This is a genomic window from Enterococcus sp. CR-Ec1 (assembly GCF_002850555.1).
In the GTDB taxonomy this organism is placed as follows: Bacteria; Bacillota; Bacilli; order Lactobacillales; family Enterococcaceae; genus Enterococcus_D; species Enterococcus_D entomosocium.
Genome location: NZ_CP025223.1, coordinates 2,850,951 through 2,966,293, shown reverse-complemented (window position 1 = coordinate 2,966,293; position 115,343 = coordinate 2,850,951). Strand labels below are relative to the sequence as shown.

General features: G+C 40.4%; 100 protein-coding genes and 5 pseudogenes (2 of these 105 cut by a window edge). 88 read left to right on the top strand and 17 right to left on the bottom strand.

What is annotated here, in order from left to right:
* The 17 genes and pseudogenes from CXM95_RS14135 to CXM95_RS14055 form a co-directional block, all read left to right on the top strand.
* Positions 1–752 carry the 3' portion of an AAA family ATPase gene (locus tag CXM95_RS14135; RefSeq protein WP_101699298.1) on the top strand. The gene continues 208 nt to the left of window position 1, outside the view, so only the last 752 of its 960 coding nucleotides appear in the window; its start codon lies beyond the left edge, outside the window; its stop codon occupies positions 750–752.
* A 3-nt stretch (positions 753–755) separates the two neighbouring features.
* Positions 756–3,251 carry a S8 family peptidase gene (locus tag CXM95_RS14130; RefSeq protein WP_233499058.1) on the top strand — a complete coding sequence of 832 codons (2,496 nt, stop codon included), beginning with the start codon at positions 756–758 and terminating at the stop codon, positions 3,249–3,251.
* Positions 3,252–3,359: 108 nt separating this feature from the next.
* Positions 3,360–5,954 carry an LPXTG cell wall anchor domain-containing protein gene (locus CXM95_RS14125; protein WP_101699297.1) on the top strand — a complete coding sequence of 865 codons (2,595 nt, stop codon included), beginning with the start codon at positions 3,360–3,362 and terminating at the stop codon, positions 5,952–5,954.
* A 140-nt stretch (positions 5,955–6,094) separates the two neighbouring features.
* Positions 6,095–6,409 carry a YdcP family protein gene (locus tag CXM95_RS14120; RefSeq protein ID WP_010818500.1) on the top strand — a complete coding sequence of 105 codons (315 nt, stop codon included), beginning with the start codon at positions 6,095–6,097 and terminating at the stop codon, positions 6,407–6,409.
* 8 nt (positions 6,410–6,417) lie between these two features.
* Positions 6,418–6,786, top strand: a complete 369-nt coding sequence (locus CXM95_RS14115) for a YdcP family protein (RefSeq protein WP_442778493.1) — start codon at positions 6,418–6,420, stop codon at positions 6,784–6,786.
* A gap of 13 nt (positions 6,787–6,799) precedes the next feature.
* A pseudogene (locus CXM95_RS14110) lies at positions 6,800–7,582 on the top strand (Mom family adenine methylcarbamoylation protein).
* Positions 7,583–7,627: 45 nt separating this feature from the next.
* Positions 7,628–8,991 (top strand): annotated as a pseudogene (locus tag CXM95_RS14105) (FtsK/SpoIIIE domain-containing protein).
* A gap of 176 nt (positions 8,992–9,167) precedes the next feature.
* A complete protein-coding gene (gene mobT, locus CXM95_RS14100) occupies positions 9,168–10,367 on the top strand; it encodes a MobT family relaxase (protein WP_199559951.1) in 1,200 nt (399 codons plus the stop codon).
* Between the two features lie 287 nt (positions 10,368–10,654).
* The gene (locus CXM95_RS14090) at positions 10,655–10,876 is read left to right on the top strand and encodes a hypothetical protein (RefSeq protein WP_010709716.1); all 222 of its coding nucleotides are present in this window, start codon (positions 10,655–10,657) and stop codon (positions 10,874–10,876) included.
* Between the two features lie 14 nt (positions 10,877–10,890).
* Entirely contained in the window at positions 10,891–11,391 is a 501-nt protein-coding gene (locus tag CXM95_RS14085; RefSeq protein WP_101699294.1) for an antirestriction protein ArdA, read from the top strand.
* 104 nt (positions 11,392–11,495) lie between these two features.
* Complete coding sequence (locus CXM95_RS14080; protein WP_158297432.1) at positions 11,496–13,223, top strand: DUF262 domain-containing protein; 1,728 nt, start codon at positions 11,496–11,498, stop codon at positions 13,221–13,223.
* Positions 13,224–13,308: 85 nt separating this feature from the next.
* Complete coding sequence (locus CXM95_RS14075; protein ID WP_101699598.1) at positions 13,309–13,704, top strand: conjugal transfer protein; 396 nt, start codon at positions 13,309–13,311, stop codon at positions 13,702–13,704.
* Positions 13,688–16,137: pseudogene (locus CXM95_RS14070) on the top strand (ATP-binding protein). Before CXM95_RS14075 ends, CXM95_RS14070 begins: the two are co-directional and overlap by 17 nt.
* Positions 16,137–17,520 (top strand): annotated as a pseudogene (locus CXM95_RS14065) (CD3337/EF1877 family mobilome membrane protein); the annotation flags it as partial. The pseudogenes CXM95_RS14070 and CXM95_RS14065, both read left to right, overlap by 1 nt.
* Positions 17,521–17,893: 373 nt before the next feature.
* Positions 17,894–18,169, top strand: a complete 276-nt coding sequence (locus CXM95_RS19205) for a hypothetical protein (protein ID WP_442778492.1) — start codon at positions 17,894–17,896, stop codon at positions 18,167–18,169.
* A 5-nt stretch (positions 18,170–18,174) separates the two neighbouring features.
* Positions 18,175–19,176 carry a bifunctional lytic transglycosylase/C40 family peptidase gene (locus tag CXM95_RS14060; RefSeq protein ID WP_101699597.1) on the top strand — a complete coding sequence of 334 codons (1,002 nt, stop codon included), beginning with the start codon at positions 18,175–18,177 and terminating at the stop codon, positions 19,174–19,176.
* An 18-nt stretch (positions 19,177–19,194) separates the two neighbouring features.
* Positions 19,195–20,103 (top strand): conjugal transfer protein, encoded by a 909-nt coding sequence (locus tag CXM95_RS14055; RefSeq protein WP_101699292.1) that lies wholly within the window; start codon positions 19,195–19,197, stop codon positions 20,101–20,103.
* An 85-nt stretch (positions 20,104–20,188) separates the two neighbouring features.
* On the opposite strand, the gene CXM95_RS14050 is transcribed toward CXM95_RS14055, so the two are convergent.
* Positions 20,189–21,628 carry a helix-turn-helix domain-containing protein gene (locus CXM95_RS14050; RefSeq protein WP_101699291.1) on the bottom strand — a complete coding sequence of 480 codons (1,440 nt, stop codon included), beginning with the start codon at positions 21,626–21,628 and terminating at the stop codon, positions 20,189–20,191.
* Between the two features lie 123 nt (positions 21,629–21,751).
* Here CXM95_RS14050 and CXM95_RS14045 point away from each other — a divergent pair, with 123 nt between their 5' ends.
* From CXM95_RS14045 to CXM95_RS14000, 10 genes are all read left to right on the top strand, one after another.
* Positions 21,752–24,112, top strand: a complete 2,361-nt coding sequence (locus tag CXM95_RS14045) for a bacterial Ig-like domain-containing protein (protein ID WP_101699290.1) — start codon at positions 21,752–21,754, stop codon at positions 24,110–24,112.
* Positions 24,112–24,486, top strand: a complete 375-nt coding sequence (locus CXM95_RS14040; RefSeq protein WP_101699289.1) for an LPXTG cell wall anchor domain-containing protein — start codon at positions 24,112–24,114, stop codon at positions 24,484–24,486. The genes CXM95_RS14045 and CXM95_RS14040 overlap by 1 nt, the downstream gene beginning before the upstream one ends.
* Positions 24,473–24,961 carry a hypothetical protein gene (locus tag CXM95_RS14035; protein WP_101699288.1) on the top strand — a complete coding sequence of 163 codons (489 nt, stop codon included), beginning with the start codon at positions 24,473–24,475 and terminating at the stop codon, positions 24,959–24,961. Before CXM95_RS14040 ends, CXM95_RS14035 begins: the two co-directional genes overlap by 14 nt.
* 11 nt (positions 24,962–24,972) lie before the next feature.
* Entirely contained in the window at positions 24,973–25,461 is a 489-nt protein-coding gene (locus CXM95_RS14030) for a hypothetical protein (RefSeq protein ID WP_101699287.1), read from the top strand.
* A 53-nt stretch (positions 25,462–25,514) separates the two neighbouring features.
* Positions 25,515–26,495, top strand: coding sequence for a DUF916 domain-containing protein (locus CXM95_RS14025; RefSeq protein ID WP_101699286.1), 981 nt, complete (start codon positions 25,515–25,517; stop codon positions 26,493–26,495).
* Between the two features lie 233 nt (positions 26,496–26,728).
* Positions 26,729–27,190 carry a hypothetical protein gene (locus CXM95_RS14020; RefSeq protein WP_101699285.1) on the top strand — a complete coding sequence of 154 codons (462 nt, stop codon included), beginning with the start codon at positions 26,729–26,731 and terminating at the stop codon, positions 27,188–27,190.
* Between the two features lie 57 nt (positions 27,191–27,247).
* Positions 27,248–27,649 carry a sigma-70 family RNA polymerase sigma factor gene (locus CXM95_RS14015; protein ID WP_101699284.1) on the top strand — a complete coding sequence of 134 codons (402 nt, stop codon included), beginning with the start codon at positions 27,248–27,250 and terminating at the stop codon, positions 27,647–27,649.
* A gap of 1 nt (position 27,650) precedes the next feature.
* On the top strand, positions 27,651–27,866 hold the full coding sequence (locus CXM95_RS14010; RefSeq protein WP_324847112.1) for a helix-turn-helix domain-containing protein: 216 nt from the start codon (positions 27,651–27,653) through the stop codon (positions 27,864–27,866).
* 377 nt (positions 27,867–28,243) lie between these two features.
* Positions 28,244–28,447, top strand: coding sequence for a DUF3173 family protein (locus tag CXM95_RS14005; RefSeq protein ID WP_101699282.1), 204 nt, complete (start codon positions 28,244–28,246; stop codon positions 28,445–28,447).
* A gap of 49 nt (positions 28,448–28,496) precedes the next feature.
* Positions 28,497–29,648, top strand: a complete 1,152-nt coding sequence (locus CXM95_RS14000; protein ID WP_101699281.1) for a site-specific integrase — start codon at positions 28,497–28,499, stop codon at positions 29,646–29,648.
* Positions 29,649–29,882: 234 nt separating this feature from the next.
* Here the strand turns inward: CXM95_RS14000 and CXM95_RS13995 are convergent, their stop codons facing one another.
* The gene (locus CXM95_RS13995; RefSeq protein WP_016612709.1) at positions 29,883–30,329 is read right to left on the bottom strand and encodes a MerR family transcriptional regulator; all 447 of its coding nucleotides are present in this window, start codon (positions 30,327–30,329) and stop codon (positions 29,883–29,885) included.
* 253 nt (positions 30,330–30,582) lie between these two features.
* On the opposite strand from CXM95_RS13995, the gene CXM95_RS13990 reads away from it, so the two are divergent.
* The 6 genes from CXM95_RS13990 (at position 30,583) to CXM95_RS13970 (ending at position 36,873) form a co-directional block, all read left to right on the top strand.
* Positions 30,583–31,590 carry an aldo/keto reductase gene (locus CXM95_RS13990; RefSeq protein WP_101699280.1) on the top strand — a complete coding sequence of 336 codons (1,008 nt, stop codon included), beginning with the start codon at positions 30,583–30,585 and terminating at the stop codon, positions 31,588–31,590.
* Positions 31,591–31,761: 171 nt separating this feature from the next.
* Positions 31,762–32,055 carry a zeta toxin family protein gene (locus CXM95_RS13985; RefSeq protein ID WP_231472762.1) on the top strand — a complete coding sequence of 98 codons (294 nt, stop codon included), beginning with the start codon at positions 31,762–31,764 and terminating at the stop codon, positions 32,053–32,055.
* The gene (locus CXM95_RS18880; RefSeq protein ID WP_005234163.1) at positions 32,048–32,215 is read left to right on the top strand and encodes a hypothetical protein; all 168 of its coding nucleotides are present in this window, start codon (positions 32,048–32,050) and stop codon (positions 32,213–32,215) included. The genes CXM95_RS13985 and CXM95_RS18880 overlap by 8 nt, the downstream gene beginning before the upstream one ends.
* Before the next feature lie 409 nt (positions 32,216–32,624).
* Positions 32,625–34,391 (top strand): 1-deoxy-D-xylulose-5-phosphate synthase, encoded by a 1,767-nt coding sequence (locus CXM95_RS13980; RefSeq protein WP_101699279.1) that lies wholly within the window; start codon positions 32,625–32,627, stop codon positions 34,389–34,391.
* Positions 34,392–34,681: 290 nt separating this feature from the next.
* Entirely contained in the window at positions 34,682–35,860 is a 1,179-nt protein-coding gene (locus CXM95_RS13975; protein ID WP_086297915.1) for an MFS transporter, read from the top strand.
* Between the two features lie 125 nt (positions 35,861–35,985).
* Complete coding sequence (locus CXM95_RS13970) at positions 35,986–36,873, top strand: MurR/RpiR family transcriptional regulator (RefSeq protein ID WP_008380734.1); 888 nt, start codon at positions 35,986–35,988, stop codon at positions 36,871–36,873.
* Between the two features lie 35 nt (positions 36,874–36,908).
* Here CXM95_RS13970 and CXM95_RS13965 read toward each other — a convergent pair whose 3' ends face one another.
* Positions 36,909–37,730 carry an MBL fold metallo-hydrolase gene (locus tag CXM95_RS13965; protein ID WP_086372327.1) on the bottom strand — a complete coding sequence of 274 codons (822 nt, stop codon included), beginning with the start codon at positions 37,728–37,730 and terminating at the stop codon, positions 36,909–36,911.
* 98 nt (positions 37,731–37,828) lie between these two features.
* On the opposite strand from CXM95_RS13965, the gene CXM95_RS18875 reads away from it, so the two are divergent.
* From CXM95_RS18875 to CXM95_RS13955, 3 genes and pseudogenes are all read left to right on the top strand, one after another.
* Positions 37,829–37,984 carry a hypothetical protein gene (locus CXM95_RS18875; protein WP_008380736.1) on the top strand — a complete coding sequence of 52 codons (156 nt, stop codon included), beginning with the start codon at positions 37,829–37,831 and terminating at the stop codon, positions 37,982–37,984.
* Positions 37,985–38,197: 213 nt separating this feature from the next.
* A pseudogene (locus CXM95_RS13960) lies at positions 38,198–40,053 on the top strand (beta-glucoside-specific PTS transporter subunit IIABC).
* An 11-nt stretch (positions 40,054–40,064) separates the two neighbouring features.
* The gene (locus CXM95_RS13955) at positions 40,065–41,489 is read left to right on the top strand and encodes a 6-phospho-beta-glucosidase (protein ID WP_086297909.1); all 1,425 of its coding nucleotides are present in this window, start codon (positions 40,065–40,067) and stop codon (positions 41,487–41,489) included.
* 122 nt (positions 41,490–41,611) lie between these two features.
* Here the strand turns inward: CXM95_RS13955 and CXM95_RS13950 are convergent, their stop codons facing one another.
* A complete protein-coding gene (locus CXM95_RS13950; RefSeq protein WP_008380738.1) occupies positions 41,612–42,496 on the bottom strand; it encodes an AraC family transcriptional regulator in 885 nt (294 codons plus the stop codon).
* 132 nt (positions 42,497–42,628) lie between these two features.
* Here CXM95_RS13950 and bglB point away from each other — a divergent pair, with 132 nt between their 5' ends.
* Both bglB and rhaM read left to right on the top strand, forming a co-directional pair.
* Complete coding sequence (gene bglB / locus CXM95_RS13945) at positions 42,629–43,735, top strand: beta-galactosidase BglB (RefSeq protein WP_010749873.1); 1,107 nt, start codon at positions 42,629–42,631, stop codon at positions 43,733–43,735.
* 39 nt (positions 43,736–43,774) lie between these two features.
* Entirely contained in the window at positions 43,775–44,086 is a 312-nt protein-coding gene (rhaM, locus tag CXM95_RS13940) for an L-rhamnose mutarotase (protein ID WP_061053170.1), read from the top strand.
* A gap of 155 nt (positions 44,087–44,241) precedes the next feature.
* Here rhaM and CXM95_RS13935 read toward each other — a convergent pair whose 3' ends face one another.
* Genes CXM95_RS13935 through CXM95_RS13925 form a run of 3 tightly spaced genes read right to left on the bottom strand, consistent with a single transcriptional unit; the run spans position 44,242 to position 48,084 of the window.
* Positions 44,242–45,693 (bottom strand): response regulator, encoded by a 1,452-nt coding sequence (locus CXM95_RS13935; RefSeq protein WP_005234181.1) that lies wholly within the window; start codon positions 45,691–45,693, stop codon positions 44,242–44,244.
* Positions 45,690–47,459, bottom strand: coding sequence for a sensor histidine kinase (locus tag CXM95_RS13930; protein WP_101699278.1), 1,770 nt, complete (start codon positions 47,457–47,459; stop codon positions 45,690–45,692). Before CXM95_RS13930 ends, CXM95_RS13935 begins: the two co-directional genes overlap by 4 nt.
* Positions 47,428–48,084, bottom strand: coding sequence for a DUF624 domain-containing protein (locus CXM95_RS13925; RefSeq protein WP_010749870.1), 657 nt, complete (start codon positions 48,082–48,084; stop codon positions 47,428–47,430). The genes CXM95_RS13930 and CXM95_RS13925 overlap by 32 nt, the downstream gene beginning before the upstream one ends.
* 264 nt (positions 48,085–48,348) lie before the next feature.
* Between CXM95_RS13925 and CXM95_RS13920 the strand changes: the two genes are divergently transcribed.
* The 16 genes from CXM95_RS13920 (at position 48,349) to CXM95_RS13835 (ending at position 71,148) form a co-directional block, all read left to right on the top strand.
* Positions 48,349–49,659 (top strand): ABC transporter substrate-binding protein, encoded by a 1,311-nt coding sequence (locus CXM95_RS13920; RefSeq protein ID WP_016612696.1) that lies wholly within the window; start codon positions 48,349–48,351, stop codon positions 49,657–49,659.
* Between the two features lie 189 nt (positions 49,660–49,848).
* Positions 49,849–50,808 carry a carbohydrate ABC transporter permease gene (locus CXM95_RS13910; protein WP_016608843.1) on the top strand — a complete coding sequence of 320 codons (960 nt, stop codon included), beginning with the start codon at positions 49,849–49,851 and terminating at the stop codon, positions 50,806–50,808.
* 3 nt (positions 50,809–50,811) lie between these two features.
* On the top strand, positions 50,812–51,645 hold the full coding sequence (locus tag CXM95_RS13905; RefSeq protein WP_101699276.1) for a carbohydrate ABC transporter permease: 834 nt from the start codon (positions 50,812–50,814) through the stop codon (positions 51,643–51,645).
* A gap of 75 nt (positions 51,646–51,720) precedes the next feature.
* Positions 51,721–53,334 (top strand): glycosyl hydrolase family 28 protein, encoded by a 1,614-nt coding sequence (locus CXM95_RS13900; protein WP_016612695.1) that lies wholly within the window; start codon positions 51,721–51,723, stop codon positions 53,332–53,334.
* A 424-nt stretch (positions 53,335–53,758) separates the two neighbouring features.
* Positions 53,759–55,012 carry a glycoside hydrolase family 28 protein gene (locus CXM95_RS13890; protein WP_101699275.1) on the top strand — a complete coding sequence of 418 codons (1,254 nt, stop codon included), beginning with the start codon at positions 53,759–53,761 and terminating at the stop codon, positions 55,010–55,012.
* A 419-nt stretch (positions 55,013–55,431) separates the two neighbouring features.
* The gene (locus CXM95_RS13885) at positions 55,432–56,946 is read left to right on the top strand and encodes an extracellular solute-binding protein (protein WP_016612692.1); all 1,515 of its coding nucleotides are present in this window, start codon (positions 55,432–55,434) and stop codon (positions 56,944–56,946) included.
* A 264-nt stretch (positions 56,947–57,210) separates the two neighbouring features.
* Positions 57,211–57,879, top strand: coding sequence for a DUF1961 family protein (locus CXM95_RS13880; protein WP_086297890.1), 669 nt, complete (start codon positions 57,211–57,213; stop codon positions 57,877–57,879).
* The gene (locus CXM95_RS13875; protein ID WP_005234197.1) at positions 57,879–58,553 is read left to right on the top strand and encodes a YesL family protein; all 675 of its coding nucleotides are present in this window, start codon (positions 57,879–57,881) and stop codon (positions 58,551–58,553) included. Before CXM95_RS13880 ends, CXM95_RS13875 begins: the two co-directional genes overlap by 1 nt.
* Positions 58,528–61,041, top strand: a complete 2,514-nt coding sequence (locus CXM95_RS13870) for an exo-rhamnogalacturonan lyase family protein (RefSeq protein ID WP_086297887.1) — start codon at positions 58,528–58,530, stop codon at positions 61,039–61,041. Before CXM95_RS13875 ends, CXM95_RS13870 begins: the two co-directional genes overlap by 26 nt.
* Positions 61,026–61,973 carry an ABC transporter permease gene (locus CXM95_RS13865; protein ID WP_101699274.1) on the top strand — a complete coding sequence of 316 codons (948 nt, stop codon included), beginning with the start codon at positions 61,026–61,028 and terminating at the stop codon, positions 61,971–61,973. Before CXM95_RS13870 ends, CXM95_RS13865 begins: the two co-directional genes overlap by 16 nt.
* Positions 61,974–61,984: 11 nt before the next feature.
* Positions 61,985–62,863 carry a carbohydrate ABC transporter permease gene (locus CXM95_RS13860; protein ID WP_086297880.1) on the top strand — a complete coding sequence of 293 codons (879 nt, stop codon included), beginning with the start codon at positions 61,985–61,987 and terminating at the stop codon, positions 62,861–62,863.
* Between the two features lie 86 nt (positions 62,864–62,949).
* Positions 62,950–65,160, top strand: a complete 2,211-nt coding sequence (locus tag CXM95_RS13855) for a helix-turn-helix transcriptional regulator (RefSeq protein ID WP_101699273.1) — start codon at positions 62,950–62,952, stop codon at positions 65,158–65,160.
* A 193-nt stretch (positions 65,161–65,353) separates the two neighbouring features.
* Positions 65,354–68,026 (top strand): beta-galactosidase, encoded by a 2,673-nt coding sequence (locus CXM95_RS13850; RefSeq protein WP_086297874.1) that lies wholly within the window; start codon positions 65,354–65,356, stop codon positions 68,024–68,026.
* Positions 67,998–68,837: a sugar phosphate isomerase/epimerase family protein gene (locus tag CXM95_RS13845; protein ID WP_086297871.1), complete on the top strand. Its 840-nt coding sequence runs from the start codon at positions 67,998–68,000 to the stop codon at positions 68,835–68,837. The genes CXM95_RS13850 and CXM95_RS13845 overlap by 29 nt, the downstream gene beginning before the upstream one ends.
* 286 nt (positions 68,838–69,123) lie before the next feature.
* Positions 69,124–70,107: a LacI family DNA-binding transcriptional regulator gene (locus CXM95_RS13840; RefSeq protein WP_074933365.1), complete on the top strand. Its 984-nt coding sequence runs from the start codon at positions 69,124–69,126 to the stop codon at positions 70,105–70,107.
* A 273-nt stretch (positions 70,108–70,380) separates the two neighbouring features.
* Positions 70,381–71,148, top strand: coding sequence for a histidinol-phosphatase (locus tag CXM95_RS13835; RefSeq protein ID WP_008380776.1), 768 nt, complete (start codon positions 70,381–70,383; stop codon positions 71,146–71,148).
* Between the two features lie 68 nt (positions 71,149–71,216).
* Here the strand turns inward: CXM95_RS13835 and add are convergent, their stop codons facing one another.
* The 4 genes from add to CXM95_RS13815 all read right to left on the bottom strand — a co-directional run bounded on the left by add (position 71,217) and on the right by CXM95_RS13815 (position 76,394).
* Positions 71,217–72,233: an adenosine deaminase gene (gene add, locus CXM95_RS13830; RefSeq protein ID WP_086297866.1), complete on the bottom strand. Its 1,017-nt coding sequence runs from the start codon at positions 72,231–72,233 to the stop codon at positions 71,217–71,219.
* 151 nt (positions 72,234–72,384) lie between these two features.
* Entirely contained in the window at positions 72,385–73,491 is a 1,107-nt protein-coding gene (ald, locus tag CXM95_RS13825; protein ID WP_016612688.1) for an alanine dehydrogenase, read from the bottom strand.
* A gap of 148 nt (positions 73,492–73,639) precedes the next feature.
* A complete protein-coding gene (locus CXM95_RS13820) occupies positions 73,640–74,362 on the bottom strand; it encodes a C39 family peptidase (RefSeq protein WP_086297862.1) in 723 nt (240 codons plus the stop codon).
* Between the two features lie 100 nt (positions 74,363–74,462).
* Complete coding sequence (locus CXM95_RS13815) at positions 74,463–76,394, bottom strand: ABC-F family ATP-binding cassette domain-containing protein (protein WP_101699272.1); 1,932 nt, start codon at positions 76,392–76,394, stop codon at positions 74,463–74,465.
* Between the two features lie 217 nt (positions 76,395–76,611).
* Here CXM95_RS13815 and CXM95_RS13810 point away from each other — a divergent pair, with 217 nt between their 5' ends.
* Complete coding sequence (locus CXM95_RS13810; protein WP_005228549.1) at positions 76,612–77,286, top strand: redox-sensing transcriptional repressor Rex; 675 nt, start codon at positions 76,612–76,614, stop codon at positions 77,284–77,286.
* Positions 77,287–77,378: 92 nt separating this feature from the next.
* Here CXM95_RS13810 and CXM95_RS13805 read toward each other — a convergent pair whose 3' ends face one another.
* Positions 77,379–77,741: a thioredoxin family protein gene (locus CXM95_RS13805; RefSeq protein WP_008380790.1), complete on the bottom strand. Its 363-nt coding sequence runs from the start codon at positions 77,739–77,741 to the stop codon at positions 77,379–77,381.
* A 220-nt stretch (positions 77,742–77,961) separates the two neighbouring features.
* Between CXM95_RS13805 and CXM95_RS13795 the strand changes: the two genes are divergently transcribed.
* The 13 genes from CXM95_RS13795 to CXM95_RS13735 all read left to right on the top strand — a co-directional run bounded on the left by CXM95_RS13795 (position 77,962) and on the right by CXM95_RS13735 (position 88,347).
* The gene (locus CXM95_RS13795) at positions 77,962–78,909 is read left to right on the top strand and encodes a permease (protein ID WP_101699271.1); all 948 of its coding nucleotides are present in this window, start codon (positions 77,962–77,964) and stop codon (positions 78,907–78,909) included.
* A 3-nt stretch (positions 78,910–78,912) separates the two neighbouring features.
* Positions 78,913–79,743: a TIGR03943 family putative permease subunit gene (locus tag CXM95_RS13790; protein WP_008380795.1), complete on the top strand. Its 831-nt coding sequence runs from the start codon at positions 78,913–78,915 to the stop codon at positions 79,741–79,743.
* 145 nt (positions 79,744–79,888) lie between these two features.
* The gene (locus CXM95_RS13785; protein WP_005228556.1) at positions 79,889–80,155 is read left to right on the top strand and encodes an IreB family regulatory phosphoprotein; all 267 of its coding nucleotides are present in this window, start codon (positions 79,889–79,891) and stop codon (positions 80,153–80,155) included.
* Positions 80,155–80,586, top strand: a complete 432-nt coding sequence (gene ruvX / locus CXM95_RS13780) for a Holliday junction resolvase RuvX (RefSeq protein WP_005234242.1) — start codon at positions 80,155–80,157, stop codon at positions 80,584–80,586. Before CXM95_RS13785 ends, ruvX begins: the two co-directional genes overlap by 1 nt.
* Before the next feature lie 22 nt (positions 80,587–80,608).
* The gene (locus CXM95_RS13775; RefSeq protein WP_005228559.1) at positions 80,609–80,926 is read left to right on the top strand and encodes a DUF1292 domain-containing protein; all 318 of its coding nucleotides are present in this window, start codon (positions 80,609–80,611) and stop codon (positions 80,924–80,926) included.
* Between the two features lie 104 nt (positions 80,927–81,030).
* Positions 81,031–81,453 (top strand): NUDIX hydrolase, encoded by a 423-nt coding sequence (locus CXM95_RS13770; RefSeq protein WP_176285369.1) that lies wholly within the window; start codon positions 81,031–81,033, stop codon positions 81,451–81,453.
* Positions 81,454–81,598: 145 nt separating this feature from the next.
* Positions 81,599–82,702: an alpha-hydroxy-acid oxidizing protein gene (locus tag CXM95_RS13765; protein ID WP_008380802.1), complete on the top strand. Its 1,104-nt coding sequence runs from the start codon at positions 81,599–81,601 to the stop codon at positions 82,700–82,702.
* Positions 82,703–82,878: 176 nt separating this feature from the next.
* Positions 82,879–83,505, top strand: coding sequence for a glycosyltransferase family 32 protein (locus CXM95_RS13760; protein WP_010749841.1), 627 nt, complete (start codon positions 82,879–82,881; stop codon positions 83,503–83,505).
* 112 nt (positions 83,506–83,617) lie between these two features.
* On the top strand, positions 83,618–84,127 hold the full coding sequence (locus CXM95_RS13755; protein WP_016612680.1) for a GNAT family N-acetyltransferase: 510 nt from the start codon (positions 83,618–83,620) through the stop codon (positions 84,125–84,127).
* Positions 84,128–84,249: 122 nt separating this feature from the next.
* A complete protein-coding gene (locus CXM95_RS13750; protein WP_010749839.1) occupies positions 84,250–85,092 on the top strand; it encodes a DUF368 domain-containing protein in 843 nt (280 codons plus the stop codon).
* A gap of 259 nt (positions 85,093–85,351) precedes the next feature.
* Positions 85,352–86,803 carry an amidase gene (locus CXM95_RS13745; protein ID WP_101699270.1) on the top strand — a complete coding sequence of 484 codons (1,452 nt, stop codon included), beginning with the start codon at positions 85,352–85,354 and terminating at the stop codon, positions 86,801–86,803.
* Between the two features lie 12 nt (positions 86,804–86,815).
* Entirely contained in the window at positions 86,816–87,667 is an 852-nt protein-coding gene (locus tag CXM95_RS13740; RefSeq protein WP_101699269.1) for a transporter substrate-binding domain-containing protein, read from the top strand.
* The gene (locus tag CXM95_RS13735; protein ID WP_086316492.1) at positions 87,667–88,347 is read left to right on the top strand and encodes an amino acid ABC transporter permease; all 681 of its coding nucleotides are present in this window, start codon (positions 87,667–87,669) and stop codon (positions 88,345–88,347) included. Before CXM95_RS13740 ends, CXM95_RS13735 begins: the two co-directional genes overlap by 1 nt.
* A gap of 126 nt (positions 88,348–88,473) precedes the next feature.
* Here the strand turns inward: CXM95_RS13735 and CXM95_RS13730 are convergent, their stop codons facing one another.
* Entirely contained in the window at positions 88,474–88,794 is a 321-nt protein-coding gene (locus CXM95_RS13730) for a helix-turn-helix domain-containing protein (RefSeq protein ID WP_005228576.1), read from the bottom strand.
* Positions 88,795–89,049: 255 nt separating this feature from the next.
* Here CXM95_RS13730 and CXM95_RS13725 point away from each other — a divergent pair, with 255 nt between their 5' ends.
* The 9 genes from CXM95_RS13725 (at position 89,050) to CXM95_RS13685 (ending at position 97,405) form a co-directional block, all read left to right on the top strand.
* Complete coding sequence (locus CXM95_RS13725; protein ID WP_086316491.1) at positions 89,050–89,385, top strand: PTS cellobiose transporter subunit IIB; 336 nt, start codon at positions 89,050–89,052, stop codon at positions 89,383–89,385.
* A 13-nt stretch (positions 89,386–89,398) separates the two neighbouring features.
* On the top strand, positions 89,399–89,755 hold the full coding sequence (locus CXM95_RS13720) for a PTS lactose/cellobiose transporter subunit IIA (protein WP_016612677.1): 357 nt from the start codon (positions 89,399–89,401) through the stop codon (positions 89,753–89,755).
* Positions 89,745–90,263, top strand: coding sequence for a hypothetical protein (locus CXM95_RS13715; RefSeq protein ID WP_016612676.1), 519 nt, complete (start codon positions 89,745–89,747; stop codon positions 90,261–90,263). Before CXM95_RS13720 ends, CXM95_RS13715 begins: the two co-directional genes overlap by 11 nt.
* Before the next feature lie 82 nt (positions 90,264–90,345).
* Positions 90,346–91,608: a PTS cellobiose transporter subunit IIC gene (gene celB, locus CXM95_RS13710; protein WP_233499130.1), complete on the top strand. Its 1,263-nt coding sequence runs from the start codon at positions 90,346–90,348 to the stop codon at positions 91,606–91,608.
* A gap of 145 nt (positions 91,609–91,753) precedes the next feature.
* Positions 91,754–92,383: a GyrI-like domain-containing protein gene (locus tag CXM95_RS13705; RefSeq protein ID WP_101699268.1), complete on the top strand. Its 630-nt coding sequence runs from the start codon at positions 91,754–91,756 to the stop codon at positions 92,381–92,383.
* A gap of 133 nt (positions 92,384–92,516) precedes the next feature.
* Entirely contained in the window at positions 92,517–94,085 is a 1,569-nt protein-coding gene (locus CXM95_RS13700; RefSeq protein ID WP_101699267.1) for an alpha-N-arabinofuranosidase, read from the top strand.
* 5 nt (positions 94,086–94,090) lie between these two features.
* On the top strand, positions 94,091–95,281 hold the full coding sequence (locus tag CXM95_RS13695) for an MFS transporter (protein ID WP_101699266.1): 1,191 nt from the start codon (positions 94,091–94,093) through the stop codon (positions 95,279–95,281).
* Positions 95,282–95,300: 19 nt separating this feature from the next.
* Positions 95,301–96,455 carry a helix-turn-helix domain-containing protein gene (locus CXM95_RS13690; RefSeq protein WP_101699265.1) on the top strand — a complete coding sequence of 385 codons (1,155 nt, stop codon included), beginning with the start codon at positions 95,301–95,303 and terminating at the stop codon, positions 96,453–96,455.
* Positions 96,456–96,460: 5 nt separating this feature from the next.
* Positions 96,461–97,405 carry an ROK family protein gene (locus tag CXM95_RS13685; protein WP_101699264.1) on the top strand — a complete coding sequence of 315 codons (945 nt, stop codon included), beginning with the start codon at positions 96,461–96,463 and terminating at the stop codon, positions 97,403–97,405.
* A 44-nt stretch (positions 97,406–97,449) separates the two neighbouring features.
* Here CXM95_RS13685 and CXM95_RS13680 read toward each other — a convergent pair whose 3' ends face one another.
* Together CXM95_RS13680 and CXM95_RS13675 are read right to left on the bottom strand one after the other, a co-directional pair.
* A complete protein-coding gene (locus CXM95_RS13680; RefSeq protein WP_101699263.1) occupies positions 97,450–98,649 on the bottom strand; it encodes an AI-2E family transporter in 1,200 nt (399 codons plus the stop codon).
* 201 nt (positions 98,650–98,850) lie between these two features.
* The gene (locus CXM95_RS13675) at positions 98,851–99,219 is read right to left on the bottom strand and encodes a PaaI family thioesterase (RefSeq protein WP_016612672.1); all 369 of its coding nucleotides are present in this window, start codon (positions 99,217–99,219) and stop codon (positions 98,851–98,853) included.
* A 188-nt stretch (positions 99,220–99,407) separates the two neighbouring features.
* On the opposite strand from CXM95_RS13675, the gene menB reads away from it, so the two are divergent.
* Genes menB through menC form a run of 6 tightly spaced genes read left to right on the top strand, consistent with a single transcriptional unit; the run spans position 99,408 to position 106,748 of the window.
* Positions 99,408–100,223 carry a 1,4-dihydroxy-2-naphthoyl-CoA synthase gene (menB, locus tag CXM95_RS13670; protein ID WP_005228595.1) on the top strand — a complete coding sequence of 272 codons (816 nt, stop codon included), beginning with the start codon at positions 99,408–99,410 and terminating at the stop codon, positions 100,221–100,223.
* A complete protein-coding gene (menE, locus tag CXM95_RS13665) occupies positions 100,223–101,722 on the top strand; it encodes an o-succinylbenzoate--CoA ligase (RefSeq protein ID WP_101699262.1) in 1,500 nt (499 codons plus the stop codon). The genes menB and menE overlap by 1 nt, the downstream gene beginning before the upstream one ends.
* A complete protein-coding gene (locus CXM95_RS13660; protein ID WP_101699261.1) occupies positions 101,700–103,064 on the top strand; it encodes an isochorismate synthase in 1,365 nt (454 codons plus the stop codon). Before menE ends, CXM95_RS13660 begins: the two co-directional genes overlap by 23 nt.
* Positions 103,057–104,769 carry a 2-succinyl-5-enolpyruvyl-6-hydroxy-3-cyclohexene-1-carboxylic-acid synthase gene (gene menD, locus CXM95_RS13655; RefSeq protein ID WP_101699260.1) on the top strand — a complete coding sequence of 571 codons (1,713 nt, stop codon included), beginning with the start codon at positions 103,057–103,059 and terminating at the stop codon, positions 104,767–104,769. The genes CXM95_RS13660 and menD overlap by 8 nt, the downstream gene beginning before the upstream one ends.
* The gene (gene menH, locus CXM95_RS13650) at positions 104,766–105,605 is read left to right on the top strand and encodes a 2-succinyl-6-hydroxy-2,4-cyclohexadiene-1-carboxylate synthase (protein WP_101699259.1); all 840 of its coding nucleotides are present in this window, start codon (positions 104,766–104,768) and stop codon (positions 105,603–105,605) included. Before menD ends, menH begins: the two co-directional genes overlap by 4 nt.
* 15 nt (positions 105,606–105,620) lie before the next feature.
* Positions 105,621–106,748 (top strand): o-succinylbenzoate synthase, encoded by a 1,128-nt coding sequence (gene menC / locus CXM95_RS13645; RefSeq protein ID WP_101699258.1) that lies wholly within the window; start codon positions 105,621–105,623, stop codon positions 106,746–106,748.
* 72 nt (positions 106,749–106,820) lie between these two features.
* On the opposite strand, the gene CXM95_RS13640 is transcribed toward menC, so the two are convergent.
* Entirely contained in the window at positions 106,821–108,374 is a 1,554-nt protein-coding gene (locus tag CXM95_RS13640) for an AMP-binding protein (RefSeq protein ID WP_101699257.1), read from the bottom strand.
* 194 nt (positions 108,375–108,568) lie between these two features.
* Positions 108,569–109,192, bottom strand: coding sequence for a DapH/DapD/GlmU-related protein (locus CXM95_RS13635; protein WP_101699256.1), 624 nt, complete (start codon positions 109,190–109,192; stop codon positions 108,569–108,571).
* A gap of 94 nt (positions 109,193–109,286) precedes the next feature.
* On the opposite strand from CXM95_RS13635, the gene CXM95_RS13630 reads away from it, so the two are divergent.
* From CXM95_RS13630 to CXM95_RS13610, 5 genes are all read left to right on the top strand, one after another.
* A complete protein-coding gene (locus CXM95_RS13630; protein ID WP_101699255.1) occupies positions 109,287–110,480 on the top strand; it encodes an NAD(P)-dependent oxidoreductase in 1,194 nt (397 codons plus the stop codon).
* A 54-nt stretch (positions 110,481–110,534) separates the two neighbouring features.
* A complete protein-coding gene (locus tag CXM95_RS13625; RefSeq protein ID WP_005234303.1) occupies positions 110,535–111,188 on the top strand; it encodes a GntR family transcriptional regulator in 654 nt (217 codons plus the stop codon).
* 135 nt (positions 111,189–111,323) lie between these two features.
* Positions 111,324–112,538 (top strand): quaternary amine ABC transporter ATP-binding protein, encoded by a 1,215-nt coding sequence (locus CXM95_RS13620; protein ID WP_005228609.1) that lies wholly within the window; start codon positions 111,324–111,326, stop codon positions 112,536–112,538.
* Positions 112,531–114,255 (top strand): ABC transporter permease/substrate binding protein, encoded by a 1,725-nt coding sequence (locus tag CXM95_RS13615; RefSeq protein WP_087665039.1) that lies wholly within the window; start codon positions 112,531–112,533, stop codon positions 114,253–114,255. The genes CXM95_RS13620 and CXM95_RS13615 overlap by 8 nt, the downstream gene beginning before the upstream one ends.
* A 327-nt stretch (positions 114,256–114,582) precedes the next feature.
* Positions 114,583–115,343, top strand: partial view of a family 43 glycosylhydrolase gene (locus CXM95_RS13610; protein WP_101699254.1) — the beginning only. 1,000 nt of this gene lie beyond the right edge of the window; the window shows 761 of its 1,761 coding nt (coding positions 1–761); its start codon is at positions 114,583–114,585; its stop codon lies beyond the right edge, outside the window.

The window sequence follows — 115,343 nt, the reverse complement described above, 5'->3', positions numbered from 1 at the left end:
AAATGTCCTTACCAAATCAAAAGCTACATGACTTAATTGTTTCTGATGAAATTCATGAAAGAATCCTGAGAATTCTATCTGAGTATAAAAATAGTAATAAGTTAAAGCAATTTGGAATGGACAATCGTAGAAAAATATTAATTGAGGGTCCTCCTGGAACAGGTAAGACGTTCACTGCATCTGTTATTGCATCTGAATTAAATCTTCCGTTATACTCTGTTCAAATTGATAAATTAGTTACAAAGTTCATGGGTGAAACGAGTACTAAATTACGCCAGATATTTGAATCGGTTGAGAATAATATTGGAGTTTATTTCTTTGACGAATTTGATGCAATTGGATCGGATAGAAGCCTTGATAATGAAGTTGGTGAAATGAGGAGAATATTGAACTCTTTTCTACAATTTATTGAACAAGATTCTTCTGACAGCATTATTATTGCTGCAACTAATAATCATCATTTATTAGACCAAGCTTTATTTAGAAGATTTGATGATGTGCTACATTATAAAACTCCTTCTGAAGGTGAAATAAGGAAAATATATGAGTATAAATTATCTGTTTTTCAAAAAGGATTTAAACCATCAGATGAATTAATAACTAAGTCTCTTTCATTAAGTCAAGCAGAATTAATCCGTGTTTGTGAAGATGCTATTAAAAGTTCCATTTTAAACGATAATATAATCACTCAATCTGAATTGCTCAATTTAATTAAAGAACGAATAGTTATTTATTCTGACAAGGAGGCGTAATTTTTGACTGTTGATAAACGAAATATTTTTTTACGTAATACTGAAACATCTTTAGGTTATTCAGGGCGCTCTATGCCAATCCAGCCCAACTATCCAGTAAGAAAAGATGTTAATGCACATGCAAACTTTATACAAAGTAAACTAAATGATAGTTATGAACGATCAAAAACTCAGAAGCAAGCTGCTGCAATAAGATATAAAAATGGCGTATATCTGGAATTTTCAGGTTCTCTTGGTCATGAAATGTCCGTAAAGAGTCTTGAAGATCGAAGACAAGGTATACGTCTTTTAAACGTGAAAGAAAATATGGGAACAAAACAGGTTAAAGCCACCGTTTATATACCTGATGGAAAAGAGGCACATTTTTTAAATAAAGTTAAGGCATATGCCACTGAAGTATCTAAGGAGAGTGGAAATCCAAAAAACAATGATTTAATTAGCAGCATTGAAGATATTTCTTTAGCCATGCTTGACTCATTTTGGACTGGAAAAATAGAGGATATGCCTGGTGACGAAGCAAGATGGTGTGAAGTGTGGATTAGATATGATGTTAAAAAGTCGAAAAATTCTCAAATAACGTCAAATGAAAATCAAGCGATGAACAGTTTGATTCAATGCTGTGAGACATTAAAAATTGAAGTTGATGAGCAAATTTTAACTTTCCCAGAACGAATTGTAAAACTGATTTTTGCTAAAAAATCACAATTAACAAATTTAATTAATATTTGCGAATATATAGCAGAATTTCGTAGGGCTCCTGAACAAACAAGTTTTTTTTATGATTTATCAGGATCAGATCAACAAGAGTGGGTTGATGAATTATTAACACGAACAGATTTTACAGATCAAAATATAACAGTTTGCTTACTAGACACAGGTCTAAATTCAGAGCATCCACTTTTATTTCCGGCAATTGTCGATTCTGCTTCAATTCAGGCTGTCAATAGTGCTTGGAACTCTGATGACCACGATGGTCATGGAACAGAAATGGCTGGGGTCGCTTTGTACTATAACCTTAAGGAAAAAATGAGTGATAGTCATCAAGTTACAATTAATCATAAAATAGAATCAGTAAAAATTTTACCTCCTAGAGGAGAAAATTCTCCAGAATTATATGGGGCTATTACTGAACAGGCTGTTTTTCTTTCAGAAATCACAAATCCTAAGGCAGTCAGAACATTATGCATGGCTGTAACAGCACCCAATTATAATACTGATGATGGTAGTCCTACATCTTGGTCAGCTGCTATTGATAGTATAACATCTGGAGTGAATGGAGATGGAGAGAAACGTTTATTCTTCATTAGTGGTGGAAATGTACATCCGATAGAATTAAATAGCTCGCCATATCCAGATGTCAACATTCTTCATAGCATAGAAAATCCAGGTCAATCATGGAATGCTATCACTGTAGGTGCATATTCTAATGACGTTAGAATATCTTCTTCTGACTATAATGGCTGTAAAGCAATTGCAGATGTGGGAGAATTATCCCCATATAGTTCTACATCTAAATTATGGAATGATAAGTGGCCAATCAAACCAGAGATATTATTAGACGGTGGAAATATGGTAACTAATGGAGATGATTTTTCAGAGTGCGAAGATTTATCACTTTTGACGACTAGTAAAGATTTTCTGACTAAACCGTTAACTACTACCTGGGGAACAAGTTCAGCTACTGCACAAGCTTCATGGATGGCAAGTCAAATTCATAATGAGTATCCTGATATTTGGCCAGAAACTACTCGGGCCTTACTAGTACATTCTGCAAATTGGACTAATAAAATGATTAATCAATTCCGAACTGATGATAGAAAGACAGTTGGAATAAAGCAGTTGTTACGTACATGTGGATATGGAATTCCTAATTTAGAAAAAGCAATTGAATGTGCTAATAATTCCGTAAATCTTGTCATTCAATCTGAATTACAGCCATTTAAGTCTGGAAAAATGAATGATATGCATATTCATAAAATCCCTTGGCCTAAAGATGTTCTTCAATCATTAGGCGAAATCGATGCTAAGCTTAAAGTGACATTATCATACTTTATCGAACCTGGACCAGGTGAGATTGGCTGGAAAGATAAATATCGTTATCCATCTTGTGGATTAAGATTTGATGTTATCAATAGTGATGAAACATTAGAAGATTTCAAAAAAAGAGTGAATGTTAAAATGCGTGGAGATGATAGAAAAGATAGTGGTGATGGTACTAAAAGAAATTGGTATTTGGGACCTGGAAATAGAGATGTCGGATCAATTCATTCAGATTTTTGTGAAGATATGGCGATAAATTTTTGTGATACTAATTATGTGGCTGTATATCCTGTAATTGGATGGTGGAGAGAGCGTGGCTATTTAGGAAAGTCCAATGAAAAAATAAGGTATTCACTTATAGTCTCAATAGAGACACCTGAGATAGATACTGATCTTTATACACCAATCGTAACACAAATAGAAATTGAGCAATCTGTTGAAGTATCTATTGAGACTTAATTTATATAGATACAATATTATTCTTTAAATAAAAAGTAGGTGTATCTTAGTGAGCGCCTATTTTTTTGTTTAAAAATAAAATTTTTAATAAAATAAAGGAGACAAAAAATGAATAAACAAAGAACCAAAGCGATTAAGCTGTCTAGTTTACTAACAGTCCTAATCGCTTTTTTTATTTCCCCTATTACCACATTCGCAGCTACTGTCAATTATGAAAAAGTTGCGAACTATATTTCTACTTGGCATGTTAAGTCATTAGGTGGCTTACACTGGACTGATGACGGCATTCATATGATTAAAGCAGATAATCAACCTGCATTTTGCATTGAACATGGAACACTTCTTACTGGTGGTTCTGGATTCACCCCATCAGAACTAACTATCGCAGAAAAGGAACGACTTTCATTAATCTCGTACTATGGTTACCAAATAAACCCCACTATTGATAATTATGGGATTACTCAAAACTTAGTTTGGCTTGAATTTGGTGATGAATTGCTAACCACAAATATACCCAATTTTGAGAATCGAAAAAATGAAATATTATATCAAGTCAAAAATCATAACATTAAACCAACTTTTAATAACCAAACCATCAATCTAAAAGTTGATGAGTCTGTTACTTTAGAAGATAAAAACAATGTCTTATCCAAATATGTTAAGCAACTTAATAATTCCGCTAACCTTAAAATTGAGAAGAATGGTAATAAATTAACATTGACTGCTACCAAAGATTCTAAGGAATCTGGAAACATTAAATATAGTATTGCTGATTCCAATTCAGTGGGTCAAAGCTTTGTTTATGCAAAGCCTAATGAACAAAAAGTTGCTACCTTTAAACTCTCCAATGCGGGTGAATTCAATCTAAATGTCAAAGTCAAACTGAATGGCAATATCAAAGTAAAGAAAATCGATAAAGATACTGGAAAACCTCTACCAAATGCTAAATTGAAATTTGAGTACAATAATCAAACTAAAGAGGTTATTACAGATTCCAATGGACTCGCTCAAATAAATGATATTACCCAAGGTACAACCGTCATGATTAGTGAAGTGACTGCACCAGATGGTTTCTTCAATCAAGGCGAACTAAAAAAAGTGGTGGTGGAACCAAACAAAACGATTGAAGTTACTTTAGATAATAAACCTCAAAAAGGACAATTATCTCTAATAAAAAAAGGAAAAGTACCTGTAGGAATTGAAAAGAAAGAAGCAGAATACGGTGATTTATATGAATTCAAATTTGATTATCAACCTCTTGCAGGTGTAACCTACGATATTCAAGCGACGGAAGACATCAAAGTAGGCAGCACTACTCATGCTAAGAAAGGAGACACGGTTGCTACTGTTGTAACTGGTGATGATGGAGAATTAATTGACATGCCTCTTCTCTACCATGGTAAATACCAAGCTATTGAAAAATCTGCACCAGATGGATTCATTATTGATTCCACTCCGATTCCTTTTGAATTCACTTATCAAGGGCAAACAATTGAATTGGTCTCTGAATCCTTATCCGCTACCAATGAATTTCAAAAAATAAAATTAACCCTTCACAAATCTGAAGAGATCATCAAAGATTGGAAAGAAAACCTCCCTATTCTTGATGTCCAAGAAGCAAATGATAAAGTATTTGGTTTGTACACCGACCAATCCATGGCGTTTGCTGATCAAGAACTACCTCAAGACTCTTTAATTAATTATGGAACGGTCAAAGAAGGTCTTTTAACGCTGGATGAGCTTCAGTATCCAGAAGGCAACTATTACTTTAAAGAACTAGATTCAGGTACTAATCACGACTTAAATCCAAATAAGCACCCTTTTAGTTTTAAAGCTGAAGACAATGATCCTCTGAAAGAAATTACGATCTACGAGTCCCCAACTGAAGAAGGTTCAGCTATTCCCATTTTAAACAAACTACATTTTAATGAATTCCGTATCAAAAAAATCAATGAACAAGCGACATTTAAAAATAAAAACGGTTATGAATTTAATTATGACGGTCTAGGAACAGGTGCTAAATTTACACTTGAAGATGAAGATGGAAAAGTTTTACAAACCGTTTCTATCGACAAAGAATCCATAGGTACTTTTTCAAACATTCCTGTAGGGACGTTCTATCTGAAAGAAAAGTTCCCTTCTTCCGACCATTACCTCCCTGTTGATTCAATTATTCAAATAACTTCTACTAAAGAAGGCATTAAAGCAACCGATACTGACGGAAAAACTATAGGAGAACAGCTTTCTGAAAATGAAGAAATCCCTATTCTATTAGAAATCAAAAATGACTTAATAAAAGGAAGTGCTGAATTAACGAAGAAAGATGTTTCTACTGGTGAAATTCTTCCGAACACAAATATTAGAATTCTTGATGAAAATAAAAACTGTATTATTGAAGGGAAAACCGATGAAAAAGGAATCTTCACCTTTAAAGAGTTACCAAAAGGAATCTATTATTTCCAAGAATTTGGTGCGCCACAAGGCTACCAATTAGATGAAACACCAATAAAATTTGAAATCAAAGAACATGGAAAAGTGGTGAAATGTGAAATGACAAATAAAAGAACAGAAACAAATCCATTACCACAAACAGGAGAATCACGTAGTCCTCTTCTACTTGGCATTGGGATTGCCTTGTCTCTGAGCGCATTAGCTTTTATTGGCGCAAAGAAAGTAAAAAAATCAAAAGAAACTAACGACTAAACACAAGAATCTACTTTCTAAAAGATTCTTGTGTTTTTTATATCTTCTAGGAGGCTAAGTATGAATCTTATCCGCTCACCAACAACAGACTATTAAAACCAAACGAATTTAAATCAACTAAAAGAAAGAGGTAACTAAAAATGGAATTAAAACACATTATCCCAAACATGGAAAAAACATTTGGTCAGCTAGAATATGCTGGTGAAGGAACAGTCGAACAAAGACGAATCAATGGAAAACCGACTGTACTCTCTCGCAGTTATAATCTTTACTCAACGATTCAACGTGCAGATGATATTGAAGTCATTTTACCTGCTGATGCTGGTGAAAAGCATTTTGAAGTAGACGATAAAGTGAAGCTTGTGAATCCAAAAATCACAGCTGAAGGATACAAAATTGGAACGAGAGGATTCACAAATTACATCATGCACGCAGATGATATTGTGAAATTATAGGAGGAAAAATTATGAGATTAGCTGAAGGAATTGTCATTGAAAAAGAAGAAACATTTGGTAAATTAAAATTTTCGGCATTGCGTCGAGAAGTTCGTATCCAAAATGAAGACGGAACTGCTTCAAACGATATCAAAGAGCGCACTTACGATTTAAAATCAACCGGTCAAGGTCGTATGATTCAAGTAAGTATCCCTGCTTCTGTTCCACTAAAAGAATTTGAGTACAACGCAGAAGTGGAATTAATGAATCCAATTGCAGATACAGTCGCTAATGCCACTTACCAAGGCGCAGATGTAGACTGGTATATTAAAGCCGATAATATTAAACTAAAGGAAAAAGTGCAAATGTCAAAAAAAGAACCTACTAACGGGAAATAAGAAGTATGATTAGATGATTTCTAAATCGCTCGTGATAGAACCTATTCCTAGAGAACAGGCAATATCTTTTATTCGGAACTACCACTATTCAAAAGTGATTCCTAGATTGTGCAAATACTTTCTAGGAATCTATTGTGAAAAGGAATTGTTAGGTGTAATAGAGCTTGGTTGGGGAACTCAGCCACTACAAACGATTCGAAAACTTTTTCCTAAACAGAATTTAGTTACAAAGGATTATTTAGAAATTGGGAAAATGTGCTTTCTCCCCAAAATGAATCAAACGAACTACTTTGGCAGTCTAGCTCTTTCCACTCTTGTTAAGTGGCTTAAAGAGAATACAGCCTGCCTCTTTTTATATACGTTAGCTGATGGGATTGAAGGAAAATGTGGCTATGTTTATCAAGCTGCTAATTTTTATTATGGCGGTTACTTCAAGACAAGTGTTTATCGTCATAGTATAACTTCCGAAAAAATCCATCCTCGAAGTGCACGAATTTTGTTGGAAGAAAACGCTCAGTTTGATGGTGTATTTAAAAGAAATTGGTTAACTCACGATTTTTGTGAATATAAAGGCATTGAAAAGATTAATGGCCGTATGTTTCGTTATCTTTATCCTTTAACATAGGATGCTGAAAAACTCTTGAAATGCTCACCAAAATATATGAGAGGTAATTACCCAAAAGAAAATGAACTTCGATTTGAAAAGCGAATTGCTTATCGAAAATACGAAAGCCTTCCCCAACCATCCTTTGATAAAAATTGTCATGCATATACCTCACAAAAATTTACTCTTTAATGAAGGGAGACTCTCAAAATGAACTGAACTTATCGTGGAAAACGAATTAGAGCGAATGATAAAAATCTCCTTTATCATTTCACTCTCGCTACACTACTACCTCTTTTCCTTTCTATTCTTTTGTTGTTCTACCATAAACAACTTATTCAAATGAACTGGAAAAATATAAAGCTTATAGATGCAAACATCCAATTAAATATACCCTATTTAATGAGCAGTCTCTTCACTGCTCTTTTTGTTTGCCTTTTAGCAACTTATCTTTACTATCACTACCGAATTGACCATATTAAACAATTTCAGCACCGTCAAAAATTAGCACGAATGATTCTAGAAAATGGCTGGTATGAATCCGAACAAGTACAAGCAGACAGCTTTTTTAAAGACTTAGGTAGTAGTAAAGCGAAAGAAAAACTCCGTTATTTTCCTAAGGTTTATTATCGGTTAAAAGATGGATTAATTCATATTCACGTAGAAATCACAATGGGCAAATACCAAGATCAGCTTTTAAGATTGGAAAAAAAATTAGAAACAGGACTATATTGTGAACTTACGGATAAAATTCTTAAAGACTCTTATGTGGAATACATTCTTCTTTACGATACGATTAACAGTCGGATTACAATTGATGATGTTCAAGCTCAAAATGGACAACTTAAATTAATGGATAACCTTTGGTGGTCTTATGATTCCCTACCTCATATGTTAATTGCTGGCGGAACCGGAGGAGGAAAAACTTATTTCATCCTAACGATTATTGAAGCCCTTCTTCAAACCAATGCGACTATTTATGTGCTTGATCCAAAGAATGCTGACTTGGCTGACTTAGAAACGGTTATGCCAAATGTCTATTATAAGAAAGAAGACATGATCGACTGCCTAAACCAATTTTATGATGAAATGATGCTACGAAATGAAAACATGAAATTAATGGATGGATATAAAACAGGCAAAAACTACGCCTATTTAAATTTACCTGCTCACTTTTTAGTTTTCGATGAGTATACTTCTTTCATGGAAATGATTGGACGTGACAGTATCGAAGTGATGAGTAAATTGAAACAAATCGTAATGTTAGGACGGCAATCTGGTTTTTTCTTGATTTTGGCTTGCCAAAGACCTGATGCAAAATATTTAGGGGATGGCATACGTGATAACTTTAATTTCAGAGTAACTTTAGGCAGAATGTCAGAACTTGGCTATAACATGATGTTCGGCGAGAATGATAAAGACTTTTTCTTAAAAACTATCAAAGGTCGTGGCTATGTAGATGTTGGAGCAAGTGTCATTAGTGAGTTTTATACCCCTCTTGTTCCAAAAGAGCACGATTTTTAGAAGCTATTCAAGAGCTCAATCAACACAAGCAGGCTGTGGCTGCATCGTGCGAAGCGAAAGATGCAGATACAGACTAGCTTGTTGTTGGTGTGGCGCAAGCCACACCAACAGATTCAGCCCCCTATACCTAACAGGGGGGCACAAAAGCAACTGGAAACAGTTCCTAAAATATCCTAAAGCCCTTACTCACAAGGCTTTTGAAAATACTATGCAGATGTAAACTAAGCACTAAAAGTTTACATCTGTATTTTTTATTGGAGGTTTGCCATTGAACACAAATGAAACTTGGAGAAAAGAACTAAAAAATAAACGATTAACTTATGGTCTCTCACAAAACAAGCTCGCTCTAGCCTCTGGCATTACTCGTTCCTATATAAGTGAGATTGAAACTGGAAAAGCAATACCTACACTTAAGCTAAAAGAAACTCTAAATCGTGCTTTAGAACGTTTTAATCCAGATAATCCTTTAGAGATGCTTTTCGATTATGTCCGAATTCGATTTCCCACCGACAAGGTGGATCATGTAATTGAACATATTTTACGAATCAACATAGATTATATGCTTCATGAAGATTTTGCTTTTTACGGCTATCAAGAACATTTTCGTTTTGGTGATATTGTCGTCATGATTTCTTATGATATTACGAAAGGTACACTACTTGAACTCAAAGGAAAAGGTTGCCGTCAATTCGAAAGCTTTTTGTTGGCTCAACATCGTAGCTGGTTTGATTTTTTTCGGACTTGCTTAGAAGAAAAAGCAGTTTTCAAACGACTGGATTTAGCAATTAATGACAAAGTTGGCATCTTAGATATTCCAGAACTCACCAAAAAATGTAAACAAGAAGAATGTATTTCAGTTTTTCGTAGCTTTAAAAATTATCGTTCTGGAGAATTGGTTCATCGTGATGAAAAAGCAGATATGGGAAACACCTTATATATAGGCTCACTGAAAAGTGAAGTCTATTTTTGTATCTACGAAAAAGACTATGAACAATATGTCAAAAATGATGTCCCTATTGAAGTAGCAGATATCAAAAATCGTTTTGAAATTCGTTTAAAAAATGATAGAGCCATACATGCCGTTCAGTATTTACTAGCTTTTAACAATGCTGAGAAAACAGCCTTCGATATCATTAACCGCTATTTACGCTTTGTAGATAAAGACGAAACAAAGCGGCGAACAGATTGGGAAACCAATGAACGTTGGGAATGGTTTATAGGAAAAGATCGTAGAGAGCTAAGATTAACAACAGAACCTGAACCTTACTCGTTTGAACGAACGTTAAATTGGTTACGGCATCAAGTTGCCCCGACATTAAAAGTAGCAAAAATGTTGGATACCTTAAATAAAACGGATATTGTGGATGAACTCATTCGTGAAGCTCGCTTAAATGAGCGGCATGAAAAAATAGTAGAACAACAATCTTATAGTACGGAGGACGTCATTTTATGAATCGTCTAACGAAAGTATTAAAACTACTTGGATTTTTTTGTTTCAAAGAAAATGAACTATATATGTTAGATACAGGAAAATACAGTTCTTTAGTCATTGAAGGTTACAAGAAACCAAACGATATTTACTATCGATACACCTTTTACAAACAGACTTTTCATAAGTATCGCTCTAATAGTGTTACAACTTTATGGAAAACATTTAACGCCTGCTAAATTGCTAGAACGTGTGCGTATCTATTTATCGAACAGAACAAATTATTTAAATGGAAGGAGCAAAACATCATTATGAACTTTGGACAAAATTTATATACCTGGTTTCTATCCAATGCGCAATCGCTCGTTTTAATGGCCATTGTTGTGATTGGAATTTATTTAGGTTTTAAACGTGAATTTTCAAAACTCATTGGATTTTTAATCATTGCACTGATTGCAGTTGGATTGGTATTTAATGCCGGTGGTGTCAAAGATGTACTATTGAACATTTTTAATAAAATTATTGGTGCCTAGGAGGAATTCATACAATGGAAATGCAAGTTTATATAGCCAATCTTGGCAAATACAATGAGGGTGAGCTAGTCGGCGACTGGTTCACTCCCCCTATTGATTTTGATACTGTCAAAGAACGAATTGGATTAAATGATGAATATGAAGAATACGCCATCCACGATTATGAGCTTCCATTTGATGTTGGTGAATATACATCAATATCAGAAATCAATCGAAAATGCGCATTAATTGAAGAACTAGAAGGAACAGAATTTTATGACAACATCTCAGAATTTATGAATTACTGGTTTAATGATATTGAAGAATTAATAGAAAATAAAGATGATATCATTTGTTATCCGGATTGTGACAGTATGGAGGATGTAGCTCGTTACTATGTAGAAGAAACTGGAAGCCTTGGTGAGGTTCCAAGTAATTTACAAAACTACATTGATTACCAAGCTCTGGGACGAGATATGGAACTTGAAAGAAGTTTTTTAATAACGTCACATGGTGTTTTTGAACTGATTCAATAAAATGAAATCGAAAAAATTATAATTTGCAATATTAGTTTCCTAAGAATTTAAATAGTATTTTTGGTATAATGTAAGAGAAGTAATTGTAAATGAGGAGGGGCATTATGAATTTTGATCCAAAAGATATGGATGTAAAAACGTTATTTAAAACATATCCCACTTTTAATATTCCCATTTTTCAAAGAGATTATTCTTGGGATAAACCGTTCTATAGTAGATTTTTAGAGGATATTTTAAGTGGAATTTCTGTGAATGGTAGTGAACTCGAAAACAGTATATATTTTATTGGTACTATGGTATTCTCTGGGGGACAAAGAGAAAATAAAATTGATGTTGTTGATGGACAACAAAGATTGACTGTTATGACAATTTTGCTATCAGTGATTGCTGAAAAATTGGAAAAAGAAAAAGAAGAAGGATTAGCATCTGCAACTTTTAAATACATTAAAGATGTAGACGATAACAATGAACCCATCTGTCATTTAGTGAGCGCTACTTCCTTTCCTTATTTTGATTGTTTTATACAATCTAGAAATAAGGAAAATGCTCCTAATGTAAACACTGAAGAAGAAGAAAATATTAAGTTAACTTATGATTATTTTAGTTATGTTATTTCTGAAGAAAGAATAAAAAAGGATTTTCCAAAACTTAAATTAATAGAATACGTGAAAATATTAGTTGGAATTAGAGATCAAATGCTTTCTTCTATGCTTATTGCAATAGTTACTCCAGACAAAGACAGTGCTTATATGATTTTTGAAATACTCAATGCCAAAGGTAAAAATTTAGCTAGCATAGATTTAATAAAAAATGTAATTTTTGAAAAATTGCATGGAGATGAAAATGGATCAGTAGGTCTTGCAGAAAAATTATGGGAGGATACTAAGAATCAGCTACGTAATAGAGATAATTCAATAGGTTTAGCAACATTTTATAGACACTATTGGATATCTAAATATGCTAAAGTAACTAATGTTAAGCTATATGATTCTTTCAAGTTATCAATATCTCCTAAAAATGTAGATACTTATATGAATTTTATAAATGATCTTAATAGTGCGGCTAAAAAATATGTACAAATTTTAAGTCCGAGATTAGAAGATTATAAAAATAGAAAAGAGTATAAATGGCTTGTTCAAAGTTTGAATTCCTTTCAAAATAGTTTTGGTATAGTACAAACTAGAATTGCATTATTAGCATTGTTTGATATCAAAGAAAGTAATAAGATTTCAACTGCTAGCTTTAAAGATGCAGTTCAATTTATTGAGAACTTTACTTTTGCATATACAGCAATTGCAAAAAAACCTGCTAATATGTATGAGTCAAGATTTTCAAAATTAGCAATTGAATTAAGAAAAACTTCAAGTAAGGATCAGACAAATAAAATTCTTAAGGAATTTTTGTATGGCGTTTTCGAGGATAAATTGCCAAAATATGAAGAATTTGAAGAAAATTTCATACTTCTTACTTTCACAAAAGAAAGAGTTTCTAGTAATAATTTAACAAAATATGTCTTAAATAAAATAAGCCAACACATTTCGAGAAGAGATTTTTTTTGGGATGATTCTTCCATTGAACATATTATTAATGAAGATGCTAACATTCCAGAAACTTTATCTATAGGCAACTTAATTTGTCTAGAAGAAGTTTTAAATAATGAAGCTGATAATTTAAATTACACTGAAAAAATAGAAATTTATAATAATTCTAAGTACAAACAAGTGAAAGATTTCATCCAAAAGTATCCACAGTTTGATATAGATAAGTTAAAAGAACGTTCAAAACTTCTTGCACAATTTTATTATAAAGAGATCTTAAAAAAAAATATTTAGAAAATGGGCTATTCCTAAATAAGATGCATATTTGTCTTATTTAGAATGGCCCATTTTTTGGATACTTATTAAAGGATTTGATATATTGAAAAAAATAAAAAGCTACACTAGCATCTGGAATATCGAAAAAGTTATTTATGCAATCAATGACTTTCAACTCCCATTTCCTATTACATTCACCCAAATAACATGGTTCGTGGTATCTATTCTTTTTGTCATTCTATTTAGTCATATGCCACCTTTGTCCTTCATTGATGATGGGGCGTTTCTAAAATATCTAGGCTTACCTGTTGCCTTTACATGGTTTATGAGCCAAAAGACATTCGATGGAAAGAAACCTTATGGATTCTTAAAATCCATCCTAACCTATTTTTTACGCTCTAAACTAACATATGCCTACAAGCCCATAAAATTGAAATCTCAAAAACTAAATGAATCCATTACAATTGTAAGGAGTGAACTTTATGAAGTATCCGATTAAATATATTGAAAATAACCTGGTATTCAATCATGATGGGGAATGTTTTGCCTACTATGAATTGATACCTTATAATTACAGTTTCCTAAGTCCTGAAGAAAAGTTTCAAGTACACGATAGCTTCCGTCAATTGATTGCTCAAAATCGAGATGGAAAAATTCATGCCTTGCAGCTTAGTACCGAATCCAGTATTCGAGCCACACAGAAGCGATCTAAAAATGAAATCACTGGTAAATTAAAAGAAGTCGCAACTAAAAAAATAGACGAACAAACCGAAGCGTTAGTTGAAATGATTGGAGACAATCAAGTTGACTATCGTTTTTTTATTGGCTTTAAATTATCTCTCAATGATCAAGAAGTGACTGTTAAGAATATATCCAACGAGTTTTGGCTTTCTTTACAAGACTTTTTTCATGATGTAAATCATAAGCTTATGGGAGATTTTGTTTCTATGAGTAATGATGAAATTGATCGTTTTTCAAAAATGGAACACCTTCTTGAAAACAAAATTTCAAAACGCTTTAAGATTCGTCTCGCATCAAAAGATGATTTTGGCTATATCATTGAACACATTTATGGACAAACGGGAACGCCGTATGAAGAATACTCTTATCACCTACCAACTAAAAAACTAAAGAAAGAAACCTTGGTAAAGCGGTATGACCTTTTAAAACCAACCCGCTGCTTAATCGAAGAAAATCAACGCTACTTGAAAATTGAAAACGAAGATGAGACAACCTACGCTGCTTATTTTACAATCAATTCTGTTATTGGTGAATTATGTTTTCCAAACAGCGAAATCTTTTATTACCAGCAACAACAATTTTCCTTCCCTATTGACACTTCTATGAACGTAGAAATCGTCACCAATAAAAAGCTCTTTCTACTGTACGGAACAAAAAGAAAGAACTCAAAGATTTAGACAATCATGCGTTTGAAAGTAATAATGAGACGAGCTCAAACGTCGCAGATGCTTTAGATTCTGTAGATGAACTTGAAAGTACCTTAGATCAAACAAAAGAGTCTATGTACAAACTAAGCTATGTTGTCCGTGTCTCCGCAAGTAATCCAGATGAATTAAAACGTCGCTGCAATGAAGTCAAAGATTTCTATGATGATTTTAGTATCAAATTGGTTCGACCTTTTGGCGATATGATTGGGTTACATGGTGAATTTATTCCAGCTTCCAAACGGTATATAAACGACTATATCCAATATGTTACCTCTGATTTTCTTGCTGGATTAGGTTTTGGTGCGACTCAAATGCTAGGAGAAACAGAAGGTATCTATGTAGGATACAACTTAGATACCGGAAGAAACGTTTACCTGAAACCTAGTTTAGCCAGTCAAGGTGTAAAAGGCTCTGTTACGAATGCCTTGGCTTCAGCTTTCATTGGCTCTTTGGGTGGTGGGAAATCCTTTAGTAATAATATGCTTGTTTATTATGCTGTTTTATTTGGTGGGCAAGCTGTCATTGTTGATCCTAAAGCAGAACGAGGTAAATGGAAAGAAAAGTTACCAGATATTGCGCATGAGATTAATATTGTGAACCTGACAAGTGAAGAGACCAATAAAGGATTACTTGATCCGTATGTCATTTTAAAACGCCCTAAAGATAGTGAAAGCCTAGCGATAGATATTTTGACGTTTTTAACAGGAATATCTAGTCGGGATGGTGAAAAATTTCCAGTCTTACGAAAAGCGATTCGTCGTGTTACCAAAAGTAAAACGCGTGGACTCTTACTTGTTCTGGATGAGTTACGAAAAGAAGATACAGTTATCAGTAACCATATAGCCGATCACATTGAATCTTTTACCGACTATGATTTTGCCCACTTATTGTTTAGTGACGGAACTGTTGAACAGTCTATTAGTTTAGATAAGAAATTGAATATCATTCAAGTTGCCGATTTAGTTCTTCCAGATGCTGAAACTGGCTTTGAAGAATATACGACAATGGAATTACTAAGTGTTGCCATGCTAATTGTTATTAGTACCTTTGCTTTAGACTTTATTCACTCTGACCGCTCTATCTTTAAAATTGTTGACCTAGATGAAGCCTGGAGTTTTCTTCAAGTAGCACAAGGAAAGACCCTTTCAATGAAGCTAGTCCGTGCTGGACGAGCCATGAATGCAGGGGTCTATTTTGTTACGCAAAATGCGGATGACTTACTGGATGAAAAATTAAAAAATAATCTCGGTTTAAAATTTGCTTTTCGTTCTACAGATATTAATGAAATTAAAAAGACACTGGAATTCTTTGGTATTGATAAAGAAGATGAAGGCAATCAAAAACGATTAAGAGATTTAGAAAATGGTCAATGTCTCCTTTCAGATTTATATGGACGTGTAGGTGTGATTCAATTTCATCCCATTTTTGAAGAGTTGCTTCATGCTTTTGATACAAGACCGCCCGTGAGAAAAGAGGTGTCCTGATGAAACACAAATTGTCTTTAAAGAAAATTATTTTATCTCTACTTCTACTGGTTGGGATTGTTTTACTTTCGCTAATTTTTCTAGGAACCTTTGTAGAAGCTGCTGGACTAGTAGACGATACCATTAATTCCAGTAATGTGTATTCAAAATACCCGCTTGATAATTACCAACTAGATTTTTATGTCGATAATTCATGGGGCTGGTTACCTTGGAACTGGGGCGATGGGATTGGAAAACAAGTCACGTATGGTCTTTATGCCATTACTAATTTCATTTGGACTATTTCTCTTTACCTTTCGAATGCGACAGGTTACTTGATTCAAGAAGCCTACAAGTTAGATTTCATTTCTCAAACAACCGATGCAATTGGTCAAAACATGCAAACCATTGCAGGAATTACGAAGCATGGGTTTTCTAGTTCTGGATTCTATGTGGGCTTTCTATTGATTCTAGTTTTAATTTTGGGTATCTATGTCGCTTATACAGGACTATTAAAGCGCGAAACTACAAAAGCAGTTCAAGCCGTTGTCAACTTTTTCATCGTCTTTATTTTATCTGCTTCCTTTATCGCTTATGCACCCGATTACATTCAAAAGATTAATGAATTTTCTACTGATGTAAGCAAAGCCAGTTTGGATATTGGTACAAAGATTATTTTGCCTAATTCTGATTCTAAAGGAAAAGACAGTGTCGATTTAATACGAGATAGTTTATTCTCTATCCAAGTGCAACAGCCTTGGCTTCTTTTACAATACGATGATTCCGATATTGAATCGCTAGGAGAATCTCGTGTTGAAAAACTGCTTTCCGTTAGTCCAACACTTAATGACGGAAAAGATAGAGAAACGACTGTCAAAGATGAGATTGAGAATAAGAAAAACAACAATTTGAGTATTACCAAAGCCATTAATCGACTGGGGACGGTCTTCTTCTTATTTTTCTTTAACATCGGCATTTCTATTTTTATCTTTCTGCTAACAGGTATTATGATCTTTTCTCAAGTCCTCTTTATTGTCTACGCAATGTTTTTACCAATTAGTTTTCTACTAAGTATGATTCCTAGTTTTCAAAGTACTAGTAAAAGAGCTGTTATGAAACTCTTTAATGTCATCATGACCCGAGCTGGTATTACATTGATTATTACCGTTGCTTTTAGTATTTCTACGATGTTGTATTCATTGTCCGCAAGTTCACCCTTCTTTATGACGGCCTTCTTACAGATTGTGACGTTCGCTGGTATCTATTTAAAACTAGGTGACTTGATGAGTCTGTTTGCATTACAAAGCAGCGATTCTCAAGGTGTTGGAAAACAAATTTTCCGTAAACCTAAACGCTTAGTCAATCGCCAAACAAGAAAAATCCAACGGCAACTCAGTAAAAGTCTTACTTCAGAAAATTACCCTTCTAAAAAGAAAGCAGCAGCTAATAACAAATCCGTACCTCAAACTCACGACAGACAGAATAATGTTCCTTCACCTATTAAACCGAAGCAAACATTATCAGAACGACTTGGAAAAACAACAGGCAATGTGTTAGATATAAAACAACGAGCAAGTGATAAAACCAAACTACTAAAAGAGCAAACAAAAGATTTACCGACACAAGCTAAATATGCGATTCATAAAAAGAAAGTCAACTTAAAAGAAGGCATTCAAAACTTTTCTGATACAACTAAAAATACACCACAAAAAAATCAAGACGAACGACTGAAAAAAAACGTCAGCATAGACAAACAATTGCACAAAAACGATTAGAAATGGAACAAGTAAAAACAAATCGTAAAACTAGTTCACCTAAAACTCAAAATAAAACAAATTCAAAAACGCCAGATCATCAACGCCCGCTTACAAAATATACTATCAAGCCTTATTCAAAATCTGAAATAATGAATGCATTGACTACACCAATCAACCGTGAAAATAAACCAGTTAAAAATAAGAATCCTCACCCTAAACAATCAAAAGATAATCAAGCCCCTAGGAACACGACACAGGAAAGAAGGCAACCCAAAAATCGAGGTTCTAAAAAATGAAGCTAATGAAACTAAAGTTTACTCTACTACTTGGTAGTTTATTTATGATCCTATTTGGCTTAATTTTTTGCGTCACCCTTTTTTTCTCAGATGATGACAGTAGTGCTCAAGACTCTTCTGATATAGGTGGATTGTCTGTTTCAAAGGAAGTTCTTTCTCATAAGAATACCGTTGAGAAATACTGCAAGGAATATGATATCTCAAAATATGTTCGCTATATTCTTGCGATTATGCAAGTAGAATCTGGTGGGAAAGGACAAGATGTGATGCAAAGTAGTGAGTCTTTAGGACTTCCTCCAAATACTTTATCTACTGAAGAATCAATTAAACAAGGCTGTAAGTACTTTAGCGAACTTTTGAAATCTTCCAATGCCTTAGGCTGTGATATTGATTCAGTCATTCAATCCTATAATTATGGCGGTGGCTTTCTTCAATACGTTGCTACTCATGGAAAGAAGTATTCTTATGAGCTAGCAGAAAACTTCTCAAAAGAAAAATCAGGTGGTACTAAAGTGAGTTATCCCAATCCAATTGCCCTCCCTATTAATGGTGGATGGCGATACAACTATGGAAATCAATTTTATGTGAAATTAGTTTCTCAATATCTAACAGTGACTGAATTTGATAATAAAACTGTCCAAGCAATCATGGATGAAGCGTTGAAGTATCAGGGCTATCCTTACGTCTTTGGTGGAGCCAGCCCTGAGACAAGTTTTGATTGTAGCGGATTAACGTTATGGTGTTTTGGAAAAGCAGGTATAACCCTTCCTAGAATCGCTCAAGCACAGTATGACGCCACACAACATATTCCATTAACTGAAGCAAAAGCTGGGGACTTAGTTTTCTTCCACTCAACCTACGATACATCAGATTATGTGACACATGTTGGCATCGTCGTATCTCCAACTCAAATGTATCACGCAGGAGATCCAATTGGTTATGGTGACCTTACCTCATCCTATTGGCAACAACATCTGATTGGTGCAGGAAGAATCATTACTAAATAAAAGAAAGGAATCACATTCATGAAAATCAAACTAGAGAGAAAAGAAAAAAGAAACAAAGTTAAAAAAGTTCCTACAATAAAAGTAGGAACGCACAAAAAAACGACAACGGCACTATGGATTTTACTTCTAACAAGTATTGCTTTTGGAGTCTATAAAAACTTTACAGCCATCGATCAACATACAACGCATGAAAAAGAAGTCATTGAACAACGAGTCATTGATACCAATAAAATCGAAAGCTTCAGTCGAAACTTCATTACGGCTTTCTATTCTTGGGAACATAATCAAAAAGCATTAGATCAACGAACTGAAAAATTAAAAGATTATCTTACAGAAGAGTTACAAGTCCTAAATGCAGATATGGTGAGGACTGATATTCCTACAAATTCTACAGTTGAATCCATTCAGTTTTGGGATATTGAGTCAATTGATAAGAACAACTTTGATGTATTATTTACTGTGAGACAAATGATTACTGAACAGGATAAAAAGCAAACGATTGATTCTGATTATAGTCTTACTATTCATTTGGATGATAAAGAAAATATGGTCATTGTTAAAAATCCAACTGCTAATTCTATTCCTGTTAAATCAAACTATAAACCAACAGCTAGTGATAGCGATGGAACAGTGAATGACAAGACTACAGAAGAAATAGACTCATTTTTAAAAACATTCTTTAAACTTTATCCCAAGGCCAATGAAAAAGAACTGTCTTACTATGTTAAGGATAGTTCATTAAAGGCTACGAATAAGAAATATGAGTTTTTAGAGGTATCATCTTCTAACTATTATCGGAGTAAGGGGAAAATTTCTGTTGAAGTTTCAGTAAAATATCTTGATTCCTTAACAAAAACAACACAGACTTTTCAATATAAGCTTTTTTTAGAAAAAGTAGAAAATTGGATAATTACTAGTAAAATCTAATATCCTGACCTTTTTTAGATTTATAAATGAGCATTTTCTTTAGGGTTATACAACCTTTAAAAAGAAGGATAAGTACACTTTTTCATTAAGGAATTAACTTATTTTGAGTGATTTCTTTGTAAATTACTCCAAGATCAATCCAGTCCGATAGACTGGGGTAGATAGGTAAGCAGAGAACTTTAATTTCCGAAATATCTATCCCAGGAACATTAGTTATTATTAAATCATATTTTTTATTATATAAATGATGTGGTGAATGTAAGAAGTGTATTGATTCTTTTTGAATAATACAATGATGATGTAAGTGAGTGGAAATATCAGCTTCTAACATATCAATATGTTCAATATCTGTGTCATAAATTAATGCGATAGTAATTTTAGTTTTATTTTGTTCGATGTAATTGATCAATTCCTTCCAATGGGTAACTAATATATAGGTAAAAGAGTTAATAGAATGTTCCTCAATGTTTTTAAAATAACTATTAAACTGATTTTGAATGAATAAAATTAAATTGGAATGATTGTGACTCATTTGTTTGACGAATAAGTCGTATTTATCATAAAGAATAAAGGGTTTTCCGAAATTCAAGTTGTAAACTGTACACAAATCAAGTAGTAACTTCTCCATATTAGCAGGATGATTAATTGAAAAAGCAGAACATACATTGTTAATTACATTATTGAAATTTTCGTAAACAATTTTCAACTCAATATTTTGTTCAATTTCAAGAAGTAATTTATCGTAGGTAGTAAATAGAAGTTTTTCTTGTAAAATTTTTAATGCAGAGTAGAGATTAAAAAAATTTGAGTTAGGGAAAAAGAGATATTTGATTTGACGCTCTAAAAGGATATCTAATTTAGGAGTATTCTTGCTTTTTTGCAATATTCCACTATTTTTTTTTAAGTAGAAGTGAACTAAAATGATGACAGTTGCTTTATCTAAATCTGGTTCATTTATTTCTATGTTTCGCACCTGTGCATATAATGTAATGGCTTTTTTTATTAATGAGTATTCATTTCTTTTGAAAGCTTCACTTTTTTGTAAATAGGCATCATAGATATAATGAGTTATAAAATTTTGAATAGCATTAGATTCTCCAACTAATCGTAATGTCGTTAAACTAAGTGAAAAATTTTCTGTAGATAATGCATCGTTTATTTTTTTTAATTTTCTTTTTAAAGTAGATTTGCTGATAAATAAAGTTTTTTCTAATTTTGATAAACTAATTTTAGGTTCAAAGAAACATAATTCAATGATTTTAAATTCCAAACTGTTTTGAAGAATAGTTGAGTAAATATATCGAATTGAATAATTATGAGGAATTTTTAATTCTATAAAATTATTATTATTTAAGATGCTAATTGGGGAATATTTGGAGTTTATTGTGAGTAAACAACTTCTAATTGTGCGCGTATCTATAGAAAGAGTTTCGGATAATAATGAGACATCTGTGTGTGTATTTTTAAATAAATATTCTAAAATTTGTAATTCCAAATAATCTTTTTTAGATAATATGCTTTTCATATAATCCCCTCTCGCATGTAGTATAAATAATTATTAACATAGGAAGATTAAAAATACAACAGAAATTCACTAGGCGTATATCGTCCACGCATTTTGTTATTCTGTCCTAGGAGGTTATGTTATATGAAAAAATACGCTATCTTTTTAATTAGCAATGTTGTATTGGCAACTTTGACGCCTACAATGCCAAATAGCCCGTTTCAACCAGATGAAAATACAAAAACAATAGACACAAATGTCTCAGTTTCAAATGAATCAAATATACATTTAAAAAGAGATTCTATTGATAATATTCAGTCTGAATCAGATACTAGAGAACAAATGAATAATTCTAATAAAAATGAATTTGTTGAATCGGTCTCGACTTTGCCTGAAGTAGACAGCCAGAAGACAGATTTATCAGCATCGAACTTTGCAGATCAGTCGGAAATAGATGTAAATGATCCAAATAATGAACTTGAAACTGGAGAAATAGCAAGTAAATCACGTGGAGATAAATGGGTTTCGCCAAAATATGAAAGTGATGTAGAAGAGGCGTTAATAGAAAAATCAAAAAAAGAATTGGGTAATATCGTTAGAGAGGGATTGAAAAAATTAACAAATGTTGAAGTAGGATACCTAAAAGGTAATTATGTAGATATTGACATAGGTAAAGCATACGTAGCAAAAAAGGTTGATTATACATTTGTTAAAGCCTATAAAATCTTAGAATCCATAATGCCTACTCAGGAAATTACTGTAATTGGGGCAGGCTATGATCAAACTACAGTATCTATTCCTGTTGGAACAGAAGGGATGTCGTCTAATGGGGCTTTGAAATTCAAGGTGATATCTAATCAAAAAATAAGAGTAGAAAGAGTTAGAAACCAAAATGTTTCTGATACTGAAAAGTTACCTATGTATGTACCTCTAAATTCTCAAGGGACATTTTATTATCAATCAGCTATGGAAGACATAATATCAATAGGTCCTCAACAGGTTCCAATATTTGTTGATGTAAAAGATAATAGATATAGCCATCCGTTGGAAAATAAAATGGTTAATTTATACTACGAAAGATTAGAAGAAAATTGGCAGCTGAATAAAGGTGACATCAATATACTTGATCATATCTCACTGGAAGATTCACCAGAAGTTCAAGCGACACCTAAAAAAATTAGTTTTGATATGCCGACTAAAGCGCCATCTACACCAGAAGAATATGTTACTAGTTCAAACACAATGACTGGTGGTACATTAACTTATACATGGATTGATAAATTGGATGTGAATGCTAAGAATGATCAAAGTATCCGAGTAAAAGTAGTTGATCAATTGGATGATTATAAACATGAGGCTACTACTACACTTAAATTTAAAGCTAATCCAGATAAAACGAGCGTAGTAGTTAAAGATTCATCTTTATATCAAGGACAGATATATAATCCAGAAGCTGATAATTTTGTAAGTGCCACAGATGTTAATGGGAATCCTTTAAAATGGAATGATCCAAACTTGAAAGTATCTGGAGATACAGTAGATATGAAGGTTCCAAAAATTTACAATCAGATATTGACTTACACTTATTCACTGAATGGCGAAACAAAAACAAAGACATCAAATTATAAAGTAGAAGTAAAAGCAGATAAATCAAGTATTACTACAAAAGATATTATTATTTATACTGGACAAAATTGGACTAGAAAAGACAATTTTGTCAGTGCGACAGATGAAGATGGTAAAGATGTCCCATGGTCAGATAGTCGTATTGATACCAATGGCACGGAAGTAAATACTAACGATCCCAATGAGTACACTTTTAAGTACACCTTTAAAGGAAAAGTTAAAAATTCAGATTCATCATTTAAAGTTACAATCAAAGAGGATAAAACAAGTATAGATGCAAAGAATCTTACTTATTTTGTTGGTGACAAATATAATCCTGAAGATGCTTTTAAAAGTGCGACAGATAAAGATGGGAATTCCTTAGACTTTGCTGAATCTATGTGTTGGCCATTAGACTCTAATAAACCAGTAGATACAAGTAAACCTGGTAGATACAATGTTTGGTATGGTTTAAAAAACGCTTCAGGTAAAACAGTAAAGTGGAACAAGTATGTTGATGTAAAAGAAAAAGAATTATCATTATCAGTACCTAAAGAATCTTCTTTTGGTCATGCCGTACTTGGTAAAATAAAAAAACTTTATTGGGATAAAAAATCAGAAGTATCGATAAAAAATGAGGGCAATAGAAAATGGGATCTCACGGCTAAGCTGACTGGAAGTTCTAATCAAGATTTTACTAATTATTTAAAATATAAAGATCAATCCTTTAAAGAAGGCTCAGTCCTGATTGATTCTGGATCATCTAGTAAAAATATTACGAATGATCTGACAGAAGATAAATTTATCTATGTTGATTATTCATCTATTAAATCAATTAGAAAAGATAAAGCGATATTAGAATGGACATTGAGCCCGTCTACTAAGGGGGTTGAAGAATAATGAAAAAAATGAGTGCCATCACATTTTTAATGATGTGTACCTTATTATTTTTTGGCAATATATCAACTGCCTATGCTGAAGAAGTTCATTCAAAAGTGACGGGTACATTGGTTCAACCAGATGAAACCACAGATACGGATGAACTAGGTGCCAATACCTTAAAGCCACCTTCGAAAAATGATTTAGAGGATAATAATCAGTCTGAATCAGAGGTTAAAAAAGATAATTATTCAAAAGGATATTTATTTTCAAAGCTACCTCAAACAGGAGAAACAATTAAATGGGGAATTTCTATTGTGGGAATACTATTAGTTGTTGTTTCCTTGTTAGTGATCCTGATGAAAAGAAGGAGGAATAATAATGAAAATAAATAAATTAGTCACTATTATGCTTCTTGGTATCATCGGTAGCTTTAATCAAACACTTGTTAGTCATGCGGAATCAAATGTCACATCTACAGTTAGTGGAGAAATTATTTCTGGTGAATTTTCTATGTCTGTACCAAATGATGTGAGTTTTTCTACAAAATTAAGTGGACAAAAACAGTCTATTCAAATTGATGACATCCAAACAAGTGTCACAGATTATAGAGGGATTGATAATGGCTGGCAAGTGATTGTTAAGTCACCTAATTTCAATCAATATCAGCAACATTATCAACTGAAGATAAATAATCAGTTTATTTCAGATAATAGTGTGATTGTATATAAGAATGATAAACAATCACTCATAAAAGATTTATCATTATCAACAAGTGTTGAACTCTCAGCTGATGCAAAAGCTGGTTCATATGGTGGAGATCTAGAATGGAATCTGCAACCGAATATAAAAAATAAGATACAGGAATAGGAGAGAAAGAAATGAAAAAAGTAATAGTAAGCGCAGTATTATGTGGTGGAGTTTTAATGGGAATGACAAGTGGATTAACCGCTCAAGCAGCAGATCAATTAGATGGTAGCACAACAATTGGGGCAGATGTAACAAAAGGAGATATCACATTAAAAGTGGATACGGAAACAGATTTTGGTTCACAACCATTAAGTGATGTTGTTGACTTTGGTTCAAAAGATATTAGTTATACAGTGACAGATTATACGGGTACAACCAATGGATTTGAATTAAGCGCAAAAGTAATGGACGCAGATGAAAAGCGTTCATTACAAATTGGGGATAAAGAATTATCTGAAACAGCTCAACCAGTTGTAACAGAAACTAATAATGTTGTAGGGGAAAATACGAAAACAGTATCATCAGTACTTAAGTATACTGGTATTGAAAAAGTTCAAAAGTATACATCAAATATTGAATGGAATTTAACTAAATCAACAACAAAACAAATTTCAGAATAAAAATAAAGAAAAGAGAGAAAAGTTCTCTCTTTTTTATTAGAAAGGAATAAATAATGATAAAAAAAATAGCCACAACGTTAACTTTACTCATATTAAGCTTGATTTCAATTAGTTCAGTGTATGCGGATGATAAACTATCTAGTTATTCAGTGTCGCCTCAATACTCAACGCATCAATCTAAAGGTGTTGAAAACTTTTTTGATATTAAATGGACACCCTCAAGTAAAGAAAACTTTTCCGTTAAAATTACAAATAATACGGATGAAGAACAAACATATAAAATCGAAGTAAATAAAGCACGAACTAATAAAAATGGGATAGTAGATTACTCAGACGATACTCCTGAAGCCAATGAGGCTAAGTATAAATTAACTGAAATGATTGATATTTCTAAAGAAGTTAAAGTACCCGCAAATAGTAGTGAGAATGTAAGTGGAAGTCTAACATTTCCAAAAGAAGATTTTAATGGACTTTTAATGGCAGGCATTCATGTGTCAGAAAAGAAAACAAAAGATAGTGAATCTAATGTCTCTAATTCGGTGGCATACAATATTCCTTTTGTTATTAGAGGAAATGAAGACAAAAGACCAGATCCAGTCTTAAATCTGAAAAAAGTAACTGTGGAAAAATTTACCAGTGATACCTATAGTGTAGATGCTTTATTAGAAAATAAAGGCCCAAACTTAATGAAAGAAGTAATGTTTCATTCTAATGTAATGAATGAACAAGGCCAAACTGTCTTTAGCCAAGAAAGTCAGCTTGATATTACTCCAGAAACAGAGTTTGTTTATCCAGTTACGTTACCTGAGACTATAAAATCTGGGGAATATACTTTAGTGTTAAGTGTAAAACGTGATGATTCAAATAATTGGGAATTTTCTAAAGAATTTGAAATAACTAAACAAGATGAGAAAAATATCAAACAAGTTAACCCGTATAAACAGAGTTATTTAAAAACGTATGGATTCGTATTTGCAATTGTTTCAATATTTTTAATAGCTGTAGTTGTTTATTTACTAAAAAATAAAAAGTGATTATTGATGCATTCAAATTCTCCATCTCATAAAAATAATAATAAAGGTAGATTTATTGGTTAAGTATTATGTTTTTGTGATTCGATATACGATTCTAGTTAGTTAAAAAAATTATTAATACTATATTTTAATTAGAAGAATAATCAGGGGAAGAATTTTACAGATTCTTCCCTATTTTTGTGTCATTTTTGAGAACAAAATTGTTGGTATTTAATAGAAAGGAGTGACGTTAGATGGATAATGCTTCTGAGAAAAAATATATCTACCAACAAATGCACTTGATTATTGAAGAAAGGAGGGAATTAACAAAATTATACTTTCATTTGAAGGAAAGACTATCTTCACTAGACAAATTAGTAGATTGTAAAGAAATAAAAAAGACTAATACACTAATGGTAAAAAGAGAGGGAAATATATTAAGCAAAGAAAGTAATTATCAACAGTATATTCTCTCAAAGAAGTCATCAAAAAATATCCCTTATCAAAAAATAGCGTTGACGATATCATCTATTCTAAAAGGTTCTGGGCGCCCATTATCTAATAAAGAGATACACACCATCTTAAAAAATGAAAATCGGATTCAAATTGGGTATAAAAATTTGACAATGAATATTTTGCCTAAGATGAATAATGATTCAACGATGAATATTGAAAGAGCATATCGAGGCTATTGGCAATATAGACTAAATTCATAGTAAAATTATCCTTCTTTCGGAACCTTTCTTATTTAATTTTAAGGAAGTGGAATTACTATGGCATTTCAGGATGAAAAAATAGAAGCTCAGTTAACAAAATATTTTAGCAAAGTTATTTGTAATGCAGCTTCCAATTATTATAGGAAAAAATTTCGTTATGCTGAAAAAGAATACATTTCTGATACTATCTTGGAAAACATGGAAGGGACTGTTTCGCTTGAAGAGGACATCATTCAGTCAATAATGATAAACGAGTCTGAAATGAATATTTTTTCTTATGATAGCATAAGTGATCTTGCATCAGTATTAAATGAAAGGGAAAAGGAGCTTCTCATTGAAAAATTTGTTTTTGAAAAAACAGATCAAGAAATCGGGGTGTTATTTGGAATTAGCCGACAAGGTGTTACAAATATGAAACTTCGTCTATACAAAAAGTTAAAGGAAATATTATCTGATTAAAATGACAAACATAAAGTTAGGAGTGTTTAAAATGTCACTGAAAAAACTATGCTTAGACTGTCAGAGTGGAGATACATTTGCTTTAGAAATTTTGGTATTGAGGTTCCATCCCTTATTGATTAAAGTTTCAATAAAGTATGGAGCGTTTGATGAAGATTGCTATCAAGAATGTGCAATTGCTGTAATAAAATCAATTAATAAATTCCAAATCAGGTGACAGACAAAGAGAGAATTTACAAAATATGTAAATTCTTTTCTTATTTGTGTCATTTTAAAAAGAAGTTTTGTTGTTATTAGTGTAAGAAAATAATTGGTCTTTGAAAAGTGAATAGATTTGTTAGGGACGTTTAATTCTAAAGTGAGCTTTGATTTATTCTACGCCATGATCATCCGGGAGCGATTAGTGAATAGAACAAGATATTGGAAGTGCTACAATAGCTGCGATGACTTTTAGAATGATAATGATACTTCTGTAAAGCTCGGCATAAACTTGCGGAGAGGTGAAATTCCTATGTACCTTTAGCACAAGGTAACCTAACAAAAAGAAAAATGTAACAAGTTATTATGTAACTAAAGCAACATAAGGAGTAAAATATGGCAAAAGATTTTGAAATAATGATAAGTCGATTTGATTTGATTCATATAGGATTTAAACCTCATCAAGCGAGTGTCATGATAAGAGAAGCAAAAGAGCATCTATCAACTGTTGAGGGAATAAGCTTTTATTCTAATCGTCAGGTAGGCGTTGTTCCTGCGAGGATCATTGAGAAATTATTTGATATACAAATAATTAAGTAAGTATTATACTGGATTTAGGCTTATTCTCCGTCTATTGTGAGGAGAATATATGGGTAAACCAACTAATATTTATAAAGATAAAAAAACAAACAAATGGTTCTATCGTGCTTATTTAGGTAAGGATGAAAATGGTAAGAAGATTCAAAAGACAAAGCGAGGTTTTGCAACGCAAAGAGAAGCGAAGCAGGCGTATGATAAGTGTATGTACACACATTTATATCTTAAGCCAGTTAATTTAGCGAGTAAGCTTACTTTTGAAGAGTTTTATCGTGTTCGATTTGTCAGATGGTATGAAAAACAAGTCAAGCGTCAAACATATGAAAATGCACAATTTTTATTTGAAAAGAAGTTATGCTATTTTTATACGATGCGATTAAGAGATATTCAGGGTCAAGATATTGAAGATTGGATGCATGAACTGAGTCAGACGGCTACACGTCATTCTCGTGGGAAAGACGAGATTTCAACACTATCTAAATCCTATATTAATCGCATATTTGGACACTTGAAAATTGTTTTAAATCGAGCAGTTAAAGAAGGGCTTCTCGAAAGAAATCCTGTAGAAGCTGTTTCGCTATTTCCAAAAGAAAACAAGAAAGTAGAATTTTGGGAAGTGGAGGAATTTAAGCAAGTAATGGCTGTTATTCCTAATTCTTCTATCCAATCTCAACACAGAAAAATAATCTATGAGATGCTCTTCTACACAGGAGTACGAATTGGAGAATTACAAGCTCTGACCTGGGAAAATGTAAACTTTGAAAAAAATCAAATTACGATTGAGCAAACTTTAATTTACCAGACAAAAAATGATTGGTATTTATCTACACCAAAATCGAATAAAGCATATCGGACGATTGGTATCGGCTCAAATCTTTCTGCAAAGTTAGTGCAGTGGAAAAAACTTCAAGAAATGGTTGGAAACTTTGAGTATATGGCTCAATTAGATGGAAGCTTCACACCACCTTATTCATTTGCAAATTGGTTGAAGGACTATGCGAAACAGGCAGGGATTAAACCAATTAAGTTACATTCTTTGAGACATTCTCATGTGGCGCTGTTAGTTGAAAAAAATATTCAACCATTGATGATTCAAGAACGTTTGGGACATGCGAATATCCAAATTACATTAGGAACATATGGACATTTATATGCTAAAGCGGATGACCGAGTGGTGGAAGCTATTGACACGTTATTTGGTTAAACTATTCTACCAGCGTTCTACCAGTGAAGTTGGAAACATTTATATATCAATGTTTAGAAGCTTTTATTTAGGGTTTAAGATGTATCGGAAATAAGCAAACTGCCATTAAGCAGGGAATGAATCCTGTTTAATGGCAGTTTTTTAGTAATGAATAGTCTATTTCAGCACTATACGAATATAATCATCAAAAAATTAAGTGTCTATTGATCCAAATCATTGGTAAAATATCTTCATTCAAGTTCTATTCCGCAATACTGCTTCCTCCTCCCAAGTTGCCGGATTCAATGGATCGTTAGAAGCTGTTTTCTGGTTGATGAGCTCTTGATAGGTATTGCTTTTCTTTTCTAAATAAGCGACTCGTTTTTGCGCTTCTGTAAGTTTAACGAGCGCTTTTTCTTTTTGCGATTGAATGATGTCGGCTCTTTCTTTGATCGTCGAATCGCCAAGGAGGCAAAGCGAAATATAATGCTTAATGGCTTCTAAAGACATGCCTGTTTCGCGCAAATTCTTGATACCAGTTAACCAATTGATGGAAGTCTGATTAAAAACCCGTCTGTTGTTTTTGTCCCTGATCAAACTAGGAACCAAACCCATATCGGTATAATAGCGAATCGTGTGTTCAGACAATTCAGTGATCGTGGCTGCTTCTTTGATAGAGTAAATGTTGGTCACGCCTTTCATAATTTGCTGAAGTCAAGCAAGTCGTTTGAACGTATTAGTAAAAACTGTTGTAGATCATTTTCTTTTTATATCGCGTATTATAGCACAGATAATTTTGTGGAGAAAAGTAGCTTCCTATTTGAGAGCCTCAAAAAGACAAAAGGTGGAAGAAAAATGATTGTTAGAAACTCCTTGACTTCGAGTGACTCGAAGATGCTAAAGTTTAGCTAGCTTAACGAGTGCATAAGGTATCGATGAAGGAGGGAATTGTAATATGAAGAATAGAAAAATCAGAAGTTTAGCAGTTTCGCCAATCGGAATGGGGTGTATGGGGTTTTCTCACGGATATGGAAAGGTGCCAGAAGAAAAAGAGAGTATTGCATCTATTCGCAAAGCTTACGAATTTGGCTGTACATTTTTTGATACAGCAGAAGCTTATGGAAAAGAAATGTTTTATTCTGGACATAATGAGGAGTTGGTGGGTAAAGCACTGTCGCCTTTTCGAAACAAAGTTGTTCTTGCCACCAAGTATCATCTCGACGAAAAAGAAGTGAATGAAAGCACAACTCTTTACACAGCCATCCGTAACCATTTGATTGCTTCAATGGAAAAATTGCGCACCGATTATGTTGATCTCTATTATCTTCATCGAATCAATGAACAGCTTTCTTTAGAAGAAATAGCTGAGGTGATGGGACGATTGATCAAAGAAGGTATGATCAGAGAATGGGGACTCTCACAAGTTTCCGTGGAGACACTTGCTAAAGCACATGGGATTACCCCCGTTGGTGCTGTGCAAAATCTCTATTCAATGGTTGAGCTTGATTGTGAGCGAGAGATTTTCCCCTATTGTCTTGAGAACGAGATCGCCGTCGTTCCTTTTTCACCAATCGCTAGTGGGTTTTTATCTGGAAAAGTCACACCAGATACATCCTTTGAAGGGGATGATGTTCGCAAATTCGTCCCTCAGCTGGCTAAAGAAAACCTCGTAGCCAATCAACCGATTTTAAATATGCTAGCAGAAGTCGCTCAAGCAAAGCAGTCGACAAATGCCCAAATTTCATTGGCGTGGATGCTTCACAAGTACCCGAATGCAGTGCCGATTCCTGGATCAAAAAATCGAGGCAGGATTTTGGAAAATCTAGCTGCTTGGGATGTACAGCTTACAGATACCGAGTTTCAAGTAATTGAAAACCAATTGAATCAAATACCTGTATATGGCCATCGAGGACATGTCGAATCACAACAACAATCTTTCGGAAAACAGTGGGACAAACACTAAATAAAGAAAAAGTTGGAAAAGCAGACTGCATGACAAATGTAGTCTGTTTTTTTGCGTATAGTTCATTAACAGAAATTTTTGCCATCTTACTTCTCGCAATAAATGATTCTTGTTTCACCCACTAAAAAAGCTGATCAAAATATTGCGCGATGCTTAAAAAAGAATTATGATGTGCTTATCTATTATATCTATCAAGATCCTTTTATTGCTTGGAATTATACGAAGCAACGTGAAAAAATAGAAGGACGCTTTGTTCCTAAAGAACATTTTATAAATGCTTTTTTTCAATCAAGATATAACTTGATTAAAATGAAGGAATTGTATAAAGAAAATGTGACCGTTAATATTTTTATAAAAGATTTTCAAAATCGCCATTCTCATACGTTGATGGCAGTTGACAATGTATCGTTCGCTTTGCCATTAACATACACAAAGGAAGAATTGGAGGAGAAGCTCAATGACTGAGAAAGAAAAAGTAGAAACAATCATGATAAAATATCATCGAAACTTCTCGATCTTACAGAAAAAGGCAACGCCTAGCGAATTGAAAACAGTTTTAAACTTTGTTGCAGAAGAATCGAACCGTAAACAGCGAGTGCTTGTTGGCTTAGAGAAAGAAGAATAAGTGGTCAATGAAAAAATTTAGGTTTCTTAAGAATGACCATTGAACAAGTAAAATCCGAGATAAGAAGCAAGCGCTTCTTATCTTTTTTTTGTATCATTATGGCGGGCATGCAGTAAAGATAGGATCAAAATAGAATAAATTCACAAAAAGTGCTTGACCTAAAGTGAACTCTAGGTGGTATCTTTTTAGATAGAAGAAATGAGCAGCGATTGTTGAAACTCAAAAAAATCACGATTTCCCTTTAGGATAACTTGCTATTTCTAGGTTTGACAGGAATTCTAAAAAGAGCGTCTAGCTCCGATGGCCACGTTTTTCATTCTAGAGAACGATCCACTCATTTCGATTTCGTGTCTTTTTCCTTGTGAGTAAACGCACGAATCATTCGAATATTTTTACAGGAGGTACGTACATGTTATTAGAAAAAATCAAAAGCCCCAAAGCGTTAAAAGAATTGACCAGTGGGCAACTTCAAGAACTGGTAGTAGAAGCACGAACTGCTTTATTGGAAAAAATCAGTCACCATGGGGGGCACAATGGCCCCAATCTGGGGATGGTTGAGATGACGATTGCGTTGCATAAAGTCTTTGATTCCCCCACAGATAAGCTGATTTTTGATGTGTCCCATCAGACCTATATCCATAAAATGCTGACAGGACGCGTCCATGCCTTTCTTGATGCTGCGCAGTATGGTGCGGTTTCTGGTTACACGAATCCGAAAGAAAGCGAGCACGATCTCTTTACGGTCGGACATACCTCCACGTCAGTTTCGCTGGCAAATGGTGTGGCGAAAGCCCGTGACCTAAAAAATGAAACGTATAACGTCGTTGCCGTGATTGGTGATGGTTCTCTATCAGGCGGGTTAGCGTTTGAAGGCTTGAACAATATCGTGGAATTAGGCACCAATACCATCGTGGTCCTCAACGACAATGACCAATCGATCGCAGAAAACCATGGGGGGATGTATCAGAATTTGCGAGCATTGCGGGAAACAAAGGGGCAAGCAGCAGACAATCTGTTCAAAGCGATTGGTTTTGAGTACCACTATTTGGATGAAGGAAATGACCTCGCTGCATTGATTGCTTTATTTGAAAAAGTGAAAGATGTTGATCATCCTGTTTTATTACACATTCATACGATCAAAGGCAAAGGCTTCAAGTTTGCGGAAGAAAATCGTGAAAAGTTTCATGCAGGCGGTCCCTTTCATTTAGAAACCGGCGAATATATTTCTACTGGCGGCAATCAAGTAACGTACAATAGCTTAACGACGGATTATTTATTAGAAAAAATGGCGTCAGATCCTAAAGTCGTGGCAGTAAACGCTGGTACACCGATGCTGCTTTTTTCTCCGGAACAAAGAGAAAAAGCAGGCAAACAATTTGTAGATGTAGGTATTGCAGAAGAACATGCGGTATCGATGGTTGCTGGGTTAGCAAAAAATGGAGCAAAACCTGTCTGGGCCGTTTTTTCTACCTTTATGCAACGTAGTTTTGATCAAATTTCCCATGATTTGGCCTTAAATCATCTGCCTGGAACGATTCTGGTATATGGTGCATCGATTCACGGCATGAATGACGAGAGCCATTTGGGAATTTTTGATATTCCATTTTTGGCACATATTCCCAACCTTATTTATCTTGCGCCAACCTCTAAAGAAGAATATCTGGCAATGTTGGATTGGTCGCTGGAACAAACCAACGCACCAGTTGCGATCCGGGTACCGGTTGGACCTGTCAACGAAATGGCAGTGACAGTCTCTACTGACTACAGTGATCAAAAAAATGAAGTGACTCAAGCTGGCACGCAGGTAGCCATCGTCGGTGTTGGGAACTTTTATGCGCTAGCGGAAGAGATCGCAGAACAATTGAAAATGCAACATGGAATTACGCCAACGGTGATCAATCCTAAGTTTATTTCAGGGGTCGACAAAGAGTTGTTGGATGCTGTGGCACGATCGCACAAACTCGTTGTCACGTTGGAAGATGGCATACGAGAGGGTGGCTATGGACAAATGATTGCCAGCTACCTGGGTGATCGTGAGATTGTCGTCAAAAACTATGGCTTAGAAAAGAAATTTTATGATAATTACCGGGCAGCGGACGTTTTATCTGAACTTGGTATCACCGTTGAGACAATTACGAAAGACATTATGGAACAGTTACAGCAATCAATTCACTAAAGCATTCTGAGTAGTTACAGTCGATTTATGAAAAGCAGAAAACCTTGCAGAAAACATACTGCAAGGTTTCTTTTTTTTAGACAAACATAAATGAGTTCCAGCAATCGCCATAGAAACCTAGCAAAATACAGAAGACCAATGCTTTTCAAGCATAAAGCCCAAGCGCGTTAAGCATTGGTCAACGAGGACAATCTAGCGAATAATAAGGTAGTGAAAGGATCACTTTGTCATCTTGGGCTATTGGCTTCAGAGACAAGGAAGAAAAGGTGTTTTTAAGGAAAGGGGTAATTATGAAATTTTTTTCTATGAAGTTGTTGGCACTGCTGTCGGTGGCAATGGTTGTCTATTCGGCACCGGCGATTTCTGCCAATGTCCCAGCGATTGCGGCAAGCTTCCCAGAAGTTGATGCGGTCTACATTGGGTTACTGACCACGATTCCATCATTGTTTCTTTTACTGGGAATTTTTACTACCAGCATGATCGAAAAAAGGATCGGCAAAAAATACACAATGGTCACCGGCTTGGTCATTGTGGCGGTTTTTGGCACGCTGCCGGCATGGTATCAGGGGAGCTTTCCCGTCTTGTTTCTTTCTCGAGGGATTCTTGGCTTCGGGATCGGCTTATTCAATCGTTTGGCGATTCAAATGATTAGTTTGCTGTTTCAAAATGAGCCGCAAAAGAAAGCCAAAGCTCTTGGATTAGAAAGTGCCGTCGGTGGTTTAGGTGGTATCTTTATGACTTTGCTGGTTGGGCAGCTAGTGAAAATCAGTTGGGAAATGTCCTTCTTGGTTTATGGCTTTGCCCTGATCAGTCTCTTCTTTGTCCAGCTGTTTATTCCAAACGAAACACAGGCTGTGACTAATGAGACGTTATTGGCGAACGTCACGGTTTCAAAAGAACGGAAACAGCGATCATTCGTTCTGGGTGTGCTCTTGTTTCTAATCGTTGTCTTATTTATTAATTACAATTTACAGATCACACCATTGTTATTGGAAAAAGGAATCGGGGACGCCACTGAAGGCAGTAACATGATTGCCGCCATTGCGACGGGAGCATTTATCGCCGGCAATGCCTTTGGCTTGATATACAGTCGCCTACATCGCTGGTTGCTGCCCATTGCGGCATTGCTTGCAGGAAGCAGCATCTATTTGACTTATGCATTGCAGACAGTGGGGCTACTCTTGGGTTGTTCTTTATTATTAGGCTTTGCCTTTCGCAGCATCATGCCTTTTTTCACCCACTTGCTGACGACTGGTGGTGAAGCAGAAGCTAAGTTTGGCACGATCGTCTCGATCGTTGCTTACAATTTAGGGGTCACGCTCGCACCCTATGCATCACGCTTGCTGATACTAGTCAGCGGCAATGAAACAGCAGGGATGCAGATGATCTTATCAGGGGGCATGCTATGTCTGATTGGTATGATCGCCCTTTTGGGAAATAAATTCTTTTTGTATTTTGAACGAGGGTAGGCATACGCTGGCGTGCTCCACGCTTTTCTGTCTTCAATTCATCACTTTCAGTGCTTTTAGATAGAAAGAAACGTGAATGAATGGGACGTGTAAAACTAACAGCAGCAATCAGAAGGGAGAACCAGATGTATCTTTTTCAAAAAATTGAAGAAGCAGCGTTTAAACAAAATGATGCAAGAAGGACGATCGGTGATTTTTTACTAGGCAATCGGGAAAAAGTCAGTGAGTATACTATGGAAGAAATCGCAAAACTGACCCATACCTCAAAGCCGACGTTAGTCCGTTTTGCAAAATATTTTGGCTTTTCCGGTTGGAAAGAATTTGTGTATGCCTTCGTGCATGAACTGGCACACTTTGATGATGGCTCAGCAACGATCGATGTGAATATCCCTTTTGGTGAGGCGGCAGACACATTAGAAATCATTGAAAACTTGGCGAACTTGCGCATGCAGACGATTAAAGAAACAGCGGCACTTATGACGGTAAAAGACCTGAATCAAGCCGCTCGACTCATCAATGGCGCTCAAAACGTTGTCATCTATGGGCGTAGTCCAAATTCGTATTTCGGGCAGCTGTTTAAACGCAACTTAAACACGATTCATAAAAAAGCCTTTGTTGCGGATACGGACGAAGCGGGCTTGATTTCCCAAACGCTGACCCCGCAGGATTGTGCCATTCTTATCTCTTATTCTGGCAATAATTCAGAGACCTATCCTATGAAAAATGTGAAAACATTGCTGAAAAATGGTGTGCCAATTATCAGTCTTACGAGTGGTGGGGACAACTATTTGCGGGACTATTCGACGATCGTCTTGACGATTGCTAGCCGAGAAAAACTATATTCTAAAATCGGAAATTTTTCCACAGAAGAATCGATTCAATTCCTTTTGACGGTTTTGTTTGCTCAGATTTTTTCCCTCGATTATCAGGAGAATATCCAAATGAAAATCAGCAACGCTCGTTATTTAGAAACGAGTCGAAGAACGACGTTTAAAGAGATGGCAGAAGAATAAAAGGACCACACCAAAAACGGTGTGGTCCTTTTTCCCTATTCTAAATTGTTGGAAGTGGTTGATTTCAATTCGATCGGCTCACCGGCAGCAACTAGACGAATCCGTTTCGGATTGACGATCCGATCGTACAAAGCTTCAGGGTCCCCATTAAAAGCATCGATATACGGAGCATCCACTGTTCCCCAATGGGAGAGGATCAATTCAGCATGAGGATAGGTATTTGCCAGTTTCACGGCGTTCTCAAAGCCGATATGCCAAGCGTTGTCGTTAAAGTCAAATAAGATCGCATCTGGTTGAGGCATCTCTAATTGTTCTGGTAAAAGACGAGAATCGCCAGGAATCCACAAGGAACCATCCGGAGTATCGATCCAAAAGCCGCAATAGTCCTCAATTTGGAAGACACGGTCAAATTTTGTCGTCTCATTTTGCCAAAGGTGATACGCCTTTGTTAAAGAAATCTCCAAATTTTTAACGGTGAATGAATCATAGATTTCGTGACCTTGGGCAGCAACTTGAAAGTGCTCTTGCATAAGTTCGGCAACATATTTGGGTCCATGGAAGCTATCGGTAACCGGGACTAATTTTTCAATCGTCGGAATGCCGTAGTGATCATTATCTGAATGGGTGATCAATACCGCATCTAAGTGAGGGACTGCCGCCGGTTTGATTGGCAGATCGATCAGTAACGGCAGGTCAAATCCTTCTAAGACCGGATCGACCATGATACATGTACCACGGCTGTTTAGAAGAATACCGGAGTTTCCTAACCAGCGAATGATCGTTTGATCTGTTTTTTGAAAAGCTTCTTCATGAAAGAAAATCGTTTTTGGGGGTATTGCTTGTTTCGCGTTTGTCATGTTTCTTCGTTCCCTTCGCCTGTTTTTTATAAATCCAACCTAGAATAGCCGTTCATAACAGGCTAGACCAAATCGTTGATTCAGTAAGGATTGCTTCAATGGTTGGGGGAAGAAGCAGTGGTTTGATCCGTTGTTGCGGGATCATCGGGGCGCTCTTTTTCGGTTGGTGGGTCCATTACGTTGAAAAAGCCTATTATGATCGCGATAAATCAAAAGTAACACAATCATCTAGTAAATTATATCATTGTTTCTAGTGGCTTCGTCAAGGCGATGTTTGGTCTTTTAATGGAATGGATTTCGAAAAAAGAGCGGTTTTTAATGAAAAGATGAAATCCATTTCGTCTTTAGGAAAATATATTGGAAACGCTCTCTATAAATGGTACATTGCTGGCAGAAAGAACAGTATGTTATACCGGTAAGCACATACAACATAGATTTTCTTTGAAATTTATTTAGGGGTGGAATGTATGAGTGAAAATTATCAATCATTAGCAAAAAAAATCGTCCAGTATCTGGGGGGACAAGAAAATATCACGGATGCCTATCACTGTCAAACCCGATTGCGCTTTAAAGTCAATGAAGAAAAGCGTATAGATCAAGGAGAACTAGAGGCGCTCGATGGGGTTGCCAAATACATCAATAACGCAGGGGTACATCAAGTCGTGATCGGAACACATGTCAAAGATGTCTATGAAGAAGTCACAAAATTGGTTTCGCTTCAATCATCAGGGGCGTCGGAACCTGGGGAGAAAAAAGGACCAGCAGCTGCAGTGATCGATTTTGTGGCAGGAACGTTTCAACCAATTATTCCCGCACTGTCCGGTGCCGGAATGGTTAAGGCAGTTTTGGCTTTATTGATCGTTTTTGATGTGATCACGGCTGATTCGCAAACCTATTACATGCTGAATCTTTTTGCAGATGGTGTTTTCTTCTTCTTACCAATGATCCTGGCCTTCACTGTGGCACAAAAATTGCGATGCAATCCGATTTTAGCGGCTTCAGTGGCTGCTATGATGATGCATCCTAATTAGGGTGCCTTGGTCACAGCAGGCGAACCCGTTCACTTTTTTGGGGTTATTCCTTTTACATTAGCAAATTATACGGGATCAGTCATTCCAATCCTGATCGTGATTTTTTTCCAATCGTATGTCGAAAAGTTTTTGAACAAAGTGATTCCAAAATCAGTGGAGCTGGTTTTTGTTCCGATGCTAACATTCTTGATAATGGGTACATTAGCCTTCTCGCTATTTGGACCGATCGGTAGTATCTTGGGTGGTTATTTGGCAACATTCTTTACCTTCTTAAGTGTCCATGCTAGCTGGGTTCCAGCGGTTTTGATTGGGGGCTTTTTGCCAATCATGGTGATGTTTGGATTGCACAATGGGATTGCTCCTTTAGGGGTGATGCAAATGGCAGAACTTGGGTATGACAGTATTTTTGGTCCAGGGGCATTGGTCTCAAACATTGCTCAAGCAACCGCAGTAGCAGTTGTCGCATTGCGTACGAAAGAAAAAAAACTAAGCAGTTGGCGGTATCAGGGGCAATCACTGCCTACATGGGGATTACCGAACCCGCTTTATATGGCATCAATTTGCCCAAAAAATATCCGTTGGTTGCGGCAATGATTGGTGGGGCTTCTGGTGGTTTGTATGCTGGCTTGACCAATACGCATCGCTTTGCGACCGGTTCGTCTGGTCTCCCAGCAGTCTTACTATATATCGGTGATGATACGATGCGCTATTTTTGGAACATCATTATCGCATTGGTGATTGCAGCTGTGGTGAGTGGGGCCGTTACCTATGTCTTAAGTTTCAAATATGAAACAAAAGTGACAATTGATGTTCCGGAGATGAAAGCAGTAGTACTAGAAGATACCGGCTTGATCAATCCTGTACCGGGAATCGTGATTCCGTTGAATCAAGTCAAAGATGACGCATTTGCTTCTGAAGCACTCGGAAAAGGATTTGCGGTCGATGAACCCATCGGTGAAGTCATTGCGCCTTTTGATGGAAAAGTCGCTGCTGTTTTTCCTACCAAACACGCGATTGGCTTGGTTTCAGACACCGGAATCGAATTGTTGATCCATGTCGGTTTAGACACAGTGGAACTAAATGGTCAGTATTTTGATGCTTTAGTAGAAGCAGAGCAAAAAGTTACAAAAGGGCAGCGATTGCTGACGTTTGATGTACCGCAGATAAAAGCTGCAGGATATGTCACACAAGTACCGATCATCGTTACCAATACACCACAATATACCGCAGTCGAACGTGTGAAAGAAGGTTTGGTAGCTAAAGAAGAGGAAGTACTTGTAGTCAAAGTTTAGGAGGAAATAACATGGGATTATCAGATGATTTTTTATGGGGCGGTGCAACGGCTGCCAATCAAGCAGAAGGTGGTGTATTAGCAGGAGGACGTGGCTTATCAAATGTCGACCTCTTACCAACTGGTCCTGATCGCGCAAAGGTCGCTGCGGGTGAACTGGAAATGTTGGAATGGCAGGAAGATTCTTTTTATCCAGCCCAAACGGCCATTGATATGTACCACCATTATATGGAAGATATTGCCCTTTTTGCCGAAATGGGGTTTAACGTGTATCGGATGTCACTTTCTTGGTCACGGATTTTTCCGAATGGCAATGACGAAGCGCCCAACGAAGAAGGACTGCTTTTTTATGAGAAAATCTTCAAAGAATTGAGAAAACATCAAATCGAGCCATTAGTCACGATTGCCCACTTCGATGTTCCGCTGCATTTGATCAAGGAATTTGGTGGCTGGAAAAATCGCCGACTCATTGATTTCTATGTGACTTATGCGGAAACCGTCTTCCAACGCTATCGCGGGTTGGTCAAATATTGGCTGACGATCAATGAAATCAATATTTTGCTGCATCAGCCCTTTGTAGGTGGCGGGATCGTCTTTAAAGAAGGGGACAATCGTCAAGAAATCAAATACCAAGCAGCGCATCATCAGTTAGTCGCCAGTGCCTTAGCAACCCAAAAGGCTCATGAAATCGATCCGACCAATCAAGTTGGTTGTATGCTGGCTGGTGGCAGTCATTATCCTTATACTTGCCGACCTGAAGATTACCAAGAAGCAATCGATCGTGATCGCGAAGGCTATTTCTTTATCGATGTGCAAGCCCGAGGCAAATACCCCAATTATGCCTTGAAAAAATTTGAGCGAGAAGGCTTAACAATCAAAATAACACCTGAGGACGAGGCGATTTTAGCGGCTTCTCCTGTTGATTTTGTCAGTTTTTCTTATTACTGTTCGCGAACGGTCAGTGCCCACCCAGAAGACTATGCGCAAGCGACAGGGAATCTCTTTCCATCAATTAAAAATGAACATCTATCATCGACTGAGTGGGGGTGGCAGATTGATCCGTTAGGACTGAGAAATTCATTGAATCAATTGTATGATCGCTATCAAAAACCGTTGTTTATCGTAGAAAATGGGTTAGGGGCGATCGATACCCCTGATGAGAATGGGTTTGTCGCAGACGATTATCGGATCGACTATTTAAAAAAACATATTCAAGCCTTCAAAGATGCAGTGACGATCGATGGCGTGGAACTACTTGGTTATACTACTTGGGGTTGTATTGATCTTGTAGCAGCCAGCACCGGTCAAATGAGTAAACGCTACGGCTTTATCTACGTGGATCGAGACGATCAAGGCAACGGCACCTTGAAACGAACCAAGAAAAAATCCTTTGAGTGGTATAAAAAAGTGATCGCTTCAAATGGGGAAGTTTTATAGCATACAAAAAGAATGACACATTTCCTCGTGTCATTCTTTTTGTATTGTGTCATCTAACATCAGGAAAGGGAAGCAGCAACTCTTTTTTCACGAGCCAATGATTGGCGCTTTGCAACGGCTTGCTATTTTTTCCCTGCAAAATGCGTAAAACGGACAAACTGATTTTGGGCTTCTTCTTGTAAAAATTCTTTTGGTGTCAGCTGAAATTCTTGTTTAAAGCAGCGTAAAAAATGGGTATAGGAGTTGAAGCCGCAAGCTTCGAACGTGGCGGTGGCGCTTCTGGTTTTACGTAAAATTTCTTTGCTCTTTAAGAGTCGTTTCTTTACCACATAGGCATGAAAGGCGACGCCAGTTTCTTTTTTGAAGGTCCTTGAAAGCGAGTATGGGCTCATGAAAAGGGCTTTGGCGACGGTCTCTAAGGAGAGATCAGCGGTCAAATGCTGATTGATATAGGTAATAGCAGCCAAAATGTCTTTATTTTTATAGAGTGAGTCGGATAAAAATAGCGGTTCTTTTTCCTGATAGGCAATCGTATTGATGGAAATCAAAAACGCAATCAAATGATTTTGATAAAGTAAGTCGGTGCCATAATTGCTATCCGTTTTTTTGCGTAAAGGACGCAATAGCTGGTCTAGTTGGTCGGCATCGATCGATAAAATACGACTGTTGATGCCGCCGTTGCTACGAAAACAGGCAGTGAGATCTGTTTGGGTAGTGGAGAGGGCAGCGAGATAACTAGGATTGATATACAGGTAGGTTCGCTCGAAAAAATCAGAAGTTTGATGAACGATTCGATGCAAGACGTTTGGAGGAATCAAGATGATCGTACCAGGTTCTAGAGGGAATTCTCCGCCATCGATAAAGAAGACCGCTGATCCTTTTAAGGTACAGTGAATCTCATAAAAACTATGGTAATGATAAAGGGTATTGTTTTCTTCTACGATGTCTTTGATATGAAAGGCCTCAAAACGATCGTTGATCATCGTATCCGCACTTTGCTTCTCCATGATTGGCTCCTTTCGTACTCGTTTGTTTTTATCATACAAGAATAGATAGTAAAGTGTCAATAACTGCTATTTTTGTGTAAATGTAAGCGTGTTACGATCAATCTATCAAAGAGAAATGAGAGGATGAACCCAATGGTGATTTTAGAACAGTTGTTTGTGGAAAAACGTGTTGTAGAAGAAAAAATTGATCGCATGATCGAAAATTTAACGACGATCAAGGATGATAATGGCGAATTTCTATTAGACTTTGACGGCTTGATCGTTGATGATAAAAGCTGGGGGATTTGGAACTGGCCGCAAGGGGTGGGACTATATGGCATTTATAAAAACTACCAAATCACCAAAAATCCTAAAGCGCTCCAAGTTGTGGAAGAATGGTTTGAGCAGCGGATGTTAGAAGGCGCGCCGCCTAAAAATGTCAACACGATGGCGCCGCTTTTGGCAATGGCGTATCTTTATGAAGACACCAAAGATTCTCGTTACTTGCCTTACCTTGAACAATGGGCGGAATGGGTCATGCATGATATGCCGCGAACCGATGAAAATGGTCTGCAGCATGCGACCTATGGACCAGAAAATCGCAACCAGCTTTGGGACGATACCTTGATGATGACCGCTTTGCCTTTGGCGAAAATTGGCATGTTGCTGAATCGTCCGGCTTATATCGAAGAAGCAAAACAACAATTTATGATCCATATCAAATACTTAGTGGATAAAAAAACTGGGCTTTGGTTCCACGGCTGGACCTTTGAAGAACGCCACAATTATGCACAAGCGCTTTGGGCAAGAGGCAACTGCTGGATCACCATTGCGATTCCTGAGATCATTGAAATTCTCGACTTGCAAGAAGGAGATGCGTTACGTGGCTTCTTAATCAATACCCTCTTAGACCAACTAACTGCCTTGCAAGAAATGCAAGATGAAAGTGGCCTGTGGCACACCTTGTTAGACGATCCTAGCTCGTATGTGGAGGCTTCCGCGACGGCTGGTTTTGCCTATGGGATTTTAAAAGCCGTTCATAAGCGTTACATTGACAAAGCTTGGGAAGATGTTGCCTATAAAGCGTTAGCCGGTTTGATCGAACAAGTCGCAGAAGATGGAGAAGTCCAAAATGTTTCCATCGGTACTGGAATGGGAGAAGACTTGGCGTACTACAAAAATATCGCGATTACGGCGATGCCTTACGGGCAATCACTGACAGTTTTAGCATTTACTGAACTATTGGTTTCATTTTGTTAAGCAGAACACCTTACGTAATAAAGAGAGGAGCAGACAAAGATGATCAAAAAAGCGATTCGGATGAAGCTACATCCTGGTTATGAAGCAGAATATGAAAAACGGCATCGCGAACTATGGCCAGAACTAAAAGAGCAGCTCATAGCACACGGGGCGAAAAGCTACCAGATTTTTTTAGATCCAGAAAGCCTTGCGTTGTTTGGCTACCTTGAGATTGAAGATGAAACCCGCTGGCAGCAGTTAGCGGCAACCGAGATCAACCAAAAATGGTGGCAGTACATGGCAGAACTTATGGAAACAAATCCGGATGATTCGCCAGTGACACAGGAGTTAAAGGAAGTCTTTACGCTGTAAGCTAGACAAAAATGTTTATTTCTTAAAACGAACACGGTCGCATCAATTGTTTGACATCAATTACTGGTTAGTCAAAGAGGTAGTTCGCTCACGAATGTGAGCGGACTACCTCTTTTGTTGAAATAGCAAAACAATCATTTCGGATAGAAGAACCGTTAAGAGAGAAGTGCTTTTTCTTGCTGCTTCAAGAATTTCTTTGGTGTCATACCGGTAATCTTTTTGAACGTTTGAACAAAATATTCGGGGGCATTACTAAAGCCCGTCATCGCTGCCACTTCGTAGACTTTGTAGTTTTTCTTCAGCAATTCTTGTGCTTTTTGGATGCGGTATTCGGCTAATTTTTGATTGAAGCGAATCCCGGTTTCTTTGTAATAGGTTTTTCCTAAGTATTCAGGATTTAAGTACAAAAGATGGGCGGCGATCCATTTCAATGACAATGCTTCATGGTCATAATATTCTTCGATGATTAGGTTGACTTTTTGGGACAACTGCATGTTCTCGCTATCGTCTAAGCTGCCCCGCATCAAATCGATACAGTGAAGCAGCATAAACTGGAGTTCGTGCCAATTATTCAAGAGCATGATCTTTGGGGAATAGTCATCGAAGTAGATGTCTTTTTTGATGCGATGATTTTCAAAAATTGCTGATAACAAATCGTTGACCTGCAGCCGCAATAGTTGGACAGGGTAAAGCTCCATGCGACAGGTAGAAAAAAAGTTTTCCGTAAGAACTTGGGCTAAAGTCAGTTCGCCTTTGTCGATCAATGCCAAAAGTTTTTCACGGTATTCCATGTAGAGACTATTTTCATAGACATTTTCTTGTGAGATTTGGGCTTCTTGGATGACTTCAAAGGTATCAAAATAAAACTCCTTATCCAAGTTCCGCTTGCCTAAATGATAACTGAGTAAAAATTTTTCGGGGGTTTCGACCCAGCAATTGATGGCGATCCCTTTTCCTAGATGCGCAGCCTGTACCTTCGTTTTAAAAAAGAGATTAAAGGTATTTTCCGTACTGAAGTTCAGGATATAGCCAACTTTGTTTTGATGACCGATCACCAACTCGTGATGGTTCTCATAGCTTTCGATCCGCTTGGCGATGGCGTGATAGAATTTCGAATCAAATAAGTACATACAAAATGGAAAAACGAACGATTCAGGCAGCGGTTCTTCTCCGCAGCTATTGATGTATTGTTCAATTTGTTGTTTTAAATAGAGGGTAGATTCCATTTGACGACGTTCAGAACGTTCGATCGTCTCAGCCAACGCTTCTGAAAGCTTGCTCGGAAAAACAGGTTTTTCAAGGAAAAATTTGACCCCTAAAGCCATCGCTTCTTTGGCAAAGGAGAAGCTGCCAAAGCCTGTCAAAATAATGATTTGAATCGCAGGATTGATGGCTTTTAATTTTTTGATCAAGGCAAGTCCATTGACTTTAGGCATATTGATGTCGGTAATCACGATGTCGATGGTGTTTTGCTGACAAAATGCCAAGGCTTCTTCACTGTCTGTGTAAATTCCTTTGACCACTAATGGGAAATCAAAAGAAGCAACGAGGTTAGCCACACCATTTGCTATCAAGGGTTCATCGTCAACAACGAGGATATTTTTCATGTTTCACTCACTCCTTTTAAGGGGATCACAAAGCGCACCGTCGTCTTTTTGAAGGGAATCGAGGAGACGATGGCTAAGGACGCTTGATCACCATAATGCAGTTGCAATCGTTTTTGAATATTGGTCAATCCGATGCCGCCTTCTTTTTCAATCGAGAAGTTGGCTTTAAAACCAGGGCCATTGTCAGAGACACTGACTTGGAGAAAGGTTGCTTGTTGTTCAATCGTAAGGACGAGGCGACACGTCTCCTTCATATCATTGACCGCGTATTTAAAGACATTTTCAATCAATGGTTGAATCAGTAACTTAGGAATCTTAAAGGACAAGTCATTCACCAAAATTACTTCGATATACTCGATCCGTTTCCCGAAGCGAACGTTTTGAATATTGATATAGGCGTGCACGATATCTAATTCATCTTGTAGCGTTGTGAAGTCAGACTTGGTATCGATTTTTTTTCGAAACAAATAGGCAAGGGAGGTGACCATCTCTGAGATCTGCCACTGCTGATTTTCAATGGCGATCCAGTTGATCGAGTCTAACGTATTGTATAGAAAATGTGGATCTAATTGCGCTTGCAATCCTTTAAATTCGATTTCTTGGGACAATATACGCATTTCATAATTGTCCTTGATCAAGGCATTTAATTCATCGATCATCGTATTGTAGCTTTCATAAAGGACCATGATCTCTTCTTGACTATTTTCTGGGACAGCGAGGGTCTTTAAAGAGGCCAGTTTTTTCGTTTTCCGCAGAACGGCCATTTGCGAAGCCAAGTCAGCTAAAGGGCGGGTCAGCTGATTGCTTATTTTCCGAATCACAACAATAATCAAACATAAAAAAGGCAAACTCACAGCGATGGAAAGGCCTTGTAGTTTATAAAGATCAGCTAAGACTTGATTTTCAGGCAGTAAATAAATGAAGGTCATATTCGGCATCGTCTTCCGATCCATTGCGTAGTAGTACTGGCGATTATCAAACGTCATGGAGCCGATCGATCGCTGGAAGGTTTCCATTTTTTGCTGCAAGGTATTTTGATCCGCAGCGAGGGTTTGCTCGTCATTTGCGGTACTATAAAATTGGTTCTGATACGCCATGAAAAATTGGTTTTGTTCGGAGACAATGGGAAGACTTTCGATCTCGTTACGAAAGAAGGACGTATTCACTAGAAATATCACCGTACCAATATAGGTTAAAGAAAGATCGGCTGTTGAATAGATTTTTCGCAGGTAGACGCCTTGAGAAAGGTCTTTTGCAAAAAACCAACTCCCTTTGGCAGGCTTATCGGGCAAAGTCTCGATCATATCTTTGATGGTTTGGCCATTAAAGATATGGTCGGTCTCGGCTAGAAAGTTGATCATGTTTTCGTTCGTTGGGGTAAAGAGATAGACGTTTTGAATCGTTGATTCATTGCGTACGAGGGCGTTGATTTCTGCACTTAAGGCATTCTTTTGGTTGATCGCCTCTAAGGATTGCAAGGAATCTTGTGCCAAGATCCTTTGTAGGCCATTTTGGATCGGTGCACTATCGATAATGCGAAAAGAGAGGGTTTCGACGGCAGTTAAACGCTTGGCGATATTTGTTGAAATGATCGAGACATCTTTATACGCGGCTTCTTTCAGCTGCGCCATGTAGACTTGTCGCCAAACTAAGGTCAGGAGAACAGCCAATGAGACGATAATTGCCACCGTCGCAAAAAAGACAAAATGTAACTGTCGCTCAAAAGGCTGCTTTTTAAAGTGATTGATCAGCTTCTGGGACTTCATGGACACTGCCTCGCTTTGCTTGCAATTGTTTGGTTTTTTCAATCATCTGACCATGAAAAAATTCAGCGAAGAACAAGAAAATCACCAGTCCAAAGACGAGTAACAAAGAGGTTTTGGCAGTCAATAAGAGAAACAATAAATACCAGGTAAACAACAAGGCAAGGCCTTGCAGTGGGTAGCGAAAGACTAGAAAGATACTGACGTACAAGGTCTGTTTCCAAGCGTGTTGTTCGGCTTTGGCATAGGTCATAAAGCTGATGAATGCAGTGTAAAGGAGGAGAATCGTTAAAAGTAAATAGACAGGACGCAGCCAAGCCATTTCAGTCGGGAAAAAATGAGTAATCCGTAAGTTAAACAACAACAGGAGTACTGTACTTAATAGTCCAATGCCAAAAAGGGAAAAGGTGCGAAAGGCTTGCTTGTAGGCTTGCCAGAAGGCAACAGCTGAATAGTCATGACCAGTTTTACGAAAATCATGTAAACATTTGATCGTGACAGCGGTGGCAGGACCGAAGCCAAAAATCCCCAACCCTAAAAGGGTAAAGAAAAGCCATAAAAGGTTTAATTTAGCAAAATAAGCTGTTACCGTAAAAAGACGAAACAGTCCGGTTTGTATTTTTTTCATTGTTTCCACCTACCTTGTTTTTTGAAAAGTAAGCCTTTTCAACGCTAGTATAGCATAGTATATTGGAAAAAATAGAGCATGTCTGTTTTTTTACATTTTTCATCTGTTTTTCTATTTTTTTCTAGCTATTGCCCGTGAAGGCTTAGCCTTCAGCAAAAACGACAGTCTAGTTTTTCACATATTTGCTCTTGTTTTTTCATTTTTATTAACGAGGATTTCCATTACAATCACCTTGTAAGCGCAAACAAAAAGGAGTGTAGAAGAATGAAGAAAACTTTTTTAAAAGCAGCGAGCTTGTTGTTTCTTGGTGCGACCTTAGCAGCTTGTGGCAATAACGGCAATAGTAGCGGAAGCTCAGAAGCTGATGCAGATGGGAAAACGACGATTTCCTTTACCTGGTGGGGCTCAGAAGTCAGACACGAGAAGTATATCGAATCGATCAAAGAATTTGAGAAACAAAATCCTGACATCAAAGTTGAATATGAATATGGTTCTTGGGATGACCATTGGAAAAAACTAGCGACAAAAGCGGCTTCTGGAGAATTACCTGATGTGATCCAGATGGATGTGCAGTACATTGCGCAATATGGAACGAAAAATCAATTAGCAGATATGTCGGAATTTATCGGCAATGAGATTCAAACCGATGATATCAAAGAATCGATTTTAGCAACAGGCGAGTTAGATGGAAACGTTTTCGGCATACCAACTTCTGTCAATACTATGGCGATGCTCTACAATCCATCATTGGTAGAACAAGGGGGCACTGGGATCGACTTTAGCAATTATACCTTCGATGACCTTGTAGAAAGTACGGCAGCGATCGCTGAAGCAACAGGTGATTACGGTTGGAACGATAACAATGACAACAGTACGATTTTGCAATACTTTTTACGTACTAAAGGCGAAGATCTATACCAATACGATGCAGACGGCAAACCAGAGATCGGTTTTACCAAAGAAAACTGGGTTGAATTTATGGGGGCTATCGCAGATCTTACGGAAGCCAAAGCAATGCCAACCGCAGAAGTGACTAGCAATGCCAACAGTATGGATCAATATCCGTTTTCACAAGGAAAAGCAGCTTATATGATGACTTGGTCCAATCAATACTTGACCTATAAAGCCTCCGCCGCAGAAGATGTCGAAATCAATTTGGCTCGTCCTTTTGACTCAGAAAACGGGGCGATGGCGTATCGACCAGGGTTCTTTTATTCGATCGCGAATGCTTCTGAATCAAAAGAAGCAGCTGCGAAGTTTGTTGACTTTTTAGTGAATAGTGAAGAAGCCAATAAGATCATCGGTACTGAGCGGGGAATTCCTTCCAATGATGCCATCAAAGAATTGCTTTATGCCGACATGACACCAGAAGAACAAGAGTCCTCTGATTTCTTAGATGATATTGCAGACATCGTCGGTGATCCATCCCCAATCCCACCAATTGGGTTTGCTGAAATCAACACGTACTTTAAAGAGCTGTACGCAGAGATCACTTATGGCACGATGACACCAGAAGAAACTTATGATGCCTTTACGCAACGCTGCGAAGAAATTTTTGCAGAAAACTATCAATAAGCATAGATGCGGCGCCTTTACTGACTTTTTCAGTAAAGGCGTTTTTTTAGGAGAAGCACTGGAGGAAAAAAATATAGGTCCTCTAGTTTTTCACATTTCTGTGCTTTTTTTTCTATTCATTTTTAAGAAGTACTTCGTTAAAATCAACTTGTAAGCGTAATCAACTATAGGAGGTAGGAAGTGAAAATTATGGAACTACAATCAAAATCACCCACGGCAAAAGAGCCTGGGAAACTCAAAAGCTGGTTTAATCGATTACCAGAATCAAAACAGAATATGGTTACAGGCTACTTATTTATCTCACCCTTCATCATTGGCTTTTTTGCTTTTATTATCGTCCCGATGGGGATTTCTCTTTTTATGTCTTTTCATGACTATGATTTATTGACAGAGGCGCAATTTGTTGGCTGGAATAACTTTAAGACGATTTTTACGAATGATCCCAAGTTTGTTCAGTCACTGACTGTTACGCTGAAATATGTTGTGTTGGCAGTCCCTTTACGGCTGATCGTCGCATTAGCAGTGGCGATGCTGATCAACCGCCCATCGAAATTAAGCGGCGCTTATCGGGTATTATTTTATATCCCTTCGATTTTAGGTGGGAGCGTGGCGGTCTCGATCATGTGGCGGAATCTTTTTGGCGATTCAGGGTTGATCAATGGCGTGCTAGCGGCGATCGGCTTAGACCCGATCTACTTCTTTAAAAGTCCTGGCTTAGCGTTGATGACCTTGATTTTATTAGCAGCGTGGCAATTTGGCTCGTCGATGTTGATTTTCTTATCCGGTTTGAAAAATATTCCGAAAGATTATTACGAAGCGGCAGAAATTGATGGGGCAGGAAAAATCAGACAGTTTTTCAATATCACGGTTCCAGTCCTGACGCCAATCATCTTTTTCAATCTGATCTATCAAACGATCATGGCCTTTTTGACCTTTACACCTGCGTTTATCATTTCGAATGGGACGGGTTCACCCCGTAACGGCACGTTAGTCTATTCCTTGTACATGTATCAACGAGCCTTTACCGATTTCAAAATGGGCTATGCTTCAGCCTTAGCGTGGATTTTACTGGTCATCGTTGGGTTGATTACGATTCTGTTGTTCGCAACATCGAAATTTTGGGTGTTTAAAGAAAACGAGGAGGTTTGATTGATGCGTGAACAAAAACAAAATTATTTCTTTGATGCCGTGATCTTAGTTGCTGCATTACTGATGCTTTATCCGATTTTCTGGCTGCTGTTTAGTGCCTTTAAACCTAGTAGTGACATTTTTCGAACGGCAACGGAGTTGATCCCCCGAAGCTGGACGTTAGAAAATTTTACCAAGGGGTTTGAAGGGATCGCAGGGATTCCCTTCATTCGCTATATTTTCAACTCGTTGCAAATCGCGTTGATTTCAATGGTAGGGGCGGTCTGTTCTTCGGCTGTCATTTCTTATGGATTTGGTCGAATTCCTTTCAAAGGAAAAGGCTTTTGGTTTGCTTGTATCTTGGTCACGATGATGCTGCCGCAAGAGATCATCATGGTGCCTCAGTATCTTTGGTTCAATCAATTAGGCTGGCTTAACTCGATTCGTCCGGTAACCGTTCCTTCATACTTCGGACAAGCTTTCTTTATTTTCATGATGGTTCAATTTGTCTCTGCGATCCCGACAGATTTAGATGAAGCAGCAAAAATGGACGGCTGTGGACGGGTCGGTATTTTCTTCCGTGTGATTCTACCGTTGATGAAGCCTTCCTTGGCAAACGCTGCGATCTTCTCTTTCTATTGGAAATGGGAAGAACTGATCGGACCGATGCTGTACCTTACACGTCCGCAAAACTACACGGTATCGATTGCCTTAAAGCAGTTCCTAGATGCTAGCAGAACCTCCAATTGGGGAGCGATGTTCGCGATGTCTGTCGTCTCCTTGCTGCCTGTGTTGATCATCTTCTTTATTTTCCAAAAATACATTGTTGAAGGCATCAGCACGACTGGTCTTAAATAAGTGTGGAAAAAGATATTCGCTGTTTTGGAATATCTTTTTTCTATTGAATGAATTCGTTGAAGAAAGGACAAACCGATGCAACCATTTCAAGTAATTGATTTTCATGTGGTACCAAGCACGATCGGCGCTCATCAAGCGACCCTTATTTGGGAGAAGCCGCTGCACGCTCAAGCTATTTTTGGTTATCAATTGTTTTTAGACAACGATTTGATCCAAACCAGACCAACAAACAAGACGCATTGGACGTTGACAAACTTATCTGCCGATCAAACGTATCAAGTAACGATCATCTGCCTCGATCTTCAGGGATGTCTGCTTACAAATACCGCAGTCACGACGACCTTTCGTACAAAGAAAAAAAGTGTTGTGTTAGATGTTACGCAAGCACCATACCATGCTGATAGCGAAGGCAAAGAAGATAGTACCGCCATTCTCCAGCAAGCGATCAACGATTGTCCTAGCAACGGCACAGTCTGGATCCCAACAGGGGCGGTGATCCTTTCCGGTGCGTTGGAGCTAAAAAGCAATATGATTTTTCAGGTAGATGGCACATTGCAAGCAAGCCTCGACATAGAAACGTATCGGGTTGCCCCTCACGATTATTTAGGGAGCGTGAATCAAGAGGGGTTGCCATTAAGCCGTTATGAAGGCTGGGAATTGTTTTGTTTTCGTTCATTGATCAACATTGGGTATATCGATCGGGGCGATCGAGGGCGTATCGTTTGTGAAAATGTCCGTCTTTGTGGCAAAGGAACGATCATTGGTGGCGGGAATCCATTAGGACTAGCGATGCGAAACCCTTATGCAGACCGTGAACAGTATCCAGAATATGTTTCTGATGGAAAACCTGGAAGACGAGTAAGGGGACGTTTGATCTGTATGATGCAGGCCAAAAACATCCATTTGACAGAGCTGACGTTGATTGATCCACCATGCTGGACTGTTCATATGATTTACTGTGACACCGTTGTGACCCATGGGGTGACTATTCAGTCCAAAGGCATCGACAATGGCGATGGTTGGGACCCAGATTCTTCGCAAAATTTGCTGATTTTTGACACCGTTTTTGATACGGGCGATGATTGTATCGCAATCAAATCTGGCAAAAATCCAGAAGGAAATCAGATCAATAGACCAGCGAAAAATATTCGGCTGTTTGATTTGGCTATTCGAGGGGGACATGGCATCGCGATTGGTAGTGAGCAATCTGGTGGTGTTGAAAATATCGCTTTTCGAGATTGTCAACTGACCAATACGCTTTATGGACTAGAATTGAAAGCGCAGAATGATCGTGGTGGCTATATTCGTCAAGTGACGATCACCGATTGCCTGTTGGATCGTTTCATGGCTCATCCTGTTGCTTACAATGCCGATGGTCAGGCAGCACAACAGTTACCGATCATTTCGGATATTTTGGTCAAGAATACCCGTATCGTAGGGCAGAACCCTTTGGTCGAGCTAAAAGGGTTTGTCGATGAACAAACACAGCAGGTTTCACCGATCCAACGCGTTACTTTTGAGTCAGTTGCCTTTGAATCAGCTAAAGGGCAAAAGAAAATGATTTTTGAACAGTGTCAGGAGGTCAGCTTTAAAGAGGCAGCGATCATTGATCGAGCGGCCATAAGTGACGCAATAAGTTGCCAAGAAACAGTCGAACTATCCATGGTGGGGCAAAAGAAACGCACGTAGAACAAGCTTTTGGAAATGATCTGCGTTGGTTTTCCCAATGAGAAACAGTTAGTTAAGCACCTTATTTCCTTCCTTGACAGGTTGCGCCTTTTTGCTTTTGTAGACAAAAAGGCGCATTTTTCTAACAAGAAAGGACGTTACAAAAAAAGACGATCCTCAGAAATCAAAAAGGACTTTCTTTTGCCGCTAAGGGGACTATAGTAAAGAATGTAGGAAAAAAGGACGCCAGAAAGCACATGGGAAAAGACAACGAGATGTGCCAAGAGGAACGCTTTACTTGATGGACAGCGCCAGTAAGAAGCACTTAGTTCTATCCAAATAAATGATAGATGAAAAAAGGTTGGCGATGCGCAAATTTTTAAAAGTCATGGATATCGATAAACCTATTTGTAGCGTAAAACAAAAGCTTAGGAGGTAAGCAAGAATGGAAGACATCACGCAATTATTGCAACGAGAAATTGACCAAGCATCAACTGTGCAGGGAACAGTGATTACACCACCCGGCGCCTATCAAATCGGCGCGTTGTTTTTAAAAAGCAATGTGCACTTGATTGTCTCAGAGGATACGATTCTGTATGGTAGTCAAGAACTGGCCGATTATCCCGAAGTAGATAATCGGGTCGCAGGGATCAATATGAAGCGGCCTGCAGCGATGATCAATGTTTTTCACGCAGAAAATGTCATGATCTCGGGAAAAGGGAAACTTGATGGTCGTGGAGAAACATGGTGGCAAACGTTTTGGGGAACAGATGAAGCCAGCGGGATGATGGCGGATTATGCAAAGAAAGGCTTACGCTGGGCAGCAGATTATGATTGCAAGCGTCCACGAAATATCCTTGTTTATGAAAGTCAGCAAGTAACCATCAAAGATATTTCGTCGGTACAGTCGGGTTTTTGGAATACACAAATCACGTATTCTCACCACATATTGATCGACGGCATCACGATAGACAATGGAAAAGGGCCTAGTACTGATGGCATCGATATTGATTCCTGTGAAGAAGTCACCATTCAAAATGCCTACATTTCCTGCAACGATGACAATATCTCGATCAAGGCGGGACGTGGGGCAGAAGCCTTAGCCCAGCAAAGAAGCTGTCGGAAAATCACGATCAAAGACTGTCAGTTAGGGTACGGTTCAGGAATTGCCATTGGCAGTGAAACTTCAGGTGGGATCGAAGAGATCAAAATCCAAAAAGTCGTCTTTGAGCAAACTGGCGCAGGGTTTCGGATCAAATCCGCTAACAATCGAGGTGGATTTATACGCAAGGTCACTGCTTCGGATTTAACGATGAAGGATGTTGGCTTTCCTTTTCTCTTACAAACAAATTGGTACCCAGATTATAGTTATCCAGAACTGCCAGCTGATTATGCGGAAGAGATTCCCGACTATTGGCACAAATTGATGGCACAACCTGCTATTCCAGTAGGTCCAGCAAAGGTCTGCGACATTAATATTGAAAACGTGCAAGCTACCAAAATAGGACAACAAAGCGTGCGTGCTTTCTTCATCGAGGCCAGCCCAGCAGAACCGATCCGCAATCTAACAATGAAAAATCTTTCCATCCATGCCGACGAGTTCGGCAAGATTGCAGGGGTCGAAAACTTAAAGATGGTGGAAACGATCGTCACTGCGTTAGCGCCAACCTTGGATCAAAATGATGTGTATGAGCGGTAGTACTCTTTCTGTCGGATATGAATGAGTGGTGATCCGCTTAGTACTACAAAACTGATGAATTATCAAAAAAGACCAATGAGTTGGTCTTTTTTTCATGATAAGATGTTTCCAAATCTCTCACGAATAAGAACATCAGTACTTAGGCTACTTTTTCTACAACGAGAATTTAAGAATGATAGGAATCAGAAAAACTGCGATAATTAAATTGATTGAGCGAACTAAGAACACGAAGAACTATTTATTCTTTTTTCCTATAATTTACGATACCTGCAAATGTAGAGCAAAACTCCCTACCCAGCCATATATCAACGATTAACAAAAAATGTCAATTGCTGGAAATCCTGCTTTTCGTTATGCTTTTGGTATTGAAAGCGGTTTATTTAATCGAGCTCAACAACAAAATCTAAGGAGGAAAAGTAGTGAAAAAATTAAGTACGATTCTTGGTTTGGGGTTACTATCAGTCGCCTTTTTGTCGGCATGTGGGAAGGAGGAAGCAGGTTCCACAACAGATTATGATACGATTTCGATTTTATCGCCGTACATTGAAACTGAACCACCTGCAAGTGACAACGAGATTTTGAAACAATTAGAAGCTTACACTGGCAAAAACATTGATATTACCTGGGCACCCAATACATCCTATGAGGATAAAATGAATATTACGTTAGCTTCAGATGATATTCCAGAAGTGATGGTCATTCAAGGAAAATCAGGAGGATTTATCAAGTCAGCAGAAAATGGGGCTTTTTGGGATTTGACCGACTATTTAGCTGATTATCCTAATCTCTCTCAGTCTAACGAGGATGTTTTGCGTAATTCTTCTGTGAATGGCAAAGTGTACGGAATTTATCGGAAACGTGATGCGATGCGGACGGCGGTGATCATCCGAAAAGATTGGTTAGAAAACTTAAACTTAGAGGTACCAGAAACGATCGATGATCTTTATGAGATTGCCAAAGCATTTACTGAGAACGATCCCGATGGGAATGGTGAAAATGATACGTTTGGTTTGCTTATTCCCCAATGGCCTGGCTCGATCAATTCAAATAGTCCTTACGATGTGTTAGCTACTTGGTTTGGGGCAGGAAATGCTTGGAAAGAAATAGACGGCACTTTAGAGCCATCCTTTATGCAACCAGAATACCTAGAATCAATGCAATTTGTTAAAGATATGGTGGAACAAGGCTATGTCAATCGTGATTTTGCAACCATGGCAGCAGATAAATGGGATGAGCCGTTTATCAATGGACGTGGTGGGATCATTATTGATACGTATTCACGAGCAGCACAAATCAGTAATAAATTATTGCAAGCTGGAGAAGAAGACCTCGTCGTCTTTACAGGGAATTTAAAAGATAATAGCGGTACGATGAATGCGTTACCGACAGATGGCTATTCTGGTTTCTTGGCGATTCCTAAGTCGAGTGTCCAGACAGAGGAACATCTAAAAGAGGTGTTGACGTTCCTTGATAAATTAAATGATAAAGAAGCACAGGTATTGCTGAACAACGGAATCGAAGGAATCAATTTTGAAGTAGTGGATGGAATGTCCGTCGCACTAGAAGGATCAGAAGCTGAAGCGTTAGCCAATGCGGTCAAAGGGTACTCACAAATTGGGATGAATGTAACGGAAGATACCCTGTACTACATTGCTAAGCCTGATACAGAAGCGGCTACTGAAAGCTATGAAAAACGATTGTCATTGATGGAAGCTGATTTAGAGCACGCTGTCTTTAACCCAGCAGCCTCCTATAATACAGATACGTATGTAACAAAAGGGGCACAGCTTGATCAGATCATTAGTGATGCGCGGGTTCAATTTATCGCAGGACAAATCGATGAAGCGGGTTGGGAAGCTGCGATCGAACTTTGGAAGAATCAAGGAGGCACGCAGCTGATGGAAGAAACGAATGCCCTTCATCAAGCACAATAACGACAGTCGAAGAAGGTTGAGTGGATCTTGCTCTCAACCTTTTTCTTTTTCAATAATTTTTTTCAGCTAATAAAATGGAGTAATAGTCAAGTGAGACGAGACAGGTAGTGAGAAATCAGAAAAGAAAAAATGGAAACAAGCAAATGAAAACCCTAATCTAACGCTTGATATCAAAGAATTCAAAAAAAGTCAATTGTTAGAAATGTAGGTCAAGTTTACTATGAAAAGAGAAAAGCAGCTCATATACGCATAAAAGGAGAAGAAATGTTAGCGAAATTGATCTATGAAAATCCGCTGAATCAAGCAGCAGATATTCAACACTTTATTGCTGAAGGAGAGCCCAAAATTACTTTCCAAGACGGGATGATTCTGGCAAATACGTATTCTGAAGAATCAAACAAACAACCACATTTTGTTTTATGGCTGCCTCAACAATTTCCAGCGGACCTACGAATCACCTGGCAGTTTCAACCACTGGCTGAACCAGGCTTATGTATGCTCTTTTTTGCAGCAGCCAATCGCAAGGGTGGCTCGATCTTCGATTCTGGAGTACCCAAACGAACCGGGGCATATCCCGAGTATCATTCTGGAGGGATCAATGCTTACCACCTTTCTTATTTTCGAAGAAAGTATGAGGAGGAACGGGCGTTTGAAACGTGTAATTTGCGCAAAAGCCATGGATTTCATCTGGTCGCCCAAGGCGCAGATCCACTTCCGAGTGTAGCAGATGCCCGAGGGTTTTATCACCTAAGAATCGATAAGGTAGGTGCAACGATTACCTTTTGGATCAACGACTTATTGGTGTTAAGGTACCTTAATGAGGAACAGTTTGGTCCCGTATTAACCAAAGGAGCGATCGGATTTCGGCAAATGGCGCCAATGAAGGCCTGCTATAAAGACTTGAAGGTATATTCCTTAGAGGAGGAACAGTGATGAAATGGCAGAAAGCATATCAAGCAGCAGATTTTGTCTTTTATTGTTTGCTGATAAATGTAACCGTTATTATAGGTGCGCTAGTAGGTGGGATCATCTTTGGACTGGCGCCTAGCGTACAAGCAGGATTCCACGTAGCAAAGAAAACCCTTAAACAGGAATCGCCGCCTTTTTTTCAAACGTTCTTTCGGTATTACCGCAGGAACTTTTGGCGATCGAATCGCTTGGGCTTACCGATCATTCTCTTTTATTTGTGCCCCATGGTAGTGATCCAGCAAGGATTTTTAGCGGCATTGACTCAAACAGGCTTGATCCTATTGATCGTTAGCCAATGCGTCGCGATCGCTGTGATTAATACATTGCTTAGCATGTACGAATATTATGTGCTCCCAACGAAGAAGTACCTAGGCGCTTCACTACGCTTTCTTTTCTTTCAACCTATTGGCACCTTTTTAGGCGTCCTTTGGTTTGGGATTTGTAGTACGATCAGCTTTTTTCTCCCCGGTCTCCTGCCATTTTTAAGTATTGGGATGTGGATCATTGGCACAATGGGGATTTACTTGAAATTATTTGATGAAAATGAACAAAAGCTAAAGCAACAAAACGATGCAGGTCAACCTGCAGAGAGGGAAGAGGAGGAAATCGAGCATGGCATTGAAATGGCTCAAAAATAAACCTAAGGGAAAACGTGGGCTGAGTTTTGGGTATCCATGGGAAAAAGGAGCTTTACAACCTGAGGCTCTAAGTGAGGAACTGTTTTTGCTGGGGGAGGAGCCGCTGCAAACGAAAGTACTGGCTTACTGGCCAGATGGCAGTGTGAAATGGACAGGACACAGTGGTCTGGTGGCAGAAACGACGCAGTTACTTTTTCAAAGAAAACAGCGTGTCCAGAAGAAACAGGCGATTGCTAGGGAAGCTTACAACGGTATTTATTTTGACAACGGTACGATCAAAGGCTTCTTCCCGAAACATGGGGAAGGGAAAAATGTATTGGACTGGGTAGCGGTCAATGGGCAGAAAAAATTGCAAGATCTTCACGCAATCCTGCAATACCAAAACAAAAAGGTGCAGTCCAAAGTAACGGACTTGATGTTGGAAGAAAATGGTTCCGAGAAAGCCGTTATCAAAGTATCAGGCATCATTGAGATCGATCAAGAAGTGGTGCAAGAGTTTATTTTACGGTTCCGTATCTTTCGCGAAATCAGCAAATTGGAAATCATTCATACGGTCATTATCATCAAACCACTTGCTTATGAAGGCATGGGGGTAGCATTTGATTATGCGTTGACAGGTGAAAATTGGAATCGACAAGTCAAATTTATTGCAGATGCTGTGTATCATGAAGCGGCGCAATTGTTACTTTCACGGCGACACTATCAACAAAACATTCCCTATCAAGAACAAGCCAGTGGACAGCTCGTTTCATTGACCCCAGCGGACGAGCCGATGCTGTCTCATGCGGTGGAAAATGCTATTTGGGACAATTTTCGGGTCAATCAAATCAATCATCGGTCATTTGAATTAGAAAAACAGACAGAACCTGGGTACTGTTGGTTGCCCATTGGGGATGGTGAGCGTTATTCAGGTACCTTTTACGCTGGGGGAGAAACCGGCGGCGTTGCTTGCAGTATGGAGAAATTTTGGGAAAAAGCACCATCTGCGATCGAGGTGGCAGGCATCACCCAAAAAGCAACCCGAATCACGATGTGGCAGTGGTCACCGAATGCCAAGCCAATGGATTTTCAGCACTATTCCAAACGGGATCATGTGCTTAGCGGATACGAAGGAATGGAAGAGATTCGTTCGACGGCAGTTGGCGTAGCAAATACGACTCGTTGTTGGTTGGATCTTTATGAGGAAGCCCCGTCAGAAGAAGTGTTGCTGGACTTAGCTCAAGAAAACCAAGAACCTGCCCAGATCGTTTCATTGCCAGAGCGTTATCAAGAGACGAAGGTTTTTGGCAGGATCAGTTTACCAGACGAATCAACGAAAACGAAACAGTTGCTGGAGCAACAATTGGCTGAGATGCGTCAATTCTATTTAGAAGAAGTCCAACAAAGAAGTTGGTATGGCTATTGGAACTATGGTGATGTCATGCATACCTATGATCAGTTTCGACACCAATGGCGCTACGATCTTGGTGGGTACGCTTGGCAAAACACTGAATTGGTCCCTAACATGTGGCTTTGGCTAGATTTCTTACGGACTGGTGATCCAAGCGTCTACTATCTGGCTGAAAGCATGACGAGACATACTTCAGAAGTCGATCAGTATCATGCTGGTGAATACAAAGGATTAGGGTCACGGCATAATGTCGTTCATTGGGGCTGCCAAGCAAAAGAAGTTCGAATTTCAATGGCGGGTCTCCATCGCTACTACTACTATTTGACAGCGGATGAACGCATTGGGGAGATTATGGAACAAGTCAAAGACAATGAAACCTATGCTTTTGATGCGTTACCACCGATGCGCGAGTTTTATGAACGAGAAACGAAGCGGATACCGATTCGCATCGGACCAGATTGGGCTGCGCTAGTCTCGAACTGGTTTACCCAGTGGGAACGGACGAATGATCCTGTTTACCTTGAAAAAATTCGCACCGGCATCACCTGCATCAAAGCCATGCCCCAGCGCCTATTGTCTGGTCCCACAGTGTTATTTGATCCACAAGACAAAACCTTATCTTATATGGGAACTGGGAATTTTGGCGGCTATCACATGGTCATCTCCTTTGGGGCGCCGCAAGTTTGGTTAGAACTTGCTCAAGTGCTGGAAGACCCCGAGTGGTCAGAGATGTTAGGGGAGTTTGGCTGGTTTTATAGCTTGAGTCCTGAGAGAAAAGCAGAAGAATCAAACGGGGTACTGACGGAACCTCATTTTGCCTGGCCAATGTTTGCGTCGACGATGATGGCCTTTGCTGGGCGAGTGCGTAACGATCAAGCAATCAGCCAAAGGGCTTGGCAGTTATTGCTTGATAATGACAAATCGAGTGTTCCATTGCCGATCGAAGCGACCATTGAAGCAGCGACAACGTGGAAAAAAATAAAAGAAATGCCGTGGGTATCGACCAATGTGTTGTCACAGTGGGGGCTAAATACGATTTGTTGTTTAGCACTGATCGGAGCGGAGTTAGAGGAGGAGAATGAATGGAAACAACAATAAAAAAAGTGCCGAAAATGAAAGAGCAATGGGGGAGTTTTCTCAACCATTTTAAACAAAATAAATGGCTCTATATTTTGACGATTCCCGGGATCATCTATTTTGCAGTATTTCGTTATGCACCGATGTATGGGTTGATCATTGCTTTCAAAGATTATGTGCCTTTTTTAGGAATCGCAGATAGTCCATGGGTTGGAACACAAAATTTTATGGATTTCTTCAATAATCCTGATTTCTTTCGGATCTTGTGGAACACGTTGATGATTGCCTTTTTAAACATCTTCTTTTCGTTTCCAGCACCCATCTTTTTGGCACTGTTACTGAATGAATTGCGCAACAAGCTGTTTCAGCGGACCATTCAAACCTTCGTCTATGTACCACATTTTCTTTCATGGACGATCGTCGTTAGTCTTTGGCATATCTTATTCAACATCGATCATGGAGCGATCACTCAATTTATCGCTTCGTTGACAGGCGTTGAAATCGACTTTCTCTCAGACCCGCAATGGTTCCGCCCCATGATCGTAATGCAATCGATTTGGAAAGAGATCGGTTGGGGGACTATTATTTATTTAGCTGCCTTATCAGGTGTGGATCAGGAACAATACGAAGCCGCGATCATGGATGGTGCAGGACGTTTCCGTCGTGTGTGGCACATTACTTTGCCTGCGATTCGTTCGACGATCATCATTATGCTGATTATGCGGATCGGGTCAATTTTGTCTACTGGGTTTGATCAGATTTTCTTGATGACCAATCAATTGAACCGGACAGTAGCAGATGTTTTTGACACGTATGTGTATATGATGGGGATTACCAATGGCGCTTACAGTTATTCAACAGCCGTCGGATTATTTAAATCGATCGTTGGGATCATCCTCGTACTTTGTACCAATAAATTAGCGAAACGCTTTGGCGAAAGCGGCTTATACTAAGGAGGAAAAAGATGGCTACTTTACACAATACGAAAGCAGGGAAAATATTTGACATTTTTAATGCACTATTTTTGGCATTGATTGGGTTATTCATGGTGATTCCTTTTATTTATGTGATCGCAGGTTCATTTGCTACGGAGTTAGAATTGACCACTCGCTCGTTTTTCTTATGGCCAAACGAGATCAGTCTCGACTCCTATCGTTTTATTTTTTCAACCAACACCTTTATCCGTAGTTTGCTTGTAACGGTCGGCGTTACCATCGTTGGTACGCTGGTGCAACTTTTCTGTACCTTCACCTTTGCCTATCCTTTATCACGCAAGCATCTAAAAGGACGGAACACATTGTTGAATCTCGTGATTTTTGCGATGCTCTTTTCAGGTGGGATGATCCCAACGTTTATCGTGGTTAAAAATTTAGGACTGATCAATTCTTATTGGGCATTGATTTTGCCAATCGCGATCAACCCGTTCAACTTAATGATCATTAAAAATTTCTTTCAAGAAATGCCGATCGAATTGGAAGAATCCGCCAAGATGGACGGCTGTACGGAACTAGGGATTTTATGGAAAATCATTTTGCCTTTATCAAAACCAGTGATCGCGACCTTCACTCTTTTTTACGCCGTTGGTATCTGGAACGACTTCATGAGTGGATTGCTTTATATCAACGATTCAGCAAAATGGCCGATTCAGTTATTGTTAAGACAGATCACGATGGCGTCCAGTGGTGCCAATGCGTTAGCAAGTATGGACCCCAACTATGTGCCCCCGGAACAAGGAATCAAATTTGCAGTCATCATTGTGGCTACTTTGCCAATTTTGATCTTCTATCCGTTTTTGCAAAAACATTTTGCCAAAGGAATGCTGATTGGATCCGTCAAAGGATGATACACTTCAATAGTTGTGGATAGGTTGTCATGCGTTTTTTCGCATGACAATTTGTTACATAAAATCTATTACAAGGGTGTTTGGGAATGAAGTACTTTAAAACAGGCGGTTTTCATCGAAAACTGCAGCTAGCCAGTCTATGGATCGTCGTGCCGCTATTAGCCGTTGCAATCTTTTTGCATGCCTATTTGATCGGACCATTACAACGATCGTATCAGGAACTAAATAATCGCCAAGTCGAAGGAATCGTTAGTAACATCAACCAACAGTTCTCGCAGCTGGAAGTGACTTTAAGCGTTTGGGGGCAATCGTTTCAAAGGCGCTACCAAGAAGATTTATTGGAAACGACAAATTATCAGACGCTGATCCAGCTGTCGGAAGAATTGTTTTACTTAACAAATAGCTCCAATTATGTCAATCGAATCGGTATTTATTCACTAGGCGAGACGCCTTTTGGGATTGAAAGTGGCGGCACGTATGAATTAACACTCGAGCAAACCAAAACAGCATTTGCACGCTATCGGATCGATAATGGTAGGCAGTATCAGTGGAAGATCATTGAAGAAGAGGATGAATTGATTTTTGTACAAAACATTGATAGCCAAGGCGAAGATCAGCCTAAAATTTTTTTAGTTGCAACGATCGACGAGCAATCATTGTTAAAGTATTTTTATGATACTCAAATTGAAAATGGACTCGCAGCGATTTCCTTTAATCATGAGAGTTTTCGTTTTATTGGCGATCAGAACTTAGCGAATGTTATCCAACCGCTGAGTGAGGAGCATCAAGGAACCTGGGTCGAATCGATCAATGGCAATGATTATAGCATGATCGCCGTAAACAGTACGCGACTCAACCAAATATGGACGTTTTATACCGTCGTTCCCTTAGCATTGATTACCGAGCCAGTCACTCATTTGGCTAGAGTGCTGATCGTCGTAAGCATTCTTTTTATTGCTTGTGTGGCAGTCATGAGTCTCTTTTTGGCAAAAAAACAATACCAACCTTTTGAAAAAACGATGGATCAGCTCTTTGGTAATACCCAATGGAAAAAAGAAAACGATCTGGAGTTTTTGGTGGACCGTTGGCAACAATTAAGTCGGGAAAAAGGATTGTTGCAAAATCAGGCGGAACGCTTTCAAGATTCGCTGAAGCGACAAGTGATCCAACATTTGATGGAAGGGTATTATGGCTATTTATCGGAGGAAGAATCGCAACAATTACTGCAGCAAAAAAACTGGTGCTTAAGTGACCAAGGGTATCGCCTGTTTTATTTCCAACTCAATGATCTATTAAGCAATCAAGCAAATTCACAAGATGAAACTCACATTTTGTTTGCCTTAGAAAACATTATAGCGGATGTCACAGCCATGTTTTTCCCTGAATCAACCATCGTTTCTTCAAATGAAGGACGGATTTTGGTTTTTGTGGTCAATCAAGAGCAACAACTGACAGATTACTTCACGATGGTCACCAAGCAAATCAATTTGATCGTCTGCCGTTATGTCACCATCGTTAGTTCGCAACAAGAAACAGAGATTCGCAAGTTGCCTGAAGTTGCCCAATGTCTCAAAAAGCAAATCCATCTGCAACGGTTGATTTCCGAAAATCAAGTGCTTCAAGGAGAGAAAATGCGCCCACTGCCGAAGTATTCTCTTTCGCAAGAAAATTTGATTTTAACAGCGCTGAAAAGTGGCTATCATGAAGAATTGCAACGAAGTCTCCAGCGGTTTTTAGAACAGGTCGTGGCAGAAAACAATCAACAGGCTGCGGTGATCTATGTGGTCAATCGACTGTACGATCAAGTCGATTACCTTTTAAATGAAAATGGGGTCTCACGAACGGATTATGTATCGAAAACGGTTGTGTTAGAGCGAATCGAACGACTTTTAGCCATCAATCAGATCCAAGCCTTTTTGTACCATCATTTCTTAAAACCCGTCTCCATCCTCTGGCAAGAAAATGTCGCTAATTCTTATAGTGAAATGATCCAAAAAGTAGCTGAGTACATCCAATCTGATTTTCGCAATGAACAAATTTCGTTAGAATACGTTGCGGATCGTTTCGAAGTAGACCCAATCTTTTTGAGTAAGGAGTTCAAGCGTGCCAAGCAGGTCAACTTTATTGATTATTTAACCAATGTTCGCATCGTAGAAGCAAAACGGCAGTTGCTCGAAACTGATCACCAAATCAATGAAATTGCAGAAAGCCTTGGGTATAATCCCAGTTACTTCAATCGTTTATTTAAAAAGTGCACGGGAATGACCCCAGGACAATATCGAAAAGGTCAGAGCTGATCACTGTTGGTTGCTGCGGAAAAGCTCGTATTTTCGCAGCTTTTGCTCTGATTTTTCCATGTTTTCGTCAGCCAATGTTTTGTATAATAGAAAAGAAAGCGATTTCTAATACAGCTTAAGTTCAGCAAGAAAACCAGCAGACTTGTCAAAGCTGTTGGAAATCTGATAGTAAATAGATGGAGGAAGAAAAGAAATGAAAATCGTTCTAGGCGGAGATTCAACCATGGCGGATTATCCCCTTGATCAACAGCCAATGATGGGCTGGGGACAAGCTTTACCAAGCTATCTGTCCCCAGAAGTAGACGTACACAATTTTGCGAAAAACGGCAGTACGACTCGTTCCTTTATCGAAGAAGGGTTGTTTGAGCAACTCCTGCAAGAAGTCGAACCGAATACAGTCGTCCTACTGCAATTTGGACATAATGACCAAAAAGAGAAAAATCATGTCACGATGGAGGCGTACATTGCTCATTTGACAGACATGATCCGTCAAATCAAAGAAAAAACAGGAATCCCGATCCTGTGTACACCTGTTGAACGGCGTGTAGGAGAAGAGGGACGACTGGCGCATACGTTGTCAGCGTTTTTATCGGTCTTAAGAGAACTTAGTCGAACGGAAGAAGTGGATTTGTTTGATTTAAATCGCTATACCTATCATTATTATGACACACTAGGACTAGAAGCTTCCAAAGCACTCTTTGTTTGGTTAGCACCGGATGAACACCCTAATTATCCTGCAGGTCTCGCAGATGATACCCACTTTTCAAAGGTCGGGGCGCATATGATCGCTCGCTATGTAGCGATTCGTTTACAGGCGTTTTTCCATGAGCAACCACTGTTTCCTGATATTTATTACGGCGCCTGCATGTATCCAGAAGTCTGGTCGGAAGAAATCATGCAAAGTGATAGTCAAACGATGAAAACGTTGGGCATGAATTTTGCTAGAATTGGGGAATTCATTTGGCGTGACTTGGAGCCTCAACCTGGAGAATATGATTTTTCGTTGTTGGAACGTGCGCTAGAACAGTACCAAGCAAATGGCATCGATGTTTGCTTATGTATTCCAACGCCGACCCCACCCCGCTGGTTTACAAAACAGTACCCAGAAGCATTAATCACTAATCAAGATGGAACGAAGATGCATCACGGCTCAAGACAGCATGTCTGTACAAACAACGAGGACTTTCGCCGTTATGCCTATCGGTTGACGAGAAAAATCGCTGAGATTGCCGAAAAACATGAAAATGTCGTTATGTTGCAATTGGACAATGAATTTAAATGTCATGTCGATCTATGTTATTGTACGACGTGCCAAACGCGTTGGCATACGTATTTAAAAGATAGCTATCAATCCGTGACCAACCTCAACGAGTGTTGGGGCACGAAGGTATGGAGTGAGTGGTATGACGCATTTGAGGATGTCGTCTTGCCACTAACGACCCCGTTTTTGCATAATTCTTCCCTGATGAATGCCTTTCGTCGCTTTACCACTGATACGTTGAATGAGTTTGCGCATGATCTTTGTCATTTTATCCGAATGGAGACCGCGTTACCCATTACCCATAACTCCGCTTTTGGGTTTAACTTGCAAAATGATGAGCTATTTGCTGATTTAGATATTGCTGGTTTTGATACGTATGCACCGGCAGACAACTATCCAGCGTATACCATGAACTTGGATCGTTGGCGGAATGTCAAACCGCGCAACAAGGAAATGTTATTGTTAGAAACTTGTACTGCCAATGCTGGTCATATTGAAAATTATGCGGCACCTCGTCCTCATGGGTTTGTCACAAGTGAAGCGTTCATTGGCTATGCTGGTCATTTGAAATCCTTCTGCTTTTGGCATTTTCGTGGACATCGCTATGGTGTGGAGCAACCCCATAGTGCCGTGTTAACTGCTTGGGGAGAGCCAGATTGTGGGTATGAAGAGGTAGTTCGGATTGGCGAACTAAGACAACAGATCGCACCACTTTTAGCGGAAACGAAGTATGTATCGTCAAAAATAGCCATCATCTACTCGGATTACTCGAAACGCTTTTACACGATCGATCATGGGGGTGTTTATGATTATCGCAGCCTGTTTACCGAATTTTACGGCAGTCTAATTCGCCAAGGGATTCGTGTAGAAATCATTCAAGAAAATAGTCCGTTAGAAGAGTATGATGTTGTTCTTGCCCCATTTGTTCGTTGGATCAGTCCGACCTTGCTGAAAAAATTTGCCGCCTTTACTGAAGCAGGAGGCAAGCTGATTTTAGGCCCGATGACGGGGGATCGGACAAAAGAGCTGGCTTGGCCAGCGACGAATGGCTTAGATCGTTTAGGAGAATGGCTCGGGTTTGACCAAATCCAGCAGTTTACGGTGAAAGGACTGACTTATCAGCTAACCTATGACGGCCTAAAAGAACCTTTGGATCATTTGGTCACAGTTTTTCATTGCCCAGAAGATTGGGAAACGATCGGACGAGGGAATGACCAAACGCTACTAGCTAAGAAACAACTGGCTCAAGGAGAGATCATCTATTTAGGTGCGCTACCTAGCAATTTAACAGACAGTTTGATATGGCAGTCGTTTTGTCACAAAGAACTTTTCCCTTATGAATCAGAGCGCCAGTTGATCAAATGTTCGGAAGGTGTGATGAAGTATCGCCGAGAGTCAGCGACCCATGTCCAACTCTGGATCAGTAACTTAGGGATGACGACAGCTGACTTTACCTTACATCTCCCCGGTTTCGAACGCTTATCAGGTGAAGCGCTGGCGCGGGGTAGCCATAGGCTAGAACCTTATGAAAATTTGATTATTGAATGGGAAAAAACAGTAGAAAGCGAGGAGTCAGATGATTCATTTAGCCATCCGAGGGCATGACCTCTCAGGAGAATATACACCCAAGCAGCTAGCACAAGCGGTAGAAGCAAAGAAAATAAGAAACGTTCAGTTTGCCTTGAATGCGTCTTTTCCAGACCTAAGTGCTCCTGAAAAAATGAGTCCAGGTATGGGGACCTTCTTCAAGAATGAATTCCAAGAACAAGGCGTTCAAATCGCTTTGTTAAGTTGTTATAGTAACTTGATTCATCCCGAACCAGAGGAACGAGAGAAAATCTTACAGAAATTTGAGCGCTACTTATTCCATGCCCGTTATTTTGGTGCCAGCATGGTGGCTTCAGAAACAGGCTCAGTCATTGCCGCGCTGGGATATAGCGAAGAGAATTTTTCGGATGAGGTTTTTGAAGACTTGATCCATGTGATCCAGCGACTCGTTCGAGTGGGAGAAAAACATAAAACCATGGTAGGGATCGAAGCAGGACTGAATCATCCGTTGTATTCGAATCAGCGCATCGCCGAGCTGATTGAACGTGTTCCTTCTGATTATCTAGGGATCATTTACGATCCAACGAATTTGATCACCGCAAAAACGGCTGCTGATCAAGTTGCATTGGTAGAAGAAGCGTTTACTCTTTTTGGCGAGAAAATCGTCTGCTTGCACCTAAAGGATTTTCAACTCTCGGGAGAAGAAGTGATCCCTGTCCCGTTAGGTGAAGGACAAATACGGTATCCAGAAATTTTACAGCTTCTGATCAAACATAAGCCATACTGTTACGTGGTGCTAGAAGAAACAAAAGACGCTGGGATCGATCGTGCGGTGGCGTTGATTGAAGGCTTAGATTTAAAAAATTAGCTGGGTGCTTTTGTAAATGATTGTTTAAGAGAACACGGGAGTGATTTTCTTGTTTTCTTCAAAGACGCTGACATTAATGCAAACTTTTATCGAGCATAGAAAAGTTGTTTATGGTGAGATTTCATCTAAACAGCTTTTTTATTTTCATAAAAACAGAAAATATGATGCAAGGTTTGTTATTATAGAATAAAAAGAAAGTATTTTAGAGTGTTGCATTCGGATAATAGATCAAATGGAAAAGGATTTAACAATTACGAGACATGCAAAAGAGAGAAAGGAGGGACCAATGGCAAACATGCAAGACGTGGCAAAACTTGCCAATGTATCCGTGACTACCGTCTCACGAGTGATCAACAATAAAAAATACGTGAATGAAGAAACAAAGCAGATTGTGCTAGAAGCAATTCAAGCACTTGATTATGTACCAAATGAATTAGCACGGTCCTTTTATTACAATTCCTCAAAGATGATCGGCTTGCTGATCTATGATTTGAAAAATGATTTTTATAATCAATTTATCACCCGAATCGAGTCGCAACTGATTGAGAAAGGCTATAGTTTGATGATTGGTACCACACAAGGGAATCCTGAAAGAGAAACCTATTTTTTGAACTTGTTTCTCGCAAATAATATTGATGGGGTAATTTTATGTACCAACCTTTGTACGCAAGGTCCATTGTTGCAAAAGGTTCTCAAATTACCTCTAGTGAGTGTGGGTAGAGTCCTTAGCGATGAAGTATCCTCCGTTTCTGCGGATAATACCTCAGGTGGACAGTTGGCAGCACAGATCTTAATCCAAAATCGTTGTCGCGAGATCCTCTTCGTTAATGGACCAAAGACATTACATTCCGTTCAAGAAAAATCAGCTGGTTTTTATCAAGTGATGGACCAATACCCAGAGATCCATGTTCACGAGGTCATACTCGATTTTGTAAATGTCACGCAAACTTCCTTTGATCAACTTTTTCGTCAATGGCCTTCTATCGATGGCATTTTTGCGGCAAGCGATTTTTTGGCAGCCTGCGCTTTACGTTCCCTTCATTCACTGGATAAAAAGGTTGGTGAAGCGATTCAAGTGATTGGTTATGAAAACACCAATGTTTGTCTTTGTACTAACCCTTTGCTTTCGTCCATCGCACGACCTTTAGAAGAGATGGTAGATTGGACGACCCAGCTACTTTTTCAAGAGGTACAAGGAGACAAAACCGCACCAAGACATGTCCTCTTGAAAAATTCATTTGTCCCAAGAGAAACGACTCAATGGAAGTGATGGGAAAAGAAGCAACCGCTTGCAGCTTTCTTTTGATTGTCTTGGGATAGCCGCAATTCTATAATGAAATGGACTGGAATAAATCCAGACTGATGAAGTTGCTAAGTGATAGGTGTTGATAGCTAGTACTATTTTTTCGAAAAAATGGTTCCGTTTACAAAAGATTCTGTAAAATAGCGAACGGTTTGAAGGATAACGCCTCAAGAAGAGTGTACCTAAAATGCGATCACAAAAACAAATTAACCTAAATGTAATAAGAAGGAGTGAATAACCATGTGGAAAGCAAACTATCATACCCACACAACTCGATGCAAACATGCACGGGATTCTGATGAAGACTATGTGATCAAAGCCATCCAAGCTGGCTTTAAGGAAATCGGCTTCGCTGATCATTGTCCCTGGCCCTTTGAGGATGGGTATGTCTCGCCGATGAGAATGGATGTTGCGCAATTGGAAGATTACGTTTCATCGGTGAAAAGCTTACGGGAAAAGTATCAAGGACAAATCGATGTGAAATTAGGATTAGAGTGTGAATATTTTGAAACAATGATCCCTTGGTTAGTTGCGGAGAAAGAAAAGCTGTCGATCGACTATTTGATTTTTGGCAATCATTTTCCTGAAATCGAAAGCAATCACTATTACGACCATACACCCGGGGATTCGGTAAAAGCGATCAAAGATTATCTCCGTGTTTCTTTACAAGGGATCGAATCAGAAATTTTTGCTTATATGGCACATCCAGATGTGTTCATGCGGGGCTATAAAACCTTCGATTCTCATTGCGAAGAAGTTGCCTACCGCTTATGTGAAAAAGCCAAAGAGTATCAGCTGCCATTGGAGTATAATTTGGCGGGCTATACGAATGGTGGCTATCCGCATCCTGAATTTTGGAAGATCGCTAAGGAAGTCGGCTGCTCTTGTATTATTGGGATCGATGCCCACGAGAGTGCGGCTTTCACAAATACAGAAATTTACGAAAGAGCTCTTTTAGAAATCGATGCCTTAGGATTAACAAGGATCGATCGGCTCTTCTTTGCGTGAAGGAAAGAAAGTTGATTGTTTTGGAAATAAACATGGACGCCAGTGGGGATCACTAGCGTCCATGTTTATTAGAATTGCCATTCTTGAATTTTTTTCAAGAGTACCGCTTTGTCGGCAGCTTCCGCAAAGGAATGCTGAGCGGCAGTTTCGTTTATGAAGCGCATCTCTGATTCGGACATGTCGCAATGATGAGCCATTTGCAGGTATTCATTGGTCAATGTCGTATTTGAGACCGTTCGGTTATCGGTGTTCAAACAAAAAGGGACCTTGGCTTCCAGCCATTCTCTTAATGGGTATGCCGAGTATGTGGGAATCGCACGAGTATGAACATTGCTGGTAGGACAGCCTTCGATACAGCGCTTTTGTTCTCGAACAAACGCTTGAGCAGTGTGATCTCCTTTTAAGGCGATGCCGTGGCCAATCCGCTGCGCACCGCTTTCGATGGCTTGATAAATGTTTTGCACACAGCCGCATTCGCCTGCATGTAAGGTCAGCTGGACACTTTGGTTCTTGAGGAACACTTGATAGCTGGCAGCTAAATCAGGGACGTACCCGTCTTCTTCTGGACCTGCTAGATCAATACCGACTACTTTTTCATCGGTAAGAGCGATCGCTTCATCAAAAATCTCCGTAATAGCTGGTAGGTCTTCTTGACGCATCCCAATGACCAAAACATTGCCTTTGATTGGGTAGCGTTTTTCTGCTCGTGCGATGCCTTCGATCACGGCTTGGATGGTCTGGCTGCAAGTGAGTCCTTTGTCCATCGATAAGCTGGGGGCAAAGCGGATCTCAATATAAGCGACCCCATCTTGAGCGGCTTGTTCCATCACGTCATAGGCAGCAGCTGCTAAAGCTTCTTGTGTTTGCAGATACGGCCGAACAAAATCAAAGCAGCGAAGATAATCCCTCAGGTCATGACAATCTTTGGGGGCTTGCATCTGTGCTTTCACAGCTTCGATGTCTTGAGCGATGGGAAGCTCTTGCTGATTGGCGATGGCGATCAATGTTTCTGGACGAATGGAACCGTCGAGATGGCAGTGAAGTTCTACTTTGGGAAATGCTTGGATTTGTTGTTGAGTAAGCACAGTGTTCCTCCTGTCTAGGTCGAATTTTTTTAAGTATGAATATAGCATACTTCCAAAGCCCATGCTACCCAAAAAAGGAAATTCTCATAGAAAGCAAACCAGCAGCCGCGAATTACTTGTACGGCTGCTGGTTTTATTGTGGGAGAGTGGCTCAAATCAATTCCGATAGATCGGTAAAAGGCAATGACAGATCGTGAGCGGCTTCTTTTGAAGTAAATGCGCCCTCATAGGCGATGACCCCTTTGGCAAGGGCCTCGTTTTCTCGCAACGCTGCTAAAGGATCCTTCGCTAGCTGCTGGGCATATGGCAATGTGGCAATGCTCAATGCGATGGTTGCCGTTTGCGGCACAGCACCCGGCATATTCGCCACTGCATAGTGAATGACTTCTTCCCGGATATAGGTTGGCTCGTCGTGGGTGGTGACTTTGTCTTCGGTCTCGAAAATTCCGCCTTGGTCAATGGCAATATCGACGATCACGGATTTTTCAGGCATCTGTTTCACCATGTCGCGGGTCACTAAGCACGGGGCTTTTTGTCCTGGCAATAAAACGGCTCCTACCACCAAGTCTGCGGATTGGATCGTTCGCTCGATATTCAAACGATTGGAATACAAAGTTTGGACTTGACCAGAAAATTGTCGATCCAGCTCTTGTAAGCGTGGGATTGAAACGTCTAAAATTGTCACTTGTGCGCCTAGACCTACGGCGACTCTCGCGGCATTCTCGCCGGCAACGCCACCACCAATGATCGTTACCCGACCTTGACGGACGCCGGGAACACCCGAAAGCAGGATCCCTTTTCCGCCATAAATTTTTTCGAGAAATTGCGCGCCAATTTGAACAGACATTCTTCCAGCGATCTCACTCATGGGAGACAGTAAAGGCAGGGTGCCGTTCGCCAGCTGGACGTTCTCATAAGCAACAGCGATCACTTTGCTGTCGATCAACGCTTGAGCAAGCTGTTGATTGGCGGCTACGTGGAAATAGGTGAATAAAACCAGTCCCTCATGCAAAAAGGGGTATTCTTCTGGTAAAGGTTCTTTGACTTTCATAACCAATTCAGAGGCCCAAACCTCTTCAACGGTAGCAATCGTAGCGCCGACTTCCTGATACGCTTGATCAGAAAAGGTTGATCCTGCACCAGCGCCTTGTTCAACGAAGACTTCGTGTCCGTCTTGGACTAACTCATAGACTCCGGAGGGCGGCAATGCCACACGATTTTCATTGTTCTTAATTTCTTTGGGGATACCGATTTTCATAGATTTCACACCTTTCTTTCTTCCATTATAATAGAAAGCGGATTCCCAAAGGGAGAAAAAAGGGTTTTTTTATTAAAAAAATAAGATCCAGTTGCTGCTTTCGGGACGACAAAGAAAAAAGCCCCACAATGGGACTTTTTTCGAACAATCAGCTGAAGGTCCAAAAGCGTAAGCTTTGATCAGCGATTTCATCTAGTGTGTAGTAAGTAGCGTAGTGGGATTTTTCCGGATCATCATTGGGATCTAAGACAAACACTTGATCGCCCATCATTCCACCTAAGACCATGATATGGCCGCCATCTGTAAATTCCCCTGGGGTCATAGAAACGATGACGGGATGATTTTGTTGCAAGTAGGCTTCAACGCTAGCTAGGTCAGTACTAAGATCATAATAGTTGTAGCCGTTTGCATCGGCAAAGTCAGAAAAAATCCGCCAGTCCGTTCCTTGGCCGTCAACGTAATAATGATCTCCTGCCCAATCAAGGACTTCCGGTGGCGTAATGTGATAGCCTTCAAGATAGGATTGAACCATCGCAAGAGAAGCGATCGCACAGCCGTTTTCTGCTAAGGTTTGGCTGCCGTCATTGCCATAGGATCTATCGGCCCATTCTTCGTTCGTCTGCAGGAAAATCGGTGTTGTGATGTCCATTTCCCCTAAGTACGCATTGATATCTTCACTAAAAATAGCTTGAGAGTAAATATATTCGTCGTCATAACTCTCATCATAGGCAACGACGGTGTGCACGTGTTCGGACAACTCTCCGTACAACACGTGATGAGAGATTCGATTGAACCCTATCCAAATCAACACCAATCCTGCTAAAACAATCATTGGCCGACGCTTTCGATAAACATCTGTCTGTTTTTGCATTTTTCCCTCCTTGTTTTACGAATCGTACGTATTCATCCTGTTCTTTTAAGTAAAACAAAGGAGGGGGAGCTTGTCATCGGCCTACAGACCGATTCCACGATCAACTTTCAAATGCCTCTAGTTCTAAGCTAGTATTTTCCCATGCTTCTAATAGGGCTTCTTGTTCAGTGCGGGCTTGTTCTAACGCTTGATTCAACGCGGTCAATTTTACATGATCATTCAACGCTTCTGGTGCGGTCATGTCTTGTTCCAGTTGCTGGATCGTTTCTTCTATCTTGGCAAGCTCTTCTTCGATTTGGGCGACTTTTCGCTGTAAGGTTCTAACGGCTTTTTGCTGTTCTTTGCTTTGGACAAAGTTTTGTTTGCCTGCTGAAATGGTGGTTTCGGTTGTTTTTGCTTCCAGCATCGCTGCGATTTCAGCTTCTTCTTGTTTCTTTTCTAAATAATAATCGTAATCGCCTAGATAGAGCTTGCTGCCATTTTCAGACAGTTCCACGACCTTGGTGGCGATTCGATTGATAAAGTAGCGGTCGTGAGATACGAAGAACAACGTGCCTTCATAATCGATCAGGGCATTTTCTAAGACTTCTTTGCTGTCGATGTCTAAGTGATTGGTTGGTTCATCCAAAATCAAGAAATTGTCATGATCCATGGCTAATTTTGCCAAAGCGACACGGGCTTTTTCGCCACCGCTTAACAGCGTGATCGGCTTTTCAACATCTTCTCCCGAAAATAAGAAGCTGCCTAATATATTGCGAATATCGACTTCAGGTGTGGTACTGTGGTCATCCCAAAGCTCATGGAGGATCGTTTTGGTTGAGTGCAGATCGGATTGAGTTTGGTCATAGTACCCGATTGAAACATTGGCGCCAAAATGCACCTTTCCTTGAATAAAGGGGATTTTATGAATCAGCGATTTCAGTAAGGTTGACTTGCCGATCCCATTCGGCCCCACTAAAGCGATCGCATCTTTGCGACGAACATCTAAGTCGATGGGCGCCGATAAGACTTCTTCTTCAGAATAACCGATAGCGGCATTTTCTACTTGCATTACAACATTTCCTGAAGGTTTTTCAATGGAAAAAAGGAAGTGGGCGGATTTTTCATCTCCTTGCGGGCGATCCAACCGGTCCATTTTCTCCAATTGCTTACGGCGACTTTGCGCGCGTTTGGTGGTAGAGGCACGGACAAGGTTGCGGGCAACAAAGTCTTCCAGTTTATTGATTTCTTCTTGCTGCTTTTCAAAGGCTTTCCATTCGCTTTGCAGCTGTTCAGCTTTCAGGGTCAAATAGCGGCTGTAATTGCCTTTGTAGTGGCGCATTTTTTGCCGACTCAGTTCGTAGACTTCGTTGACAACTTTGTCTAAGAAGTAACGGTCATGGGAAACGATCAGCAACGCACCGGCATATCCTTGTAGATAGTTTTCCAACCAAGATAACGTTTCGATGTCTAAATGGTTGGTCGGCTCATCGAGGATCAAGATATCAGGTTTTTGCAGCAGCATTTTTGCTAATGCCAAGCGGGTTTTTTGACCACCGGAAAGGGTATCGATCGGCTGTGTGTAAAAAGAAGGATCAAACTGAAAACCGTGCAAGACGGAGCGAATTTCATTTTCATAGCCATAGCCGTTTTTTTCTGCAAATTCATGTTGCAATTGATCGTATTCTTTCAGGAGATTGCCAGAGTTAGCAGCAGGATCTGCTTCGGAGATGGCGATCTCTAAGGTACGCATGCGCTGCTCCATCTGTCGAACCGTTGCAAAAGCTCCTAGCATTTCTTCCCAAACGGTGGCCTGACTATCAAGTCCGGTATCTTGAGCTAAGTAGCCCATCGTAGCGGTCTTGTTTTTAGCGATCGTTCCTTTATCAGGACTTTCGAGTCCAGCAATAATTTTCAGTAGCGTTGATTTACCAGCACCGTTGCGCCCAACAAGCGCGATTCGGGAATTGCTGGCAATCTCTAATTGGATATTTTCAAATAAAACCTCGGCTCCGAAAAGACGGGCGATTTGGTTGGCTTGTAATAAAATCATGTGTATGTCATTCCTATCTTTAAGAAACTTGTCTGTATCAAGGTTGCAATACTACAAGTCTATCATATTTTATGAAAAACAGCGATTGGGAAAAAGTTTGATTTTACCATTATAAAATTTATATTTCAAATTATGAGCATTCAAATTGATTTTTGAACAATGTATTTGTTATGATAGCTTCATCACAAGTGAATTTTTCACAATGGGGGAGTATTCTTTGAAAGATCATCAAATTCCAAAGGCAACAGCGAAGCGATTGCCTTTATATTATCGTTACTTGCGTATTTTGCACCAAGCTGGCAAATTAAAAGTTTCTTCGACCGAACTAAGTGAAGCTGTTCAAGTTGATAGTGCGACGATCCGCCGCGACTTTTCCTACTTTGGTGAATTAGGAAAACGCGGCTATGGCTATGACGTTGAAAGCTTGATGCAGTTCTTTGCGAAGACATTGAACGAAGACCACATGACGAATGTAGCTTTAGTCGGTGTCGGAAACTTGGGGAGCGCCTTGTTGAAATACAAATTTCACCAAAGCAACAGCATTCGGATCAGTGCTGCATTTGATGTCAATGAAGATCTAGTTGGTCGAATCGTAGATGGTGTGCCGGTCTATCCAATGGATGACATGAAGGAACAAGTGAAGATCCAGCAGATCGATGTGGCTATTTTGACGGTTCCCGCACAACATTCACAAGATTTAGTGAACGAGCTTGTGAAAGCTGGCATTAAAGGAATCTTGAACTTTACACCTGCACGGATCACTGCACCAAAAGGCGTGCTGATTCAAAACGTTGACTTAACCAATGAATTGCAAACATTGATTTATTTCTTGCATTCAGGCAACGTCTTGTCCCATGAAGAACCAGTAGAAGAACCATCACTAAGCGAATAATCGCATCACATAAATAGGAACCAGCAAAACAGCTGCCAGATCGTAGTATATACAAGGATCTGACAGCTGTTTTTTGCTTTCATTCACTGAACTTACTCGTCTAACTGGTCAAAAAGTGATTCGTAGGAATCTTGCTCTTCAACGCTTGTGAGTGCTTCTTGATACCGCAAGATTTGTTGAGTCAAACGTGTGAAATCGATGATGCGGGCTTCGCGATGCACTTCTTTCCCATTTGCGAACAAGAGGACGACGGGAACCGTCAAGACCGAAAATAAACTGGCTGCTTCTGGCTCTGTCAGCGTGTTGATGGTAAATAGTGGGAGTTGTTGGGTTTGTGCCAGTGTTTGGATGCGTGGTTTGTCCGCAACACAAATACTGCAATTTGGTTGAGAGAGATAGAGTAGTGCCAACGGATGTTGGGCGAGCCTCTCTTGGATCGGTTGATTTTTTTGCATAAGTCATTCCTCCATGGAAAATGTACGCTGTTCTTGAGGAAAAGTCAAAATATCTGCTAGTTGCTGATCATTTAGGTGAACAAGAAGGATTTAAAGATAAGGAAAATCTAAAGCAACGATTAAAAAAACAGACTGCTTTAAAAAAAACGTTGTATAAAAAAAGGAAAAAACGTATAGTAATTCCAGCGTTTCGAATTTATTGATAAAGAAGGTTAAAGTTATGTTTCAGGCATTACCGAATTCTGTCCTGCAAATGAGTGTTATTTTTTTATCTATCGTCATTGAAGCCTTGCCCTTTGTCCTATTGGGCTGCTTGATATCAGGTGCTTTACAAGTCTTCTTGACGCCAGAAAGAGTCACGAGACTCTTACCAAAAAACAAATTGGCATCGATCACTGTTGGTTGTGGCCTGGGGGTATTTTTTCCTTCCTGCGAGTGTGGGATCGTACCGATCGTTAATCAGTTCGTAAAAAAAGACGTGCCAGTGTATACGGCGTTTGCCTTTATGCTGACTGCACCGATCATCAATCCTATCGTGATTTTTTCGACATTCATTGCCTTTGGAAATTCCGCGAAGTTCGCCTTTTTGCGTGTACTGGGCAGCTTATTGGTCGCAATGGTCGTGGGGATCTGGCTGGCGTATTTTAACAAACAAGAGGTCTTAAAAACACGGCTTGCCAATCAATTAAGTGGCGGGAATGAGCAAGTAGCTCACCCACACCATCATGGGCATGATCACGCCCACCATCAAACAGAAAAGACCAGTCATCCGCTTCTTCGGCAGATTCGTCATTTGCTACAGCATAGTTTGGATGAGTTTTTCGATACTGGGCGTTATTTGATCATTGGTGCGTTGATCGCCTCAGCGATGCAGACCTATCTGCCAACTGGCTTGATGCTGACATTAGGCTCCACGAAGCTGTTAGCGGTTTTCGTCATGCTGCTGTTGGCACTGACATTATCCCTATGTTCCGAAGCAGATGCCTTTATCGGCTCTTCGTTGTTGAGTTTATTCGGCACTGGACCAGTCGTCGGTTTCCTGGTTTTTGGTCCAATGGTAGATATTAAAAACCTGTTGATGATGAAGCGGTACTTTTCGGGGCGTTTTATCGCTTCTCTGGTTGGTTTAGTCGCAATCGTCGTTTCAATTTATGCATGGGTGGTGTAAAGAATGATTCGTTTTTTGATCTTATCAGGCTATTTTGAATTAATGATGTATTTGCAAGTGACGGGCAAACTCAATCAGTTTATCAACATTCATTATCGCTATCTCGCTATTTTATCTATGATCATTTCTTTATTGTTGGCTTTGGTCCAGCTGTACTTTTGGGTCAAACAAGAGCCCGAGCATCATCATGACGACGAGCACCAGCATGGATTAGAGAAAAAATACCAACGAGTGATTGCGTATTTTCTATTAGCCTTACCGATCATCGTGGGTCTCTTTTTTCCCACCGTTAGCTTGGATACGACGATCGTTGAAGCAAAAGGGTTTAATTTCCCCCTAAGTGAAGAATCTGTGGGGGATCCAGAAATGACGACCCAATATCTGAAACCCGATACAAGTCTTTATTTTAACAAAGAAGATTATGACACTCAGATGGATGCAGCCTTGGCACGTTACGCCAAAGATGAGACGATTGCGGTAACGGAAGAAAATTACTTGGAAGTCATGGAGTTGATCTATACGTACCCGAGTGAATTCATTGGTAAGAAAATCACCTATGATGGATTTGTGTACCATGCAGATCAAGATGATGCCAATGAAATCTTTTTGTTTCGTTTTGGCATTATCCATTGTGTGGCTGATTCAGGCGTTTTCGGTTTACGGGTGGAATTGCCGCAGCAAGCGACTGCAGAAAATAACCAGTGGCTCCACGTGGAAGGGACGATCCAATCGAAGTACTATCAACCCTTCAAACGAGACTTGCCGATGGTGGTAGCAGACCAAGAGAAGACGATTGAAGCACCAGAAAACCAGTATGTCTATCGCGCTTTCTAGCTTTTTTTAAGAAAGTTCATAGAAACATCATAAACCTTTGTTATAATGAAGAAAATCTAAGCATATGTTTGTAGTTTTATCAAACGTTTAGTACAATATAGTAGGAACATATGCTAAAATCTATACAAAAGAGAGGTGTCGTGAAATGGGTTTTACAGATGAAACAGTTCGCTTTGATTTTGATGATAGCCGTAAAAAAGAAGTCAGCGAAACATTAGCTATCGTCTACCGAGCATTAGAGGAAAAAGGATACAATCCGATCAATCAAATCGTCGGTTATCTCCTTTCTGGCGACCCGGCTTACATTCCTCGTTATCGGGATGCCCGGAATTTGATTCGTCGTCACGAACGGGATGAGATCATGGAAGTTCTGATCCGTTATTATTTAGGCAATCACGGGATCAACCTATAATGAGAATCATGGGATTGGATGTTGGTTCGCGGACAGTCGGCGTGGCGGTCAGTGACCCAATGGGCTGGACAGCACAAGGGATCGAGATCATTCGCATCAATGAAGATGAAGGCAATTTCGGTTATGATCGACTTGCTGAATTGGTGAAAGAATATGAAGTCTCACGTTTTGTGGTAGGACTACCTAAAAATATGAATAATACGATCGGACCTAGAGCGGAAGCTTCTATGGCTTACGGCGCAGCGATCGAACAGCAATTCGGTTTGCCGGTCGTTTACCAAGACGAACGTCTGACGACCGTTCAAGCAGAACGAATGCTGGTAGAACAGGCGAATACATCGCGTGCCAAACGAAAAAAAGTGATTGATAAATTAGCAGCAGTCATGATTTTGCAGAATTATTTAGATGGTGCTGGGAAACAGCTGTTTTAATTTACAGAAAAGAGGAAAATAAATGTCAGAACATACACACGATCATAACCACGATCACGATCATGAAGGACATGAACACATTACTTTAATCGATGATCAAGGAAATGAAACCTTATACGAAATTCTATTAACGGTTGACGGTACGGAAGAATTCGGCCGCAACTACGTCTTGCTTTATCCAGCAGGCGTACCAGAAGAAGAAGACGTTGAATTACAAGCATACGCTTATATTGAAAACGAAGACGGTTCTGAAGGTGAATTAGAACAGATCGAAACAGAAGCAGAATGGGATATGATTGAAGAAGTCTTCAACACATTCATGGCGGAAGAAGAAGAGTAATAAGTTGCAAGTGCTGACCCTTTCCATAAGGGATCAGCACTTTTTTTGATTTAACGACTGTTTATTTTAGAAACATGTCTGCTTTTTTGAAAGGAATGAGAAAAATGAGTAACGTAACGATATTCGATCTTGAAAAGATCGCAGAAGAGCAGCTAGTTTTTGCCGTGATCATCAGCAAGTACCAAGAAAAGTTCGTCTATGTCAAACACAAAGAACGAGACACCTTGGAGATCCCTGGAGGCAAGCGAGAACTAGGAGAAAGCATCACAGAGTGTGCTGCCCGTGAATTAAAAGAAGAAACAGGCGCCAAGCACTTTACTCTAGAGCCGTTATTTATCTATGGGGTAGAAAAAGACGGGGAGACCGATTACGGCTTGGTGTTCGAAGCCCAGATCACGGAGTTGGAGGATGAGTTGACCTCAGAGATCGAAGCAATCTATGTAAGGGTAAAGCCGCCTGTCAGTTGGACATATCCAACGATTCAGCCGTTGTTATTGGCAGAATATGTTAAACGAACAAAACAATAATTCAGCTAGTTCAAATGGAGGGCTGTCTTGAGTGGAAAAGTAAAGTAAGCCTATTTGACAGGAGTGAGCGAATGAGTTGCGTGATCCTGCAATCAGGGGTAGGATGAAAATGTAAACGTTATCTTATTGGAGAGTAGGGAAAGGCATGGAAAAAATTTATCAAGCAAGTACCGCAGAAGGAGCAATCGATTTTATCAATATGCGCGATTTGGAGATCGCGGCAGAGGAAGTGATTCCTAAAGGTGGGTATGGCTATATCAGCAGTGGTGCGGGGGATATTTTTACCTATCAAGAAAATGAACGCGCCTTCAATCACAAATTGATCATTCCTCATGTCTTAAAGGACATTGAATTACCGGACACAACGTTGTCCTTTGGCGGTGACACGTTGTCAGCGCCAATCATTATGGCACCTGTGGCTGCCCACGGCTTAGCAAATGTTGCGGCAGAACAAGCGTCAGCCAAAGGTGTGTCACGTTTTGGCACGATCTATACGGCGAGTTCGTATGCCTCTTGTACGTTGGAAGAAATCCGAGCGGCTGGAGGTCAAGAAGCGCCGCAGTGGTTCCAGTTTTATATGAGTAAAGACGATGGTATTAACAAAGACATCTTGGCGATGGCAAAACGCAATGGCGCCAAAGCGATCGTTTTGACCGCAGATGCAACCGTGGGGGGCAATCGAGAAACGGATCGCCGCAATGGCTTCACCTTTCCGTTGGCAATGCCGATCGTTCAGGCTTATCAATCAGGGATCGGACAAACGATGGATGCCGTTTACGGCTCCTCAAAACAAAAATTAAGTCCCCAGGACGTCGCTTTTATCGCCAAAGAATCTGACTTGCCAGTTTATGTCAAAGGGGTGCAATCAGAAGAAGATGTGGAACGAGCTTTAGGGGCAGGTGCACAAGGGATTTGGGTCTCAAATCACGGGGGACGCCAATTGGATGGTGGTCCAGCTTCCTTTGATTCCTTGCAGATCGTGGCTGAAGCAGTGGCAGGTCGGGCGCCGATCGTCTTCGATAGCGGGGTACGGCGAGGACAGCATGTCTTTAAAGCGATTGCTTGCGGAGCAGATCTAGTGGCGATCGGTCGACCAGTGATCTATGGGTTGGCTCTAGGTGGTGCCACTGGTGTTCAACAAGTCTTTGATTTCTTCAAAAAAGAATTGGAGATGGTCATGCAGCTTGCGGGGACGCAAACGGTGGCAGATATCAAAAAAGCCGTCTTACGGGACAATCATTATTTATAAGCAATCCCTCAAAAAGCACTCGAGTCGTTGACTCAGGTGCTTTTTTCAATGATCCTTTCTGATCCTGAAGAGCAGAGCCAACAGTTCTTTTCGCCGTAAAAAGTGTATATGATTTTGAAACAATTGCAAAATCCGCTACACTTAAAAGAGACCAATAAACTAAAGGAGAGAGATTGATGATTCCAAAAATTATTCATTATTGCTGGTTTGGCGGCAATCCATTAGGTGAACAAGAAAAGAAATACATGGATACCTGGAAAAAATATTGTCCGGATTATGAGATCAAACGTTGGGATGAATCAACGATCGACCTTTCAAAATTCGGTCCTTATCTAAAAGAGGCCTATGACCAAGAAGAATGGGCATTTGTGTCAGATGTGGTTCGTTTGTATGCGTTAGTGACAGAAGGCGGTATTTATATGGATACTGATATCGAGGTGGTCAAACCTTTAGATGAGCTCTTGACACTGGAGGCATTTATGGGCTTTGAGATCGAAACCAAGATTTCTACTGGGATCATTGGAGCGGTTCCGCACCATCCCTTTATGGAAGAATGGTACCACGATTACGATGACCGAAAATTTGTCCGGGCAGAAAAAACGGAAGATGTCGTCACCAATGTGATCCGAGTGACGGAACTGCTGCAAAACCACGGATTAGAATTGAATAATCAACGACAAACCGTTAAGGGCGTAGAGATCTTCCCGCAAATGACGTTTTCACCAAAAAGCTATATCACGGGTGAGGTCGAGGAAGATCCGAGTACGATGGTGATCCATCAGTTTTCTGGCTCTTGGTTATAAAAGAGTAAGTCTATGAAAGGACGGACAGTGGGGAAAGCTGTCCGCCCTTTTTGCTTTTGCAAGGGATAATGGAGATGTGATAGAATAGCTTGATAAAAAAGGAGGCGTTTTGATGGCTATCAAACGATGTACTTTGGCAGATTTAGAAGAATTGGGAGAAATCAGCGTATCCACCTATTACGATACATTTGCTCCTTTCAATACGGAGGAAAATACTCGTATCTATCTAGAAGAAGCCTACAATCTGCCGAAACTGACCCGAGAGTTAGAAAATCCGCAATCGGCGTTTTATTTTTTACAAGAAAATGATCAAACCGTAGGATATATCAAACTTAACTGGGGTGAGGCGCAAACGGAAGCGATTGCCCCAGAGGGGTTGGAAATTGAACGAATCTATATCAAAAAAGAACATAAGCGCAGAGGCTATGGCAAAACACTGCTGCTGTTTGCTCAAGAGACCGCCAAAGCGCTGCAGAAAAAGTCGATCTGGTTAGGTGTTTGGGAATTTAACGACAATGCGTTGGCTTTTTATCATACGATGGGCTTTGTAAGAGTTGGCAGTCATTCCTTTTTTATGGGGGATGATGAGCAGACGGATTTCTTGATGCTGAAAGAACTTTGAAATCTGCCTTTGTATGAGGAATTAGAAATTACTTTCCATTTTTTTGGCAATCAAGTATAGTTAAAGGGATTGATGAAAAAAGAACGATTGGTGAAAACCATCGCTAAGGAGAGCAATTGTAAATGGAAAAACAGAGAAACGAAAGTATTTTGTCACGTTTTCTTAAAGGCGTGGTGATTGCCTTGGGCTTTATCTTGCCTGGTGTTTCAGGTGGCGTATTGGCAGCCATCTTAGGCATTTATGAGCGGATGCTGCGCTTTATGGCACATCTGACGAAGAATTTTAAAGAGAATCTCCTCTTTTTCCTGCCAGTAGGGATCGGGGGAATCGTAGGGATCGGGCTTTTATCAAAGCCATTAGAGTGGCTGCTGCAAAACTATCAAATCATCGTTTTGTGGGGCTTTGCGGGGGCAATTATTGGGACGTTACCAGCACTTGCTAAAGAATCGACCTTGAAAAGCAAACGGACAACCGGCGACCTGCTTTGGTTCTTCGGCAGTATGGTCATCGGCTTCTTGTTCCTCTATTTTATGGGCGATATCTTAGGAACGATCCCTGCCAATTTCATTGGTTTTGTGATCGCCGGCGGTCTGATCGCGTTAGGTGTTTTGGTTCCCGGCTTGAGTCCTTCAAACCTTTTGCTCGTTTTGGGCCTTTATGATCCGATGTTGAAAGGCTTTAAGAGCTTTGACATCATGGGGGTCTTTCTACCGATCGCCATTGGCGGCTTGGCAGTGATGCTGCTGTTTTCGAAATTGATGGAGTGGCTATTGAGCCATTATCATTCAAAAGTCTATCACTTCATTTTAGGGATCGTTATTGCCTCAACGATATTGATCGTGATTCCTCCGGTGGCAAACTATAGCGGCTTTACTTGGGTAACAGCCGTCATCGGAATTATCTTGTTTGTCTTGGGGGCTTGGTTAGGTCTTTGGATGAGCAAGCTGGAAGAAAAATACAAGTAAATCAAAACGGCACATCGTTTGGCGATGTGCCGTTTTTGTTAGGTAATGATGAGGACAGCTAAGAAGAAGCGTTGGTCGACAGCTGGTAGTAAAAAATATCGGAACGTTTGATAACGATATAATACAGGTTTAAAAACTGTTCTATTTTTGTTGAAAGATTTCCAAGTGTTTGGTATATTGTAGTCTATATAAAGAAGATTTTTTCATGTGTTACAGCATAGATAATTGTTTGAGGTTTTGAGAAAAAGGAGGGGCAAGCATGCAAGATGCGACCTATTGGGCGGAACAATTGCGGCAAGGACAAATCAGTTTTGCAGAGCGGGTGGCGATGATCGAAGAAAAAGTCAATCAACAAAATCCGCTTTTGAATGCGCTTGTAACATTTGATCCGCAAGCAGCAATCCAGCATTACGAGCAGCATCTTCAAAAAACGGTTTTTGGGGGACAACCCATGCCGTTAAAAATACTCGGCCAAACCAAAGCAGGGTGGCCAGCAACGTCAGGAGCCAAACTGTTTGCAAATGCACGAGCCAGCCGCACGGCTCATTTTGTCTCTCGTTTAGAAGAGGCAGGCTTTGTGCCGTTAGGGCAAACCAATGCACCAGAATTTGGATTCAAAAATATTACTGATCCAACATTGTATGGGCCTACACGTAATCCGTGGAATCCTGCCTATTCAGCTGGTGGTTCCAGTGGTGGTGCGGCAGCGGCAGTGGCTTCGGGGATGTTTCCGATTGCAGGTGCCAGTGATGGCGGCGGATCGATCCGCATTCCAGCATCCTTTAGCGGATTGATTGGTTTGAAGCCAACCCGTGGTACGATGCCAGTGGGTCCTAGTGAATGGCGCAGCTGGCAAGGTGCTTCCATCAACTTTGCGTTGACGCTTTCCATGCGTGATACGGAACAGTTGTTTTATGCGTTGCGGACGTCACAGCCGACAGCCCCTTATCAGGCACCGCAAGTAGAATGGCATCATCAGCAAGCGAGTCAAAAACCGTGGTTGAAGGTTGCTTTTACTACCGCATCGCCGACCGGTGGCCAAGTGTCTGAAACTGCCATCCAAGCAGTCCGAAGTGCAGCCGCATTTTTAGAAAAGCAGGGGCATGAAGTCGTTGAAGTGGGCTATCCAGTGGATGGTCAGCAAATGATGACCACCTATTACGCCATGAATGGCGGCGAAACAGCTGCGATGTTTGCTGAGATCAATGCTGCTCGTCAAGTACCGGTCAGACGGGAAGAGATGGAATTGATGACCTGGGCACTTTACCAATATGGCAAAAAACTGCCTGCCGCCGATTACGTCCTTGCCTTGCAGTGGTGGGATCAATTGGCAGAAAAAATGGAAGAAGTCTTTTCGACCTATGATCTCTTTTTAACACCGACGACGGCTTTTCCAGCCCCTTTGATCGAGGAAGACTTACAAAGCGATAGCATTCGCCAAAGACTGCATGAGATCGAATCGCTTGGAAAAAGTGCTGCGGGTGAGTTGATCGAAGAAATGTTTGCCAAGAGCTATGCTCTGACACCTTACACTCAATTAGCCAACTTAACGGGGCAGCCAGCCATCAGCTTGCCAACTGCTCTTAGTGAGGAAGGGTTGCCGCTAGGGATCCAATTTATGGCGTCTAAAGGCAGAGAAGATCTACTTTTCCAAGTCGGCTATTTATTTGAAACACAGCAACGATTTCTGTTGCCAAAACAAGGAGACTAAGAGGAGGATATTATGAAACAAGTTAGAAAAGGGAAAATCGTTGCAATGGTTGGCTTTTTAGGTTTATTTGCGGGAGTCTTGTTAAGTGCCTGCAGCAAACCAACGGAAGAAGACACGAGTCTAAGTAAGGTGGAAGAAGCCAAAACATTGGTTGTTGCTACTTCGGGAACCTTGTATCCATCGTCTTATTATAACGATGAAAATGAATTAGTGGGCTATGATGTCGATGTGGCAAAAGAAGTCGCCAAACGATTAGGCGTAGAGATCACATTTAAAGAGTACAATGTCGATGGACAAGTTTCTTCTTTAACACGTGGAGAAGCCGATTTTGCTGCCAACGATTTTGGTTTGACGGATGAACGGGCGGAAAAATTCAGTCTCTCAACGCCTATCAAATACTCGTTCGATAGTATGATCGTGCGTAAAAGTGATGACTCAGGGATTGCTTCTTTAGAAGATTTGGATGGCAAAAAAGCTGCTGGTGAACCGAATACCAGCTACATGCGCTTAGCCGAATCTTATGGGGCAGAATTAGTGACTTACGACAACGCAACGAATGATCAGTATTTGACAGATGTTGCGAATGGTCGAACGGATGTGATCTTGAATGATTACTATTTGCAAAAAATGGCGGTTGCTGCTTTGCCAGATATCCCTGTAAAAATTTTAGAAGATGTCTACTTTAATCCGAATGAAACGGGCTTCTTATTTTTGAAGGATCATAAAGCATTGCAGGAAAAAGTGGATGCTGTTTTAGCAGAAATGAAAGAAGACGGCCGTTTAAAAGAACTTGCAGAAACGTATTTTCAAACCGATATTTCAGTAAAATCTGATCAAGCGATCCAAACGGTTGAAACAGACTAATGTATATTCCAACCCTTGATTTGCCGTTGATGTGGGACTCATTGCCCTATTTGCTGTCGGGCTTGTCCTATACGGTCGGCATTGCTGTCGTTTCTTTTCTAGGTGGCAACCTTTTAGGGATCATGCTCACCTTCTTAGGGATGCTGGAAAACCCCATCATTAGAGGGTTCGTGCGGGGCTATCTCTCATTTCTAAGAGGCGTCCCAGCGTTGGTCTTGTTGTTCCTACTGTATTTTGGCTTGCCCTATCAATTGTCGGCGCTTAGTGCTGCGATCATCTGTTTTACATTGACCAGCAGCGCATTTATCGGGGAAATCTACCGAGGATCAATTGCTGGAGTGGATCGTGGGCAATTTGATGCTGCCTATGCGTTAGGGTTATCATTTACGAAAACGATGCGTCTGATTATTTTGCCGCAAGCTTTTCGTATATCTGTACCGGCATTGAGTAATGTGGCAATGGATTTGTTGAAAGGAACCTCCTTGGCAGCAATGATCACGATTCCTGATATTTTTCAAAAAGCCAAGATCGTTGGCGGACGAACTTTTGATTACATGTCCATGTACGTGCTAGTTGCCATCATCTATTGGCTGTTGTGCATTTTGATTGAAGCCGGGCAAAAGCGATTAGAACAACATTTTTCAAAACGCTTTGCTGCTAATGATACTGTAAGACAATAAAAAAAGAGCCGAGGCCCTTCAACTGCTGTCAATGTTTCCTTGTGAGACATTGACAGCAGTTTTTTCTTTAGGTAATGAAGCAGCACCACAAGTTAGCCAGAGAAAAAAGGCAGAATAGTATCGCGTTTACTCTGGACGGTTTTTTATAAATTCGATAAAGGTAATGATTTCAGATAGTTGATATTCAGTAAAGTCCTCATTGATTCTTGAAGCCACACGAATCTGTTTCATAGAGAGGGCTTCCAAATCATTCGGACGTCCATGTAAATAATCGAGACTGACATTGAAGTAATCAGCAAGTTCTTTTTGGATCTCAATATCGGGCATCCGATTGCCTTGCTCATACGAAGCATAGGTTGTTTTGGCGATTCCTAAATATTTTGCCATTTTTGCTTGTGTTAAACCAGATCGCGTTTTCCGCAACTGTCTTAAACGATCTTTAAACATGAAATCCCCTCCACAAAATTATTCTACTATGACACGATAGAAGCAGAAAGAAATTAATGTTTTATATCACTAATAGAGTTTTATTGAATTTACAAAGTACTCGATATGTAATACTATTTATGTGAAGAAGGATTACTACCTGTAAGAATCAGCAGATAGTGAATCGTTCTCAAGGATTTTTTATAGCACGAAGGAGGGGAGAAAAAAGGAACAGATACAACAAAATGGAAGCGTTTCATAGAAGGAGGAAGGGAAATGAAAAAAGTATTGATAATTTGTGCAGCAGGCATGTCTTCATCGTTGATCGCCAAAAAAGGAACAAGCTTTTTAACCACAGAAGGTTGGTCAGTGAGGATCGATGCCATCTCTGCTTCAGAAGGGATCGCTACGATCGCCAAGGATGACTACGATTTATATCTAGTTAGCCCGCAAACGAAAATGCATTTTGCCAATTTAAAGAAAAGCGCCGATAAATACGGCAAACCAATCGTGAATATTCCCCCGCAAGCGTATATTCCGATCCCAATCGGAATCGAGAAATTAGCACAGTTAGTCAAAGAAAGCATTGCATTAGAAAAAAGTACGAAATAAATGGAGGCAGGCTATGGATAGTGAAAAAATACAAGAAATATCCTTTGAACTTATTTTAGCAAGCGGTGATGCCCGCACGATGATTCATCAAGCCTTTGAACAGATGCGAATCAGTAGTTGTCAAGAAGCGCAAGAGTTGTTGGACACAGCCAATGATTCATTAGTCAAAGCCCACCGCATCCAGTCAAAAATGCTGCAAGAATATGCTTCAGGGACCTCATTTACCTGCGATATCTTGTTGATCCATGCACAAGATCATTTGATGACAACCATGACCCTCAGAGAGGTTGCACTAGAAATGCTAAGGATTTATCAAAAGATGAATCGCCTTGAAGAAGCGATCCAATGCAGGAGTGCAGATGGCGAGTAAGCAAGCAAAAGTCGCGCAAAGAGATGCATCGCAAAAACTGACGAAGAAAAATCTCTATTTTCAACGTCTGTTGTTTTTGCGGTACTTAGTCGCATTCTCTTTCTTTTTTAACCTATATTGGCTGTTAGCTGCTTCTTTGGCAGGGCAATGGCTGCGTGTGGTTCCACTGAGCCTGTTGCTTTTTTCAATGGGAGCGATCAGTGAGTTTATCCGCTTATATGGACACCACGCAACCATCGTCCGCAAGCAACTCTTTTTTACTACTTGGTATTTACGCCTTCAAATGGGGACAATGGCCATTCTTTTTTTATTGACTTTTTTTGGAGTGACAGAAGTTATTTTCCCCTATTTCACCTCGCAAAGTACGGAGTATGTTCGCATAGTTCTCTGGATAAGTGGCGTCTTTGCTTGGAGTGGTATCAGAAAACTGAAGAAAATTTTTCGTAATAAAGATCGACAATGGCAATGGATACGTGAATTTGAAGAGATAGAAAGAAAGGGTGATTGAATTGACAGAATCGAACAATAAACTATTTCAACTTTTGGAAAAAGCAGTAATGGGTCCGATGGGAAAGATTTCCCAATAAAAAATCGTTCGTAGCATCATGGCGGCAGGGATGGCGTCGATTCCTTTTACGATCGTAGGCTCAATGTTTTTAGTATTCAACATTTTACCGATCACGTTTCCGTTTTTAGCTGACTTTTTTGAAGCGACTTTTTTGAATTTCAGTGATTTGTATATGTTAGCAAATAGTACGACCATGGGGTTATTGGCATTATATTTTTGTATCGTTCTGGGCTATGAGTATTCCAAGATCATTCAAGTCGAGGAGAATCTCGACCTGACGCCGATCAATGGGGCGTTGTTAGGTGTTTTTGCTACATTGATGTCGATTCCTCAGCTTGTTTTTGACGGCGGAAAAATGACACGGATGAATGATATGGAAGAAGGGCTGATCAATGGTTGGTTGATTGGTGCCGATGGGGTCGCACGTTTAGGAACTGTTGGTATTTTCACTGGGATCGTGATGGCGGTCGTTGCCGTTCAGCTGTATCGTCTCTGTGTAAAAAACAACTGGGTCATCAAAATGCCTGAAGAAGTGCCTGAAGGTGTGGCTCGTAGTTTTACGGCACTGATACCAGCCTTTGTGGTGGCAGTCGTGGTTCTGACCATCAATGGTGTTTTAGTTGTTTTAGGGACGGATATTTTTCAACTAGTAGCAATTCCGTTCGGGTTTGTTACCCACCTTACGGATAGCTGGTTGGGAATCATGGTGATTTATTTCCTCGCGCATGCCTTGTGGTTGGTAGGGATTCATGGATTCAATATCATTAGTCCACTGATCACCCCGATCATGTTAGCTAATTTAGCTGCCAATGTTGAAGGGGCGAGTTTCCCATTAGCAGGCCAATTTACCAACGGGTACGTGACATTAGGTGGTTCGGGAGCAACCCTTGGTTTTACCTTATTTATGATCTACATTGCTAAATCGAAACAGATGAAAGTATTAGGGAGAGCTGCCATCGTCCCGTCGATTTTCAATATCAATGAACCGATCATTTTCGGCGTGCCGATCATCTATAATCCTTATTTAGCAATTCCTTTCTTGTTAGCACCGATGGCATCCGCCACGATCGCGTATTTTGCCACAAGGATGGAATTGATTCGTCCCATGATCGCCAATATTCCTTTCCCAACACCCGTTGGACTTGGTGGCTTTATTGGCACCGGTGGAGACTGGCGTGCAGGCGTCGTTGCCATTGTTTGTGCAGTTGTTTCTTTCTTGATCTATTTTCCATTTGCGAAGTTTTATGACACAAAATTGCTGAAAGAAGAACAAGAAGCCGCATAAGACGAGCAGTTGGGGAAACAGCAAGTAGCTACATTATCCCTATAAAAAAACAGTTGTCCCTTTGCAGTTGAAGGGATAACTGTTTTTGCGATGTCCCTTCTTTTTCATGGTAAAATAAAGAAAAGCAAATCGAGGAGGGTCTTTTATGAAGTATGAATGGCGCAAACTAGAAAAAGAGCTCTATCTTCCCAAAAAACCAACAGTGATCGAGGTGCCAACGTATCAATTTATCAGTTTGAGCGGCAGCGGCAATCCGAATCGACCTGAATTCAGCGAAGAGATCGCCGCTTTATATACGATTTCTTATTCACTCAGGATGGGGTTAAAAAAAGGGACTTTTGGCAATGAACCCTTTGAATACACGGTCTTTCCTTTAGAAGGTGTGTGGACCTCTCTGACAAAGCCAGACGGTGCCGTCAACAAAGAAGAATTGATCTACAAAATCATGATTCGCCAACCAGAACCAGTCACGGAAACACTGTTTCAAGAACAGCTCTTGGCAGTCAAAGAGAAGAAAGACAATCCAAATCTAGAAAAGCTTATATTTGAGCGCTATGAAGAAGGATTGTGTCTGCAAGCGATGCATACAGGCTCTTTTGACACTGAAGCGGAAACATTTGCGCAAATGAAGGAGCTGTTAAAACAAGAACAGTTAGTAATCCGTCCAACGATGGACACGTTCCAGCATCGAGAAATCTATTTGTCTGATCCGCGAAAAGTCTCACCAGATAAAGCCAAAACCGTCCTGCGATGGGCAGTAGAAAAAGGAGAATAAAGAAAAATGCTTTTCAAGCATTGCTTGAAGAGCATTTTTCTTTTTTTAATTTTATGATAGGAAGGGAAATATTCTGATATAAAAGCGTTACCAAAAAAATTATGCTTTTCTTATCAAGAGAGGAGCGATTCTATTGGTAAAAATAATTGTTGAGTCACAAAAACAAGGTGCTGTCGTTCAGCCGGAGCTTCATGGTCAATTTATTGAGTTTCTTGGAAGCGGTATCTATGACGGGATTTGGGTGGGGGAAGACTCTGCTATTCCTAATTATGATGGCTTAAGAAAAGATGTTGTTGATGCACTTAAAGCAATAAAGCCGCCGGTTTTAAGGTGGCCGGGTGGCTGTTTCGCGGATGTCTATCATTGGCGAGATGGGATAGGTTCTAGACAAGAACGTCCAACATACTTTAATGAGAATTTTGGGACAATGACGAGGGAAAACAACGCATTTGGGACCCATGAATTTATGAAATTATGCGAGTTAGTGGGGGCGAAGCCATGGTTTAATATCAATATGTTGACGGGATCGACCCGAGAAACAAGGGAATGGGTTGAGTATGTAAATAGAGAAACTGGTAACTCTTTGGCAAATGAACGTGCAGCTAATGGGCGTAGTGAACCATTTAATGTCGAATATTGGGGGATTGGGAATGAAAGTTGGGCTGGCGGAGGCAATTATACTGCGCAATCCTATGCAGATGAATACCGCAAACATACCAGTGCTATTCCTAGCTTTGGCGCCGGTTTGCCATGGGTGAAAACAAGTAAAGAAATGAAAATGATTGCCGTGGGTCCCGATGGAAATAAGCCGAAAGAACGTGTTGAATGGACAAAAGATTTTTTTAATGAGCTTGGAAAATACCGCAAACCGAGAATCAATGGATACGATTTGCACTTTTATAATTGGAATTTAGAAGACCCAAAAGATCTTATCACAGATTTTAGCATGGATGCATGGTATCGGGTCATTAATGGGGCACTTGAATTAGAAGATATCATTAAAGAGCAGCATGCATTGATTCAAGACGGCATCAAACAGATTCCTAAAGAAGAAGGGGCGTTTGCAACGGATATAAATGTCGATTTAATTGTGGGAGAATGGGGGAATTGGCACAATATTGACTTTAATGCTCCTTCTATTTTATGGCAGCAAAGTACCATGAGAGATGCCATTACAACCGCACTAACATTGGATATTTTCCATCGAAATGCGGATAAGGTAAAAATGGCGTGCGTCGCACAATCAGTAAATGTTCTTAATTCATTATTTCTTACGAAAGGTGAAGAAACTGTTCTTACACCTAACTATTATGTGTTTAAGCTTTATCAAAATCATCAAAACGGCAATGTAGTTGCTCTTTCAGATGATGCTCCGACTTTTACTCGTCCAGATGAACCGGCATTGAAAAAAATATATTGTTTTGCTTCGATCAAAAAAAATTTGCTTACATTAAATATTATTAATACTTCTGATAATGAAGAAGAAGCGGTCACGATATTTTTTGATTCGCCAGTGGAATTCGTTACTGGTGAAGAACTTACCGGAGAAACGCTGTGCGCTTTCAACGAGTTTGGGAAGCCCGAAACAGTGACGACCAAAAAGATCCAAGATGTCTATTGTCAGGACGATCAAATCAGTGTAACTAGTAAGGCAGCATCGATTTCTGTTTATCAATTCAAAGTAAAGGAAAGAAAGGTGTGACAAAGATGAAGCAGTCTAAAAGTGGATTATTAAAATTATCCATTCTCAGTATCTCTTTGATGATCAGTGCCGCCAGTGCGATTGCAGTTACTTTACCAATGATCAAAAATCAATTTCCGGATATTCAATCGGCTACAGTAGAATCTTTAGTAACAATTCCTTCATTTACTATGATGATCTTCATTTTATTAAGTACGTTTATCATCAAAGCAATTGGAAAGAAGAATACCGTCTTGTTAGGGCTGCTTTTGGCTTTTGTCGGAGGAATCATCCCCGTATTTGTTGCTAATTTTACGATCATTTATCTTTCTCGTTTTGTATTAGGTGCTGGAACAGGGATCTACAACTCTCTTGCTATTGGGCTCATTGGAGATTATTTTTCGGGAGAAGAACAGCAAAAAATGTTGGGTTACCAAACAGCATTTTCAACCTTAGGCTCCAGTTTTGCCACCTTTTTAGCAGGAATCTTGGTCAATATTTCATGGCATTATGCTTATAGTGTCTATTTCTTAGTTCTGCCGATTTTACTATTTGTTTTTTTCTTTCTTCCACAAGATCAGTCACGGCATACGTTATTTAATCGAAATGAGGCAGCCTCTCAAGTGACTAAGCAAAGGATTAATAAATTAGTTGTTTTTTGCTGCTCCATGATGTTTGTCTTTTTTATTTTGATTATGACGATCTATACAAAGACGAGTACATTGATCGTTGAACAAAATTATGCCAATCAAGGTTTTTTAGGTACAGCACTAACAATTGCGAGTTTAGTAGGAGCACTGACGGGCTTTGCATATAGTCAAGTCAGAAACATGCTAAAAGCATATACTCCCATCGTAGCATTATTGTTTGTTGCTGGGGCGTACTTCTTTATTCCTTATGCGCAGAATATGTTGATCTTAACGATCGTTTTGATTTTTACTTTTCTAGTTGTTGGATTATTTGTTCCTTACATGTACGATATCTTACTACCGGGGGCACCTGAGCATTCGACTAATCTTGCTGTCTCTTTAGCAATGGTAGCTTGTAATCTCGGCTCCTTCATTTCTCCATACGTGTTACAATGGTTGGGAGAGTTACTTGGAAATGACCAAACGTCTTTTTCTTTTACAATTAGTGGAGTGATCTATGTGGTGATGGCGTGTCTCTTTTTGATTAGACATTTAAAAAGTGAGAAGCATTCTTTAGTAATCGATTAAGCAAAGGGGAAGCAAGACAATGGAACTAGAACTGTTGATGGACTATCTATCAAAAGTACTTTCTTATCCGGTTCGTGAATATGATACTTCCCTTAAATTGAAGCGTGTTTTCGGCGAGTTTAATGCTTATCCCGACTCGCTTATATACGATTTGCAAACGATTGCTGGATTTTATGAGAAACGTGAACAGCTTGATTATCCACTATATCTGTATAGTCATAATGATCAAACGATCCTTCTGATTGAAAATAATGCAAAGAATCGTATCTATCTGCTAGGTACAGTCCAAGCAGATCCAGATCAAAAACAAAGAAAAGATTATATAGAAACTGATTGGTCTCTTTTGTTAGATTCAGGGCTTTTAGTTTACACCGTATTAACTGGTGTCAAATTGACGAAACATGATTTTTTAATGAGTATGAAAACAGATAGTCAGTTTTTGAGCCGTCAAGGCAAGAAAGTAATTGATACTCATTTTCGCTATAACGAAGAGCAGACATTGCACAATCCATACACACAAGAACTGCGTGAACAAGGCAGTATTCGAGAAGGCAATGTGGATCGCTTGATGATGAGCTTCAAAGAAAATTATGCAGGGAAATTAGCCAGGCTATCTAAAAACAAGCTTCGCTCTCTTAAGAATTTGGGGATTGTTGTTCTTGCTATATCAACTAGGTCAGCGATTGAGGGCGGTTTACATCCAGAGAAAGCCTTTTTACTAAGTGATAGCTATATTCTAAGTATCGATGAAGCTACGACAGAAAATGAGATATATTCGACCGTTCGAAATGCAGAAATTCACTTTACTGAATTAGTGGCTGAGAATAAACAGAATAAAAGCGAAAATCCTCTTGTTTTAAGAGCAAAAAATAGTATCTTCAAAAGAATGCATGAAAAGGTAACGCTAGGCAGCATAGCAAGGGAACTAAATACTACGGCGTCCTATCTTTCAACTGTTTTTAAAAAAGAGACAGGGATTACGGTCCATCAGTTTATTGTAAAAGAAAAGCTTCTTGTAGCGGCTAATCTACTATGTTACTCTCAATATGAGATTCATGAAATCGCGAACTATTTATCTTTTTCTAGCCAAAGCCACTTTGGCCATTTGTTCAAACTTCATTTTCAGATGACCCCAAATCAATATCGTTTAAAATATGGGGCACAGGAAGGATAAAATTTATGATAACCAACTATTTAAGCATCGACATCGGTGGCACGAAAATCAAATCGGCTGTCATTGATCGTTCGGGGAATATTCTGACACGAGGACGGATGGATACGCCGAAAAGTCTTGCGGAATTTTTGACGGGGATTGAAACGATCGTTGAGGACGTTCATGGAAGCATTCGGGGCATTGCGGTTAGTACCCCGGGAAAAGTCAACCCAGAGACAGGGACAATCTCGTTTGGCGGGGCATTGCCTTTTTTAGATGGGGTCTCCTTAAAACAGCTGCTGGCAAAGTATCAAATGCCGCTTGCTGTGACCAACGATGGCAAAGCAGCCGCATTAGCTGAATGGTGGCTAGGAAACCTTAAAGGGATTCAAAACGGAGCTGCCATAACATTAGGTACTGGTTTGGGCGGTGGCGTAATCGTTGAGGGAAAACTGATCCAAGGTGCACATTTTCAAGCCGGGGAATTAAGTTTTCTACTAAATGCCACTAAGAGAAGTGACACTCAAGAAAACGCTGAGCAACCAGTCAATCAGGGATTGACCCTGCAGCAATTGGCAGGTTTTAGCGGTTCAGCGGTCGCCATGATTCGTCGCAGCGCCCAACTGCTAGGCTTAGCTGATCTTGCGGATGGTGAAGCAGTTTTTGACGCCATCAATCAGAAACAACCACAGGTCTGGGCGCTGTTTACAGCGTATTGCCGAGAAATCGCGTGTGTCATGCTCAATGTTCAAGCCGTGATCGACTTAGAGCGCTTCGTGATTGGCGGGGGCATCAGTGCCCAAGCGATCGTGGTGGAAGAAATCGACCGTCAGTATCAGCAACTGCTGGCTAGTTTACCGATTTTGCAGCAGACCTTGACGAAGCCGGAAATCCAAGCCTGCAAATTTCAAAATGACGCCAATTTATTAGGGGCGCTCTATCATTTCTTTTTGGAACATGAGATGAAATAAAATAGAAAAAAACTGCCGCGAACCAACGATTCGCGGCAGTTTTTTTAGGCTTTTTTCTTGGTGTCTTTGTCTTCGTCACCTAGGTAATCTTTGCTAGTGAAGGCACTGTGGAAGTATTTGCCGTCTTGACCGTAATAGCGGTTGTAGCGCTGCTTGAATTTGCGGAACACGTAAACGACAAGAACTTTTAGCAGACAATAAATCGGGATTCCGAAAATCACCCCAACGATCCCCATCAAATCACCCATCACTAATAAAACAACCAGAATCGTAATAGGATGAATTTTCAATCGGTCACCCATCACACGGGGCACGACTAAATCCCCATGAAGCAACTGTACAGCAAACCAAGCAATCAAAAATTTAACCAACATCCCGGTGGAGTCTTGTGCGGCAATGAAAAGTCCCGGGAAAAAGACGATAAAAGGACCAATATAGGGGATGATGCATAGCAGACCAGCGGCGATCGCCAGAATACTGGCATACTCTAAGCCAATCAATAGGAAAACGACCCAATAGATCGCCCCTAAAATCAAGGAAGAAATGATTTGTCCTTTCAAAAAGGCACCGACTTGTATGTCAGAGATCTTGACGATTTCATTAAAGTCTTTGCGAAAACGTGGTGGCACTAACGAGAGAACCGAAAAATAAAACTTGTTGGGGTTGCGCAATAAGAAAAAGGCAATGATCGGTCCCGTAAACAAAGCGATGAACAAGGTCGATATCGTTGAAAACAAACTGCTGAGCCCAGCAGCACCAGTTTCCCAATAGTCCCCAATAAAACTCATGATGTTGTTGGTGATATTTTGCAATGTGTCTGTAATTTGTGCCATCTCATCTTGAAACGGGGTATTTTCTAAAAAGGCGGTCGCGTTTTTCTCAAAGTCACTGACCAAACTTGGTAAGCTGTTGATCAGATCGGTGGTTTGCTGCTCCAAAATCGGGTAAAGCTGGAAACCAGCAAAGACGATCAACAAAAGAATCAAAAGATAGATCCCAGCAATCGAAACACTGCGGGGAATTTTTTTCGATTCCAATTTATCGACCACCGGGTTAAACAGATAGTAAAGGATCAGCCCAAATAAAAAGGGGGGGATAATAGCTGTAAGTATGGCTGAAAAGGGTGTAAATAAAAAAGAAATCTGATTTAGCAAAAAGACAGCAACTGCTGACAAGATAATCAGTCCTAAGACATAATAGCTTGTTTTGCCGCCTAAAAAGTGGATCAATCGGTTATTTTTCATAATAAGCCTCGCTTTCTTAGCTACATTATAACGAAAGACCCCTATTCTGTAAAAAAACAACGTACCTTTTGAAAAAACTACGCTCATATTCTCAATATCTTTATAATGAAAGAATATCTTTGATAAGGGGTTAACTGGTGGCATCTTTCTTCAAAGCAGGCCAAAAATGCTCCCGTGTTTACAACACAGGAGCGAAAAGAATTATTTGCGCACTGTCGTCAAGGTACAGCGACCAACGGCAGTTTTTAACCCGCTAGCTAACCAAATAGTGGCTTGCCAAGTTTGGATACGAGCGCCGATACGATCAGGACTAGCTTCTACGATCAGGGTTCCTTCTTGAGCGGCGGCTAGATGGTTGACTTGTAGGTCAATGCCGGCGGCGAAGGCTTCTTCTTGAGCCAAAGCTTGATTGGCGCCGATGCTGCAGGCAGTCTCGATCAAAACGCCGTTAATGCCACCGTGAACGAGACCAAAAGGCTGTTTGTGCTGTTCTTTGATTGGCATCCGTAAACGAACAAAATCGGCTGTTGCTGCTTCTACTTCGATTTCTAAGGCTTCTAGTAAGTTCATTTTTTGCTCCTTTTTCTAAGAAAGTTACCATGATTATAGCACGAGTTTTGGTAGAAATAGCCGAAGTTCTCAGAAAGTCGGCAACAGGGGGAGAAGTCTTAAGAAATTCCCTTAACCAAAGCAATTTCTAACGAAAAGCGACTAGATATGTGTATAATAGAGCTATGTGAATTGAGGAGGAACAAGAAATGAGAGAATGGAAAACCTTAAAAGAATATGATGAAATTTTATTTGAACAACATGGAAAAGTGGCGAAGATCACGATCAACCGCCCAGAAGTCCACAATGCGTTTACACCAAAAACGGTGTTTGAAATGATTGATGCGTTTTCAATCAGTCGCGATGAACCAGGCATCGGCGTGATTATTTTGACAGGCGCCGGCGACAAAGCCTTTTGTTCAGGCGGAGACCAAAAAGTCCGTGGTCACGGTGGCTATGTTGGGGAAGATCAGGTTCCTCGCTTAAACGTATTGGATCTGCAACGCTTGATCCGCACGTTGCCAAAACCGGTGATCGCCATGGTCAAAGGCTGGTCGATCGGCGGCGGAAATGTTTTACAATTGGTTTGTGATTTAACGATTGCCGCTGACAACGCTAAATTTGGTCAAACAGGACCAAATGTCGGTAGTTTTGATGGTGGCTATGGTTCGGGCTATCTTGCACGGACGATCGGACATAAAAAAGCCAAGGAAGTTTGGTTCATGACAAAACAATATACTGCCGAAGAAGCATTGGCGATGAACTGGATCAATACAGTCGTTCCTCTTGATCGAGTAGAAGATGAAACGATGGAATGGGCCGAAACGATGCTGCAAAAGAGCCCGTTGGCGTTACGTATGATCAAAGCATCAATGAATGCCGATACGGATGGATTAGCTGGCATTCAGCAATTAGCTGGCGATGCGACCTTATTGTATTACACGATGGATGAAGCCAAAGAAGGTCGTGACGCGTTTAAAGAAAAACGTCAACCAGACTTCGACCAATTCCCTAAATTCCCATAATGACTGGGAGTTGGCTGCAAAGGCAAGCACAACTTCATCCAGAACGACCAGCTTTTTATTGGCATGAAAAAAGCTGGTCGTTTGCTGCCTTGCAAAAAGAGGTTTATGCTTATGCTGCTTATTATCAAGCCCAATTCGTTGTTCTGCCAAACCGGGTAGCCCTTTTTAGCAATAACTCCCCTGAATTGGTTTTTACGATCCTTGCGTTGTGGGAGTTGGGGATCGAAGTCCAGCTGTTGAATACGCGATTGACAGCCGCTGAAATCACCTTCCAATTGCAAGATGCCCACTGCGACTGGGTGATCACGGCAGATAAGATTGCGGTCTCGGGTGTTCGCAGCATGACCTTTGGACAAGCGATGGAACAGGCGAAGGCTCTTGCCAGTTCTATTGATCCTTCGTTTGTTCCTAATAAAGCAATCTATCAAGCAGAACAAGTAGCTTCGATTATGTATACATCCGGTACGACGGGCAATCCTAAGGGTGTGCCGCAAACCTTTAGGAATCATCTAGCAAGTGCCGAAGCGACTCAAAAGAACTTAACGATCACTAGTGAGGATTGTTGGCTTTGTGCAGTTCCGCTGTATCATATCAGTGGATTATCAATTCTCTTGCGTTCCTTGCGACTTGGAATGAGTGTTCGTTTGTATGAGCGCTTTGATGCTGGAGAAATGGCGAAAGATCTTGAGGCAGGAAAAGGGACGATCGTTTCTTTGGTGGCGAAAATGTTGACAGATTTGCTGCCGTTGGTGCCTCAACAAGGCTTTGATTCGTTGCGTTATGTACTGCTAGGCGGCGGGCCCATTGCCAAAAGTATATTGGAAAAATGCCAGCAAAAACAGCTTTCTGTGATCCAATCCTATGGGATGACAGAAACCTGTTCACAAGTGGTGGCATTGCCGCCAGAAAAAGCTTCAGAAAAAATCGGCTCCTCAGGGGTTCCCCTGCAAGGTGTCCATCTACGAATTGCGGTTGATGCGAAAATGGCAGATCATCGGACTGCTGAAAGTACCCAGTCGATCGGAGAGATACAACTGCAAGGACCGGCGATCACGACCCGTTACTTAAACGATCGCAGTCCACAGCAGTGGGACCAAGAGGGCTGGTTTGCCACAGGAGATCTAGGGTATCTTGATCAAGAGGGCTTTTTGTATGTAGTCAGTCGTGCAAGCGAACTGATCATATCTGGTGGAGAAAACATCTATCCCGCAGAAGTGGAGCAAGCCTTGTTGCAGCATCCAGCGGTCAAAGAGGCAGCTGTGGTGGGGGAACCAGACGAGGAGTGGGGACAATCTGTCGCGGCTTATTTAACGTTAAATGAGTCCGTCCGACTCCAAGCCTTGTTGGATACATTAGAAGGGCAGATCGCCCATTATAAATTTCCGCGCCGTTTTTATCACGTGCGAGAAATGCCGCGCACAGCAAGCGGCAAACTTTTAAAACGGCTATTGCTGAGTGAAGAAAGAGTGAACTACATTGAACAGCAAATCAACAAGTAATTATGAAGCAGCGATCGCTGCCGGGAAAACCTATTTGAGTGAGTATCAGCCTTTAGAAAGGTGTGACTTACTGGCTCTTTATGCAGCGGCACAAGAATATCAAGGGGAACGCTATTTCTGGCGTACCCCTGATGAAACGACTAGTATGGTAGGGTTGGGTTGGTTAGCCACTTTTTCGCAACCCAAACTTGCGGACTTTTCAGAAGTCCGATCTCTCTTAAAGCAAGCCCATTATCAACCAGAGGCACCTTTGCAGGCGCAGTTGGTTGGTGGTTTTGCTTTTGATGAACAGGCAGAAGTCAGTCAGGATTGGGCTGAGCTAGGTGCCGGTCTCTTTGCGTTGCCAGAAATACTGGTCAGCAAAACTGGAGATCAGTGTGGCGTCGTTTATACAGTAGCCGCTTCTTCCGAGGAACAACGACAACAAAAAGTCGCTGTCTTACAGGAAAAAGTCGCAAGCTGGTTGAATGCCAACCCGGACAAGAGTCTTGTAGCAGAAACGCCTGCTTTTCAGGCACAAGAGGAACTAGAGGTGACCCAATGGCTGCAAGCGGTCGAAGAGACAGTGGCAGCCATTCGCTCGACTGAAACACCGTTGAAAAAAGTGGTTCTGGCCAGGAGAATGAAGATAGAAACGAAGCAGTCGATCATTAGTGCTGGGGTGTTGCAACGGTTGGCGCAACAGCAGCCGAATACCTATCTTTTTGCCATCGAACATGGGGGCCATGTTTTTGCTGGTGCGACGCCAGAACGCTTGCTAAAAGCAACTGTCGATCAGTTTGAAACGGTAAGTATCGCAGGTTCCGCACCAAGAGGCAAAACCAAAGAAGAGGATGAGGCACTGGCACAAGCCCTCTTAGCTGACGCAAAAAATACCCATGAACATCAAGTAGTTGTCGATCGCTTAGAAACGGCATTGGCTACTTTGTTAGCTGACGGTTTTCAATCAGAAGCCCGCTCCGTGATCAAAAATCGGGACATTCAGCATTTGTTTGTTCCTTTAGCAGGGCAAAGAAAAGCAGGAGTCAATTTTCTGAGCGCCGTGCAAAAACTACACCCGACCCCAGCATTGGGGGGAGAACCGAAAGAAGCAGCCGTCTCTTGGATTCGTACCCATGAACCAGCCAGCAGAGGGATGTACGGTGGACCGATCGGTTGGTTGGGTATTCAAGAAGATATTGGCGAGTTTGCAGTGGCCATCCGCTCAGGATTCTTTAGCGGCAATCAAGCAACGCTGTATGCGGGCTGTGGGATCGTTGCCGATTCAGACGCAGAATCTGAACGTCAAGAAACACGGTTAAAATTTCAACCGATGAGGAGAGGGATCTTAGGAGATGAATAATCAGACAGTCATGACAGACTATTTATTAGCGGCCATCCAGGGACTAAAAGCAGCGGGTGCGAAGCGAGCGGTTATTAGTCCCGGTTCACGCTCAACGCCATTGGCGCTACTATTGCATCGTGATCCTGAGATCACCTGTACGGTGGCTGTCGATGAACGTTCGGCTGCTTTTTTTGCTTTAGGGATGTCCAAAGTTGATCTCCAGCCAACAATCTTACTGTGTACTTCTGGAACTGCAGCAGCCAATTATTATCCAGCCGTTTGTGAAGCAGAAGCCACCAACTTGCCACTGATCGTCTTAACGGCTGATCGTCCACCAGAACTGCGGGGCGTTGGGGCGCCACAAGCAATGGACCAACAGAATTTGTATGCCTCTCACGTCAAAAAGATGGTAGAGATGACGGTGCCAGAAAACGATCCTGCTTTGTTGCGTTATAGTTTTTGGCAAGCTACAACTTGCACGATCGAAGCGCAAAAACAGCCGAAAGGCCCGGTCCAAATCAACTTTCCATTACGGGAGCCGCTGTTGCCTGACTTTAGTAGCCAATGCAGTATTCAGCAAGACGTGAGCTATCTGGCACCACAACAAGAGCTGTCAGCAGAGATGATCAACCAGCTAGCCCCTTACTTTGATAAAAAAGGTATTCTGATTGCTGGAGAAAGCCTTACGATCGAAGAAGCGCAGCAGTTGCTGGCTTTTTCAGAGAAATTAGGCTGGCCGATTGTCGGCGATCCATTGACCAATTTGGCGACAGCCGGTACCAAAGTAGGAACATTTATCAGTCAAGCCGATCTTATTTTCCCGCAATTGACTTCTGCCTTCCAACCAGAGGTGGTCGTGCGTTTTGGTCGCTTACCAGTCACTAAAAATGTCCTGTTATGGTTGAACAAAGCAGCGGATACGACGACGTGGCTCTTTGTTGATCCATCGGGGCAGTGGCAAGACCAGTTGCATCGGGCAAACTATTTGATCGAAGCAGCGATCAGCACTTTCGTGGTGGCCATCACCCAGTTGCCGATCGTCAAACATACGGCGTGGCAACAACAATGGCAAGCACTTCAAGCGCGGGCAGATCAGGTGATTGCTGCAAGTCCGCAGTTGAAACAATGGGATGAGAGCAGCGCTGTGCGCATGCTCCAACAATGTCTACCTGAAGAAGCGCAAATTCTTTTGGCAAACAGCAATGCGATCCGTTTCTTTGATCGCTACGGCAGCAAAACTTCCTCCACTTATCGAGTGTATGGAAATCGGGGCGTCAATGGGATCGACGGCCTTGTCTCGACCGTAGCTGGGATTGCTTCAGCCAGTCAAAAGCCTACCTACTTGTTGATTGGTGATTTAGCGTTGTACCATGATATGAACGGCCTACAACTACTGCGTCAGTATCAATTGCCAGTAACGATCATTTTACTGAATAATAACGGTGGTGGGATCTTTTCCTTTTTGTCACAAAACACCTTAGAACCAAACGACTTTGTCCCGCTCTTTGGCACGCCGTTAGACCTTGAGTTTCAAAAAGTGGCGGCCTTATATGAGGCAGATTGGCACACACCGACCTCTTTGCTAGAGTTTCAAACGATTTTAACGGAAACAAGCCAACAGCCGCGTTTTCAAATAATCGAAGTGAAGGGTGAGCCAAAAGATCCGGTTGATACTTGGCAAGCACTGCAACAGCAGTTTAGCGAGGCGGGAGCGCAGCAATGAGGGACACGATAAATGGCGTCAGTTATTTTTATCAGTGGTTGCAACCGTACCGACCAGCCTTACCAACCCTTGTGGCATTGCATGGCTTCACGGGTTCTTCGGAAAGTTTTCGACCGGTTTTTGTAGAGGAAGGTTCTTATAATGTATTGGCAGTCGACTTGATTGGACATGGACGGTCATCGATTTATGTCCATCCCATGCGTTATGAACTTCCTTTACTGGTGGAGGATCTCGCACAGCTTTTAGCGAAGTTAGGGATTGAACGCTATGGTCTTTATGGCTACTCGATGGGGGCACGAATCGCACTTGTCTGGGCAGTCAAGGAACCAGCTGCAGTGACCCATCTTTTGCTTGAGAGTGGTTCCCCCGGGTTGGCTGATCCAGCAGAACGACTCGCTCGTCAGCGGCACGATCGCCGCTTAGGATTGCGCTTACTAAGGGAGCCTTTTGTCGATTTTGTCGATTACTGGCAAGAACTGCCGTTGTTTGCTAGTCAAAAGGAGCTGCCCTTAGTGCAGCAGGCTGCTGTACGCCAAGGACGCTTGCAGCAAAATAAATTTGGCTTGGCAGTAAGCTTGGTTTACGGTGGTACTGGCAAACAGCCAAGCTGTTGGTCGGCACTTCCGCAGCTAGCTTGTGAAATTCTTTATTTAGCGGGGGAAAAAGATTTAAAGTTTCGGAAAATCGCCCACCAAATGAAGCAGCTGCAACCAGAGATGACCATCAAAGTCGTTGCTAATGCTGGACATTGTATCCATTTAGAACAGCCGACACAGGTTCGTCATGAAATCGATCAATGGTTTGTAAAAGGATCGAGGCCACAGTCAGCTGATTGACAAGGAGAGAACGCAATGAAGATTGAGAAAATTGAACGCATCGCCTGTCGCTTGCCCCTCAAACAACCCTTTGTGACAAGTTACGGACAATTAACAGAAAAAGCCTTTGATCTTTATTTGGTGACGGCAGAGGATGGAATGGTTGGCATCGGTGAATTGGTCGCTTTTGAGCAGCCAGAATACATTGAAGAAACCCTCTTTTCTGCTCGACAAGTGATTGAAACAGCACTGATCCCATTATTGATTGACCAAGAGATCGAGCATCCGCAAGAAGTTTGTCAGCTGTTCCAAACGGTTCAAGGAAACTACATGGCAAAATCGGCTTTGGAAACAGCGATTTGGGATCTATATGGCAAGCAAACGCATCAAAGTGTGAAAGAGCTTTATACCGCAACCCGACCGAGTGTTGCTGTTGGCGTTAGTCTTGGCATACAAGACTCTGTCGAAAAACTAGTGGCTCTTGTTGCCGATTATGTCGCCCAAGGGTATCAACGAATCAAATTAAAAATCAAGCCTGGGCAAGATCTGGTACCCTTGCGAGCGATTCGACAAGTCTTTCCAGAATTGCTTTTGATGGCAGATGCAAACGGAGCCTATCAGAGTGAGCCAGAACGCATTTTGGCACTTGATGACTTAGGCTTGGTGATGATCGAGCAACCCCTTAAGGTACGAGATCTGGTGGGGCACAGTCAGCTGCAGCGGCAGATGAAGACGCCTCTATGTTTGGATGAAGATATTCGAACGGCAGAAGACGTCGATACCGTCGCAGCCCTGGACAGCTGCCGTGCGATCAACCTGAAAATCCCCCGTGTCGGTGGGATCACCGAAGCCTTGCGAATCCTTGATCGATGTCAAACCCATGGACTACTCGTTTGGTTAGGCGGCATGTTTGAGTCTGGTGTGGGACGAGCCATGAATTTGCAATTTGCGAGTCAAGATATTTTCCATTTTCCCGGGGACCTTTCCGCTTCTGACCGTTACTTTTATGATGATGTCATTACACAGCCTGCAACTTTGCATAAAGGAAAGCTGCTGGTACCTGATGGAGAGGGCTTTGGTATCACGTTAGCTGAAACAAAGCTAAGTCAATATGGGCAACCTAAAGAACGTATCTACTCAAGAAAAGGATCAGCGAAAGAATAACATCAGCCAAAGAAAAACAGCGAAAGCAAAAGAAACGGCCAGCAGGGAAATCTGCTGGCCGTTTCTTTTGTTTTATTCTACGTTTTTGAATTCTTTTTCAATTTGTAGTCGTTGGACTTTCATGGTTGCTGTTCGTGGGATATCATCGTAGTCGCGTAAAATTGGCTGATTGAGGTGAGGGAGATCTTCCACCATTTTCCACCAAGCATCCCAATCCATTTCACGATTTGGCGCTAAAGCAATGATAGGTTGTGGTGAGTTCTCTTTGTCGCGAACGATCACAACTTCGGCAAGGAAGTCTAAATGATCCAGCAAAAGGTCTTCCAAAGCAAGATTGCTTTCAATATTTTTGATCAAGTCCACTTGACGGTCTTTTAAGTAAAGATGTCCCTGATCATCCATCATGCCGTAGTCACCACTGTCCCACCAAGCGCCATAGACATTGTCAGCAAAACGCTGATCTTCTTTATAATAGGTCAACGCGCGTCCTTTTGAAAGGAAATGGATGTGCCCATCGGTATTGGCTGGCAGCTCGTTGCCCTCTGCATCGGCGATCCGTGCTCTCGTTAAGTCCTCTAGACCAACACCCATATCACGGGCATCGTTGGTAGCGATGCTTTCTAAGGTATGTGCTTTTAGGATCATTGGCCCGCATTCACTTTGACCATAGACTTGCAAAAAGATTGCTTCTTTTGTTGCTGAAGTATTTAAAAAAGTGGCCATTGTTTGATTGTTGATGGCATCAAAGGTTGAGTGATAGTAACGAATATTGGCGAAAGCATCTGGTTGTTCTTTTGCCACGAAGCTCCATTGGACAAAATTGTTTGGATGAGTTTCCAAAGCGATTGGTGGGTATTCTTTTAGCATGCTTACGACATGAGCGCCGTTGGCATTGGCTAATGGCATCATCGGAAAGCCCATCGCCATCAAGGATGAGATGCCGATATTGAAGCGGGAGTGCACCGGTGAGATATGGAACGCAATTAAATCAGAGTCTGCTTTATCAGAGTCTGCCTTGGTGCGATCAATCTTGGTGAAGATCGTTTTTTGCCATTTTGTCCGCCAGCCCATGGAGTTTGCCGAATGACAAATCAATTTTGGAATACCCGTTGTTCCAGAAGTGTGGGTCATATAAGAAATTTGATCCACTGGTAACTCAGTTTGGGCCACTGGTTCCGCTGGTTGTTGCAGCAGATGACGAACAGCAATCTGTTTGTCAGTACTGCTATTTTTCACTTGTGCGACGCGGCCTTCGGTTTCTTCATCAAATAAGATGAATGGATCTTCTAAGCGATCCACAAACACTTCGATGGTTTCAGCAGGGAAATGGTAAGAGATCATAGCAGGCACTGCGCCAAGGTAAGAAGCAGCCGTTGCTAATAAATAGGTATCGAATTTTGAAGATTTATAAAGAATGATTTTATCGCCGGCTTGCACGCCTAGTGCAGCAAGTTGGTAAGCACGTTTTAAAATCATTTCATGGCTCGAACGGTAAGTACTACGATAGCCAAGTTCAGGAAATGCTGGCAGCACTTCATCGTGGATGATGGTTGTGTCAGGAAATGCCTCGGCAGCTTCGCGGTAATTGGTGTAAAGATTTAATGGACGATAGTCTAAAATGGTCAAATAGAACACTCCTTTAAAAGTTCGTGAAAAACTTCATTTGATTTCTCCATTTTAGCACAGGAATTTCTCGATACAATAGATTTTCAGTGTTTTTTATTTATTTCTAAAAAATCCTTCCCTCAAAGACTTTCGAAGAATGAATGACTGTGATGTGTTATCATTCATTCCTCGTACTAAGCGGAAAAAGCGCATAATCAACGGGTGTATTTTACTATAAAATCTTCGATTGGGAGCCGGAAATCCAGATAGCGTGCTTCTAATTCTGCACGACTCCAATTCCACCAAGCGATTTCTTGTAAAGCAGTGATCGTTTCTGGATCAAAGCGGTATTTGATCACTTTTGCTGGAACCCCGCCGACGATCGCATAAGGCGGCACATCTTTGGTTACGACTGCGTTTGAGGCGATCACGGCACCATCACCGACGGTCAAACCAGATTGGATCACGGCACCGTGGCCGATCCAGACATCATTGCCAATGACGGTCGTTTTTGCTTTGCGTTTTTCTAAGAAGGACTCGTCCTTTGGCGCAAATCCATAGCCTTCGCCATTATAGGCAAAAAGATGCTGACTAGGGCATTCATAGGGATGATTGGTGGGGCCGATGCGGACCATCGCTGCGATACTGATAAAACGTCCTAATTGACTGTTCTGAATAAAGCAATATTGCCCCGTATAGGTATAATTGCCGATGGAAGAATGATCAATGTGATTGGCTTCGCCAATTTCGACATAGTCTCCTAAAGTTGTGTCTTGAAGCTGCGAGTCTTTGCCAACGATCGGCTGTTCATCTGGAAAATTTGTGATCGATAGGTGCATAGTAATCATCCTCTCTTGCGTATTGCTATCATTTTACCGCACTTTTTTGTACTATTTGACTAATACGCACTAAAGACAAAAGGAGGTCTGCTTTATGGAGACGATTTATCAGTTAGATAAGATGACCGAAACGATAGGTAAGCGAGCAATCAAAAAAGGATACTCGTTAAAAAATCAAGCGGCCCCAGAGGCGCTGTTTGTACGCAGTTCAACGGTTCCTAACGAATTGATCACACCAGAATTAGCTGTGATCGCTCGCTCAGGAACAGGCACCAATACGATCGATTTGGCACGGTGTACTCAAAATGGCACAGTAGTCTTCAATAGTCCCGGTGTCAATGCCAATGCAGTCAAAGAATTGGTGCTCTCCAATTTGTTTCTCAGCGTTCGCCCCTTATTCAAAGCCATCCAGACGGTAGCCGATTTGCAAGAAGAGGTAACGTCAGGTCAAATTGAAGCAGAAGATGTGTTGAAGGTAGCTGAAGAACGGCGAAAAGAAGTGATCGGCGAAGAATTAGCTGGAAAAACCATCGGTATTTTAGGCTTAGGAGAGATCGGTGAACGGGTGGCAAAAGCCTGTCATCAGCTAGGGATGGAAGTCCTCGGCTATGCCCGTACGAAAAAAGCGGCACACGATTACGAACAAGTCAGTGACTTGCACGTACTGTTGGCCGAATCAGATTTTGTAGTGGTTTTGCTCCCTTTAAGTCAGGAAACCAAAGGCATGCTGAATCGACAAACGATTCAGCAGATGAAAAAAAATGCAGTGTTGATGAATTTTGGGCGCGGGGAGATCGTGGAAGAAGCAGCCGTCTTAGAAGCACTAGCCAAAAATCAGCTCAAACAATACATCACCGACTTTCCTAGTGCCGGCTTGATCGGACAACCAAAAGTGTTGTGTTATCCGCATATCGGCGGCAGTACTACCAATGCCTTGGAAAAGGGGGATCACGTAGTTTTTGATCGCATGCATGCCTATTTGCGCGCTGGGACGATTCAAGAATCGGTCAACTTTCCTCATGCAGAGTTGCCTTTTTTTGCACCGTATCGCCTGGCGCTGTTTTATCACGACAAGCCTGGTGCTTTTGCCCCATTATTGCGGATCATTTCTGAAGCAGGCGTAGATATCGATAATTTGGCGAGTGAGAGAAAAGCCGGAGTCGCCTATACCTTGATTGATCTTGATGAGACAAATGAAATACTGCTGCAAGATCTACAAAAGCAGATACGGCAAGAAACAGCGATCATCCGTGCCCGCTTGATCAAAAATCCGCGAACCAGTGAATAGTTGCCACCAACAATGTTTCTTGTTATGATGAAAAAAAAGTAAAGGAAGTTCATCATGACGAATAAGTTTCAAGATAAAAAGAAGGTCGCTTTGCCTCGTTATCAGCAGATTGCCGTGGCGATCGCGGAACGAATCGTTGAAAATCGCTACCAAGTTGGGCAAAAGATCCATGCGCGCTCAACGTTAGCCAGCAATTTCAATGTCTCTCCTGAAACAGCCCGCAAAGCGATCAATGTATTAGTTGATTTAGAAATCATGGATGTCCGTCATGGCAGCGGCGCCTATATCGCTTCAAAGGAAAAAGCACAGGCCTTTGTTGAACAATACCAAGATGTGCAGTCGATCCAAGAAATCAGACAAGACATTTTAGACAGTGTGGAGCGGCAGCAGCAAGAGCTGGATAATTTTTCTGACTTGTTGAACACGTTAGTGCAGCAGACCAAAAAGGTACACCATATGAGTCCGTTTGTACCCTTTGAACTTCAGTTGACGGAACAAGCGCAGCATTTGGAAAAAAGTATCAATGAATTGAATATTTGGCAAGCCACAGGGGCGACGATCATCGCAATCCAAACAACCGAAGAATTGTTGTTGTCACCAGGACCTTATGCGAAATTCAGTGCAGGCAATACGATTTATTTTGTCGGAAATGAACTGGCGTTGCAGCGCATGACCAATTTCTTCTATCCAACGGACCATTCAGCGTAATTCTTTTTCCTGATTCCCATGCTTTTTTTGCAAAAGAAAAAGCATTGGGAAATTTTTTTTGACAAAGTGACCACATCTTGTTAAGATAGTATGGTCACTTTCGTGAAATTTTTCAGAAAAAGGAGTATTAATCATTTGAGTAAAGTTAAAGTGGAACACTTAACCAAAATCTTCGGTAAGAAAAAGCAGCAAGCTCTTGCCATGGTCAAAGAACAACGCAGCAAAAACGAGATTTTAGAAAAAACGGGTGCCACCGTCGGGGTCTATGATGTGAACTTTGAAGTCAACGAAGGCGAGATTTTCGTCATCATGGGCCTTTCTGGAAGCGGGAAGTCAACATTGATTCGACTATTGAATCGATTGATCGAGCCGTCTGGCGGAGATATTTACATAGATGGCGTGGATGTTGCCAAAATGAGTAAAGAGGAACTACGAGAAGTTCGCCGTCACAAAATCAACATGGTTTTCCAAAGCTTTGGCCTTTTCCCTCATCGGACAATTTTAGAGAACACAGAATACGGACTAGAAGTCCGTGGGGTCTCGAAAGAAGAACGAACAGCGAAAGCGGAAAAAGCGTTAGAAAACTCAGGATTGCTTTCTTTTAAAGACCAATACCCTGATCAGCTGTCTGGAGGGATGCAACAGCGTGTGGGACTTGCCCGTGCGTTAGCCAATGATCCAGAGATCCTCTTGATGGATGAGGCCTTTTCAGCATTAGATCCGCTGATTCGCCGTGAAATGCAAGATGAACTTTTAGAATTGCAAGCCAATGTTCAAAAAACGATTATCTTTATCACCCATGATTTGAACGAGGCCTTGCGGATCGGTGACCGGATCGCTTTAATGAAAGATGGTCAGATCATGCAGATCGGTACAGGAGAAGATATTTTGACGAATCCTGCCAACCAATACGTGCGTGATTTCGTGGAAGATGTCGATCGTTCCAAAGTCTTGACTGCGCAAAACATCATGGTCCCAGCATTGACGACGAACATCGAGATCGATGGACCAAGCGTAGCATTGAACCGGATGCGGAAAGAAGAAGTCAGCATGCTGTTAGCCGTCGACAAACGTCGTCACCTAAAAGGAAGCCTGACAGCCGAGTCTGCTCGTGAGGCACGGAAAAACAATCTGACCTTGAAGGAAGTTATTGATAAAAATGTTAAAAAGATCGATAAAGATATGCTGGTAACGGATATCTTCAATTTGATCTATGATTCGCCTACACCTTTAGCCGTGGTAGAAAACGATCGTTTGATCGGAGTCGTGATCCGCGGAAGTGTGATTGAAGCATTGGCTGAGACTGATTCAGCCGCTCAAGCAGAGGAAGGGGTAGTGACAAATGGATAATTTCTTACAACATACGATTCCGGTGGCTGATTGGGTCGAAAACTTTACTGATTGGCTAACAGGAACTTTCAGTGGATTGTTTTCAGCCTTACAGTCTTTCGGACAATTTATCATGGACGCTATTACAAATGTATTACTGTTTGTACCACCGTTATTAATGATCGTCTTATTGACGGCTGCTGCCTTTTTCGTTTCACGTAAAAAATTCGGCTTGCCAGCTTTTACTTTTGTCGGGTTGCTGTTCATCTATAACCAAGGGTTATGGACAGACTTGATGAACACCGTGACGTTGGTCTTATTGTCGAGTTTGGTTTCGATCATCATTGGGATTCCACTAGGAATCTTAATGGCGAAAAGCGAAAAAGCGCAAAGTATCGTGACGCCGATCTTAGACTTTATGCAAACGATGCCTGGTTTCGTTTATTTGATTCCTGCGGTTGCTTTCTTTGGGATCGGGATGGTTCCTGGGGTCTTCGCCTCAGTGATCTTTGCTCTACCACCAACCGTTCGGATGACGAACTTAGGGATTCGCCAAATTTCTCGTGAATTGGTGGAAGCCTCTGATTCCTTCGGTGGGACTGGCTGGCAAAAACTGATCAAATTAGAATTGCCACTAGCCAAAAGTACTATTTTGGCTGGGGTCAACCAAACCACGATGCTGGCATTATCAATGGTCGTGATCGCGTCAATGATCGGTGCTCCTGGGTTAGGGCGCGGCGTCTTGTCCGCCTTGCAACGAGCACAAGTCGGTAACGGATTTGTCAGTGGGGTATCCTTAGTTATTTTGGCGATCATCATGGATCGCTTTACCCAGAATTTGAATCGTTCGGCACATCAAAAAGCAGCCAGCAAGACAAGTCGCAAACAAAAACGTCTTTTTGGCGGGATTGCTGCAGCGGCAGTCATTGCTTTGATTGGCGCATCGTTTGCCTTTGGAAATGTTTCTGACAGCAAAGGCACGGTGAACTTGGCGTATGTCGAATGGGATACGGAAGTCGCATCTACCCATGTGGTGGCAGAAGTCTTGTCGCAAATGGGCTACGAAGTCAACACGACGCCTTTGGATAATGCCATCATGTGGGAATCGGTGGCAAAAGGGGAAGTTGACGGGATGGTTGCTGCTTGGCTGCCATCTACGCATCAATCCCAGTATGAACAGTACCAAGATCAAGTCGAGAACTTAGGTCCTAACTTAGAAGGGGCAAAACTGGGGATCGTTGTCCCAAGCTATATGGATGTAGATTCCATCGCTGACCTTTCTGACGAAGCTGGAAAAACCATCACTGGTATCGAACCAGGCGCTGGTGTCGTGAATGCAGCGGAGAATACGGTTGCGACGTATGACAATCTTTCAGATTGGAATGTCGCTACCTCTTCTTCTGGAGCGATGACAGTGGCATTGGGCCAAGCGATCAAGAACCAAGATGAGATCGTTATTACTGGTTGGTCTCCACATTGGATGTTTGCGAAATATGATCTGAAATATCTGGATGATCCAGAAGGAACAATGGGTGAAGCAGAAAGCATCAATACTGTTGTACGTCAAGGATTAGCAGATGACATGCCAGAAGTTTACGAAGTACTTGATCGTTTCAACTGGACACAAGAAGATATGGAAGAAGTCATGTTAGCAATCAATGACGGAACATCAGCCGAAGATGCAGCCAAAGATTGGGTAGCCAATCACCCAGAAGAAGTTGCTGCATGGACGAACTAACTTCTTTCAAATAAGTGTATTAAATCTTCAATCGATTTTAATGTTGAGTTAGCACACATCCGAAAGTGGATGTGTGCTTTTTTTGATCGTTTATTTGCTGCACAAACTTCAGGTATAAAGAAAATGAAAGAATAATGGCCGACGATTTTTGACAAGAGATAGCAAAAAATGGCAAGTCAATGGAATCGCTCGTGTAAGAAAATAGGAAAGCAAGTGTTTCAAAATCTTATAAAAGTTCGTTCATCAACTTATACAAATTCACGGGGACTTCTATAAAATGAGAGAGAAGGAAGTCGAGTGCATAGAGAAGGAATTAGGAGGGATTGAATGACAGCTTATTTATTTTGTCATTTCACTGGCGAGCAAAAAAATGGTGAGCAAGTATACTTTAGTGTGAGCAAGGATGGATTGACTTTTACAGATTTAAATCAAGGCCATCCCGTTTTGAAAAGTGATCTTGGGGAAAAAGGAGTCAGAGATCCTTTTCTGGTTAAGGGGAAGGACACGTATTATCTCATTGCGACAGATTTGCGTATTGAAAAGGGACTTGGCTGGGCACATGCTCAAACCAATGGTAGCCGCCAGATGGTTATCTGGTCATCAACGGATCTTGTGTATTGGACAAACCCATGGACCGCAACGATTGCTCCAGAAGGTGCAGGGAATTTGTGGGCGCCAGAGGCAATTTATGACGCAGAAAAAGAGACATTTTTTGTCTATTTTGCTGCAAAGGTTAATGGAAAACATAAGATTTATTCTGTTTCTACTATGGATTTTCAGACGTTTACTGAGCCTGTGCTATTTATTGAAAAAACGATGGATGTGATCGATACAACGATTGTTTTTAGTCAGGGGTATTATTATCGTTTTACAAAAAACGAAGAAAATAGTCGCATTTTTTTAGATCGCAGTCAACAGCTGACAGGAGACTATCAGGAAGTAACTTCTGAATACCTCGCTCAATTAGAAGGGGTTGAAGGACCGCAAGTGTACCAATTACCTGATGGCAAATGGGCGCTGATCGTAGATCACTTTAAAAAAGGCACAGGATATGGGATCGCAGTAAGTGATGATCTCACAACAGGCGT

Bases quoted from the DNA above. Each gene is read 5' to 3' on its own strand.
- CXM95_RS13760 (WP_010749841.1), top strand. From the start codon at position 82,879: ATGATTCCAAAAATTATTCATTATTGCTGGTTTGGCGGCAATCCATTA.
- CXM95_RS14000 (WP_101699281.1), top strand. From the start codon at position 28,497: ATGGGTAAACCAACTAATATTTATAAAGATAAAAAAACAAACAAATGG.
- menH (WP_101699259.1), top strand. From the start codon at position 104,766: ATGAGGGACACGATAAATGGCGTCAGTTATTTTTATCAGTGGTTGCAA.
- CXM95_RS13740 (WP_101699269.1), top strand. From the start codon at position 86,816: ATGAAACAAGTTAGAAAAGGGAAAATCGTTGCAATGGTTGGCTTTTTA.
- CXM95_RS13630 (WP_101699255.1), top strand. From the start codon at position 109,287: ATGGAGACGATTTATCAGTTAGATAAGATGACCGAAACGATAGGTAAG.
- CXM95_RS13675 (WP_016612672.1), bottom strand. From the start codon at position 99,219: ATGAACTTACTAGAAGCCTTAGAAATCGAAGTAGAAGCAGCAACAGCC.
- CXM95_RS13775 (WP_005228559.1), top strand. From the start codon at position 80,609: ATGTCAGAACATACACACGATCATAACCACGATCACGATCATGAAGGA.
- CXM95_RS13855 (WP_101699273.1), top strand. From the start codon at position 62,950: ATGAAGTACTTTAAAACAGGCGGTTTTCATCGAAAACTGCAGCTAGCC.
- menE (WP_101699262.1), top strand. From the start codon at position 100,223: ATGACTGGGAGTTGGCTGCAAAGGCAAGCACAACTTCATCCAGAACGA.
- CXM95_RS13790 (WP_008380795.1), top strand. From the start codon at position 78,913: ATGATTCGTTTTTTGATCTTATCAGGCTATTTTGAATTAATGATGTAT.
- CXM95_RS13635 (WP_101699256.1), bottom strand. From the start codon at position 109,192: ATGCACCTATCGATCACAAATTTTCCAGATGAACAGCCGATCGTTGGC.
- CXM95_RS14005 (WP_101699282.1), top strand. From the start codon at position 28,244: ATGGCAAAAGATTTTGAAATAATGATAAGTCGATTTGATTTGATTCAT.
- CXM95_RS13925 (WP_010749870.1), bottom strand. From the start codon at position 48,084: ATGAAAAAAATACAAACCGGACTGTTTCGTCTTTTTACGGTAACAGCT.
- CXM95_RS13690 (WP_101699265.1), top strand. From the start codon at position 95,301: ATGGAACTAGAACTGTTGATGGACTATCTATCAAAAGTACTTTCTTAT.
- ald (WP_016612688.1), bottom strand. From the start codon at position 73,491: ATGAAAATCGGTATCCCCAAAGAAATTAAGAACAATGAAAATCGTGTG.
- CXM95_RS19205 (WP_442778492.1), top strand. From the start codon at position 17,894: ATGGAACAAGTAAAAACAAATCGTAAAACTAGTTCACCTAAAACTCAA.
- CXM95_RS13850 (WP_086297874.1), top strand. From the start codon at position 65,354: ATGAAAATCGTTCTAGGCGGAGATTCAACCATGGCGGATTATCCCCTT.
- CXM95_RS13615 (WP_087665039.1), top strand. From the start codon at position 112,531: ATGGATAATTTCTTACAACATACGATTCCGGTGGCTGATTGGGTCGAA.
- CXM95_RS13930 (WP_101699278.1), bottom strand. From the start codon at position 47,459: ATGAAGTCCCAGAAGCTGATCAATCACTTTAAAAAGCAGCCTTTTGAG.
- CXM95_RS14080 (WP_158297432.1), top strand. From the start codon at position 11,496: ATGAATTTTGATCCAAAAGATATGGATGTAAAAACGTTATTTAAAACA.
- rhaM (WP_061053170.1), top strand. From the start codon at position 43,775: ATGATCAAAAAAGCGATTCGGATGAAGCTACATCCTGGTTATGAAGCA.
- CXM95_RS13715 (WP_016612676.1), top strand. From the start codon at position 89,745: ATGGCGAGTAAGCAAGCAAAAGTCGCGCAAAGAGATGCATCGCAAAAA.
- CXM95_RS13995 (WP_016612709.1), bottom strand. From the start codon at position 30,329: ATGAAAGGCGTGACCAACATTTACTCTATCAAAGAAGCAGCCACGATC.
- CXM95_RS13950 (WP_008380738.1), bottom strand. From the start codon at position 42,496: ATGGAGAAGCAAAGTGCGGATACGATGATCAACGATCGTTTTGAGGCC.
- CXM95_RS13755 (WP_016612680.1), top strand. From the start codon at position 83,618: ATGGCTATCAAACGATGTACTTTGGCAGATTTAGAAGAATTGGGAGAA.
- CXM95_RS13900 (WP_016612695.1), top strand. From the start codon at position 51,721: ATGCAACCATTTCAAGTAATTGATTTTCATGTGGTACCAAGCACGATC.
- ruvX (WP_005234242.1), top strand. From the start codon at position 80,155: ATGAGAATCATGGGATTGGATGTTGGTTCGCGGACAGTCGGCGTGGCG.
- CXM95_RS13745 (WP_101699270.1), top strand. From the start codon at position 85,352: ATGCAAGATGCGACCTATTGGGCGGAACAATTGCGGCAAGGACAAATC.
- CXM95_RS14125 (WP_101699297.1), top strand. From the start codon at position 3,360: ATGAATAAACAAAGAACCAAAGCGATTAAGCTGTCTAGTTTACTAACA.
- CXM95_RS13785 (WP_005228556.1), top strand. From the start codon at position 79,889: ATGGGTTTTACAGATGAAACAGTTCGCTTTGATTTTGATGATAGCCGT.
- CXM95_RS13815 (WP_101699272.1), bottom strand. From the start codon at position 76,394: ATGATTTTATTACAAGCCAACCAAATCGCCCGTCTTTTCGGAGCCGAG.
- CXM95_RS13955 (WP_086297909.1), top strand. From the start codon at position 40,065: ATGGGATTATCAGATGATTTTTTATGGGGCGGTGCAACGGCTGCCAAT.
- CXM95_RS14040 (WP_101699289.1), top strand. From the start codon at position 24,112: ATGAAAAAAATGAGTGCCATCACATTTTTAATGATGTGTACCTTATTA.
- CXM95_RS13905 (WP_101699276.1), top strand. From the start codon at position 50,812: ATGCGTGAACAAAAACAAAATTATTTCTTTGATGCCGTGATCTTAGTT.
- CXM95_RS13935 (WP_005234181.1), bottom strand. From the start codon at position 45,693: ATGAAAAATATCCTCGTTGTTGACGATGAACCCTTGATAGCAAATGGT.
- CXM95_RS13770 (WP_176285369.1), top strand. From the start codon at position 81,031: ATGAGTAACGTAACGATATTCGATCTTGAAAAGATCGCAGAAGAGCAG.
- CXM95_RS13685 (WP_101699264.1), top strand. From the start codon at position 96,461: ATGATAACCAACTATTTAAGCATCGACATCGGTGGCACGAAAATCAAA.
- CXM95_RS13840 (WP_074933365.1), top strand. From the start codon at position 69,124: ATGGCAAACATGCAAGACGTGGCAAAACTTGCCAATGTATCCGTGACT.
- CXM95_RS14055 (WP_101699292.1), top strand. From the start codon at position 19,195: ATGAAAATCAAACTAGAGAGAAAAGAAAAAAGAAACAAAGTTAAAAAA.
- CXM95_RS14050 (WP_101699291.1), bottom strand. From the start codon at position 21,628: ATGAAAAGCATATTATCTAAAAAAGATTATTTGGAATTACAAATTTTA.
- menD (WP_101699260.1), top strand. From the start codon at position 103,057: ATGAATAATCAGACAGTCATGACAGACTATTTATTAGCGGCCATCCAG.
- CXM95_RS13750 (WP_010749839.1), top strand. From the start codon at position 84,250: ATGGAAAAACAGAGAAACGAAAGTATTTTGTCACGTTTTCTTAAAGGC.
- menC (WP_101699258.1), top strand. From the start codon at position 105,621: ATGAAGATTGAGAAAATTGAACGCATCGCCTGTCGCTTGCCCCTCAAA.
- CXM95_RS13890 (WP_101699275.1), top strand. From the start codon at position 53,759: ATGGAAGACATCACGCAATTATTGCAACGAGAAATTGACCAAGCATCA.
- CXM95_RS13910 (WP_016608843.1), top strand. From the start codon at position 49,849: ATGGAACTACAATCAAAATCACCCACGGCAAAAGAGCCTGGGAAACTC.
- bglB (WP_010749873.1), top strand. From the start codon at position 42,629: ATGGTGATTTTAGAACAGTTGTTTGTGGAAAAACGTGTTGTAGAAGAA.
- CXM95_RS13680 (WP_101699263.1), bottom strand. From the start codon at position 98,649: ATGAAAAATAACCGATTGATCCACTTTTTAGGCGGCAAAACAAGCTAT.
- CXM95_RS14030 (WP_101699287.1), top strand. From the start codon at position 24,973: ATGAAAAAAGTAATAGTAAGCGCAGTATTATGTGGTGGAGTTTTAATG.
- CXM95_RS13965 (WP_086372327.1), bottom strand. From the start codon at position 37,730: ATGACAAACGCGAAACAAGCAATACCCCCAAAAACGATTTTCTTTCAT.
- CXM95_RS13860 (WP_086297880.1), top strand. From the start codon at position 61,985: ATGGCTACTTTACACAATACGAAAGCAGGGAAAATATTTGACATTTTT.
- CXM95_RS13820 (WP_086297862.1), bottom strand. From the start codon at position 74,362: ATGCAAAAACAGACAGATGTTTATCGAAAGCGTCGGCCAATGATTGTT.
- CXM95_RS18880 (WP_005234163.1), top strand. From the start codon at position 32,048: ATGACTGAGAAAGAAAAAGTAGAAACAATCATGATAAAATATCATCGA.
- CXM95_RS14035 (WP_101699288.1), top strand. From the start codon at position 24,473: ATGAAAATAAATAAATTAGTCACTATTATGCTTCTTGGTATCATCGGT.
- CXM95_RS13875 (WP_005234197.1), top strand. From the start codon at position 57,879: ATGAAATGGCAGAAAGCATATCAAGCAGCAGATTTTGTCTTTTATTGT.
- CXM95_RS13805 (WP_008380790.1), bottom strand. From the start codon at position 77,741: ATGCAAAAAAATCAACCGATCCAAGAGAGGCTCGCCCAACATCCGTTG.
- CXM95_RS13845 (WP_086297871.1), top strand. From the start codon at position 67,998: ATGATTCATTTAGCCATCCGAGGGCATGACCTCTCAGGAGAATATACA.
- CXM95_RS13735 (WP_086316492.1), top strand. From the start codon at position 87,667: ATGTATATTCCAACCCTTGATTTGCCGTTGATGTGGGACTCATTGCCC.
- CXM95_RS14020 (WP_101699285.1), top strand. From the start codon at position 26,729: ATGGATAATGCTTCTGAGAAAAAATATATCTACCAACAAATGCACTTG.
- CXM95_RS13865 (WP_101699274.1), top strand. From the start codon at position 61,026: ATGGAAACAACAATAAAAAAAGTGCCGAAAATGAAAGAGCAATGGGGG.
- CXM95_RS13980 (WP_101699279.1), top strand. From the start codon at position 32,625: ATGTTATTAGAAAAAATCAAAAGCCCCAAAGCGTTAAAAGAATTGACC.
- CXM95_RS13970 (WP_008380734.1), top strand. From the start codon at position 35,986: ATGTATCTTTTTCAAAAAATTGAAGAAGCAGCGTTTAAACAAAATGAT.
- CXM95_RS13720 (WP_016612677.1), top strand. From the start codon at position 89,399: ATGGATAGTGAAAAAATACAAGAAATATCCTTTGAACTTATTTTAGCA.
- CXM95_RS13625 (WP_005234303.1), top strand. From the start codon at position 110,535: ATGACGAATAAGTTTCAAGATAAAAAGAAGGTCGCTTTGCCTCGTTAT.
- CXM95_RS13730 (WP_005228576.1), bottom strand. From the start codon at position 88,794: ATGTTTAAAGATCGTTTAAGACAGTTGCGGAAAACGCGATCTGGTTTA.
- CXM95_RS14060 (WP_101699597.1), top strand. From the start codon at position 18,175: ATGAAACTAAAGTTTACTCTACTACTTGGTAGTTTATTTATGATCCTA.
- CXM95_RS13880 (WP_086297890.1), top strand. From the start codon at position 57,211: ATGTTAGCGAAATTGATCTATGAAAATCCGCTGAATCAAGCAGCAGAT.
- CXM95_RS14045 (WP_101699290.1), top strand. From the start codon at position 21,752: ATGAAAAAATACGCTATCTTTTTAATTAGCAATGTTGTATTGGCAACT.
- CXM95_RS13725 (WP_086316491.1), top strand. From the start codon at position 89,050: ATGAAAAAAGTATTGATAATTTGTGCAGCAGGCATGTCTTCATCGTTG.
- CXM95_RS14090 (WP_010709716.1), top strand. From the start codon at position 10,655: ATGAACTTTGGACAAAATTTATATACCTGGTTTCTATCCAATGCGCAA.
- CXM95_RS14010 (WP_324847112.1), top strand. From the start codon at position 27,651: ATGACAAACATAAAGTTAGGAGTGTTTAAAATGTCACTGAAAAAACTA.
- CXM95_RS13870 (WP_086297887.1), top strand. From the start codon at position 58,528: ATGGCATTGAAATGGCTCAAAAATAAACCTAAGGGAAAACGTGGGCTG.
- CXM95_RS13835 (WP_008380776.1), top strand. From the start codon at position 70,381: ATGTGGAAAGCAAACTATCATACCCACACAACTCGATGCAAACATGCA.
- CXM95_RS14025 (WP_101699286.1), top strand. From the start codon at position 25,515: ATGATAAAAAAAATAGCCACAACGTTAACTTTACTCATATTAAGCTTG.
- CXM95_RS13990 (WP_101699280.1), top strand. From the start codon at position 30,583: ATGAAGAATAGAAAAATCAGAAGTTTAGCAGTTTCGCCAATCGGAATG.
- CXM95_RS14015 (WP_101699284.1), top strand. From the start codon at position 27,248: ATGGCATTTCAGGATGAAAAAATAGAAGCTCAGTTAACAAAATATTTT.
- CXM95_RS14085 (WP_101699294.1), top strand. From the start codon at position 10,891: ATGGAAATGCAAGTTTATATAGCCAATCTTGGCAAATACAATGAGGGT.
- CXM95_RS13975 (WP_086297915.1), top strand. From the start codon at position 34,682: ATGAAATTTTTTTCTATGAAGTTGTTGGCACTGCTGTCGGTGGCAATG.
- CXM95_RS13920 (WP_016612696.1), top strand. From the start codon at position 48,349: ATGAAGAAAACTTTTTTAAAAGCAGCGAGCTTGTTGTTTCTTGGTGCG.
- CXM95_RS14120 (WP_010818500.1), top strand. From the start codon at position 6,095: ATGGAATTAAAACACATTATCCCAAACATGGAAAAAACATTTGGTCAG.
- menB (WP_005228595.1), top strand. From the start codon at position 99,408: ATGAGAGAATGGAAAACCTTAAAAGAATATGATGAAATTTTATTTGAA.
- CXM95_RS13705 (WP_101699268.1), top strand. From the start codon at position 91,754: ATGAAGTATGAATGGCGCAAACTAGAAAAAGAGCTCTATCTTCCCAAA.
- CXM95_RS13695 (WP_101699266.1), top strand. From the start codon at position 94,091: ATGAAGCAGTCTAAAAGTGGATTATTAAAATTATCCATTCTCAGTATC.
- CXM95_RS18875 (WP_008380736.1), top strand. From the start codon at position 37,829: ATGGTTGGGGGAAGAAGCAGTGGTTTGATCCGTTGTTGCGGGATCATC.
- CXM95_RS13765 (WP_008380802.1), top strand. From the start codon at position 81,599: ATGGAAAAAATTTATCAAGCAAGTACCGCAGAAGGAGCAATCGATTTT.
- CXM95_RS13795 (WP_101699271.1), top strand. From the start codon at position 77,962: ATGTTTCAGGCATTACCGAATTCTGTCCTGCAAATGAGTGTTATTTTT.